This window comes from Pseudoduganella sp. LjRoot289 (genome assembly GCF_964252925.1).
GTDB lineage: Bacteria > Pseudomonadota > Gammaproteobacteria > Burkholderiales > Burkholderiaceae_D > Rugamonas.
On sequence record NZ_CAXUPN020000001.1, the window covers coordinates 1,074,394 to 1,189,736 of the forward strand.

General features: G+C 66.5%; 82 protein-coding genes (2 of these 82 only partly in view). 62 read left to right on the plus strand and 20 right to left on the minus strand.

Going from position 1 to position 115,343, the window contains the following annotated elements; translation table 11 throughout:
* From ACSQ8Y_RS04800 to ACSQ8Y_RS04865, 14 genes are all read left to right on the plus strand, one after another.
* Positions 1-530, plus strand: partial view of an alpha-ketoacid dehydrogenase subunit beta gene (locus ACSQ8Y_RS04800; protein WP_436265313.1) — the 3' portion only. 463 nt of this gene lie to the left of the window's left edge; the window shows 530 of its 993 coding nt (coding positions 464-993); its start codon lies off the left edge, out of view; it ends in the stop codon at positions 528-530.
* A gap of 15 nt (positions 531-545) precedes the next feature.
* Positions 546-776 carry a biotin/lipoyl-containing protein gene (locus ACSQ8Y_RS04805; RefSeq protein WP_436265314.1) on the plus strand — a complete coding sequence of 77 codons (231 nt, stop codon included), beginning with the start codon at positions 546-548 and terminating at the stop codon, positions 774-776.
* On the plus strand, positions 776-1,579 hold the full coding sequence (locus ACSQ8Y_RS04810) for a 2-oxo acid dehydrogenase subunit E2 (protein ID WP_436265315.1): 804 nt from the start codon (positions 776-778) through the stop codon (positions 1,577-1,579). The genes ACSQ8Y_RS04805 and ACSQ8Y_RS04810 overlap by 1 nt, the downstream gene beginning before the upstream one ends.
* A 4-nt stretch (positions 1,580-1,583) precedes the next feature.
* Complete coding sequence (locus ACSQ8Y_RS04815; protein WP_436265316.1) at positions 1,584-2,369, plus strand: SDR family NAD(P)-dependent oxidoreductase; 786 nt, start codon at positions 1,584-1,586, stop codon at positions 2,367-2,369.
* 16 nt (positions 2,370-2,385) lie between these two features.
* Complete coding sequence (locus ACSQ8Y_RS04820) at positions 2,386-3,117, plus strand: TetR/AcrR family transcriptional regulator (protein WP_436265317.1); 732 nt, start codon at positions 2,386-2,388, stop codon at positions 3,115-3,117.
* Entirely contained in the window at positions 3,114-4,514 is a 1,401-nt protein-coding gene (locus tag ACSQ8Y_RS04825) for an aromatic ring-hydroxylating oxygenase subunit alpha (protein WP_436265318.1), read from the plus strand. Before ACSQ8Y_RS04820 ends, ACSQ8Y_RS04825 begins: the two co-directional genes overlap by 4 nt.
* Positions 4,511-5,527, plus strand: coding sequence for an NADP-dependent oxidoreductase (locus ACSQ8Y_RS04830; RefSeq protein WP_436265319.1), 1,017 nt, complete (start codon positions 4,511-4,513; stop codon positions 5,525-5,527). The genes ACSQ8Y_RS04825 and ACSQ8Y_RS04830 overlap by 4 nt, the downstream gene beginning before the upstream one ends.
* Positions 5,524-6,783: an acyl-CoA dehydrogenase family protein gene (locus tag ACSQ8Y_RS04835; RefSeq protein WP_436265321.1), complete on the plus strand. Its 1,260-nt coding sequence runs from the start codon at positions 5,524-5,526 to the stop codon at positions 6,781-6,783. Before ACSQ8Y_RS04830 ends, ACSQ8Y_RS04835 begins: the two co-directional genes overlap by 4 nt.
* Entirely contained in the window at positions 6,780-7,934 is a 1,155-nt protein-coding gene (locus tag ACSQ8Y_RS04840) for an acyl-CoA dehydrogenase family protein (protein WP_436265322.1), read from the plus strand. The genes ACSQ8Y_RS04835 and ACSQ8Y_RS04840 overlap by 4 nt, the downstream gene beginning before the upstream one ends.
* Positions 7,919-9,571 (plus strand): AMP-binding protein, encoded by a 1,653-nt coding sequence (locus tag ACSQ8Y_RS04845; protein ID WP_436265323.1) that lies wholly within the window; start codon positions 7,919-7,921, stop codon positions 9,569-9,571. The genes ACSQ8Y_RS04840 and ACSQ8Y_RS04845 overlap by 16 nt, the downstream gene beginning before the upstream one ends.
* A 107-nt stretch (positions 9,572-9,678) precedes the next feature.
* Positions 9,679-10,767 (plus strand): phosphotransferase family protein, encoded by a 1,089-nt coding sequence (locus ACSQ8Y_RS04850; RefSeq protein WP_436269752.1) that lies wholly within the window; start codon positions 9,679-9,681, stop codon positions 10,765-10,767.
* A 3-nt stretch (positions 10,768-10,770) separates the two neighbouring features.
* Entirely contained in the window at positions 10,771-11,937 is a 1,167-nt protein-coding gene (locus ACSQ8Y_RS04855; RefSeq protein WP_436265324.1) for an acyl-CoA dehydrogenase family protein, read from the plus strand.
* 5 nt (positions 11,938-11,942) lie between these two features.
* Positions 11,943-12,899, plus strand: a complete 957-nt coding sequence (locus ACSQ8Y_RS04860; protein WP_436265325.1) for a PDR/VanB family oxidoreductase — start codon at positions 11,943-11,945, stop codon at positions 12,897-12,899.
* 61 nt (positions 12,900-12,960) lie between these two features.
* Positions 12,961-13,734, plus strand: coding sequence for a helix-turn-helix domain-containing protein (locus ACSQ8Y_RS04865; RefSeq protein WP_436265326.1), 774 nt, complete (start codon positions 12,961-12,963; stop codon positions 13,732-13,734).
* A gap of 35 nt (positions 13,735-13,769) precedes the next feature.
* On the opposite strand, the gene ACSQ8Y_RS04870 is transcribed toward ACSQ8Y_RS04865, so the two are convergent.
* The gene (locus ACSQ8Y_RS04870; protein ID WP_436265327.1) at positions 13,770-14,075 is read right to left on the minus strand and encodes a putative quinol monooxygenase; all 306 of its coding nucleotides are present in this window, start codon (positions 14,073-14,075) and stop codon (positions 13,770-13,772) included.
* A gap of 192 nt (positions 14,076-14,267) precedes the next feature.
* Here ACSQ8Y_RS04870 and ACSQ8Y_RS04875 point away from each other — a divergent pair, with 192 nt between their 5' ends.
* The 9 genes from ACSQ8Y_RS04875 to ACSQ8Y_RS04915 all read left to right on the plus strand — a co-directional run bounded on the left by ACSQ8Y_RS04875 (position 14,268) and on the right by ACSQ8Y_RS04915 (position 22,046).
* Entirely contained in the window at positions 14,268-15,461 is a 1,194-nt protein-coding gene (locus tag ACSQ8Y_RS04875; RefSeq protein ID WP_436265328.1) for an aromatic ring-hydroxylating oxygenase subunit alpha, read from the plus strand.
* A gap of 1 nt (position 15,462) precedes the next feature.
* Positions 15,463-16,179 (plus strand): SDR family oxidoreductase, encoded by a 717-nt coding sequence (locus tag ACSQ8Y_RS04880; RefSeq protein ID WP_436265329.1) that lies wholly within the window; start codon positions 15,463-15,465, stop codon positions 16,177-16,179.
* A 73-nt stretch (positions 16,180-16,252) separates the two neighbouring features.
* A complete protein-coding gene (locus tag ACSQ8Y_RS04885; RefSeq protein WP_436265330.1) occupies positions 16,253-17,047 on the plus strand; it encodes a ThuA domain-containing protein in 795 nt (264 codons plus the stop codon).
* A complete protein-coding gene (locus tag ACSQ8Y_RS04890) occupies positions 17,044-17,841 on the plus strand; it encodes an SDR family oxidoreductase (RefSeq protein WP_436265331.1) in 798 nt (265 codons plus the stop codon). Before ACSQ8Y_RS04885 ends, ACSQ8Y_RS04890 begins: the two co-directional genes overlap by 4 nt.
* A 42-nt stretch (positions 17,842-17,883) precedes the next feature.
* Complete coding sequence (locus ACSQ8Y_RS04895) at positions 17,884-18,642, plus strand: SDR family NAD(P)-dependent oxidoreductase (protein ID WP_436265332.1); 759 nt, start codon at positions 17,884-17,886, stop codon at positions 18,640-18,642.
* Positions 18,643-18,655: 13 nt separating this feature from the next.
* Positions 18,656-19,267 carry a glutathione S-transferase family protein gene (locus ACSQ8Y_RS04900; RefSeq protein ID WP_436265333.1) on the plus strand — a complete coding sequence of 204 codons (612 nt, stop codon included), beginning with the start codon at positions 18,656-18,658 and terminating at the stop codon, positions 19,265-19,267.
* A gap of 1 nt (position 19,268) precedes the next feature.
* The gene (locus ACSQ8Y_RS04905; protein WP_436265334.1) at positions 19,269-20,921 is read left to right on the plus strand and encodes a methyl-accepting chemotaxis protein; all 1,653 of its coding nucleotides are present in this window, start codon (positions 19,269-19,271) and stop codon (positions 20,919-20,921) included.
* Positions 20,922-20,987: 66 nt separating this feature from the next.
* Positions 20,988-21,782 carry an enoyl-CoA hydratase/isomerase family protein gene (locus tag ACSQ8Y_RS04910; protein ID WP_436265335.1) on the plus strand — a complete coding sequence of 265 codons (795 nt, stop codon included), beginning with the start codon at positions 20,988-20,990 and terminating at the stop codon, positions 21,780-21,782.
* A gap of 78 nt (positions 21,783-21,860) precedes the next feature.
* Entirely contained in the window at positions 21,861-22,046 is a 186-nt protein-coding gene (locus tag ACSQ8Y_RS04915) for a hypothetical protein (RefSeq protein WP_436265336.1), read from the plus strand.
* A gap of 7 nt (positions 22,047-22,053) precedes the next feature.
* Here ACSQ8Y_RS04915 and ACSQ8Y_RS04920 read toward each other — a convergent pair whose 3' ends face one another.
* The gene (locus ACSQ8Y_RS04920) at positions 22,054-23,100 is read right to left on the minus strand and encodes an AraC family transcriptional regulator (protein ID WP_436265337.1); all 1,047 of its coding nucleotides are present in this window, start codon (positions 23,098-23,100) and stop codon (positions 22,054-22,056) included.
* Between the two features lie 163 nt (positions 23,101-23,263).
* Here ACSQ8Y_RS04920 and icmF point away from each other — a divergent pair, with 163 nt between their 5' ends.
* The 3 genes from icmF to ACSQ8Y_RS04935 all read left to right on the plus strand — a co-directional run bounded on the left by icmF (position 23,264) and on the right by ACSQ8Y_RS04935 (position 27,055).
* On the plus strand, positions 23,264-26,566 hold the full coding sequence (gene icmF, locus ACSQ8Y_RS04925) for a fused isobutyryl-CoA mutase/GTPase IcmF (protein ID WP_436265338.1): 3,303 nt from the start codon (positions 23,264-23,266) through the stop codon (positions 26,564-26,566).
* A 71-nt stretch (positions 26,567-26,637) separates the two neighbouring features.
* Entirely contained in the window at positions 26,638-26,829 is a 192-nt protein-coding gene (locus ACSQ8Y_RS04930; RefSeq protein ID WP_436265339.1) for a hypothetical protein, read from the plus strand.
* A gap of 16 nt (positions 26,830-26,845) precedes the next feature.
* Complete coding sequence (locus ACSQ8Y_RS04935) at positions 26,846-27,055, plus strand: hypothetical protein (protein WP_436265340.1); 210 nt, start codon at positions 26,846-26,848, stop codon at positions 27,053-27,055.
* Between the two features lie 57 nt (positions 27,056-27,112).
* On the opposite strand, the gene ACSQ8Y_RS04940 is transcribed toward ACSQ8Y_RS04935, so the two are convergent.
* Entirely contained in the window at positions 27,113-27,787 is a 675-nt protein-coding gene (locus ACSQ8Y_RS04940; protein WP_436265341.1) for a flagellar brake protein, read from the minus strand.
* A gap of 408 nt (positions 27,788-28,195) precedes the next feature.
* Here ACSQ8Y_RS04940 and ACSQ8Y_RS04945 point away from each other — a divergent pair, with 408 nt between their 5' ends.
* Positions 28,196-29,254 carry a thioredoxin family protein gene (locus ACSQ8Y_RS04945; protein ID WP_436265342.1) on the plus strand — a complete coding sequence of 353 codons (1,059 nt, stop codon included), beginning with the start codon at positions 28,196-28,198 and terminating at the stop codon, positions 29,252-29,254.
* 108 nt (positions 29,255-29,362) lie between these two features.
* The gene (locus ACSQ8Y_RS04950) at positions 29,363-30,787 is read left to right on the plus strand and encodes a glycoside hydrolase family 88/105 protein (protein WP_436265343.1); all 1,425 of its coding nucleotides are present in this window, start codon (positions 29,363-29,365) and stop codon (positions 30,785-30,787) included.
* A 7-nt stretch (positions 30,788-30,794) separates the two neighbouring features.
* On the opposite strand, the gene ACSQ8Y_RS04955 is transcribed toward ACSQ8Y_RS04950, so the two are convergent.
* Positions 30,795-31,220 carry an Lrp/AsnC family transcriptional regulator gene (locus ACSQ8Y_RS04955; protein WP_436265344.1) on the minus strand — a complete coding sequence of 142 codons (426 nt, stop codon included), beginning with the start codon at positions 31,218-31,220 and terminating at the stop codon, positions 30,795-30,797.
* Positions 31,221-31,342: 122 nt separating this feature from the next.
* Here ACSQ8Y_RS04955 and ACSQ8Y_RS04960 point away from each other — a divergent pair, with 122 nt between their 5' ends.
* From ACSQ8Y_RS04960 to ACSQ8Y_RS04975, 4 genes are all read left to right on the plus strand, one after another.
* Complete coding sequence (locus ACSQ8Y_RS04960; RefSeq protein WP_436265345.1) at positions 31,343-32,947, plus strand: phytoene desaturase family protein; 1,605 nt, start codon at positions 31,343-31,345, stop codon at positions 32,945-32,947.
* Positions 32,948-33,223: 276 nt separating this feature from the next.
* Positions 33,224-33,862: a 2OG-Fe(II) oxygenase gene (locus tag ACSQ8Y_RS04965; RefSeq protein WP_436265346.1), complete on the plus strand. Its 639-nt coding sequence runs from the start codon at positions 33,224-33,226 to the stop codon at positions 33,860-33,862.
* A 138-nt stretch (positions 33,863-34,000) separates the two neighbouring features.
* Positions 34,001-36,940, plus strand: a complete 2,940-nt coding sequence (locus ACSQ8Y_RS04970; RefSeq protein WP_436265347.1) for a GDSL-type esterase/lipase family protein — start codon at positions 34,001-34,003, stop codon at positions 36,938-36,940.
* A 170-nt stretch (positions 36,941-37,110) separates the two neighbouring features.
* The gene (locus ACSQ8Y_RS04975) at positions 37,111-37,770 is read left to right on the plus strand and encodes an HAD family hydrolase (RefSeq protein WP_436269753.1); all 660 of its coding nucleotides are present in this window, start codon (positions 37,111-37,113) and stop codon (positions 37,768-37,770) included.
* Positions 37,771-37,825: 55 nt separating this feature from the next.
* Here the strand turns inward: ACSQ8Y_RS04975 and ACSQ8Y_RS04980 are convergent, their stop codons facing one another.
* Positions 37,826-39,964, minus strand: coding sequence for a beta-galactosidase (locus tag ACSQ8Y_RS04980; RefSeq protein ID WP_436265348.1), 2,139 nt, complete (start codon positions 39,962-39,964; stop codon positions 37,826-37,828).
* 274 nt (positions 39,965-40,238) lie between these two features.
* Here ACSQ8Y_RS04980 and ACSQ8Y_RS04985 point away from each other — a divergent pair, with 274 nt between their 5' ends.
* From ACSQ8Y_RS04985 to ACSQ8Y_RS05005, 5 genes are all read left to right on the plus strand, one after another.
* Positions 40,239-41,651, plus strand: coding sequence for a glycoside hydrolase family 5 protein (locus ACSQ8Y_RS04985; RefSeq protein WP_436265349.1), 1,413 nt, complete (start codon positions 40,239-40,241; stop codon positions 41,649-41,651).
* Between the two features lie 114 nt (positions 41,652-41,765).
* Positions 41,766-44,021, plus strand: a complete 2,256-nt coding sequence (locus ACSQ8Y_RS04990; protein WP_436265350.1) for a glycoside hydrolase family 3 C-terminal domain-containing protein — start codon at positions 41,766-41,768, stop codon at positions 44,019-44,021.
* A gap of 184 nt (positions 44,022-44,205) precedes the next feature.
* The gene (locus ACSQ8Y_RS04995; protein WP_436265351.1) at positions 44,206-45,420 is read left to right on the plus strand and encodes a helix-turn-helix domain-containing protein; all 1,215 of its coding nucleotides are present in this window, start codon (positions 44,206-44,208) and stop codon (positions 45,418-45,420) included.
* 237 nt (positions 45,421-45,657) lie between these two features.
* Positions 45,658-45,978 carry a hypothetical protein gene (locus ACSQ8Y_RS05000; RefSeq protein ID WP_436265352.1) on the plus strand — a complete coding sequence of 107 codons (321 nt, stop codon included), beginning with the start codon at positions 45,658-45,660 and terminating at the stop codon, positions 45,976-45,978.
* 82 nt (positions 45,979-46,060) lie between these two features.
* Positions 46,061-47,248, plus strand: a complete 1,188-nt coding sequence (locus ACSQ8Y_RS05005) for a XylR family transcriptional regulator (protein WP_436265353.1) — start codon at positions 46,061-46,063, stop codon at positions 47,246-47,248.
* Between the two features lie 212 nt (positions 47,249-47,460).
* On the opposite strand, the gene ACSQ8Y_RS05010 is transcribed toward ACSQ8Y_RS05005, so the two are convergent.
* Both ACSQ8Y_RS05010 and ACSQ8Y_RS05015 read right to left on the minus strand, forming a co-directional pair.
* Complete coding sequence (locus ACSQ8Y_RS05010) at positions 47,461-48,423, minus strand: ABC transporter substrate-binding protein (protein ID WP_436269754.1); 963 nt, start codon at positions 48,421-48,423, stop codon at positions 47,461-47,463.
* A gap of 34 nt (positions 48,424-48,457) precedes the next feature.
* Positions 48,458-50,134 (minus strand): sodium:solute symporter family transporter, encoded by a 1,677-nt coding sequence (locus tag ACSQ8Y_RS05015; RefSeq protein WP_436265354.1) that lies wholly within the window; start codon positions 50,132-50,134, stop codon positions 48,458-48,460.
* 363 nt (positions 50,135-50,497) lie between these two features.
* Between ACSQ8Y_RS05015 and ACSQ8Y_RS05020 the strand changes: the two genes are divergently transcribed.
* Positions 50,498-51,481, plus strand: coding sequence for a galactose-1-epimerase (locus tag ACSQ8Y_RS05020; RefSeq protein ID WP_436265355.1), 984 nt, complete (start codon positions 50,498-50,500; stop codon positions 51,479-51,481).
* 7 nt (positions 51,482-51,488) lie between these two features.
* Here ACSQ8Y_RS05020 and ACSQ8Y_RS05025 read toward each other — a convergent pair whose 3' ends face one another.
* The 3 genes from ACSQ8Y_RS05025 to ACSQ8Y_RS05035 are packed head-to-tail and all read right to left on the minus strand — an operon-like array spanning position 51,489 to position 56,533.
* Entirely contained in the window at positions 51,489-53,207 is a 1,719-nt protein-coding gene (locus ACSQ8Y_RS05025; protein ID WP_436265356.1) for a family 43 glycosylhydrolase, read from the minus strand.
* Positions 53,208-53,211: 4 nt separating this feature from the next.
* Positions 53,212-55,575, minus strand: a complete 2,364-nt coding sequence (locus tag ACSQ8Y_RS05030) for a TIM-barrel domain-containing protein (RefSeq protein WP_436265357.1) — start codon at positions 55,573-55,575, stop codon at positions 53,212-53,214.
* Positions 55,576-55,609: 34 nt separating this feature from the next.
* The gene (locus ACSQ8Y_RS05035) at positions 55,610-56,533 is read right to left on the minus strand and encodes an alpha/beta hydrolase (RefSeq protein WP_436265358.1); all 924 of its coding nucleotides are present in this window, start codon (positions 56,531-56,533) and stop codon (positions 55,610-55,612) included.
* A 188-nt stretch (positions 56,534-56,721) separates the two neighbouring features.
* Here ACSQ8Y_RS05035 and ACSQ8Y_RS05040 point away from each other — a divergent pair, with 188 nt between their 5' ends.
* The 3 genes from ACSQ8Y_RS05040 (at position 56,722) to ACSQ8Y_RS05050 (ending at position 60,379) form a co-directional block, all read left to right on the plus strand.
* On the plus strand, positions 56,722-58,302 hold the full coding sequence (locus ACSQ8Y_RS05040; RefSeq protein WP_436265359.1) for a GH39 family glycosyl hydrolase: 1,581 nt from the start codon (positions 56,722-56,724) through the stop codon (positions 58,300-58,302).
* A gap of 116 nt (positions 58,303-58,418) precedes the next feature.
* Positions 58,419-59,633, plus strand: coding sequence for a sensor histidine kinase (locus tag ACSQ8Y_RS05045; protein WP_436265360.1), 1,215 nt, complete (start codon positions 58,419-58,421; stop codon positions 59,631-59,633).
* Positions 59,630-60,379 (plus strand): LytR/AlgR family response regulator transcription factor, encoded by a 750-nt coding sequence (locus tag ACSQ8Y_RS05050; RefSeq protein ID WP_436265361.1) that lies wholly within the window; start codon positions 59,630-59,632, stop codon positions 60,377-60,379. The genes ACSQ8Y_RS05045 and ACSQ8Y_RS05050 overlap by 4 nt, the downstream gene beginning before the upstream one ends.
* A gap of 12 nt (positions 60,380-60,391) precedes the next feature.
* On the opposite strand, the gene ACSQ8Y_RS05055 is transcribed toward ACSQ8Y_RS05050, so the two are convergent.
* Positions 60,392-62,614 (minus strand): glycoside hydrolase family 2 TIM barrel-domain containing protein, encoded by a 2,223-nt coding sequence (locus tag ACSQ8Y_RS05055; protein WP_436265362.1) that lies wholly within the window; start codon positions 62,612-62,614, stop codon positions 60,392-60,394.
* 171 nt (positions 62,615-62,785) lie between these two features.
* On the opposite strand from ACSQ8Y_RS05055, the gene ACSQ8Y_RS05060 reads away from it, so the two are divergent.
* The 10 genes from ACSQ8Y_RS05060 (at position 62,786) to ACSQ8Y_RS05105 (ending at position 80,534) form a co-directional block, all read left to right on the plus strand.
* Positions 62,786-64,297, plus strand: coding sequence for a tryptophan halogenase family protein (locus ACSQ8Y_RS05060; protein ID WP_436265363.1), 1,512 nt, complete (start codon positions 62,786-62,788; stop codon positions 64,295-64,297).
* 11 nt (positions 64,298-64,308) lie between these two features.
* Positions 64,309-65,967: an alpha-L-fucosidase gene (locus ACSQ8Y_RS05065; protein WP_436265364.1), complete on the plus strand. Its 1,659-nt coding sequence runs from the start codon at positions 64,309-64,311 to the stop codon at positions 65,965-65,967.
* A 169-nt stretch (positions 65,968-66,136) separates the two neighbouring features.
* Positions 66,137-69,130 (plus strand): TonB-dependent receptor, encoded by a 2,994-nt coding sequence (locus ACSQ8Y_RS05070; RefSeq protein WP_436269755.1) that lies wholly within the window; start codon positions 66,137-66,139, stop codon positions 69,128-69,130.
* A gap of 81 nt (positions 69,131-69,211) precedes the next feature.
* A complete protein-coding gene (locus ACSQ8Y_RS05075; RefSeq protein WP_436265365.1) occupies positions 69,212-70,864 on the plus strand; it encodes a DUF5597 domain-containing protein in 1,653 nt (550 codons plus the stop codon).
* Positions 70,865-70,957: 93 nt separating this feature from the next.
* Positions 70,958-73,840 carry a TIM-barrel domain-containing protein gene (locus ACSQ8Y_RS05080; protein ID WP_436265366.1) on the plus strand — a complete coding sequence of 961 codons (2,883 nt, stop codon included), beginning with the start codon at positions 70,958-70,960 and terminating at the stop codon, positions 73,838-73,840.
* A gap of 2 nt (positions 73,841-73,842) precedes the next feature.
* Positions 73,843-75,336 (plus strand): tryptophan halogenase family protein, encoded by a 1,494-nt coding sequence (locus tag ACSQ8Y_RS05085; protein WP_436265367.1) that lies wholly within the window; start codon positions 73,843-73,845, stop codon positions 75,334-75,336.
* Positions 75,337-75,464: 128 nt separating this feature from the next.
* A complete protein-coding gene (locus ACSQ8Y_RS05090; protein ID WP_436265368.1) occupies positions 75,465-76,766 on the plus strand; it encodes an MFS transporter in 1,302 nt (433 codons plus the stop codon).
* A gap of 38 nt (positions 76,767-76,804) precedes the next feature.
* Positions 76,805-78,124: a glycerate kinase type-2 family protein gene (locus ACSQ8Y_RS05095; RefSeq protein ID WP_436265369.1), complete on the plus strand. Its 1,320-nt coding sequence runs from the start codon at positions 76,805-76,807 to the stop codon at positions 78,122-78,124.
* The gene (pyk, locus tag ACSQ8Y_RS05100; RefSeq protein WP_436265370.1) at positions 78,121-79,692 is read left to right on the plus strand and encodes a pyruvate kinase; all 1,572 of its coding nucleotides are present in this window, start codon (positions 78,121-78,123) and stop codon (positions 79,690-79,692) included. The genes ACSQ8Y_RS05095 and pyk overlap by 4 nt, the downstream gene beginning before the upstream one ends.
* Positions 79,638-80,534 (plus strand): LysR family transcriptional regulator, encoded by an 897-nt coding sequence (locus tag ACSQ8Y_RS05105; protein ID WP_436265371.1) that lies wholly within the window; start codon positions 79,638-79,640, stop codon positions 80,532-80,534. Before pyk ends, ACSQ8Y_RS05105 begins: the two co-directional genes overlap by 55 nt.
* A 12-nt stretch (positions 80,535-80,546) precedes the next feature.
* On the opposite strand, the gene ACSQ8Y_RS05110 is transcribed toward ACSQ8Y_RS05105, so the two are convergent.
* Complete coding sequence (locus ACSQ8Y_RS05110) at positions 80,547-81,356, minus strand: 4'-phosphopantetheinyl transferase family protein (protein WP_436265372.1); 810 nt, start codon at positions 81,354-81,356, stop codon at positions 80,547-80,549.
* Between the two features lie 14 nt (positions 81,357-81,370).
* Between ACSQ8Y_RS05110 and ACSQ8Y_RS05115 the strand changes: the two genes are divergently transcribed.
* Positions 81,371-82,795 (plus strand): FAD-dependent oxidoreductase, encoded by a 1,425-nt coding sequence (locus tag ACSQ8Y_RS05115; RefSeq protein WP_436265373.1) that lies wholly within the window; start codon positions 81,371-81,373, stop codon positions 82,793-82,795.
* Positions 82,792-84,132 carry an FAD-dependent oxidoreductase gene (locus tag ACSQ8Y_RS05120; protein ID WP_436265374.1) on the plus strand — a complete coding sequence of 447 codons (1,341 nt, stop codon included), beginning with the start codon at positions 82,792-82,794 and terminating at the stop codon, positions 84,130-84,132. Before ACSQ8Y_RS05115 ends, ACSQ8Y_RS05120 begins: the two co-directional genes overlap by 4 nt.
* Here the strand turns inward: ACSQ8Y_RS05120 and ACSQ8Y_RS05125 are convergent.
* From ACSQ8Y_RS05125 to ACSQ8Y_RS05140, 4 genes are all read right to left on the minus strand, one after another.
* Entirely contained in the window at positions 84,129-85,418 is a 1,290-nt protein-coding gene (locus ACSQ8Y_RS05125) for a condensation domain-containing protein (protein ID WP_436265375.1), read from the minus strand. The genes ACSQ8Y_RS05120 and ACSQ8Y_RS05125 overlap by 4 nt on opposite strands.
* Positions 85,419-85,430: 12 nt before the next feature.
* On the minus strand, positions 85,431-92,453 hold the full coding sequence (locus ACSQ8Y_RS05130; RefSeq protein WP_436265376.1) for a beta-ketoacyl synthase N-terminal-like domain-containing protein: 7,023 nt from the start codon (positions 92,451-92,453) through the stop codon (positions 85,431-85,433).
* 1 nt (position 92,454) lies between these two features.
* Positions 92,455-99,804, minus strand: coding sequence for an SDR family NAD(P)-dependent oxidoreductase (locus ACSQ8Y_RS05135; protein ID WP_436265377.1), 7,350 nt, complete (start codon positions 99,802-99,804; stop codon positions 92,455-92,457).
* Positions 99,805-99,874: 70 nt separating this feature from the next.
* On the minus strand, positions 99,875-101,536 hold the full coding sequence (locus ACSQ8Y_RS05140) for a PfaD family polyunsaturated fatty acid/polyketide biosynthesis protein (RefSeq protein WP_436265378.1): 1,662 nt from the start codon (positions 101,534-101,536) through the stop codon (positions 99,875-99,877).
* Between the two features lie 228 nt (positions 101,537-101,764).
* On the opposite strand from ACSQ8Y_RS05140, the gene ACSQ8Y_RS05145 reads away from it, so the two are divergent.
* The gene (locus ACSQ8Y_RS05145; RefSeq protein ID WP_436265379.1) at positions 101,765-102,865 is read left to right on the plus strand and encodes an SMP-30/gluconolactonase/LRE family protein; all 1,101 of its coding nucleotides are present in this window, start codon (positions 101,765-101,767) and stop codon (positions 102,863-102,865) included.
* A gap of 24 nt (positions 102,866-102,889) precedes the next feature.
* On the opposite strand, the gene ACSQ8Y_RS05150 is transcribed toward ACSQ8Y_RS05145, so the two are convergent.
* Entirely contained in the window at positions 102,890-104,422 is a 1,533-nt protein-coding gene (locus ACSQ8Y_RS05150) for a CitMHS family transporter (RefSeq protein WP_436265380.1), read from the minus strand.
* 186 nt (positions 104,423-104,608) lie between these two features.
* On the opposite strand from ACSQ8Y_RS05150, the gene ACSQ8Y_RS05155 reads away from it, so the two are divergent.
* The 5 genes from ACSQ8Y_RS05155 to ACSQ8Y_RS05175 all read left to right on the plus strand — a co-directional run bounded on the left by ACSQ8Y_RS05155 (position 104,609) and on the right by ACSQ8Y_RS05175 (position 108,841).
* The gene (locus ACSQ8Y_RS05155) at positions 104,609-105,223 is read left to right on the plus strand and encodes a LemA family protein (protein ID WP_436265381.1); all 615 of its coding nucleotides are present in this window, start codon (positions 104,609-104,611) and stop codon (positions 105,221-105,223) included.
* 1 nt (position 105,224) lies between these two features.
* Positions 105,225-106,121, plus strand: coding sequence for a TPM domain-containing protein (locus ACSQ8Y_RS05160; RefSeq protein ID WP_436265382.1), 897 nt, complete (start codon positions 105,225-105,227; stop codon positions 106,119-106,121).
* Between the two features lie 2 nt (positions 106,122-106,123).
* Complete coding sequence (locus tag ACSQ8Y_RS05165) at positions 106,124-106,621, plus strand: TPM domain-containing protein (RefSeq protein WP_436265383.1); 498 nt, start codon at positions 106,124-106,126, stop codon at positions 106,619-106,621.
* Between the two features lie 125 nt (positions 106,622-106,746).
* Complete coding sequence (locus ACSQ8Y_RS05170) at positions 106,747-108,468, plus strand: Na/Pi cotransporter family protein (protein ID WP_436265384.1); 1,722 nt, start codon at positions 106,747-106,749, stop codon at positions 108,466-108,468.
* A gap of 208 nt (positions 108,469-108,676) precedes the next feature.
* On the plus strand, positions 108,677-108,841 hold the full coding sequence (locus tag ACSQ8Y_RS05175) for a hypothetical protein (protein WP_436265385.1): 165 nt from the start codon (positions 108,677-108,679) through the stop codon (positions 108,839-108,841).
* Between the two features lie 63 nt (positions 108,842-108,904).
* Here the strand turns inward: ACSQ8Y_RS05175 and ACSQ8Y_RS05180 are convergent, their stop codons facing one another.
* The 3 genes from ACSQ8Y_RS05180 to ACSQ8Y_RS05190 form a co-directional block, all read right to left on the minus strand.
* Positions 108,905-109,432, minus strand: a complete 528-nt coding sequence (locus ACSQ8Y_RS05180) for a hypothetical protein (protein ID WP_436265386.1) — start codon at positions 109,430-109,432, stop codon at positions 108,905-108,907.
* A 12-nt stretch (positions 109,433-109,444) separates the two neighbouring features.
* Entirely contained in the window at positions 109,445-111,679 is a 2,235-nt protein-coding gene (locus tag ACSQ8Y_RS05185; protein ID WP_436265387.1) for a carbohydrate-binding protein, read from the minus strand.
* A gap of 156 nt (positions 111,680-111,835) precedes the next feature.
* Positions 111,836-112,753, minus strand: a complete 918-nt coding sequence (locus ACSQ8Y_RS05190) for a LysR family transcriptional regulator (RefSeq protein ID WP_436265388.1) — start codon at positions 112,751-112,753, stop codon at positions 111,836-111,838.
* A 112-nt stretch (positions 112,754-112,865) separates the two neighbouring features.
* On the opposite strand from ACSQ8Y_RS05190, the gene ACSQ8Y_RS05195 reads away from it, so the two are divergent.
* The 3 genes in view from ACSQ8Y_RS05195 to ACSQ8Y_RS05205 are tightly spaced (at most 27 nt apart) and all read left to right on the plus strand, a layout consistent with a single transcriptional unit that may run on beyond the window.
* A complete protein-coding gene (locus ACSQ8Y_RS05195) occupies positions 112,866-113,852 on the plus strand; it encodes a 2Fe-2S iron-sulfur cluster-binding protein (RefSeq protein ID WP_436265389.1) in 987 nt (328 codons plus the stop codon).
* Between the two features lie 21 nt (positions 113,853-113,873).
* Entirely contained in the window at positions 113,874-114,938 is a 1,065-nt protein-coding gene (gene gtdA / locus ACSQ8Y_RS05200; RefSeq protein WP_436265390.1) for a gentisate 1,2-dioxygenase, read from the plus strand.
* A 27-nt stretch (positions 114,939-114,965) separates the two neighbouring features.
* Positions 114,966-115,343, plus strand: partial view of a fumarylacetoacetate hydrolase family protein gene (locus tag ACSQ8Y_RS05205; protein ID WP_436265391.1) — the 5' portion only. It continues 330 nt past the right edge of the window; only the first 378 of its 708 coding nucleotides appear in the window; the start codon lies at positions 114,966-114,968; its stop codon lies beyond the right edge, outside the window.

Sequence of the window (115,343 nt, forward strand, 5' to 3'; positions counted from 1 at the left end):
CGAGTCCGGCCGATGCCTATGGCCTGCTGCTGTCCTGCATCTTCGATGACGATCCCTGCATCTTCATCGAGAACATGCCGCTGTATTTCACGCCCGGCATAGCGCCAGTCCGGGGCGAGCGCATTCCTATCGGCAAAGCCAAGGTCGTGCGCGAAGGGACCGATGCGACCGTGATCAGCTACAGCCGCACGCTGAACGACGTTGTCGCCGTGGCCGACAAACTGGCCAAGGACAACATCTCGATCGAAGTGGTGGACCTGCGCACGATCGCGCCGCTCGATTTCGACACGGTCTGCAAATCGGTGGCGAAAACAGGGCGCGCGCTGGTGGCGCACGAGGCGCAGGCTGACTTCGGCGTCGGCGCCGAGATCGCGGCGCGCCTGCACAAGGAACTGTTCGGCCGGCTGAAGGCGCCTGTCGGCCGCCTGGGGTCGGTGCGTTCGCCGGTGCCGTTTTCGAAGCCGCTCGAAATGGCCTACATGCCGGGCCAGGACCGCATCGCCGAAGCGATCCTGCAAGTACTCAAATAAAAGGAGAAACACATCATGGCTACCGAGATCCTGTTGCCCAAGCTGGGCTTTTCGATGAATGAAGCGCTGCTGGTGGAATGGATGGTGCCGGACGGCGCCGCTGTGAAGAAAGGGCAGGCGATCTATGGCCTGGAAAGCGAGAAGGCCGTGCAGGAAGTCGAGGCCATCGAGGACGGCGTGCTGAAGATCATCAAGCCTGCCGGCGAGACCTATGAAGTCGGCACCGTGATCGGGGAGATTGCGTAATGGAAGCGCCAGTTCTTGCGGCCGCGCCTGCGCCCGCACCCATACCCGCACCTGCGCCGGTCCCCGCCGCTTGGCCGGCCACGCTGCCGCCCATGCCGGTGATGGACTTCGCCCAGTTCGGCGAGGTCGAAACGGTGGCGCTGTCGCGCAACCAGAAGCTGGTGGCGTCCTTCCTGTCGCGCAACTGGGCCCAGATTCCGCATGTCACCCACCACGACGAAGCCTGCGCCGACGCCCTCGAGGCCTTCCGCCGCGAGCTCGCGGCCGGCGGCGTGAAGCTCACGCCCTTGCCCTTCCTGATCAAGGCCGCCGCCAGGGCGCTGGCCGCCTTCCCGCGCTTTAACGCCTCGCTTTCGCCCGACGGCGGCGCGCTGGTGATGAAGCGCTACGTCCACATCGGCGTGGCGGTCGAAACGCCCAACGGGCTGATGGTGCCGGTGATACGCGACTGCGACAAGAAGTCGGTGGTCGAGATCGCCGGCGAGCTGGCCGACAAGACCGCGCGCGCCCGCGCCAAGGGCTTGCCGATGGCGGACATGTCGGGCGGCTGCTTTTCGGTCAGCTCGCTCGGCGCGATAGGCGGCACCGCCTTCACGCCCATCATCAATGCGCCGGAAGTGGCCATCCTGGGCGTGACGCGCACCTTTGAACGGCTCGCGCTGGCCGACGGCAAGCTTGTCACGACGCTGGCCATGCCGTTCTCGCTCAGCTACGACCACCGCGTCATCAACGGCGCGGACGCGGCGCGCTTTGTCCGTTTCATCGCCGACCAGCTGGCGGACCCGATCGATCTTGCGAGATAAGACCATGACTACCATGAAGACAATGGAACAACGATTTTCACTGCAAGGCCGTGTCGCGTTGGTGACCGGCGCCAGCAGCGGCTTCGGCGCGCATTTCGCGGCGGTGCTGGCGCAGGCGGGCGCCAAGGTGGCGGTCGCCGCGCGCCGTACCGACCGCATCGAGGCGGTGGTGCAGGGCATAGTCGACCGGGGCGGCGAGGCGTTCGCCTGCGAGATCGACGTGGCCAGCCGCGCGTCGATCAACCGCGCCTTCGACCAGGTGCAGGAAAAGCTCGGCGTTGTCGACGTCGTGATCAACAACGCGGGCCTGTCGTCGCCGGCGCCGTTCCCGGAGATGAGCGAGGCGCAGTGGGCGTCGGTGCTGGACGTGAACCTGTCCGGCCCTTACCACGTGTCGCAGGAGATGGCGCGCCGGCTGATCGCGCGCAAGCAGCCCGGCGCCATCGTCAATATCGCCTCCATCCTCGGCAAGCTGGCCAAAGGCAATTTCATCAATTACGGTGTGACCAAGGGCGCGCTGATCCATCTGACCGAATACATGGCGCTCGACCTGCTGCCGCATGGCATCCGGGTCAACGCGATCGCGCCGGGCTACTTCCCGTCCGAGATGACCAATCCCTTCTTCGAATCCGACGCCGGCATGAAGGAGATCGCGAACCTGCCGCCGCGACGGCTCGGCCGCCTGGAGGAGCTCGACGGCGCGCTGCTGCTGTTAGCCAGCGAGGCTTCGTCGTACATCAACGGCAGCACGCTGACGGTCGATTACGCGCATTCGGTGCGCCTGTCCTAGAGGGAGCGGACACGCGATGAGACGCCTGGCTCTGGAAGACGACGGCCTGCCGCGCATGCGCCGAGCGCGTGGCGGCGCGGGCGCCGGCGTGGCCAGGGGCAGCGCGTGGCAGGCCGAAAAGAGCGGCCAGACCCGCATCGCCATCCTCGAGGCGACGCTGGACTGCCTGGTCGAAATCGGCTACGCGCAGACCACCGCCGACAAGATCGTCAAGCGGGCGGGCGTGTCGCGTGGCGCGATGACGCATCACTTCAAGGCCCGCGCCGAGGTGTTCGATGCGGCCGCGCTGTTCGTCATCGAGCGCCGCGCGGAGGAGTACGACCGGCTGATCGGCCGCATCCCGGTGCATCCGGCCGGCAGGCCGACGCTGGACGATATGCGCGACACGATGGCGGTGCTGCAAAAGTACTTCGCCTTGCCTTCCTTTCTCGCGCTGAACGAGCTGCAGCGTGGCGCCCGCACCGACGTCTTGTTCCGGCGCGCCATGGTTCCGCTGGAGAAGGCGCTCGACAGGAAGATCTCGGACAGCATGGTCAGGCATTTCCCCTTCCTGTCCGAGGTCGAGGAAACCCGGCAAGTGCTGATGGACCTGATCCTGTCGACGATGCGGCCGATAGCCATCGGCATGGCCCCGGTCCTGACGGGAGCGCGGCTGCAGCGCCTTCTCGACCGGCTGGCCGTGGTGGCCCTGCGTGAAATCAACAATGCAAGAAACGAAAAAATTCAACCAGAAGGAGACGCGACATGAACAAACCCGTGGAAATCAAATTCACCGTCAATCCCCCTGAAACGGCGGGCGATCCGCTGGTGTTCCAGCGTCTGCTCAAGGAAGAGACGGTGGCCGTTCCCGACTACCTGAAGTCGGTGCCGCCCAAGTTCGGCGACGAGGACCTCGATGCCTCCCGCTACACCTCGCGCGATTTCCACCGGCTCGAGGCGCGGCGGCTGTGGACCCGGACCTGGCAATTCGCGGTGCGCGAGGAGGAAATCCCCAAGCCCGGCGACCATGTCCTGTACGACATCGTCGACAAGTCCGTCATCGTCATGCGCGGCGACGATGGCGTGATCCGCGGTTTCTACAACTCCTGCCTGCACCGGGGCCGAGCGCTGCGCACCCAGAACGGCTGCGCCGGGCAGCTCAAGTGTCCCTTCCACGGCTTCACCTGGGACTTGCGCGGGCGCTTCAAGAGCAAGCCCTGCGAATGGGACTTCCAGCATGTCGACAACGATAAGATGGAATTGCCGCAAGTGCGCTGCGAGAGCTGGGCCGGCTTCGTCTTCGTCAACTTCGACATGGATGCGCAGCCGCTGATCGACTTCCTGGGCGTGGTGCCCGACCACTTCCGTAATTACGCCATGGAGCGCTCGTGTTCCATCGCCCACGTGCAGCGCCGCCTGGCCTGCAACTGGAAGGTCGGCCAGGAAGCCTTCTTCGAGGCCATGCACACCAAGGCCACCCACCCCGGCATCATGACTTTCACCGCCGACGTCGACAGCCAGTACGACGTGTTCGACGACCACATCGCGCGCGCCATCACCCCGATGGGGGTACCGAGCGCGAACCTGTCCGGCGTCGACCAGGCCACGGCGATGCGCGACATGCTGATCCTGTCGGGCCGCATGTCGAGCACCGACGGCGACGGCCATGTGCTGCCCGAGGGGATGACGGCGCGCCAGTATGTCGGCGAACTCAATCGCGAACTGTTCTCGGCGATTTCGGGCCAGGACCTGTCGCAGGCGACGCTGGCCGAGCTGGAAGACGCGATCCTGTACTCGGTGTTCCCGAACTTCCAGGTCTGGTCCGGCTACTTCGGCAACATCGTGTACCGCTTCATCCCGGACGGCGACGACCACGAGCACTGCCTGTTCGACGTCTACGTGCTGGGGCGCTATCAGCCGGGGACGGACTGCCCGCCGGCAGCGCCGCTGCGCCGCCTCGGCGACGACGAGAGCTTCGACCAGGCACCGGAGATCGGTGCGCTGGGCGACGTGTTCGAAGAGGACATGCGCAATCTGCCGCACATGATGAAGGGCATGAAGGCGTCGAAGAGCGGCAAGCTGAAACTGGCCAGCTACCAGGAGAGCCGCATCCGCCACCACCATCTGACGCTCGACAAGTATCTCGGCATCGGAGGGGCAAAGTGAGCGGCAATACCGAATGGCGTTTGCGCGCGCGCCCGCAGGGCGAAGTGACACGGGAGGACTTCGAAGTCCGTAGCGCCGCGCGGCCGGTTCCCGGCCCGGGCGAGGCGCTGGTGCGCAATATCTACCTCTTCGTGCCGCCATCGATGCGCTTGTGGATGGACGAGAAGGAAAGCTACCTGCCGCCGCAGCCGCTGGGCGAGGTCATGACCGGCATCACCCTCGGCGTGGTGGAAGCGTCGAACCATCCATCGCTGCCGGTGGGGACGTATGTGAACGGCATGGGCGGCTGCCAGCAGTGGTATGCGGCACAGGCGGAACGGCTGCAGCCGGTGGCGGCGCACACCGGCGTGCCGCTGGCCGCCTATCGCACGGTGCTCGATGTGCAGGGCCTGACCGCCTATTGCGGGCTGACCGGGATCTGCCGGCCGCAGGCCGGGGAGACCCTGGTGGTGACGGCGGCGGCCGGCAGCGTCGGCTCGCTGGTGTGCCAGATCGGCAAGAAGCTGGGGCTGCGGGTCGTCGGCGTGGCCGGCGGCCGCGAGAAATGCGATTGGCTGCTCGATACCTGCGGCGTCGATGCTGCGATTGACTACAAGGCCGGCGACGTAGGCGAGCGCCTCGACCGGGCCTGTCCGGACGGGATCGACATGCTGTTCGAGAACGTGGGCGGGCCGGTGATGGACCTGGTGTTCGAGCGCATCAACCGGCGCGCGCGGATCGCCCTGTGCGGCCTGGTGTCGAGCTACAACGGCGGCGGCACGCAGCGCACCAGCGCCTTGATGCAGCTGGTGAACAAGAGCGCGCGCATGGAGGGCTTCCTGCTCACCGACCACTATGGCAGCTACGCCGAAGTGATGCGCAAGCTCGAAGAGTGGATCCTGGACGGCACCATTCGCTACCAGATCGACATACTCGACGGCCTGGAACAGCTGCCTGAAGCGATGGGCAGGGTGTTCCACGGCCGCAACCGGGGCGCGCAGTTGCTGCGCCTGTCTCAAGAGGAAAGAATATGAGCGAAGACACTCGCGCGCGGGCCGAGGCGCTGCGCCAGGACGTACGCCGGTTTTGCCGGGACGTGCTGCCAGCCGGACTGCGCGCCAAGTCGCAGCGCCACCAGGTGCTGGACAAGGACGATTACCAGCAGTGGATGCGCTTGCTGCAGGAGCAGGGCTGGGCGGTGGGCCACTGGCCGCGCGAACACGGCGGCCTGGCCTGGTCGCCCCTCGAGCGATTCGTGTTCGAAGACGAACTGGCGCGCCATGGCTGCCCCTGGGTCATTCCCTTCGGCGTCAAATACGTCGGGCCGGTGATCTACGCCTTCGGCTCGGAAGCGCAGCAGCAGCGTTTCCTGCCGAAGATCGTCAACAACGAAGAGTTCTGGGCGCAAGGCTATTCGGAACCGGAAGCCGGGTCGGACCTGGCCGCGCTGCGCACCACCGCCGTGCGCGACGGCGACCACTACATCGTCAACGGCCAGAAAGTCTGGACCACGTACGCTCACTGGGCCGACTGGCTGTTCTGCCTGGTGCGCACCGACCGCGAGGCGCGCCCGCAGAACGGCATTTCCTTCCTGCTCATCGACATGAAGAGCCCGGGCGTGACGGTCAAGGAGATCCGCACCATGGACGGCTACCGCCATGTCAACGAAGTGTGGCTGGAAGACGTGCGGGTGCCGGTCGGGAACCTGGTCGGCGAGGAGGGCGGCGGCTGGACCTACGCCAAGTACCTGCTCAAGAACGAACGCACGGCGGGCGCTTGCATCGGCATGGCGTGGCATGCGCTGCACCGGCTGCGCGAACTGGCGCAACAGGTGCAAGCCTCGCAACCATCGCAACCATCGCAACCCTCGCAACCATCGCAACCGGCGCACCGAGTGGAACCCTGCGGCTGCGGCCGGCCCGTGGACGATGGACTGCTGCGCAACCGCATCGGCATGCTTGAATTGCGCTACCTGGCGCTGGAGAAGACGGCCTACCGCGCCGTCGGCGCCATGATGGACGGCACCGAGAACGGCGGCGAGGCCTCGCTGATCAAGCTGCGCGGCACGGAGCTGTACCAGGATATCGCGGAGAGCCTGGTCGACCTGCTCGGCGCGGCCGGCATCGCCTTCGACCCGGCGGCGTTGCACAGCGCGGGCCTGCCGCCACTCGGACCGGATGACGCCGGCGGCATCGTCAAGGACCATTTCTACAATCGCGCGGCGACGGTTTTCGGCGGCTCGTCGGAAATCCAGCGCAACATCATCGCGAAGGCTGTGCTGGGATTATGAGTACCGACCACGACACCATTTCCATGCTGCGCGACGCCGCGCAGCGCTACACATCGGACCACTACGGTTTCCTCGCGCGCGGCAAGCTGCTCGAACAGGGGCAGGCTTACAGCGCGCAGGCCTGGCGCGACTACGCCGATTTCGGCTGGCTGGCATTGCGCCTGCCGGAAGACGAAGGCGGCATCGATGCGGATGCAGCCGCCATCGGCGTGCTGATGGAGTCGGCAGGCAGCCGTTTGCTGCTCGAGCCGCTGCTCGCCAGTGCGGTGCTGGGCACCGGCCTGCTGCTGCGCCAGGGCAGCGCAGCGCAACGCGCGGCATGGCTGCCAAAACTCGCCGACGGCTCGGTGAAGCTGGCGTTCGCCCACGAGGACGATGCGCGTTCCCCTTGCGTATGGCGCGACGGAAGGCTGGACGGCGCCAAGACCGGGGTGCTGCAAGGCGACATCGCCGACGACGTGATCGTTTCGGCCCGCAACGAGGCTGGCGAGACGGTGCTGTGCATCGTCGCCGCGGGGGAGCTTGTTCGCAGCAACTATCGCCTGGTCGATGGCCGTGGCGCGGCCAACCTCCGCTTCGAAGGCAGCCGGGCCGAATTGCTGGGCGAGAGCGGCCCGCCGGCGCGGGATGCGATCGCCCTTGCGCTCGATGAGGCGGCGGTGGCGCTGTGCGCCGAAGCCTGCGGCGTCATTTCCAGTCTGGTGGCGATCAGTTGCGACTACCTGAAGATACGCAAACAGTTCGGCAAGCCGATCGGCAGCAACCAGGTCCTGCAGCACCGCATGGTGGACATGTATCTGCTGCAGGAAGAAGCGCGCGCGCTGACCGATGCCGCCCAGCAGGCGCTGGCGCTGGCACCGCCGCTGGCTGACCGCGAACGCGTCGTCAGCGGTGCGCGCGCCTATATCGGCGCGGCCGTGCGGCGGGTCGCCAACGAGGCTGTGCAGCTGCATGGCGGGCTGGGTATCACCGAGGAACTCGATGTCAGCCACTATTTCCGGCGCGCGATGACGATCGACAGCCTCTTTGGCGGCCGCGACTTGCACATGGCGCGCTTCATGGCGCAGTCGCAGCCGGCGGAACATGCGAAACAAGCGGTACACGCGGCACACGCGGCAAAAACGGGAGAAGCGCCATGCGTACCGATGTAAGCGGCTGGCAGGTGCGCCTCGACGACGCGCTGATCGCCGGGCACGTGTGCAGCGGCGCATGGCGCAACCAGACCATAGGCGACCTGGCGCGCGCGCTGGCGCTGCGCGAACCGCAGCGCGTGACCCACGTGTTCGAAGGCCGTGCCTGGACCATAGGCGAGCTGGTGGCCGATGCCGATGCGCTGGCCGGGAGCCTGCGCGCGATGGGGCTGCGTCCCGGCGACGTGGTGAGCTTCCAGCTGCCCAACTGGGTAGAGGCGCTGGTGATCGATCTTGCCGCCGCCATGCTTGGCCTGGTGGTGGCGCCCATCGTGCCGATCTACCGCGACGCGGAGCTGGCCTATATGCTGGCCGATGCCGGTGTCAAGGCGGCCTTCGTGCCCGGCGAATACCGTGGCGTCGATTACATGGCGATGATGCGGCGCCTCGCGCCCCAGTTGCCGGCGCTGAAGCATATCTGTTCGGTGCGCCTGGCGAAGGGGGAACGCGATGCTTGCAGCTACGAGGCGCTGGCCGGCGCCGGCAACAAGCTCGGAAGCGCACCGGTGGTTGATCCGAACGCAGTCAAGCTGATCCTGTACACCTCGGGTACCACCGGGCGTCCCAAAGGGGTGCTGCACTCGCATAACAGCATGGAATACGCGGTGCGCCGCGCGATCGAGCATTGGGGGCAGGGCGACGGCGATACGATACTGATGGCATCGCCGGTCACGCACATCACCGGCTATGGTTCGGGACTGGAGCTGCCTATCCAGTCGGGCATGCGCGCCGTGTTCATGGAGCGCTGGAACGCGGCCGAGGGCGTCGCGCTGATCGACAGCGAACAAGCCACGATGAGCATGGGGGCGACGCCCTTCCTGCAGGAGTTGCTGGCCGAGGCGTCGCAGCAGGGCAAACGCCTGCCGTCGCTGCGCAGCTATGCCTGCGGCGGCGCTGCCGTGCCGCCCGCGCTGATACGCAAGTCGCGCGAGGTGTTCGAGAACTGCAAGGCGTTCCGGGTGTTCGGGGCCAGCGAGGTGCCCTTGACGACGCTGGGCTTCGTCGGCGACGGCCAGCTCGACCTGGCTGCCGAGACCGATGGCGAAATCGTGCATTACGAGGTGCGCGTGGTGGATGACGATGGCCGCGAGCTTCCCGCCGGCGTCGAGGGCGAGATCTGCGCGCGCGGCCCGGCCATGATGCTGGGCTACGCCGACCCGCAGCAAAGCGCAGAGAGTTTCGACGCAGACGGATATTTCCGCACCGGGGACCTCGGCCATGTGACGCCGGAGCGCGCCATCGTCATCACGGGACGCAAGAAGGACCTGATCAACCGTGGCGGCGAGAAGATCAGCGCCAAGGAAGTGGAGGACATCCTGCACCGGCACGCCGCGATTGACGAGGCTGCGGTGGTCGCCATGCCGCACGAGCGCCTGGGCGAGACCGTGTGCGCCTATGTCACGCTCAAGGCCGGCCAGGCGCTCGACTTCGAGCAGATGATCGCCCATGTGTGCGGCACCGGCGTGGCCAGGCAGAAGTATCCCGAGCGCCTGGTGGTGCTGGAGACCCTCCCGCGCACCCCGACCGGCAAGATCCGCAAGGACCGCCTGCGCGAGGATATCCGCGCGCGGCTGCTGGCCGAAAGGAGCGCGGCATGAACGAGGCACTGACGAGCGGGATCCCGGGGCACAAGACCGGGGTGAACGGGATGCCGGCGCACGGGAGCCCGGATAAGGGGAGCACGGCTAAGGGGATACCGGTGAACATGGCCCTGATGAGCGGGGCCCTGGTCGATACCGCGCCTAGATTGCGTGAGTCCGCCGACAGCGTTCCCCAGGACTGGCCCCGGTTGGCGATCCACCTGGCGCGGCACGGCATGGAATTGTCGCTGGCCGAACCCCCGCGGCAGTTCTCGGGCGGCCTGGCGAACCTGAATTACCTGGTGGTGGTGGACGGCCGTGAAGCGGTGCTGCGCCGCCCGCCGCCGGGCGATCTGCCGCCAGGCGCCTTCGACATGGCACGCGAATTCGGCATCCTGGCGCGGGTGTCGCAAGGGCTGGACCTGGCACCCCGGGCGCTGTACCTGGGCGCGGATGCCTCGGTGCTGGGCGCGCCGTTCCAGATCATCGAGTTCCGGCGCGGCTTCGCCGTGCGCGACACCTTGCCGGAGGCGCTGTCCGGCTTGCCGGGGATAGGCGGCCGCCTGGCCGCGACCATGATGGACGTGCTGGTGCGGCTGCACGCGCTCGACACCGATGCGCTCGGCCTGGGCGACCTGGGCCGGCCGCAAGGATTCCTGGAGCGCGCCGTGGAGGGCTGGAGCAAGCGCGCGCTGCTGGCGACCGAAGGCCGAACCTCGCCGCTGATCCCGGCGCTGAGCGCCTGGCTGCGCGCGCACCGGGTGCCGGACGGACCGTTCGTGTTGCTGCACAACGACATCAAGCTCGACAACATCCTGCTCGACGGGACCACGCTGGCGCCGGTCGCTGTGCTGGACTGGGACCAGTGCACGCGCGGCGACGCGCTGTTCGACCTGGCCACGACGCTGAGCTACTGGACCGAGGCGGGCGACCCGCCCGCGATGCAGGCCTTGCGCCAGATGCCGACCGCGCAGCCCGGGTTCCCGACCCGCGAGCAGGCGGCGCAGGCTTATGCGAAGGCGACCGGCCGCGATCTGTCCGACTTCCGTTTCTACCGCGTGCTGGCCATGTTCAAGCTGGCCGTGATCTTCCATCAATTGCACGCGCGCTACCGGCAAGGCGCGACGCAAGACCCGCGCTACGCGGCCTTCGGCGAACTTGCCGACGGCATCCTCGAGTTCACCCACACCGTCGCCCAAGGCGAATCTTTCTAGACCATGGACTTCTCCCTTTCCCCCTTGCTGCTGGATTTACAGGAGCGCACCCGCGACTTCATCGCGCGTGTAGTCATGCCATACGAGCGCGACGAGCGCAACACCGCGCACGGCCCGTCCGAGGGCCTGCGTGCCGAACTGATAGCAAAAGCGCGCGCCGCCGGCCTGCTGACGCCGCACGCCTCGGCCGACATGGGCGGACTCGCCCTGAGCCACGTGGCCAAGGCCATCGTCTTCGAGGAAGCCGGCTATTCTCCGCTTGGCCCGGTCGCCATGAACATCCACGCGCCGGACGAGGGCAATATCCACCTGATGGAGGCCGTCGCCACGGAAGCGCAGAAGGAGCGCTGGCTGCGGCCGCTGGCCGATGGCCGCATCCGCTCCTGCTTCGCGATGACGGAACCGGCGCCCGGCGCGGGGGCCGATCCGTCCATGCTGGCGACCACGGCGGTCCGGGACGGCGACCACTACGTCATCAACGGCAGCAAATGGTTCATCACCGGCGCCCTGGGGGCCTCGTTCGCCATCATCATGGCGAAAATGGAGGACGGCACGGCGACCATGTTCCTGTCCGATATGGACAGGCCGGGCATACGGCTCGAGCGCCTGATGGACTCCCTCGACTCCTGCTTCACCGGCGGCCACGGCGTGCTGACGTTCGAGAACCTGCGGGTGCCGGCCGGCGACGTGCTGGGCGAGATCGGCAAAGGCTTCCGCTACGCCCAGGTGCGGCTGGCGCCCGCGCGCCTGACCCACTGCATGCGCTGGCTGGGCCAGGCGCGCCGCGCGCACGACGCGGCGCTGGCCTATGCACGCGAACGGCAGGCCTTCGGCAAGGCGCTGGGCGAGCACGAGGGCGTCGGCTTCATGCTCGCCGATAACGAGATCGACCTGCTGAACGCCAGGCTGCACATCTGGCATACCGCCTGGCTGCTCGACCAGGGCGGCAGGGGCAACATCGAGTCCAGCATGGCCAAGGTGGCCTGCTCGGAAGCGCAGTGGCGCGTGGTGGACCGCTGCGTGCAGATACTCGGCGGGCGCGGCGTGACGGGCGAAAGCATCGTCATGCGCATTTTCAAGGACATGCGCGCTTTCCGCATCTACGACGGTCCCAGCGAAGTGCATCGCTGGAGCATCGCGAAGAAGCTGATGGCGCCACAGCGAGGATGAAGACTATGAGCGATCTTTACGTCAAGGTGGTCCGGAAAACCCGGGAAGCGCTGGATATCGCCGGTTTCGAGCTGGCCGCGCCCGATGGCGCGCCCTTGCCGCCATTTTCGGCCGGCGCGCACATCGATGTTCATGTGTGCGATGGACTGGTGCGCCAGTATTCGCTGTGCAACGACCCGCGCGAGACGCACCGCTACCTGATCGGGGTGCTGCGCGACCCGCATTCGCGCGGCGGTTCGGCCGCAATGCATGAAGGCGTGCGCGAAGGCGACATGCTGCGCATCAGCGCACCGAAGAACCATTTCCCGCTGGTGCCGGCGCGCCGCTCGCTGCTGTTTGCCGGCGGCATTGGCGTCACGCCCATCCTGTGCATGGCCGAGCGGCTGGCGCACGCCGACGCGCATTTCGCCATGCATTACTGCACCCGCGAGCCGGCCCGCACTGCCTTCCATGAGCGCATCCTGGCGTCCTCCTTTGCCGGGCGCGTGCAGTTCCATTTCGACACCGGCGCCGCGTCGGAGAAGCTCGACCTGCCGGCGCTGATCGCCACGCCGGACTCGGACACGCAGCTCTATGTCTGCGGCCCGGGCGGCTTCATCGAGCACGTGGCAAATACGGCCAAGGGGCTGGGCTGGGACAGCGCCCAGATCCACTTCGAATACTTCGCCGCCAAGGCGCAAGACCGGTCCGCCGACGCGGCGTTCGACGTGACGATCGCCAGCAGCGGCAGGACCTTCACCGTGCCTGCGGACAGGAGCGTCGTTGCGGTGCTGGCCGCAAACGGAGTCGACGTCCCCACTTCCTGCGGGGAGGGCGTCTGCGGCACCTGCATCACCCGTGTGCTTGAAGGCCTGCCGGCGCATCGCGACGCCTATTTCACGGACGAGGAAAAGGCGAAGAACGACCAGTTCACGCCATGTTGCTCACGTGCGCTGGGAAAGCGCCTGGTGCTGGATTTATAGGCAACGATAGCAAGATAGGTGTTACATTACTGGCAGAGCACGCAGATGCCGGAGGGGAGACATGGAAATCACCTGGGATGAACGCTTCAGGGAAAAGCTGGCCGCGCAGACCAGCTTGAACTCGGCCGCGCTGCTGCTGGCGGAAAGCGCCGCCGAACTGGGCTGGGACCTGGCCGCCTTTCAGCTCGACCGCGAACAACTGGCGCTGCCGCGCTGCAGCGACGGCCAGTTCATCGGCACCGCCATGGGGTGGCCTTCCGACTGCGTGCACGAATGGGTCGACCGGGAGCTTGGCCGCTATTGCCCGGTGACGCAGCTGTGCGGGCGCACCGCCGACGCTATCGTCTGGGAGTGCGATCCCGCCGGCGTGGCCTGGCGCGGCCGCAAGCTGGCCCCCGAGCAAACCGAGGTGCTGCAGTACTACCGCCAGTTCTTCGAAGGGGCGGTGACGGTGCCGGTGCATCGTCCGGGAGGTAAGTCCGGCTACGTGACGTGGTGCATCGCCGACCGTGCCAAGCTGCTGGCGCAGGCCCGGGCGACCTATGGCGCGACCTACCTCATTTCGCACGCCTTCATCCGCCATATCGACAATCTCGACGCGGCGCGGCGCGATGCCGTCAACCCGGCCAATCCCAATGCGCTGACGGCGCGCGAAATCGAATGCCTGAGCTGGGCCGCCTGCGGCAAGACGGAGGAGGAGGTCGCCCTGATCATCCGGCGCTCGCACGAAACGGCGCGCTTCCACCTGCGCAATGCCGTCACCAAGCTCAACGCGAGCAACCGCACGCACGCGGTGGCCATCGCCTGTTCGCGCGGCCTGCTGACGGTCCGCTGACGCCTTGACGCCAGCGACACCGGCGGCTCAAGCGCTCAGCTGTCCATCCCGCCCACCGAGCTGACCCGGTACTTCTTCACCTCGAATCCCAGCATCTTCATCGATTGCGTCTGCTGCAGGAAGGCGGTGATGTGCGGCGATTTCAGGTGATCGAGCAGGGCGTCCTCGCTCGCCCATTCCTCGCTGATCAGGATCACGTTGGCATCGACCAGATCGCGTCCAAACACATAGTAGTTGCAGCCGGCCTCCTCGCGGGTCGGCGCGATGATGGCCGCTGCGGCTTGCCCGAAGGCGGCGGTGAACTCGGGGGCGAGGGTGATGCGGGCGGAAATGGCGATCATCTGTCTGTCTCTCTTTCTGGTTTTGGGCTGCTTGCTCGGTTGCCTGTTCGCTTGCCTGTTCGGCTACATATCCAGCCAATTCATCTTAGCAAAACGGACGCCCAGCCGAGACCTCCCTAAAAGGGTAGTTGTTGCCGCACCGTGCTTGATCGACACTCATCGACATAGAACAAGAGCAACCACGGAGACATCATGCTCAACGAAAAAGAGGTATTGCATGGTATCGTCAAGCGCGTCCTCGCGCATCTCGATGCAGGCACGACCGATAGCGCGGCAGCGCCATACCGCCACCCTACCTGGACCTACACCGACCCGGCGCTGTTCGAGCAGGAGCGGCTGAAGATCTTCAAGGAGAACCCGCAGCTGGTGGGCTTCTCGCCGGACCTTCCCCAGCCCGGCTCCTTCTTCACCTTCGACGATCTCGGCGTGCCGGTGCTGCTGGTGCGCGACAACGAAGGCAAGGTCAACGCCTTTCTGAACGCCTGTTCGCACCGCGGCGCGCGCTTGAAAGAGGGCTGCGGCAAGGCCGCCAGCCTCAGCTGCCCCTACCACGCCTGGGGTTTCGACCTGAAGGGCAAGCTGCGCACCATCTTCAAGGAAGAGAGCTTCGGCTGCGTCGACAAGGCTTATTACAACCTGGTCAAGCTACCGGTCGAGGAAAAGTACGGCATGATATTCGTCGGCCTGGACCCCGACATGAAGTTCTCCATCGACGACCACCTGGGCGACCTCGCACAGTACTTCGCGATGTGGGACTTCTCCAGGATGAACCTGGTCGATACGCACGAGTGGCACTTGCAGACCAACTGGAAGCTGGCGCTCGACACCTTCTGCGAGGGCTACCATTTCGGGCCGCTGCACAAGGACAGCGTGGGCGACTACGCGATCGGCAACCTGTCGCTGTTCGACCGCTTCGGCCCGGGCCAGCGCCACCACCGCGTCGCATTCCCGAACACGTCCATCGGTGCCTTCAAGGACTTGCCGGAAGAGCAGTGGACCGATGTGTTCAGCCACTTCCAGCTGGTGCACTTCATCTATCCGAACATTTCGATGCTGGTCTCGCCCACGGCGGTCGAGTTCTTCCAGCTGTACCCGGGCCCCACCGTCGACAGCCATGTGACGCGCTACCGCTGCTACTGGCGCTCCGAGCTCGACCGCCCGGACCAGGGCCGCGACCCGCAGGCGCATTTCGAGTTCATCCGCGAAGTGGTCGACAAGGAAGACTACTGGGTCAGCGCGAACGTGCAGAAGTCGCTGAGCGCGAACATCAAGCCCTTCTCCACCTTCGGACGCAACGAGCCGGCCCTGATCAATATGCACCAGGCCTTCCTGCGCGGCGTCGGCATCACGCCGGAGCAGGCGCAACTCGAAAAAGTGGGAGCCTGATATGAAGCGGGTCGAAGGCAAGGTGGCGCTGATCACGGGTGCGGGTTCGGGGCTGGGCAGGGCCGACGCCCTGCTGCTCGCCCGCGAGGGGGCGCGCATCGTGGTGACCGACGTCAACGAGGTGGCGGGGCGAAGAGTGGCGCAGGAATGCGGCGGCGTGTTCGTGCGCCATGACGTGAGCAGTGAAACCGACTGGCAGCGCGCCGTCCACATGGCCGTCGAGCAGTACGGCCGGCTCGACGTGCTGGTCAACAATGCCGGCATCGTCATCGCCGCCGACATCGAGACCACCACGCTGGAACAGTACCGCCTCATCAACGCGATCCACGCCGAAGGCACTTTCCTCGGCTGCAAATACGCGGTCGAAGCCATGAAGGCGCATGGCGGGGCGATCATCAACATCGCCTCGATCACGGCGCTGCGCGGATCGCCCCAGGTGCTGGCCTACGCGGCGGCCAAGGGCGCGATCCGCGCGCTCAGCCAGTCGGTGGCCGCGCACTGCGCCGAGAAGGGCTACCCGATCCGCTGCAACGCCGTCTTCCCCGGCGTCATGGCGACGCCGCTCGTGATTGCCGTGGTGGGCGAAAACTACCCCGGCGCAGGGCAGCCCGACGACGTGGCCAATATGGTGCTGTTCCTGGCGTCGGATGAATCGCGCTTCGTCAACGGCGCCGAATTCGTGGTCGACAACGGCGCCTCGATGCGGCTCGGCGCCTGAGCAGGCAGGAACAAAACGCACAACAAAACGGACGGGCCGCCACGCGCAGGCCACGCCGAACCTGGAGACAAGCATGGCTGAAGCATCGCATCACCCGGGCGCCATCGACGGCGTATTGATCGCCTCGGGCAAGTACCACGATATTGATTTCGCGCGGCTCGAACTGCTCAAGCTGCTCGCCGAGGACGCGAACCTGCGCATACGCGTGTTCGAGGACTACGCCAATCTCGACGCCATCCGCAACGCCAGCTTCCTGGTCACCTACACCTGCGACGTCGTGCCCAGCCTGGAGCAGCAGGAAGCCCTGCGCGCCTGGGTGGAGCAGGGCGGGCGCTGGTATGCCCTGCACGGTACCAGTTCCATCCTGCGTTTCCTGTCGAACGGCCTGGTCGATTCGCCGGACTGGGCGCCGCACCTGATGGAGACGCTCGGTTCGCAGTTCATCGCCCATCCGCCGATCGCGCCCTACCGCGTCGAGGTGGCCGATGCCGACCATGCGTTGGTGCGCGGCATCGAGCCCTTCGATGTGACCGACGAATTGTATCTGTCCGACACCCGCGCCGACCTGCATGTGCTGCTCGATGCGCAATTCGAGGGGGAAGCGGCGGGCTTCGCGCGTTCCGCCTGGCTCAAGGACCGGCATCCGGTGTTCTACCTGCGCACGATAGGCAAGGGCGCGGTACTGTACCTGACGCTGGGCCATTGCCGGGGCCACCACGACATGCGCCCGCTGATGGAGCACTGGCCAGAGGTGCAGCGCTGCGCCTGGGAGCTGCCGGTGTTCTACGAACTCCTGCGGCGCGGCATTTCATGGTCCAAGGAAGCCGCTCCCATAGCAGCGCAGACGCAAGCAGGGGGCACGGCATGACGCAGCAAGCACTGCAAGGCAAGATCGCCGTCGTCCTCGGCGCGGCCGGGCGCGACAACATGGGCCAAGCAATTGCGCGCGGTTTTGCCGAGCAAGGCGCCCGCGTGGTGGTCGCCGGCCGGCACATGGGGGAGCTGGAGCGCTTCGCGGCCGAGATCGGCGGCACGGCCCGCTGCTGCGACATCACCAGCAAGGCTGAGCTGATCGCGCTGGCGGCGTATGCGCGCCACTGGGGCGGCCACGTCGACATCGGCGTCAACGCGACCGGCTGGGGCCTGCTCACGGCCTTCCTCGACACGACCGAGGAAGAACTCGACCGCATGGGCGCGCTGCAGTTCAAGGGGCCGTTCATGTTCTTCCAGGCGATGATAGAACAGATGGACCGGGGCGGTTCGCTCATCCAGATCAGTTCGGCCACGGCCACCATCATGCTTAACGACCACGCCGCCTACATGGGCACCAAGGCTGGCACCGACCATGTGGTGCGCTGCGTCGCCAACGAGTTCGGCGCGCGCGGCATCCGCGCCAACTCGCTGTCGCCGGGCTTGACCGATACGCCGATGACGGCCGGCGGCAAGGCCGTGCCCGGCGTGTTCGACAGTTTTGTCGAATGCTATCCGCTCGGCCGCATCGGCACCAAATCGGACATCGCGTCCGCCGCCGTGTGGCTGGCGAGCGATGCCTGCTTCATGACCGGCCAGAACCTGCAGGTGAACGGCGGATTGACGCTGCGGCGCAATCCGTGGAAACACGAAATCGAATCCTCCGTGGCGCGGGCTGCCGCGGCACGGTAGGAAAGCTCGGACAACCGTCATAACATCAACAAGGAGAGCATCATGGAATTGGGACTGCGTGGCAAGAAGGTCATCATCAACGGCGGCAGCCGGGGCATCGGGCGGGCGGCGCTGGAACTGTTTGCGCAGGAAGGCTGCGACATTGCCTTCTTTTCGCGCGACGCCCAGCGCGTCGAGGAGACCGTGGCGCAATTGAAGGCGTCGGGCGTCAAGGTGTTCGGCGAAGCCTTCGACATGAACGACATCGAGGCCTACAAGGCCTGGCTGGTGAAGGCGGCCGACAAGCTGGGCGGATGCGATATCTTCATCCACAACGCCAGTTCGTCCGGCGCGCAGGGCACCACCGACTGGGACCTGACCTATAAGCTCGACATGCTGGGCGCCGTGCGTGGCTGCGAAGCGCTGGAGCCCTTCCTGGAAGCATCCGGCGCCGGATCGGTGATCCTGATGTCGAGCACGGCCGCAGTGGAAACCTTCATCTATCCGCAGGCGTTCAACGCCATCAAGTCCGCCATCCTCACCTATGGCAAACAGCTGTCGCAACTTTGGGCGGCCAAGAACATCCGCGTCAACATGCTGTCGCCGGGGCCGGTGGCCTACCCGGGCGGCAACTGGGCGATGATCAAGGACGCCGTGCCTGAGCTCTACAACAAGACCCTGTCGGAGATGCCGCTGGGCCGTTTCGGCGCGCCGGAGGATGTGGCGCGCGCCATGCTGTTCCTGGCCAGCCCCGCGGCGTCCTACATTACCGGCACCAACCTGGTGATCGACGGCGGCTACACCAAGCGCGTGCAGTTCTGAGCCGGGGCGCGCCATGATACTGCATACCTCGATCGGGCCCAATCCGCGCCTGGTCAATATGTTCATCGCGGAGAAGGGATGGCCGGTGCCGAAGGTCGAGGTCGACATCATCGGCGGCGAAAACCGGCGCATGCCTTTCCTGTCCATCAATCCGGCCGGCGGCACGCCGGTGCTGGAACTGGACGACGGCACGGCGCTGGCCGAGACGCTCGCGATCTGCGAGTGGATCGAGGAAACGCAGCCTGAACCGGCGCTGATCGGCGCGACCACGCGGGACCGCGCCGTCACACGCATGTGGACGCGGCGGGTCGACCTGATGGTGGCGCAGCCCATGACAGCGGGCTTTCGCGGCGCCGAAGGCCTGCCGCTGTTCCAGGACCGGGTGCGCTGCCTGCCGCAGGCGGCGGACGACTTGAAGCTGGCGGCGCGCGAAGGGTTGTCGTGGCTGGAGCGGCAGCTCGGCGACCGCCCCTTCCTTGCCGGCGGGAGCGTGTCGCTGGCCGACCTGCTGCTGTTCAGTTTTGTCGAGTTCGGCGCGCAGGTCGGGCAGCCGCTCGACCCGGACAACCGGCGCCTGGCGGCTTGGTACGGCCGCATGGCGTCCCGACCGAGCGCGGCGGCTTGACATGAAGCGCATGCCCTCCCTCTCGATCGCCAGCAAGCTGCTGGCCGCGTTTGCGGCCATGCTGGCCATCGCCACCGTGCTGGGCGTGTTTTCGATCGGCCAGCTTGGCGCGGTCAACGGCACCGCCAAGGAGCTGGGCCTGCTGTGGATGCCCAAGGTGCGCGCGCTGCTCGAAGTGAAGGCGGACCTGGGGGATCTGCACGCGACAGAGCTGAACTACCTGCTGTCGCGCGATCCGGTGTCCCGGCACGCCTACCAGGCGCGCATCGGCGCCATCCTGACGCGCCTGGGCGGCACCGCGAAGCAGTACCGGGACCTGATGTCCACGCCCGATGAGATCACCGTCTTCAAGGCATCGGCCGTCACCTTCGAGGCCTTCATGGGCGAGCACGGGAAATTGATGGCGCTGGTGGAGAAGGAGCAGGGCGATGCGGCGCTGCTCCTGATACGGGGCGACTACGCCCGCTTGCTGGAGGAATTGAACGGGCAGATCGACACCGTGGTCCGGATCGACATCGATGGCGCCGCCCAGGCCAGCCGCGACGGCGAGGCGCGCTTTTCCGCTGCGCGCTGGTCGATAAGCGCCATGCTGGCCGGATCGCTGGCGCTGGGACTGCTGCTGGCGACCGTGATTGCGCGCGCGATCGCCCGGCCGCTGCGCGCGGCCGCCAAGCTTGCCCGGCGGGTAGCCGACGGCGACCTGGGCGCCGACATCGAAGCGGCCTCGCGCGACGAGACCGGCCAGATGATGGACGCGTTACGCGACATGAATGGCAGCCTGGTGCGCCTGGTGCGCCGCGTGCGCACCGGCACGGAGACCATCGCCGGCGGCTCGGAAAGGATCGCAGCCGGCAACCTCGACCTGTCGCGCCGCACCCAGGCGCAGGCAGGCACGCTGGAGGCCACCGCGGCCTCGATGGCGGAGCTCACGGCCGCTGTCCGTAACAACGCCGCCAGCGCGCGCCAGGCCAGCGAACTGGCGGCCGCCGCCGCCGAGGTGGCGAACCAGGGCGGCCAGGTGGTGTCGCGGGTGATCGGCACGATGGGCGCGATCGATGCGTCGGCCCGGCGCGTCATCGACATCATCGCCGTCATCGACGGCATCGCCTTCCAGACCAATATCCTCGCGCTGAACGCGGCGGTGGAGGCGGCGCGGGCCGGCGAGCAGGGCAGGGGTTTCGCGGTTGTCGCCGCCGAAGTGCGCACCCTGGCGCAACGCGCCGCCACCGCCGCCCGGGAAATCAAGACGCTGACCGGCGATTCGGTCGAACGCATCGACGACGGAACACGGCTGGTCGGCGAGGCCGAAGCGACCATGCAAGGGGTGGTCGACAGCATCCGGCGCGTGACCGACTGCATGGGCTGCATCACGCTGGCCAGCCAGGAACAGTCCGAGGGTATCGAACGGGTCAACCGCGCCATCGGCGACATGGACCAGGCGACGCAGCAAAACGCCGCGCTGGTGGAAGAAACCGCTGCGGCTGCCGAGTCGCTGCGGGAGCAGGCCGGCGAGCTCGTGGCGCTGGTGCATGTCTTCCGGCTCGGGGAGGGCGATGCGGGGTCCGGGCTCTCGGTGGCAGCACCGGCCGGCGCGGCGCCAGGCGCCGCCCTGGCGCGGCCGGAGCTCCCGGCGGATGGAAGAATGGCCGCCTGAGCGGCTGCGTGGCACCGGTGGCCGCCGGACACGGCTGAACGCGACACTTATTGAAGAGTACCGACCATGCATACCAAGAGCAGTCCCATTCTGTATTCGAGCCACGACGGCATTGCGCGCATCCGCTTCAATCGTCCGGCGGCGCTCAATGTGATCGACGAGGAGATGGCGAAGGCCCTGTGCGGCATCACGTTCGAGCTGGAGAACAGCAAGGATGTGCGCGTGGTGGTGGTGAGCGGGGAGGGCGCCGCCTTCATGGCCGGCGGCGACCTGGCGTGTTTCCACCAGGACAAGGCGCGCACGGCGGCCACGGCGGACGCCATTATCAAACCGCTCAATGTGGCGCTGATGCGGCTGGCGGCGCTGCCGCAGCCTATCATCGCCAGCGTCCACGGCGCCGTCGCCGGCGCGGGGGTGAGCATCGCGCTTGCCTGCGATTTGTGCATCGCCGCCGACGACACCCAGTTCAACCTGGCTTACGCCCGTATCGGCGCCAGTCCCGACGCCGGCGGCAGCTGGTCGCTGCCGCGCGTGGTCGGCACGCGCAAGGCGCTTGAACTGGTGCTGCTGGCCGAATCGTTCGGCGCCGAGGAGGCCGTCCGGCTGGGGATCGTCAACAGGGTCGCTCCCCGGCAGGGGCTGGCCGACGCCACGGAAATGCTGGCGCGTCGCCTGGCCGCCGGGCCGGCCGTTGCCTACGGCCGTATCAAGCGCCTGATCCATGCCTCCTTCGACACCCGGTTTGAAGACCAGCTTGATGCCGAGCGCAAGGCGTTCTGCGCCTGTGCGGCGACGGCGGATTTTGCCGAGGGACTGGACGCGTTTTTCGAGAAGCGGCGCCCGGTGTTCTGCGGCGCTTGATTGGACCGGTATGTACGGGGCGCCATGTCGGCGCATTTTGGGACCAGGTGGCGGCGCGGGAGCGCGATGGGAGCTGCAATGAACACGATCAAGAAGAGAATCTGGAGGGCCGCGCTGATTGTGGCGGGCAGCCTGGCCGTGGTTGCGGTGGTCGACTCTTTAGACGAGCCGCCGCCTGCGCAAATCCAGGTGCCCATGGTGAACGGCTATCCGGCGATACCGCCGGCGTTCAACTGGAACGACATGTTCAGGGGGCCGCATTAGCGGCTCGCTAACCGCCGCCTATACCCCTGCCCGTATCGGCCCGCGTCGCGGGCTGGTTCATGCGCTGCCGGTACGACTGCGGCCCGGCACCGGTCCATTTCTTGAACGCGCGGTGGAAGGCGCTGGCTTCGGCAAAGCCCAGTTCGGTGGCAATCTCTGCCACACTCAAGGTGCTGTTGCACAGGCGGTCGATCGCCAGGTCTCGCCTGAGCTGGTCCTTGATCGACTGGAAGGATTCGCCCTCGTCCTCCAGCCGGCGCCTCAGTGTGGACGGGGCCTTGTTCATGTGCCGCGCCAGCGTCTCGAAGTCCGGCCAGCCGGCACGCGGCAAGGCCGCCAGATGGCGCCGCACATGCGCCGCCATGCCGTCCCGGTTGCGGTACTTGCGCACGATATTGGCGGGTGCCCCGCGCACGAAAGCCCCCAGGGTGTGTGCGCTTTGCACCACCGGACGCTCCAGGCAGCTGAGGTCAAACGACAGCCGGGTGTCCCTGCAGTCAAAACGCAGCTCGTCGCAATACATTGTGCGGTACTCGGCGCTGCGCGCCGGTTCCGGATAGCAGAAATCGGCTCGCAGGACGCGCACCTGGTGTCCGGCCAGCCAGCAAAGAATTCCATGGATCAGCATGAGCAGGGTTTCATAGCCGAATACCGCGGCGGAGCAGGCGCGCCGGTCGCGCACCACCAGATCTGCCCTGCCGCCATCGATTTCCAGTTGGCAGTTGAAATCGTCGAGCAGCATGTTGAAGAAGCGCGCCATGGTCCGCAAGGCTTCGCCCAGCGTGGCGCAGTGGACGGCAGTCTGGCACAGGAGGGCGAAGCTGCCCACCTTCATGCGGCGGCTGTCCTGGCCGAAAAGCTCGTCGTCAAGCACGCGCGCGACAGCCAGCCACAGGGCGCTGAAGCTTTTTGCCGAGATCCGGGCCTGGGAGGATGCGAGCAGCGCCGGCTCCAGGCCTGCCTCACGCAGGACAGGGCCGGTATCGATGCCGCGCGCGATCAGCGGTGCCAGTGCGCTGTGTACGAAATCGATAGATACGCTTCCTTTTTCCATGCCTCTACTGTAGCGCAGATGGCGTGGTTTGCATGGCGAAAACTCGCACTGGATTTGGTGTTTTTTGGCATGGCGCGCGGGGGAAGGACTTTTTATACTCAAACCAGTTGTCAGGACTGTGTCCGTCCGTGGCGCTAGTCATAACCTTTATAAGAGACGAGCCGTGACCGATCTTTCGATTTCAAGTAATTTGGTGGAGCAAAAGCTGGCCAACAAGGTGCGTTTCGTCACCGCCGCCTCGCTGTTCGACGGCCACGACGCTTCGATCAACATCATGCGCCGCATCCTGCAATCGAACGGCGTGGAAGTGGTCCACTTGGGCCACAACCGCTCGGTCGACGAAGTCGTCACCGCAGCCTTGGCCGAGGACGTGCAGGGCATCGCCATCTCCAGCTACCAGGGCGGCCACGTCGAATACTTCAAATACATGCTGGATCTGCTGCGCGAACGCGGCGGCGCCCACATCAAGGTGTTCGGCGGCGGCGGCGGCGTGATCGTGCCGGAGGAAATCGCGGACCTGCATGCCTACGGCGTGACGCGCATCTTCAGCCCGGAGGACGGCCAGCGCATGGGCCTGGTGGGCATGATCCAGTGGATGGTGCAGCAGTGCGACATCGACCTGTCCCAGTATTCGCCGACCTCGCTGGCGCCGCTGCGTGAAGGCGGCGCGGGTTTGGACATTTCTGCGCGCCACCGCCCGCTGGCCCAGCTGATCACCGCGCTGGAGAACGAGAAGGCCGCGCCCGCGCTGCGCGCCGAGCTGCAGGAGGCAGCGAAAGGCCTGGCCGTGCCGGCGCTGGGCATCACCGGCACCGGCGGCGCCGGCAAATCCTCGCTGACCGACGAACTGATACGCCGCATCCGCCTCGACCAGGGCGATGCGCTGAACATCGCCGTCATCTCGATCGACCCGTCGCGCCGCAAATCCGGCGGCGCGCTGCTGGGCGACCGCATCCGCATGAATGCCATCGCGCCGTGGGCTGGCCAGAACCGTGTCTTCATGCGTTCGCTGGCCACGCGCGAAGCGGGCTCCGAGATTTCGCAGGCGCTGCCGGACGTGATCGCCGCCTGCAAGGTGGCCGGCTTCGATCTCGTCATCGTCGAGACGTCGGGCATCGGCCAGGGCGACGCCGCCATCGTGCCGCACGTGGACGTCTCCATGTACGTGATGACGCCGGAATTCGGCGCCGCCTCGCAGCTGGAGAAGATCGACATGCTCGATTTCGCCGACTTCATCGCCATCAACAAATTCGACCGCAAGGGCGCGCTCGACGCGCTGCGCGACGTCGCCAAGCAGTACCAGCGCAACCGCGAACTGTGGGCCAAGCGTCCAGAGGAGATGCCGGTCTACGGCACGCAGGCCTCGCGCTTCAACGACGACGGCGTGACCGCGCTGTACCAGGGCCTGGTGGCCAGGCTGGCCGAATTCGGCATGAAGATCACCGCAGGCACGCTGCCGAAGTCGGACGTGCGCTACAGCACCGGCAAGCACGTCATCGTGCCGCCGGCGCGCGCGCGCTACCTGGCCGAGATTTCGGACTCCGTGCGCGGCTACCACAAGAACACCGCCAAACAGGTCAAGCTGGCGCGCGAGCGCCAGCAGCTGCGCGAAGCCAAGCGCATGCTGGCCGCCGCCAAGGCGGGCCTGGACCTGGGCGCCGATTTCGACGAACTGATCGCCGACCGCGACAGCGCCATGGAAGCCGGCGCCAGAAAGCTGCTGGCCCAGTGGCCGGACATGCAGGAGGCCTACGCGGGCGACGACTACGTGGTCAAGATCCGCGACAAGGAAATCCGCACCCGTTTGGTCGCGCACACGCTGTCCGGCACCCGTATCCGCAAGGTGGCGCTGCCGCGCTACGAGGACGACGGCGAAGTGCTGCGTTTCTTGATGTCCGAGAACGTGCCGGGCTCCTTCCCGTTCACGGCCGGCGTGTTCGCCTTCAAGCGCGAGGGCGAAGACCCGACCCGCATGTTCGCCGGCGAAGGCGACGCCTTCCGCACCAACCGCAGGTTCAAGCTGGTCTCGACCGGCATGGACGCCAAGCGTTTGTCGACCGCCTTCGACTCGGTCACGCTGTACGGCGCCGACCCCGCGGTCCGCCCCGACATCTACGGCAAGGTGGGCAACTCCGGCGTGTCCATCGCCACGCTGGACGACATGAAGGTGCTGTACGACGGCTTCAACCTGTGCAGCCCGAGCACCTCGGTGTCGATGACCATCAACGGCCCGGCGCCGACCATCCTGGCCATGTTCATGAACACGGCCATCGACCAGCAGGTCGACAAATTCGTCGCCGACAATGACCGCACGCCGGATGCCGGCGAGGCGGCGGCGATCCGCGCCTGGGTACTGCAGAACGTGCGCGGCACCGTGCAGGCCGACATCCTGAAGGAAGACCAGGGCCAGAACACCTGCATCTTCTCGACCGAGTTCTCGCTCAAGGTGATGGGCGACATCCAGGAATACTTCGTGCACCACCAGGTGCGCAATTTCTACTCCGTGTCGATCTCCGGCTACCACATCGCCGAGGCGGGCGCGAACCCGATCTCGCAGCTGGCGTTCACACTGTCGAACGGCTTCACCTTCGTCGAAGCCTACCTGGCGCGCGGCATGCACATCGACGATTTCGCGCCCAACCTGTCGTTCTTCTTCTCCAATGGCATGGACCCGGAATACACGGTGCTGGGCCGCGTCGCCCGCCGCATCTGGGCCGTCGCCATGCGCGACAAATACGGCGCCAACGACCGCTCGCAGAAGCTGAAATACCACGTGCAGACATCGGGCCGTTCACTGCACGCGCAGGAGATCGACTTCAACGACATCCGCACCACGCTGCAGGCGCTGATCGCGATCTACGACAACTGCAACTCGCTGCACACCAACGCCTACGACGAAGCCATCACCACGCCGACCGACGAATCGGTGCGCCGGGCGCTGGCGATCCAGCTGATCATCAACCGCGAGTGGGGCCTGGCCAAGAACGAGAATCCGAACCAGGGTTCCTTCATCATGGACGAGCTGACCGACATGGTGGAGGAGGCGGTGCTGCAGGAGTTCGAGCGCATCGCCGAGCGCGGCGGCGTGCTGGGCGCGATGGAAACAGGCTACCAGCGCGGCAAGATCCAGGAAGAGTCGATGCTGTACGAGCACCAGAAGCACGACGGCACCTTGCCCATCATCGGCGTGAACACCTTCCGCAACCCGAAGGCCACCGGCACGCCGGCGCCGATCGAGCTGGCGCGTTCGACCGACGATGAAAAGCAGTCGCAGCTCAGCCGCCTGGAAGCCTTCCACGCCCAGCATGCGGCCGAAGCGCCGGCCGCGCTGGCGGCGCTGCAGAAGGCGGCCATCGACAACGAGAACGTGTTTGCCAGGCTGATGGACGCCGTGCGGGTCTGCTCGCTGGGCCAGATCACCGGCGCGCTGTTCGAGGTCGGCGGCCAGTACCGCCGCAATATGTGAACCCACATATGCGGCGCCAGGGAATCCGTCAACTCAAGCTCGCGGTATCGCAGGACCGGAGCGCCGAAGCCATGCTCAAGCTGCTTCAGCGTTCAGTCGACTTCGGCCACGGGAAGCTGGCGCTGATGCGCTGTATCCAGGCCGAGCAAATGGGCATTTGCATCGCGCCCGACATACTGGGTTACTGCCAGCAGGTGGCGGACCGGATGCCGCCGGCGACGCTGCAGCGGGTTATCCGGCAGGCATGCGCGCTCACCGCCTAACCGTGGATGCAAACCGATGTCGATTTATACACCCAGAAAAATCATTTCCGAACTTGGCGACGAAAAGCGCTGCCTGTCATGCGGCGAATACTGGCCGGCCGATCATGAGTTTTTCGATACGATGCGCTCGGCCCGCGACGGCTTGACGCCGCGCTGCATTGCCTGCATCAAGTCGCGCCTGTGGCAGATGCCGGCGCGGGCCGTCGGCCAGGCCCGGCAACCTTGAACAGGTGATCATCCAGTACGCAGGTAGACCGACTGTTTTTTCCGAGGCGGATCCCGCTCAGCGCCGCCGCTGGGTATTGATCATCTTGTCGAGCAGGCTGGCGATCTCGCCTTCCATCTCGGGCGCCATATTGATGAACTTGCAGCCGACATGGAGCTGTTCGCCCAGCAGAAAGGACCGGTAGGCGCGCGTCAGGCGCACTTCCAGATCTGTGACGATGACGGTCTCCGGTCCCAGTTCCAGCCGCACGTCCTGTAGTTTGCGGCCCCTGAGCAGGCCCTTCGCATCGCGCTTCGCGCAACGCATGCCGACCCCGCCCAGAGAGAAGTCGTACAGCGCCAATTCATAGGGATTGCCGCTCATCACAAACGAGGCCATGAAATTGGCGCCCAGCGGCGTTTCCAGGCGCGCCGAGGCGCGCCGGTTCAGCACATCGCATACTTCCGGGAAAGTCATGGGTATCTGCGTCGGCTTGCCGGGCACTGGACGCCAGGCTGGATCGGACAGGCGGAATTGCAGCTTCGCGTTGCGCAGCCAGGCCACAAAGGTGACGCTGCCGGGCGGCAGGGTTTCGCCTACGTTCAACTCCATCACGAAATGCGGCAACTCGGGATCGACCGACAGTATGCGTCCCAGCATCACCTCGCGGCTGCCGGCCGCGTACATCGAGATTGGGTCGCCCGTCTCGGCCAGAAGCGTCAGCGCGTCGCCGATATCGTCGACGTCCGCCATCTCGTGCGGCTGGTTGGTCGCGGATATCGGTGCTATCGCATCCTGCAGCCGTGGTGGTCCCTTGCGTATGGGGACGGGTATGGGTTCATTTAGTAGCATATCTTTTAATAATGAAGGTTATTCAATCCAGATATTCGGTGCGCTTAGTCTACAAGTTAATTGTGGTTTTGAATTGCTGATTAGCAAGTGATGTGAATTTTGCATAACAAACTGTGGCGAAAATCCTGTGGCCGGCTATTGTCAGCGCTACCATCCCTTTATTGCGCCAGCCGTCTGCGCTATCAGCGTTTTGTATCGCAATATGTCCTGCCCGCGTCCTGATACACAAGGAGCGCTTCCCGACATCTGCCCGACACAGCGGGGCGGTGTAATCTCGCTATCGACAATTACTTTAGGCGAGGCAGGCGAATGAAACGCATTTCTTTGGCTTTTATTGGTAGCGTGGCGAGCATTCTTGCGGCAACGGCGGCCGCCGCGCCTGCCGTACCGTTCCGCAGCAAGCTTCCCGTGGAGGGCGCCGCTCCCGGCTTCGACGGCGCTGCGACCTGGCTCAATTCGGCGCCGCTGACGCTTAAGCAGTTGCGCGGAAAAGTAGTGCTGGTCGATTTCTGGACTTATTCCTGTATCAACTGCATCCGCACCGTGCCCTATGTACGCGCCTGGGCCGGCAAGTACCGGGACCAGGGGCTGGCGGTGGTCGGCGTCCACACGCCGGAGTTCAAGTTCGAGCAGGACCTCACCAACGTCAACGCCGCCGTGGGCCGCTTCCAGATCGACTTCCCGGTCGCCGTGGACAGCAACCACAGCATCTGGCAGGCATGGGGCAACCGTTATTGGCCAGCCTATTACCTGGTCGACGCCGACGGCAAAATCCGCTACAAGCAGTTCGGCGAAGGTAATTTCGACAAGATGGAGCGCGCCATCCAGTCGCTGCTTGGCGAGGCGCGCGGCAGCGCTGTCGACAGCGGCCTGGTGAATCCGGCCGCGCCAGCCGAGCAGATGGCGCCCAATCTCGACCAACTTGGTTCAGGCGAAGCCTATATCGGCTACCGCCAGGCAGCCAGTTTCCGCTCGCCGGAACGGGTGCTCGAGGACCGCCCGCAGCAGTACACGGTCGGCGCGCTGCAATTGAACGAGTGGGGTTTGTCCGGGCAGTGGACGGTGGGCGCCGAGAGCGCGATGGCAGGACTGCCGAACGCCGGCGTCGCGCACCGCTTCAGCGCGCGCGACCTGCACCTGGTGCTCGGGCCGGGCAAGGCGGGCGGCAGCGTGCGCATCAAGGTCACGCTGGACGGCCAGGCGCCGGGCGCCGACCATGGCGCCGATATCGACGCCGAGGGCAACGGCGTCGTCAGCGCAACGCGCTTGTACCAGCTGGTGCGCCAGTCCGGCAAGGTGCGCCAGCGGCGCTTCGAAATCCGCTTCCTGGACAAAGGCGCCGAGGCTTATGCGTTCACGTTCGGCTAATCGGGCCGTCGGTCTTTAGTCACGATATTGATCGCAGCGATCATTCTTTGTCGAATATCCTAGGGAGCTTGCAAGTGAGCCGATATTCGACACAAGGAGACGTCATACATGAATGCCCCGAAGCTGCGCCGCCGTCTGACCTGGGCGCTTGCCGCCGGCCTGTTGCCATTGGCCTTGGGCGCATCCGCCCAGGAAGCGCCGGTGGCGCAGGAAAAGGGCCCGGCCGCCGCCGACGCCATGCTGCACGCCTCGCAGGTCGTGTATCCGACGCCGTACCGCGCGATGGAGGCGGCCGAAGTGAAGGCGGTGCTGGACCGGGTGTTCGAGTACCTGGACCGGACCACGCCGGCTGAACTGGTCAGCAAGGCCAGCGGCGCGGCCATTACCGACCTGTCCCGCGCCGACCCGGACGCGGTGCTCAAGCCGGGCGACTTCCGCCTGACCAGCTACGAGTGGGGCGTGACCTATCTGGGCATGCTGGCCGCAGGCGCGGCAACGGGCGACCAGCGCTACACCGATTACACGCTCAAGCGCCACCAGCTGCTGTCCCAACTGACCAAAACCTATTATCCGGCCGTGCAGGCCGACTTGAAGAATTCGCATGCGCCCATCAAGAGCTTTTTGAACCCGCACGCGCTGGACGACGCGGGCGCGCTGTGCCACAGCTTCATGAAGGCCAAGCTGGCCGGATCGCCGGTAGATTACGGTCAAATGATAGGCATCTGCGGCGACTTCGTCACCACGAAGGAATACCGCCTCAAGGACGGCACGCTGGCGCGCGGCGGCCCGGATGGCAAGGGCGGCGCGAAAATGCGGCCCCTGCCCGACACCGTCTGGCTGGACGACATGTTCATGGGTGTGCCGACCATGGCCTACCTGGGCGCGGTGACGGGGGAGCGCAAGCACTTCGACGACGCGGCCAAACAGGTGCTGCAGTTCTCCAAACGCATGTTCAATCCGCGCCTTGGCATCTATATGCACGGCTACGTGGAAGGCCTGCGCGACCATCCCGAAATGCACTGGGCGCGCGCCAACGGCTGGGCCGTGATGTCCATGGTCGAGATCCTGGAAGTGCTGCCGAAGAATCACAAGCAGCGCGGCGCCGTGCTGGAACAGCTGCGCGCCCACATCAAGGGCCTGGCCTCGTACCAGAGCCGCGACGGCTTCTGGCACCAGCTGATCGACCGGCCGGACACCTATCAGGAAACCTCCGCCACCGCTATCTACACCTATGCGATCTCGCGCGCCGTCAACCGTGGCTACGTCGACGCTCAGATGTACGGCCCGATGGCCAACCTGGCATGGAACGCGGTGGCCAGCAAGGTCGCCGCGAACGGCCAGATCGAAGGCATCTGTGTCGGCACCGGCATGGCGTTCGACCCGGCGTTCTACGCCTACCGTCCCACCAGCGTGAAGGCGGCCCATGGCTACGGCCCGGCGCTGCTGGCCGGCGCCGAGATCATCGAGATGAACAGGAAGTTCAAGTTCGGCCTGAACGACAGCGGCTTGATGTACCAGGGCCCGCGCGAGTAATCCATGCCTAGCGGTCGATGCGGGTCGTCATGATGATGGACGTGGTGGTGCGCTCGACGCCGTCGAGCGCACCGATCCGGTCCACGACCCCGTCGAGTTCCTCCACCGACGCCGCTTCGACGCCGGCAATGAAATCGTAGATCCCGTTCACCGAATGCAGCGTGCGCACCTGGGCGATGCGGCGCAGGGCGCGCTCTATGGCGGGCGTCAGTTTCGGCGTGGCCGTGATCATCACCAGCGCGCGCACCAGCCCCGCCTGGTAATCCGCACTGGTGCGCACCGTATAGCCGATGACGATGCCGGAACGCTGCAGGCGGTCGATGCGGCTTTGCACAGTGGTGCGCGAGAGCCCGAGCTTGCGCGCCAGCTCGGCAGTGGCGGCGCGCGCGTTTTCGCGCAGCAGGGCCAGCAGTTGAAGGTCGATAGCGTCCATGCTTCCTTTCGCCGAAATATTCGTCAGTATGCTCAGTATTTTCCAGCACTTCGTCTAGCTGCGCAATGCAATTTGCCGAGCACGGCCGCACAATCAAGCCTCATGTTGAGAGGATGAATCTGATGCGCGATGCGATTATTATTGGTGGCGGCCACAACGGCCTGGTGTGTGCGCATTACCTGGCGCGGGCCGGACTGAAGGTCACGGTGCTGGAACGCAGGAGCACTGTCGGCGGCGCGGCCGTGACCGAGGAGTTCCATCCGGGCTTCCGCAATTCCGTGGCCGCCTATACCGTGTCGCTGCTCAACCCCAAGGTGATCCACGACCTGGAACTGGCACGGCACGGGCTGAAGATCGTCGAACGCCCGCTGTCGAACTTCCTGCCCCTTGAAGACGGCCGCTACCTCAAAGTCGGCGCGGGCAAAACCGCCGCCGAGGTGGCGAAGTTTTCCCAGCGCGACGCGGACCGGCTGCAGGCCTATGGCGAGCAGCTGGAGGCGGCGGCCTCGGTGCTGCGCGACACAGTGCTGCAAACCCCGCCCAACCTGGTGCAGGGGAACTGGCTCAGCGCCTTGCCCGAACTGATCAAGGCCGGCGGCCTGGGCAACCGCGTGCGCAAGCTGCCCCTGGCGACGCAGCGCGACCTGCTAGACCTGTTCACCAAGTCGGCCGGCGATTATCTGGACGGCTGGTTCGACAGCGCCCCCATCAAGGCGGCTTTCGGCTTCGACAGCATCGTCGGCAACTATGCCAGTCCCTACACGCCTGGTTCGGCCTATGTGCTGCTGCACCACGTGTTTGGCGAGGTGAACGGGAAGAAGGGCGCCTGGGGCCATGCCATCGGCGGCATGGGCGCCATCACGCAAGCCATGGCCAGGTCGGCCCAGGCGCAAGGGGTCGAAATCCGCACCGGCGGCGGCGTGCGCGAAGTATTGCTGGACAAGGGCAGGGCCACGGGCGTCGTCACGTCTGCGGGCGAACGGCTGGCCGCGCGGGTGGTGGTATCGAATCTCAATCCCCGGCTGCTCTATACGACGCTGCTCGACTCTGCCGCCTTGCCCGCCGACTTCCTGCGCCGCATGCAGGGCTGGCGCTGCGGCTCGGGCACCTTCCGCATGAATGTCGCGCTGTCGGAACTGCCCGACTTCAGCTGCTTGCCGGGCAAAACCATGGCGGAGCACCACGGCAGCGGCATCATCATCGCGCCTAGCTTGGACTATATGGAGCGCGCCTACCACGACGCGCGCGCGCTCGGCTGGGCGCGCAAGCCCATCGTGGAAGTGCTGATACCGTCGACGCTGGACCCGACGCTGGCGCCGCCCGGCCAGCATGTGGCCAGCCTGTTCTGCCAGCATGTCGCGCCGCAACTGCCCGACGGCGCCAGCTGGGACGCGCACCGCGACACCGTCGCCGACCTGATGATAGACACCGTCAATGCCTACGCGCCCAATTTCAGGCAGTCCGTGCTCGGCAGGCAGATCATGAGTCCGCTGGACCTGGAGCGCACGTTCGGCCTGGTCGGCGGCGACATCTTCCACGGCGCGCTGGGGCTGGACCAGCTGTTCTCGGCGCGGCCCATGCTGGGCCACGCCGACTACCGCGGCCCGATAGCCGGGTTGTACACCTGCGGCGCGGGCACCCACCCCGGCGGCGGCGTGACGGGCGCCCCGGGACACAACGCGGCGCGCGAGGTGCTGCGCGACTTCAGGCGGAAGCGCTGCGGCTAGGCTGTCCGACGAAGGCCACGCATTCCAGACTTGACCGAGGTCAGCGGCGCAACATGGCAGGCTTCGATCCGGCCGCTTTCGTTAACTTGTCGGACGTGACGGCGGTCGCCGGCGGCTACCTGTTCCATAACGCGCTGCCAGGCCCACGGGCTGGCCGGACGGTGTTACCATGGCCGCTCAAAAATGCGCAGCGGCCGGAAGGCGGCGGCGTTTGATCAGCACTCCTGGCTGGTTGACGATATTTTTGTCCGCACGCCGACCAGGAAAGCGTTCCAGATGCATACAGATACGCCCGCCACCGCGACCCCGCCGGGGCCATGGCTGCACCAGGTCACGCTGGACGACCTGGCCACGCACGGCTGGTCGCAGCAGAACCAGTTTTTACCTGAAGAATTGACCTTGGCGCTGGCGGCGGAATGCCGCGCGCTGGCCGCCAGCGGCGTACTCGACTTCGCGGCCGTCGGCCGGGGCGCCGCGCAGGCGCTGCGCCCGGAGATACGCGGCGACCGGACCCGCTGGCTGGAGGCGGGCCAGTCCGACGCCTGCGACCGCTACCGGGTCATCATGGAAACGCTGCGCCTGGCGCTGAACCGCGCCTTCTTCCTCGGGCTGGACAATTATGAAAGCCACTTCGCGCTCTACGCGCCGGGCGCCTCGTACAGCCGCCACCTGGACCGTTTCCGCGACGACGACCTGCGCACCGTCTCGGTCGTGATCTACCTGAACCCCGGCTGGCTGCCCGAGCAGGGCGGGGCGCTGCGCTTGCATCCCCGGGGAGAACTGGCACGCGACATCGTGCCGCTCGGCAGCCGGCTGGTGCTGTTCCTGTCGGCCGACATGCTGCACGAGGTGCTGCCGGCGACCTGCGAGCGCTTGTCGCTGGCGGGCTGGTTCCGGCGCCGCACTGTCATCTGAGACGGCCGGCCGATGATGGATCGTGCCGCCGGCGCCGCGCAGTTCCGGTTGCGGAATTTCGTTTGCATGCTTGGCGGTTTTAATAATTGCCGCGCCTTGACGCCGGGAGCACAATCGTTCCTTTTACGCTGAGTTTTTATGAGCCAGGACATCCGCTTTTTCGCAGTCCCAGTCAAGAAATCCCTGCTGCTGGCCGGCTTGTCGGCCTGGGCGTTTTGCGCGCAGGGCGCCAGCAAAGGTGAAATCCTCCTTTATTCCGGCAAGCCGCTGCAGTCGTGGCAGGCCACGGTGGCCGGCTTCGAAGGCCCCGAACAGGTGCTGCGGGGCGATGCACTCACCCTGCCGAAGCCGGCCGACTCGCAAGTGCCGGGCGGCAGCGTGGGCGCCCGGGCCGGCCAAGTGGCGGGCAAGCGCGGCGCGCTGACGCTGCAATGGAAAAGCGCCTGGTACGCCGGCCTGCGCCTCGACGGCGGCACCCCGCTGGACTTGCGCGACTATACCGCCAGGGGGACGCTGGAATTCGACCTCAACGTGGTGGAGCTGGCCGAAGGCGGCATCTATTTCACCATGCGCTGCGGCCCCGAATGCGACCGCAAGCTGCCTTACGTGCTGCCCGGCCGCGCGCTGCAAGGCAAGGGCTGGCAACACCTGTCGTTTTCGCTGGCGTGCTTTGCGCGCGCCGAGGATGACTTCAGCAAGGTGCAGGTTCCGTTCGCGCTGGACGGTAACGGGACGGGTGAAGTGGCGCTGGCCAACATCAAGCTGGTGCGCAACGGCAAGGCCAACGCGGACTGCCCGGACTACCGCACCCAGGCGGTCACGCCCGAGCCTCTGAGTCACGCCTGGGCGCTCGGGCAATGGGTGCCGCGCCACGAGAGGAAGCTGGAGGAAATCCGCAAGCTGAAGGAAGCTGGCAAGGAGCCGCAGGTGGTCTTCATCGGCGACTCCATCACCGAAGGCTGGGAAAAAGCCGGCATGCCGGTGTGGAAACGCTACTACGATAAGTACAACGCCGTGGGCCTGGGCTTCAGCGGCGACCACACGGAAAACGTGCTGTGGCGCCTGCAGCACGGCGAAGTGGACGGCATCGCGCCCAAGGTGGCGGTGCTGATGATAGGCACCAACAACACCGGCGACCGCCAGGACGAGCCCAAGGCCACGGCGGCCGGCGTCAAGGCCATCCTCGACGAGCTGGGGCGCCGCCTGCCGGACACCAAGGTGCTGGTGCTGGCGGTGTTCCCGCGTGAAGAGCAGCCCACGGGCTACCTGCGCCGCCTCAACGCACGCGTGAACGAGATCATCGCGGGCTACGCGGACGGGCGTAGGGTGTTCTTCGCCGACATCAATTCAGCACTGATGAATGCCGACGGCACGTTGTCGCGCGACGTCATGCCGGATCTGCTGCACCTGTCGGAGCAGGGTTACGGCATCTGGGCGCGCAGCCTGGAGCCTGAGCTGCGCAAGCTGATGCCGGGGAGTGTGTCGGCGAACGCTGCGGCGGGCGCGGCGGCGAACGTCCCGGACGGCGGGCAGGGACACACGTCCGCGTGCGCCACCACTGCCGCACCGCGCGCAGTGGACTACCCATGGATGTCCATGACGCGCTGGAACCAGATGCACGACGACCAGGCCGCGCGCGCGGCGCGAGGCGGCGTCGACGTCATGTTCGTCGGCGACTCGCTCACGGAGATGTGGCCGAAGGCGCTGTGGGACGCGAATTTCGGCGGCCTGAAAGCGGCCAATTTCGGCATCGGCGGCGACCGTACCGGCAACGTGCTGTGGCGCCTGCAAAATCCCGCCATCGCCGCGCTCAAGCCCAAGGTGGTGGTGCTGATGATAGGCGTGAACAACATCAATCTGTGCGGGGACAAACCGGAGCAGGTGTTCGGCGGCATCCAGGCCGTGGTGGCGGCCTTGCGCAAGCAGTATCCGGACGCGCGCATCCTGCTCAACGCGGTTCTGCCGGAAGGCGCGATAGCTGACGCGCCGGAACGCCAGAGCGTCGTCGCGCTCAACAAGCTGGTCAAGACGCTGGACGACGGCAAGGCGGTCTTTTTCCATGACTACGGCGCGCGCTTCATCGGCGCCGACGGCGCGCTGTCGGCCGAACTCCAGCCGGACTTTTTGCATTTGTCCGAAGCGGGCTACCGCATCTTCGCCGACGGGATCCGCCCCGATATCGAGAAATTGCTGGCCTCCGCGCCCGCCGCGGGCGCCGCCGCAGCTGCAGGAAATGGCCGCGCACCCATCGGGACCGTGGCGCTCGCGCCGGACGACGTGCGCGCTTTTCCCGCCCCGCCGGCCGGCTTCGCGGACGCGCAAGCCGGTGCGCCGCAGGGCCGGGTGGAGGAGTTCGGCTACGATTCCCCTGTCACCGGCACCCGCCGCAAGGCCAGCGTCTATCTGCCGCCGGGCTTTGATAAGGCGCGCCGCTACCCGGTGCTCTACCTGCTGCACGGCATCGGCGGCACCCAGGACGAGTGGCGCGGCTACGTGCGCGCCCAAGCCATCCTCGACAAGCTGATCGCCGGCGGCAAGGCCGTGCCGATGATCGTCGTGATGCCCAACGGACGGGCCTTGCCCGACGACAGGGTGCCGCCGGCCGAGCGCACCTTCACGCCCGAGCACGTGGAAGGTTTCGCAAAATTCGAGGGTGAGCTGCTGGCGTCATTGATCCCGGCAATCGACAGCCGGTATCCGACCCTTGCCGAGCGCAGGCAGCGCGCGATCGCCGGGCTGTCCATGGGGGGAGGGCAGGCGCTGAACTTCGGCCTCGGGCATCTCGATACCTTCGCCTGGGTGGCTGGCTTCTCGTCGGCGCCCAACACGCGGCCCGGGGCGGAACTGTTGCCCGACCCGGAGCAGGCACGCTCGCGGCTGGAGCTGCTCTACCTGTCGTGCGGGAACAAGGATGGCTTGATATCCATATCGCAGGGCGTGCACCGCTATCTGAAGCAGCAAGGCGTTCCCCACGTCTGGAACGTGGACGAATACGGCCACGACCGCGACAGCTGGGCTGAAAACCTGTACCACTACGCCCAGCGCATCTTTCGCGAGCAGCGGGCGCCGCTGAAGTGAAAGGGCACTGAAAGGCCGTTGACAGCCAAATGCAAGAAATGCGGCCTGGCGCGGCCGCGCACGCTCGCCATGGCCAACACTCTGTCCTAAACTGCGCTGATTCCGGGCCTGACCGGAACGGCAAACGGCGCGCCGCAAAATGACGCTACCGAGGAGACATGGTGTTGAGCATGAAGATGAAGTCGCCGGAACTGGTGCTATGGGACCTGGACGGCACGTTGATTGAGAGCGAGCCGCTGCACCAGGAGTCGATGCGACGGGCATTCCTGGGACTTGGCCAGGCGGCGGAAGGGGCGCCCGGCGTATTGCCCGGGACAGGAGCCGCGGCCAACTACCGGCACCAGTTCGCACTGGATCCGGCGGAGCCGATGCCGCGGCAATATACCGCCTGGTACAGCGCGGTGGTGGACTATTTCGTCGCCAACCTGAGCGTCACCACTCCGCTCGCCGCGTCGCTGGAGTGCTGCGCCTGGTTCGCCGCGCACGGGCTGGCGCAATCGGTCGTGTCCAATGCCCACCCACGCATCATCGAAGCGTCGCTGCGCCATCTGGGCATACGTCAGCACATCCGCCACGTGTGCAGCGGCGACGACGTAGCGCGCGGCAAACCGGCGCCGGACGCCTATCTGCACGCCCTTGCACTGCACGGCGCCTCCGCCGATTCCTGCATTGCCTTCGAGGACAGCCGCGTCGGCATCACGGCGGCAAAGGCCGCTGGCCTCGCTGTGGTGGCGGTCACCGACAGCGCAGAGTTGGCCGCCCTGGCCGACTTTAGCGTATCGCCATCGCAACCGGAGTCCTGGTACGCACTGCGCCAGCACCTGTTCTAGGTTCCGGAACGCGGCACGCAACACCCCCGGGGTCAGATTGCGGGCGTGGACGATATCAATGCTTGCCGTCTTCCTCGATGATTGCCACGTCCCACGGCGCCAGCGTCAGTTTCTCGGAAGCGGCGACCCGGCGGTCCGCCAGCAGGTTGATGCCGGCCTTGCGCGGGTAGTTGAAGCTCACTTCCGTGCCGGAGTAGTTGAAGTAGTAGTGGACGGCCCGCTTGTAGCCGTTGGTGCCGGACCGCGTGCGCACGCTGGCCGGCAAGGGCTGCTCCGGCTCCCCAAGGCCAAGCTCCTTCAGGGACGACTGCAGCACCGCTTTTTGCAGCTTGTCCGACAGATAGGTGCCCTCGTACACGAGCTTGCCCGCGCCGAACTGGTTGGACGTGATGGCGGGCCAGCGGCCGAAGAAGGAATGGTCGTACCAGGCCAGCGCCTTGGCCGTGTCCAGCTCCAGGAACTCGGCCCAGTGCTGCACCTTGTTCTCGGCCCCGGCCTGGAAGGGATCGCCTTTCAAGGCCAGCGGCTGCGCCAGGTTGGAGAATTCCTGGTAGTGGAAGCCGAGCGCCTCGCGCAACGGGCCCGGCGCCATGGTCCAGCGCACGGCGGCGTTCTCGTTCGCGAAGCCGCTCTTGAAGGTCATCACGACATGGCCGCCTTTCTTCACGTAGTCCGAAATGCGGCGCAGCAGCGCCTCGTCGGCCACGTACAGGGAAGGCACCACCAGCATTTTATAGGACGAGAAGTCCTGGGTGTCGTCGAACACGAAATCGGTGCCGACATTCATGTCGTACAGCTGGCGGTGGATCTGGCGCACCAGCGAGCCGTAATCGGCCTTGGTGCCGGTACCGCCCCATTGCGACTCCTTCGCGAACGGCATGTCGTTGAGGGCGTTGAGTGTATCCCGGCTCCACAGGATGGCCACGTCGTTGTGCAGTTTCAGGTTCACCAGGCGCGGGCCGATCTTTTGCAGTTCGCGGCCGGTGCGGCTCATTTCGGCGTAGGCCCGGTTCGGTTCCAGGTCGTGCGACAGCACGCCTTTCCAGTAGGTTTCCTGGTTCGCGTGGACCGACGCCCAGTGCCAGTATTCGACCATGTTGGCGCCGTTGGCAAGGTGGGTGTAGACGTCCTGGCGGAACTGGCCATCATAGGGCGGGTACTGGAACGACGAACTCCAGTCGGTGCTCTGCGCATTGGTCTCGGTGACCAGGAAATTGCCGCGCTTGAGCGAGCGCGTGAAGTCGGCGTCCAGCGTCTGCCCCGCGCCGTTGTAGTACTCGCGCTGGCCCCAGTGGTAGATGTTCACGGCCGGCATGTCGAGTGCGCGTCCTACGGCCACTTCGTTGACGTCGCCGTGCATGGAGCCGGCGAAATCGTGCGTGACGAACTGGCGCGGCGAGGCGCTTTCGCGTATCAGCCCGGCCTGCCACGTCAGGAAGTCGGTCACCCGCATCTGGCCCCAGCGCGACCATTCCAGCTTGTAGCCCGTGCTCTGGGCGCCGTCCGGGCGCGGCAGGTCCACCCAGCTGTGCAGGTTCTGGCCCCAGTAGTTCAGGAACCAGGCCTTGCTGAGGTTTTCCGGCGTGCCGAACTTCTTTTCCAGATAGTGCTGGAAACGGACGAACACGTCGTCGTTGGCCGCGCCGTAGGTGCCGGTCTCGTTGTCGACCTGCCAGCCGATGACGTTGGGGTTGTCCTTGTAGCGGGCGGCTATCTTGCGGATCAGGCGCTCGGCATAGAAGCGGTAGGCCGCCGAGTCGGTGTTCATGTTCTGGCGCATGCCGTAGGTGTTTTGCACGCCGTTGAACTTGCGCGCCAGGATTTCCGGGTTCTGCCTGGCCATCCAGGCGGGTATGGAGTAGGTCGGGGTGCCCATGATGACCTTGATGCCGGCCTTGCCCATGGCGTCGATGACGCGGTCCATCCACGCGTATTCGAAGCGGCCGTTTTCCGGTTCCCACAAGCTCCAGGTGGATTCGCCCAGGCGGACCACGTTGAAGCCGGCGGCCTTCATCATCGCCACGTCTTTTTCCAGGCGCTCGTAGGGCATGTACTCGTGATAGTAGGCAGCGCCATACAGCACGGTGGGGAATTCCGGCGGGGCGGCGGGTGCCGTCTGCGCGGCTGCCGGCGCGTGCAGCGCCGCCGCGAGCGCGTACGACAGGGCGCATGAGAGTACAGTCCGTTTTAGCATTCGATCTCTTCCTGGGTATTGGTTTCGCAACAAACTGAGCTATCTTGACGCGCGCGACGCGCCCGCGCAATTGCGAAAATGACCGATGCGGAGAATGATTTGTCTGCAATCCGCCCGCCGTCTGCGCAATTTCATAGTCTGCATTCGCGATTATTGCAATTGCGGCCCATGGGCGCTGCTTCCACAATACGTTGCAACGGTAGCTGCCCGGGATCGCGGAATGCGCCGCACCCGGTCCCGCCGCGCCCGGTCCCTTAACGAAAGGTGGAGCTAGATGAAAGCTGTGTTATCGAAGGCCTTGTTTTCGATTGCGGTCTGCGCGGCGCCGTTTGCGCAAGCGCAGAATTGCGGTACGGGTGGCGGTGCGACGGTGTGCCTGACGGCGGCCAGCGATGCCAATGGCGTCCAGTTGAGCTGGACCGTCAGCGGCGCCGTCAGCGGGGTGCAGATCTACCGCGACACCGACACCGATGCGAACGGCCGCAGCCGCATCGCCGTCATTAACAAAAATGCATCGAGTTACACCGACATCAGTGCGGCGCCCGGAACCGCTTACTGGTACTGGGTCAAGTTCAGCGCCGGCACCGGCAGTTACAATTCCGGCGCCGCCAAGGCCGTGCGCGTGGGCGTCATGCGCAACATGACCAGCATGCAGCTGTCCGGACAGATGTCGCCCGGCTGGAACCTGGGCAATACGCTGGAAGCGATGGGCGACCCCTACGTGTGGGGCAGCACCAATTTCGGCGAGACTGCCTGGGGCAACCCGAAGGCGAGCCAGGCGCTGTTCGACGGCATCAAGGCGGCCGGCTTCAAGAGCGTGCGCATCCCTGTGTCGTGGAAGCGCTACGCGGACGCGAACGACAATATCAGCCCGCAGTGGATGGATCGCGTCACCGAGGTGGTGAACTACGCGCACAATGCGGGCCTGGTCGCCATGATCAACATCCATTGGGACGGCGGCTGGATGCAGCCGACCTACGCCCAGCAGGGCGTGGCCAACGCCAGGCTGAGCAAGTTCTGGACCCAGATCGCCAACAACTTCAAGAACCATGACGACACCCTGCTGTTTGCAGGCACCAATGAGGTGATGGTCGACGGGAACTACAATCCGCCGACGGCCGAGTACTGCTCGGTGCAGAATGGCTTCAACCAGGCCTTCATCACCGCCGTGCGCGGCACCGGCGGCAACAACGCCAGCCGCCACCTGGTGGTGCAAGCCTACAACACCAACATCGACAACGCGATCAACTGCAATGCCGCCATGCCCAGCGACTGGGTGGCCAGCCGCCTGATGATGGAAGTGCACTACTACGATCCGTTCGATTTCACGCTGGACACCAACAGCACCTCCTGGCAGTGGGGGCAGGCTGCAAATCCTTCGGGCTGGGCCAATGAGTCCTACACCGATGCCCAGTTCCAGAAAATGAAAACCGGCTTCGTCGACAAGGGCGTGCCGGTCATCCTTGGCGAATACGCTGCCAGCCTGCGCACCGAATACGATGCGGCCGGCACCAACCGCAAATACTGGGACCAGTACATCACGCATGCCGCCTTCACGCGCGGCGTGGTGCCGATGTACTGGGACAACGGCTACACTGCCAACCATCAATCGGGCCTGTTCAACCGTGCGGCCGGCACGCAAGGATACCCCGACGTGACAGCCGCCATCGTCAACGCGGCCAAATAGGTTTTTCCCTCCGGTGTATCCGACTGCCCCAAGGGGTGGTTTTCGGGGCGGCTCAGGCCGCCCCATTTTTACAAGTCAAGTCACTAACAGCAACTAACAGCATTGGAAGCAATCATGAGACTCAAGAAGCAGATCAGTGTTTTGTCGGCCGCCGTGGCCATGTGCTGCGGCACCGTGCTGGCCGCCGAAACCGGTGCGCAGCCGTGGCTGAACGCGCGCCTGGGCGCCGGCGAGCGCGCGGATCTGGCGGTCAGGGAAATGACCCTGGACGAGAAATTGAAACTGGTCTACGGCTACCTGGGCAACGACATGGAGTCGAAGAAGTTCAAGCGGCCCGAGGAATCGCACGTGCAGTCGGCCGGCTTCATCTACGGTTTGCCACGTCTTGGCATACCGCATCTGCGCGAAACCGACGCCGGCCTGGGCATCGCCAGCCAGGGCGGGCCGCAGGCGCGCGCCGGCACGGCGCTGCCGTCCGGCCTGAACACGGCTGCCACCTGGGATCTGGCCACCGCCTACGCGGGCGGCGCCATGATAGGCGCGGAAGCGCGCGCCTACGGCTTCAACGTGCTGCTGGCCGGCGGCGTCAACCTGATGCGCGAGCCGCGCAACGGCCGCAACTTCGAGTATGCCGGCGAGGACCCTCTGCTGGCGGGCAAGATCGTCGGCGCGCAGATCAAGGGCATCCAGTCCAACCGCGTGATCTCCACGCTGAAGCACTTCGCGCTGAACGACCAGGAGACCGGGCGCACCACGCTCAACGTCAAGATCGACGACCAGTCGGCGCGCATGTCCGACCTGCTGGCCCTGCAGATCGCGAACGAGGAGGGCAAGCCCGGTTCGGTCATGTGTTCCTACAACCGCATCAACGGCGTCTACGGCTGCGAAAGCGACTATCTGCTGAACCAGGTACTGAAAAAAGACTGGGGCTTCAAGGGCTGGGTGATGTCGGACTGGGGTGCGACGCACAGCACCATACCGGCCGCCAACGCCGGGCTGGACCAGCAATCCGGCATGCCCTTCGACCTGGCCGACTATTTCGGCCCGCCGCTGAAGGAAGCCGTCATGAACGGCTGGGTGCCGCAAACGCGCCTGGACGACATGGCGCGCCGCATCCTGCACGCCATGTTCGAGCACGGCGTGGTGGATCAACCGGTCGGGGCGCCCGTCAGCAGCATAGACTTAAAGGACCACGCCGCCATATCGATCAAGGACGCGCAGGACGGCATGGTGCTGCTCAAAAACAGCGCCAAGGTGCTGCCGCTGGACAAAGCGGTCAAGCGCGTCGCCGTCATCGGCGGCTACGCGGACCGTGGCGTGATGGCCGGCGGCGGCTCGTCGCTGGTGTATCCGGCCGGCGGCAATGCGGCGCCGGAACTGATGCCCAAGATCTGGCCCGGCCCGGTGATGATCTATCCTTCGTCGCCGTTGAAAGCGATACAGGCGCGCCTGCCCAACGCGGTGGTGGCCTACAGCGACGGCGCCGATCCTGCCGCCGCCGCCAAGCTGGCGCGTGAAAGCGACGTGGTCCTAGTGTTTGCCACCCAGTGGACCGGCGAAGGTTTCGACATGCCCAACCTGTCGCTGCCCGACAAGCAGGATGCGCTGATCGCGGCCGTGGCGGAGGCGAACGCGAAGACCGTGGTGGTGCTGGAAACCGGCGGCCCGGTGACCATGCCCTGGCTGTCCAAGGTATCGTCGGTGCTGGAGGCCTGGTATCCGGGCAGCAGCGGCGGCGAGGCGATCGCCGGCGTGCTGTTCGGCGAGGTCAACCCGTCCGGCCACTTGCCGGCCACCTTCCCGGCGTCGGAATCCCAGTTGCCGCGTCCCGCGCTGGACGGTTTCCCCGAAGTGGCCGACAAGCGCTTCGACGTCAGTTATCACGAAGGCGCGGCGGTCGGCTACAAGTGGTTCGACCTGAAGGGCCTCAAGCCGCTGTTCCCGTTCGGCCATGGCTTGTCCTATACCGACTTCGCGTTGACGGACTTGTCCACCAGCGTCAAGGACGGCGTGCTGCACGCGTCCTTCAGCGTGAAAAACGTGGGCAAGGTCGCGGGCAAGGAAGTGGCCCAGGTCTATGTGGCGCCGGTCAGCGCCCGCTGGGAAGCGCCCAAGCGCCTGGTCGGCTTCCACAAGGCCGACGCGGCGCCGGGCGCCGTCGTCAAGGCTGCCATCGCCGTCGATCCGCGCCTGCTGGCCATGTACGATTCGGCCAGCAAGACCTGGAAAGTGGCGAAGGGCGACTACAAGGTCATCCTCGCGGCCGATGCCGCAGCAGCAGCCGACGGCAAGGCTGTCAGCAAGGTGGTGCACCTGGAAGCGGCAGTCTACGACGTGAACGGCAAGCCGCTGAAGGCCGGGAAGCGCTAAGACTTCCTCCGCACGGGCCGGCGCACGCGGTGGGACGCCGGAAGCCATCCGGTTTCCGGCCCGGTGCGGCAAGCGGGCTCCAGACGCGTCGGGGAACATGCCGGGGCCGGTTTGTGCTGTTATGATACGGGCAGCCCATCCGCGAGAGGTGAGGCGCTGAGACCTAACAACCGACCGTATCATAATGCAAGAGTTCTATAAGAAGGCACTGCTGGCACTTGTACTTCTGGTGGTCGCAGACGCGCTGTTTGCGGCCTTTTTCGTCTCCCGCAGCTACCTCACGGTCAAGCTGCTGCAGGCAGATCAAAGCGGCATGCACTGGCAATATGCCGCCTATGTGGATGCCAGCCATGGCGGGACCTCGCTGGTCCGCATCGATGAAACCAAGGGGGAGCGGCTGCGCTTCGGCCTCAAGTTGACCAATGTGGCGACCTATCCGTTCGCCTCGGCCGTCATGGTGCCCGTCGACGGAAAGGGACGGCCTGTCCTGGCGGACTGGTCGATGTATTCCACCATCACTTTCCTGGCCAAGTGCGCGCCCTCCAATTCGATGGTGTTTGCCATTTCCACCTTCGACGAGAAAGTGTCCAGGCTGGGCGAATTCGAGACCTACCGCTCGCCCGCGACTTACTATTCTTGCAATAGCCATGGCGTGCCGGTATCGCTGGACATGACGCGGCTGACCATACCCGACTGGTGGTTTTACAACATGAAGCTCGACCTGACGCGCCAGGGCTACCAGCTGGACAAGGTGGGGAGGTTGCTGTTCGGCACCAGCAGCAACAGTCCGCGCGAGATGGATACCCAGGTGGAAATCAGCGAACTGACGCTGCGCGGCAGGGACTACCGGTATATCGCGGCGCTGGCGGTGATACTGCTGGCAGGTTTTATTGCATTCGGCGTCTGGTTTTTCCGTGCCCATTCCCGCGCGCTGATCGCCAGCCTGGACTCCAGGCTGAAAAAAGACCTGGCACTGGTCGCCTATCGTCAATTAACGCTGGAGCCCTATAAGGATAAGGAAAAGGCTTCCGTGCTGCGTTTTATCGCCACGAATTACACCAATACTGAACTGGACCTGGAACGTGTGGTTGCCGAAACCGGTGCGAACCGCAATAAGGTCAATGAATTGCTGAAAACAGAACTCGGCATGACATTCACCAGCTACCTGAATAAATTGCGGCTGACCGAAGCGGCCAGGCTGCTGGCCGAGAAAAGCAACGCAGCGGTGGCCGAAATCGCCTATTCGGTCGGCTACGGCAACGTGTCCTACTTTAACAGGCTGTTCAAGGAAGAATACGGTTGCACGCCGAAAGCATTCCGCACCCTTGCTACGCAGCAAGAACCACCGCCAGGCTGCGAGGCCGGGTTGCCCGTCCCCCCTGCGGACGCCCCACGCTAGCGTTGTTCAGCGCGCTTGCACTCCCTGCAGAACTAATCGCAATTTCTGCACGGTGATAGAAATCCCTCTCCAGGCGTTACCGTCGCCCCGCCCTGAGCAATATGCTTGGGCCATGGGTTAGCCGTCGGCATCTGCCTTCCATGACGCAATCCACACCGGCCGAGGCGCTGCCATAAAGCGCCCGGCGGCGGGAAGTGATAGCCCGAAATATATAAAAGACAGTAAAGGAGGAGACCTTTGCAATTGAAAGCGATTTGCGCGCTGCTGTCCGCGGCGCTGGTAACGGCACTTTCGGCACTTTCCGCGCTTGCGGCAAGTTATCAATGGGATACAGTCCGCGGCATCACTTATGCCCGGGATCCCAATAATGTCTCCAATGTTTATCTGATGGCCGGCACCGCCTTTTTAAATGGCGGCAAGGCCGCCATTCAGTGTTCCCGCGTAGACGTCCACCAGTATGGCGGCCCCGGCAACGGGCAGTTCGTTGCGGGCGATTTGAATACCTACGGCACCGTCTATATGACAACGGCGGTCCAGGGATCGTGTACGGCAGGATAGCCGGCACGAATGGCGATATGCCCGTCATTTCCGCAGGGACGGGTTCAGCTTTATAAAAATAGAACGACCGGAGACCAAGACCATGAAAACGAAAGTGCATCGGATTGCCCTGCTGTTCAACGCAAACAAGAGTTTCGACCGTGAAGTCACCGCCGGCATCGCCGCCTACCTGGGCAGCACCCGCGCGGCCTGGGATTTATTTTTGGAAGAGGATTTCCGCCTGCGCCTGGCCGGCATCGAGGACTGGCAGGGCGACGGCATCATCGCCGATTTCGACGATCCCGCCGTGGCCGCGGCGCTGTCGCGCTGCAGCGTGCCGGTGGTGGCGGTGGGCGGCTCCTATGCCGACGAAACCGACTATCCGCGCGGCGTGCCCTACGTGGCGACCGATAACTTCAAGCTCATCAAACTGGCACGGGACCACCTGATCGACGTCGGCCTGCACCGTTTCGCCATGTTCAGCCTGCCCAAGGCCAAGGAAAACCGCTGGGCGCAGGAGCGCGAGAATGCCTTCCTCAGCCTGATGCAGGAAGACCAGATGGAAGGCGAGATTTTCCGGGGCTGCGAAACCAGCGCGTCGTCGTGGGACGAATCGGTGCAAGGCCAGATCGCCTGGCTGCGCAGCCTGCCCAAGCCTATCGGCATCATCGGCGTCACCGATGCGCGCGCGCGCCAGCTGCTGCAGGCCTGCACCCTGGCCGGCATCGAGGTGCCGGAGCAAGTGGCGCTGATCGGCATCGACAACGACCCGCTGGTGCGCATGCTCACCCGCATTCCGCTCAGTTCCGTGATCCAGGGCGCGCAGGAAATGGGCCGCACGGCGGCGCACCTGCTGGACCAGATGCTGCACGGCGTGCGCCTGGCGGATACCCGCATCCAGGTGCCGCCGGCCGGCATCAATGTGTTCGCCTCCAGCCAGCACCAGCCGGTCAAGCATCCGCACGTGATGCGGGCCAGCCACTTCATCCGCCAGTACGCCTGCCAGGGCATCAAGACCCACCAGGTGGCCGAGTATGTGGGCGTGTCGCGCTCGTCGCTGGAAGCCTACTTCCGGCAGGAGCTCGGATGCAGCGTGCACGACGTGATCCTGCGCTTCAAGCTCGATGCCGCCAAGGCCGGCCTGGAATGCGGGGAGCGCAGCATTGCCGACGTGGCGCTGGGCTGCGGTTTTACCTCCACGCAGTATATGCACCTGGTGTTCAAGCGCGAACTCGGCTGCACGCCGCGCACCTACCGCGACCGCGCGCTCGGCGAGAGCGTAGCGGCCTGACGCGTGCCGGCGCCGGGATCGGCGCCGGATTCGGAACTGAAATCTGCGCCGGCATTGCTATCTTAGGCTAGCTGGAATGACCACCAATTTGTCATTCCCGCGCAAGCGGGAATCCATGCTACGCCTCTCAGCATGCGACGCATGGGTTCCCGCCTGCGCGGGAACGACGGGTATGGGCGCTTATTCGGGATAGCCCTTGATTTGCGGGCGCTTCAATACCTGCGCTTGGCAAGCTCTTCAGCCGCTGCTCCGGCCGGGAAAACCGACTCGGCCGTCGTCACCCATTTGGGCACGCGCTTGCCGGCGGCCACGTCGCGCCCCAGCTGCATCAGCTGGGGGCCGACCAGCGGGCTGCATTCTATCGTTGCGTTGAGCTTTCCTGCGGCCATCGCTTCGAACGCGCCGCGCGAACCGCCTATCGAGATCACCAGGATGTCGCGTCCCGGCGCCAGGCCGGCTTCTTCTATGGCGTCGATGGCGCCCATGGCCATGTCGTCGCTGTGCGCATACAAAACATTGATGTTCTTGCCGCCTGCCTTCAGCCAGCCCGAGGCCGCCTGCCTGCCTTCGGCGCGCGACGATGCCACGCTCTGCGAGTTCAGCAGCTTGAGCTTGGGATGGGCGGCAATCGCCTGCGCGAAGCCTTTGCTGCGGGCGAGGGCGGCAGGCGACTCCGCCGCGCCCTGCAATTCAATGATATGGAAGGAAGCGTTCGGCGTTCCGGCCGCGCGCGCGGCCAGCCAGCGGCCGGCGCGCCGTCCCTGCTCGGCATAGTCGGAACCGAGAAAGGCGGCGGCCAGCTCCATCTCGGCCGGCACGATGGCGCGGCCGGTCAGGATGACCGGTATCCTTGCCGCCTTCGCTTCGCGCAGCACCGTGTCCCAGCCCGCATCGGCCATGGGCGTGAATGCGATCAGATCGACTTTTTGAACGATGAAGGAGCGGATCGCCGCAATCTGGCTTTCCTGGTTTTGCGCGGTATCGGCAAATTTGAGCGTGATGCCTTCAAGCGCCGCGGCGGCCTTGATCGAAGCACTGTTGGCGTTGCGCCAGGCGCTGTCGTTGCCGGCCTGCGCGTAGCCTATCACGAGGGGGGCGGCAGCCAGGCCGGGAATGCCGGCGCCGGCTGCCGCGAAGAGGGCGCTGGCCAGTAGCGCCCTGCGTAGCATATTCATCATGCTTGCCGGCCGCCGTGTCCGCGCCCCTTGATTACCACCAGCCGCTGTAGACAGCCGCCAGCGCCACGCCGATGACCGCCGAGCCCAGCGCGAAAGCGCCGTCCACGCGGAACATCGAGGTGTCGATATGCATATGCTTGGTCGCGCCTTCGCGCTTGGCTTCGGCCATTTTGCTGATCAGCACCATGCCGGCGACAACGACGAAGAAGACGATGAACATGCGGTCCAGGAAAGGAATTTCCGCCACGCCGGCGTCGGTCAGCTTGGCGAAGCCGATCGGGATCAGGAAGGACAGGTCCGTCATGCCAGGCAGGAACTTGAGCAGGATGGAGCCGGCCAGGCCGCCCAGGGTGGCGAACATGGCCGCGCCGGCGGTGGTTTTCTTCCAGAAGAAGCCCATCAGGAACATGGCCAGGATGCCGGGCGAGACGAAGCCGGTGTATTCCTGGATGTACTGGAAGCCGCCTTTTTTATCGATGCCCAGCATAGGGGCGATGAACACGGCCAGTGCCATGGCGACCACCACGCTGACGCGGCCGATCCATACCATGCGCTGTTCGCTGGCTTCCTTGTTGAAGTTCTTCTTGTACAGGTCGAGCGTGAAGATGGTGGCGATGCTGTTGGCCTTGCCAGCCAGCGATGCGACCACGGCGGCGGTCAGCGCGGCGAAGGCGATGCCCTTCAGGCCCGATGGCAGCAGGTTCAGCAGGATAGGGTAGGCGCGGTCGGGGTTGACTTCGCCGTTCTGCATCATGGAGTTGCCCAGCGCGCCGGACTTGTCCAGCACATACGCGGCGATACCAGGCAGCACGACGATGACAGGCATCAGCAGCTTCAGGAAGGCTGCGAACAGCAGGCCCTTGCGTGCGGTAGGCAGGTCGGCGCCCAGCGCGCGCTGCGTGATGTACTGGTTGCAACCCCAGTAGTTCAGGTTGACGATCCACATGCCGCCCAGCAGAACGGACAGGCCCGGCAGGTCCATATAGTTCGGATTGTCGCGCTTGAGCACCATGTCGAAGTGACCGCCGGCGCGCACGAACAGTTCGGAGAAGCCGGCCACTGCGCCGTGCTTGCTGGCCAGTGCGGCCACCATGTCCAGCGCGAGCCAGGTGGTTACCAGGCCGCCGATCACCAGGCAGGTTACCTGCACCACGTCGGTGTAGCCGATCACTTTCATGCCGCCCAGGGTGATGATGGCGGCGAACACGGCCAGGAACAGCATGCAAGGCAGCAGGCCGATGCCCGACAGGCTGCTGATGGCCAGCGCGCCCAGGTACAGGATGGAGGTCAGGTTGACCACCACGTACAGGCCGAGCCAGAACAGCGCCATCGTGGTGGCCACGGCCTTGCCGTAGCGCTGCTCCAGGAACTGCGGCATCGTGTAGATGCGGTTCTTCAGGTAGACCGGCATGAAGAACACGGCCACGATGACCAGTGTGGCCGCTGCCATCAGCTCGTAGACGGCGATGGCCATGCCGATTTTGTAGCCGGAGCCGCTCATGCCGATGAACTGCTCGGCGGAGATGTTGGACGCGATCAGCGACGCGCCGATGGCCCACCAGCTCAGCGAGCCTTCGGCCAGGAAGTAGTCATGCGAAGCCGAGCCGGAGCCGGCTTGCTTGCGCCGGTAGACCCAGATGCCGTAGCCGGCCACAAGGACAAAGTAGAACAGGAAGACGATCAGGTCGACGGTCGAAAAGGTGCTCATCAAATGCTCACGGTGAAAAGGTTGTCTCTAGGAGGGAGCCGTGCTGGGCGCCGACCCCATATTGTTGAATCGTAAATTGGAAATCTTAACGACATGCGGCTGCGATTTCTAATATGACTTTTGCTCGGAGCTATATCGTTTGCGTATGGATCAGGTCGCTTCCCGGGCTTTTTGGTGTACCGTTTGCGCCTGTTTCCACCCGCCGCGCTCGCATTATTGCCCAAGACGGCGCCGCGTAAACGCCTTTGCGGGGCGGTTCGCCAGAATCGTTCCGCCCCTTGGTGATTTTCGTAATTGATACGCCTTGCCGTGGGTTGCAGAATGACATGGTGCCCGTTCTCGATCAGGAAGCCCCGCATTTCAATGATGACCATCCCCTTTCCCGGCACCATGGCAGAGCCGGACGACTACCGCTTGTTCACGCTCAAAAACGCTGGCGACATGGCGGTGACGATCAGTGAACGCGGCGGCGCGCTGCGCTCGTGGCGCACGCCGGACCGCTACGGCCGCATGGCCGATGTGCTGCTGGCCGGCCGCGGCGCGGGCTTCGGCTCCTCCGCCAGCCCGGCCGGCGGTCCCGCCGGCGGCCGGGCCGGCGCTTCCTCGGGCGAGACGCCGGTCCTGTGGCAGGGCCGTCATGCCGGCGGCGGCGTGGCCATGCTGCTCACGGCGGCCGCCGACGGCGCCGGCCAGCGGATCGATTACCGCCTCGACTACAGCCTCGGCGACGACGGCAGCCTGACCGTCGACTATCACGCCACGGCCCGTTCGCCGGCCGCGCTGGAGGCCAAGCCTTATCCCTGTTTCAACCTGAACGGCGGCAGCACCGATGTTGGCGACCACATGCTGCGCATCGACGCCGACTATTACGTGGAGGTCGACGCCGGCCGCAAGCCGGTCGGCGTGGCCACGGTGGGCGGAACGCCGTTCGACTTCCGCCAGCCTGCCCCCATCGGGCCGCGTCTGGACTGGCCGGATAGCCAGACCCACCTGGCAGGCGGCTTCGATCACTGTTTTTTTGTGCGCAGCCACTATGCCGGCGGGCAGGGCGCGCTGCGCGAAGTGGCCCGCGTGGTCGATCCCGGCTCCGGGCGCTGCCTGCAGATGTACACCACCGAAGCGGCCGTGCAGTTCTGCGCCGCCAGGCGGGCCGCAGCCTCGCCGGAGCAGGCCGGCCTCCGTCCCTGGATGGGACTGGGCCTGGGCCCCGGAGCAGGGCCGGGCGGCTTCTGCCTGGACGCCAACGCCCGTCCCAACCTGGCCAGCGCTGCCTGGCCGCAGGTAATCCTGCAGCCGGGGAGCGTATACCGGCAGACCACCGTCTACCGGCTGTCGCTGCAGGAATAAGCCGGCTTCAGGCCGGGGGCAAGCCGCGATAGCGGAACTGCCGCAGCCTGACTTCACCCTTGCCGGCGCTGTAGACGCCCACTTTCAGGCTCAGGAAGCCGCCGAACACATTGTGGTGGAAGCCGGACACCTCCATTTGCCACGGGTGCTTGATCCATTGCTTGCCGTCGAGCGAATAGTGGAAGGTGACGTTGTTGCCGCGGTTGGTGACCTTCACGTGCACCGTCCCGGCATGCATCTTTTCCCGCATCCAGCTTTGTTCCTCGCTGCAGTAGTAGGTGAACATCTGCTCCTCGCTGAAGCCGATGCCGCAGAAGCCGCGCTGGCTGTAATACAGCACCAGGCCGCCCTGCGCGCCGCCGGAGATCTCCAGCGTCACCGAGGCTTCATAGTCGCGGTCGCCGACTATGCAGGTCAGCGGCGAGCAGTCGGCCGCGGAGGTGCCCTTGCCCTGGACGACGAGGCTGTTGCCGTCGTAGCGCGCGCGCCGCGCTTCATCCGGACCCGGATTGAAGAAGCTCCACTGCACGCCGAACTTGTTGGAGGAAAAATCGTCCGACAGCGCCTGGCCGGCCGGGCCGGGGCGTCCCCCTTTCGGTTTTGCCAGGGGCTGCGACAGCGTGCCGCCGCGCGCGCGGAACCAGCCGTCGCTGGTCCATTCGATGGGTTCGAGCAGCGTTTGCCGGCCCAGCGTGCGAAAGCCGTTCTCGTAGCCGTGGTACACCATCCACCAGTCGCCGCCGGGACCTTCGATCACGGTGGCGTGGCCGCGCGACCACCACGGTTCGTCCGCGCTCTGGGTGCGGACGATGGGATTGTGTGGGCAGTTCTGCCAGGGGCCGTGGATGGAGCCCGAGCGGGCCACGGTCACCATGTGGCTGGTGGCCGGACCGGAGGTGCCGCCGACGGCGGACACCAGGTAAAACCATGCGCCGCGCCGGAACAGTTTGGGCCCTTCGGGCGCGAACATTTCGACCACCCAGTCTTCAGGATAGCGCCACGGGTCGTACACATGCTCCAGCGGCCCGGCCGTGGACAGGCCGTCGTCCGACAGGGCGATGCGGCGCACGCCGTTCATGAACAGATAGCGCTTGCCGTCTTCGCCCACGGCGTGGCCGGGATCGATGCAGCCGGCGATCTTCAGGTCGACAGGATCGCTCCACGGTCCACGGATATTGTCGGCGTGGATGACGAAAATGCCGCTCTCGCCATTCGGACTGGCGGGGATGTAGATGAAATAGCGGCCCTGGTGCTTGACCAGGTCCATGGCCCACACCGAGCCCAGCGGCTTGCTGAGCGCGGCGCAGATGGGCGTCCAGTTGACCAGGTCGCGGGAATGCCAGATGACGACGCCCGGGTAGGAGAAGAAGGACGAAAACGTCATATAGTAATCGTCGCCGTCCTTCAGGATGGTGGGGTCGGGGTGGTCGCCGGAGATGACGGGATTGATGAAGGTGCCGTTGCCGAGGTCCGCCTTGCGCTGGCCTTCGACGCCGTAGGCGATGGCGGGCGGTCTGGCTTGCGCAGCAGGCGCGGCGCACGCGCCGGCCCCCGGGGCCGTTGCGGGATGTGCTGCGCCGGCCGCACGGTTGGCTGCGCCGGCAGCCGGCGCGCCCGCCGCGGCTGCCGCGCGCGCCGCGAACGGTGCAGCGGCGGCGCCTGCGCCGGCCAGGGCCAGCTTGAACAGGCCGCGCCGCGCGGCCAGCTTGATGTCGGTCTTGCTCATCGCGTCACTTGCCGACCACTTTGGTCAGGCCCGGCGCTTTGTGCGCCAGGTCCTGGTCGCCGCTCACCGTCAGGCGGCCCGTGGCATCATTCCACTGCAGGCGGACTTGCGTGCCCTTGTTCTTTTCGTAGTCGTACGACACGCCGTCGTCGTCATACAGCGCGAACGCGCCGTCCTTGCCCGGATAGACCCGGATCTCGGCGATAGCCTGCTTGCCGGCCGTCGACTGGACATCGGCGCCGAAGGGCACAACGGAGCCGGCCTTGACGAACACCGGCATCTGCTCGATCGGCGCGGCGACCTTGACCCAGCGGCCGCCGGCGAGCTTCTCGTTGGTCCAGAAGTTGTACCAGTCGCTGCCGGCCGGCAGGTAGACGTCCTTCTCCGTCTGCCCCTGCTCGGTGATGGGCGCGACCAGGAAGGCCGGTCCGAACATATACTGCGTTCCGATATTGGCCACGTTCGCATCGTTGGGGAAGTCCATCCACAAAGGCCGCATGAACGGCGCGCCGCTGTCCCAGGTGGCTTTGGCCTGGCTGTAGATGTACGGTATCAGGCGGTAGCGCAGGCGGTCGTAGTCGGCCAGGATGGTCTCGGCCTGCTTGCCGAACTCCCAGATCTCCGCGTGCTTGCGGTCGCCGTGCAGGCGCAGGGTGGGCAGGAAGGTGCCGTACTGGAACCAGCGCGTGAGCAGTTCCGGATAGTCGTGGTTCTGGCCTATGGTGGCCTCGCCGCCGGCCGGGTCGACCAGCGGTTTTTTCGTGGCCTGGGTGGACTGCGGCAGCCATTGCCAGCCGCCGATGTCGTTGCCCCAGTAGGCGATGCCGGACGCCGTCATGTTCAGGCCGGTCGGAATCTGCCGCGCCAGCGCTTCCCACGACGGGCTGATGTCGGAAGACCAGAACAGGGCGCCGCTGCGCTGCGAGCCGAGGTAGGCCGCGCGCGACAGGATCAGCGCGCGCTTGTTCGGCTTCCATGCGCGCATGCCGTTGGCGACGCCTTCGACGTGCAGCAGCGGGAACACATTGCGGTAGCGGTCGCCGGTGCCGATCGAATAGAAGAAACCGTCCGGCACCAGGTCCGGCTCGGTCTCGTCCAGCCACGGGTAGTCGAAGCCTTGCGACAGGATGTTGTCGCGCACGCGCTCCCAGTACCACTGGCGCGCCGCCGGGTTGGTCGAATCGATCAGGCCGCCGGTGCGGTCGGAACGGGAGGGCAGGCCGTCTACCGTCTTGCCGTCCTTGTCCTTGAGCAGGTAGCCCTTGGCGTCGAGCTCGTTGAAATAGCGGCCCGCGGTCTCGAAGCGCGGCCAGACCGAAATGATGGACTGCATGCCGAGGCCGTGCAGTTCCTTGTTCATGGCCGTGGGGTCCGGGAACTGCGCCGGATCGATGTCCAGCTGCCCCATGCGGGTCCAGTAGAACCAGTCGACCACCATGACATCGAGCGGATACTTCTTCTGGCGGTAGGTGTTGGCCACGCGCAGCACTTCCTGCTGGCTGTCGTAGCGCGCCTTGGACTGGATCAGGCCGAAGGCGGCCTTGGGCGGGATCGGGGTCTTGCCGGTCACGCGCGCGTAGCCCGAGTAGATTTCCTCGGGCGTGCTGCCGGTGATGACGAAGAAGCTGACGCGCTCGCCCACGTTGGACTGGAACGCCGTGCGGCCGTTGACGCCGGCGATGAAGCGGGTCGCGGAGGGATTGTCCCACACGATGCCGTAGCCCTTGGACGACACCATGAAGGGTACGCACACGGTTTCGCCGGCCGGCGCGTCATACCAGTGTTTGCAGTCGAGCACGCGGCCGCGCAGGTCCAGCGGGCCGGTCGACTCCTGGTTCTGGCCCATGCCGTAGTAGTGCTCGTCGGCCGGCGCGCTGAACGAGGCGCTGGCCTGGTAGGTCTTTTCGGTGTTGACGGTCTGCGGCGCCAGGTCCCAGCCGGTCATGTCCAGCACCGTCTCGCCCTTGGCGTTCTTGACCTTCAGCGCGACCGGCGCAAGTTGCGGCGCGAAGTATTTTTGCGCCATGGTGGGCACTTGCGGCGCCGGGGCCGGGGCCACGTGCAGGCTGAGCGCGGACGAGGTGAAGCTGTCGCCGTCCTTGCCGCCGGTGTGGCGGAAGCCGGCATTGTCGGCGTTCCCGGGCAGGATGCCGTAGCCGGGGCCTTTCAGCGCCTCCGCTTTTTCGGCGGCGATGGTGACGCGGACCACGTTCGGGCCGTAGGCCTCCACCGATACCCACGCGCCGTTGCGGTCCAGCGTGGTGATCGGCGCGGCGCCGGCCTGCGCTGCGGCGCCGAAGGCCATCATGGATATCGAGGCCGCCAGGGCTTTGCGCTTGTATTTCGCGTTCATTGATTGCACTTTCATTGTGACTCCTGCGTTCGTTCGTTTTGATAGGTGTTTATTGGGCGATCAGCTTGCGCTCGCGCAGCCACTCTTCGGCGCGGCGGGGCCAGTTCGACGCCGTGCCCTGGCCGGCGCGCATGGCCATGCCGTGGCCGCCGCGCTCGAAGAGGACCATCTCGGCCGGCACATGGGCGCGGGTCAGGGCCTGGTAGAACAGAATGGAATTCTCGACCGGCACCAGGCCGTCGTCCTGCGAGTGGATCAGCAGGGTCGGCGGCGTCGACGCGGTGACCTGCTTGTGCACCGACATCAAGTCCACCAGCTGCTGCGATGGCGCAGCGCCCAGCAAGGCGCTGCGCGAGCCCTGGTGGGTGACCGGCGCTTCCATCGAAATGACCGGGTACATCAGCATGGCGAAGTCCGGGCGCGCGCTGACGGCGTCGAGCGCGTCGCCCGCGCGACCGGCAGGCTGGTCGTACAGGGTGGCGGCGCTGGCCGCCAGATGGCCGCCGGCCGAACTGCCCATGACGCCGATGCGGTCCGGCGCCACGCCATATTTCGCCGCCTGCGAGCGCACCAGGCGCACCGCGCGCAGCACGTCCTGCAGCGGCGCGGGATGGCCGTAGCCGGACAGGCGGTACTTGAGCACGAAGGCCGTCACGCCCAGGCTGGACAGCCACTGCGCGTACTGCTGGCCCTCGCGCGTGGCGGACAGGAACTGGTAGCCGCCGCCGGGGCAGATGATGACGGCGGTGTTGGCGGGCCGGTCGTAGGCGGCTGGGTAGACCGTCAGCGTCGGCTCGCTGACGTTGCTGATGCGTTCGCCATCGAGACGCTCCGGCCCGGCCGGCGGCACGGCTGGCGCGCCCGTCCTGGGCTGGCCTTCGGGCCACAGCGGAACGACGCCGGGTTGAGCCCGCGCGCCAGTTGCCGCCACATTCGCCGCCAAAAACAACAAGGCCATCATCCATGAACGCATGGGTCCATCCTTCAAAATGTTGAGCAAATCATCGAGCGTTCCATCTTCACAGACTCGCTATAGCCCGGCAATTATGAAAATCACCGACGCTGTGAATGATTTGCCGTAAGCGCCGTCTCTGCCGTTCCTGCTGCAAAACGATGGTGATAGCATCGGCTCCACCAGAGAGACATAGGGATTCCGAAGAAATGAAACACGTGCAACGCATTTGCCTCGCCGTTCTCGGCGCCGCATTTTCCATCACGGCGGGGGCTGCGCCTGCGTCCGCCGGCGGGCCGCCGCGCCAGGTAACGGTGGATGCGTCCAGGGCCTCGGTGCCGCTGGACCGTTTTTTCGACCTGTCCGTCGGTTCCGACTATCCGGGTACGCTGATACGCGACGACAGCATGGCACAGCTGAAAACGCTCACCGACGAAACCGGCTTCCGCTACATCCGCTTCCACGCCGTCTTCCACGACGTGCTGCAGACGGTGCGCAAGGAGAACGGCAAGCTGGTGTACGACTGGACCCGGCTCGACGAGCTGTACGACAAACTCCTGGCGCGCAACATCAAGCCTTTCGTCGAACTGGGCTTCACGCCCAAGGCGCTGGCCACGTCGAACAACAAGATTTTCTACTGGGAAGGCAACACTTCGCATCCGGAGCACGCCGGCTGGAAGGATTTGATCGGGGCATTCGTCCACCACATCGAGCAGCGCTACGGCAAGGAAGAGGTCCGGAGCTGGTTCTTCGAAGTCTGGAACGAGCCCAATCTGGACGGCTTCTGGGAGAAGGCGGACCAGAAGGCCTATTTCGAGCTGTACGACCTGACGTCCAAGACCATCAAGGCCATCGACCCGGCGCTGCGCGTGGGCGGCCCGTCCACCGCGGGCGCAGCCTGGGTGCCCGAGTTCCTCGACTACATGGACAAGAGCGGCGCGGCGGTCGATTTCGTCACCACCCACACCTACGGCGTGGAGAGCGGCTTCCTGGACGAGAAGGGCGTGGACGACACCAAGCTGTCGCCGTCGCCGGACGCCGTCGTGGGCGACGTGCGCCGCGTGCGCGAGCAGATCAGCGCTTCCAAATCGCCCAAGCTGCCGCTGTACTTCACCGAGTGGAGCACCAGCTACACGCCGCGCGACCTGGTGCACGATTCCTATATCAGCGCGCCCTACATCCTGAGCAAGCTGCAAGGCAGCAAAGGCCTGGCGCAGGGCATGAGCTACTGGACCTATACGGACCTGTTCGAGGAGCCGGGCCCGCCGAGCAAGCCCTTCGAGGGCGGTTTCGGCCTGATGAACCCGCAGGGCATACGCAAGAGCGCTTACTTCGCCTATAAGTATCTGCATGCCCTGAGCGGCAAGGAGATTCCCGTGCAGGATGCGCAAGTGATGGCGGCAAGCGACGGCAAGGCGCTGCGCGCGGTGGTGTGGGACTTCCAGCAGCCGGACCAGAAGGTCAGCAACCGCTCTTTCTACGGCCGTGTGCAGCCTGCCACGGCCTCGGCGCCGGTCGCGGTGCAGTTCCGCCATGCCAGGGCGGGCAAGTACCGCCTGCAGGTGCGCCGCACCGGCTTCAAGGCCAACGACGCCTACACGGCCTACATCGAGATGGGGGCGCCAAACGCGTTGACGCCGGCGCAGGTCGAGCAACTGCACGCGCTGACCGGCGACGCGCCCGAGTCGGACCGCGTGGTCACGGTCGGCAAGACCGGTTCCTTCGATGTCACCGTGCCGATGCGCAGCAATGACGTCGTGCTGGTCACGCTGGAGCCGGTGGCCAGGTAGCGCCTTCGTCGTTGATGCCCCGTTTTTCGTGCTTCGTCGCCTGGACGTTTCCCCCGGAGCATGCCTGCCTTACACTGCGTCCATGGTTTTCTTCATGACAAGCACGGGAGGGCGGTATGTGGAACAGGCTGGCGAACTGGTATAGGGACTGGGAAGAGGAGCAGATACGGGTGCTGGAGCGCCCGGAGCTGGCGGAGACTGTGGCGCCCGGCTACCGGCGTTATTGCGCCGTCAAAATGGCCGAGCTGTCGTTCATCGAACGCCAGCAGCTGCGCGACTTCACGCTGAAGTACCGCGGCTGGCGGGTCTATGCCGCCGTCGGGCGCCTGCTGCTGCTGTTTACGCTGGCCGGGCTGGCCGCATGCGTGGTTTTTCCGAACCTGGGCGTGTTGCGCTGCGTCGCCGTGGCCAATGCCATCGGTATCGTGCTGATGGTGTCGAGCTTTGGAGTCTGGTTCAACTACCGCAGGCTGGCCGGCAACAGCATGCGGATCGGCCTGAAACTGGTGGGCTGGTCGGTTTTCGCGGCCCTGGTGGTGGTCTGGACCGGCGCGCGCCGGCACGGCGACTCCCTGCAGCAGGCGCTGGCGACCAACGGACCGACGGAGCTGGCGGTTTGCCTTGGCGTGGCGGCGCTGGTCGCGGTGCCGTTTGCGCTGGTCGGCCTGGTGCGCAACCGGCAGTTCGAGACGCTGACCGCCAAGCTGGCGCTGGACGGCGAACGGGAGCGGGCGGCGCGGGAACTGAGCGAATCGCAGCTGCGATTGCTGCGCGCGCAGATCGAGCCGCACTTCCTGTTCAACACGCTGGGCGCGGTGCAGCAGTTGGCCGAGCAGGGCGCGCCGCAGGCGGCAGCGCTGACCGCCAACCTGATCGATTTCCTGCGCGCCAGCTGGGCCGGCATGCGCAGCGAACGCGCCACCTTGCGCGCCGATTTCGAGATCGTCGACGCCTATCTGAAAGTCATGCAAACCCGCATGGGGCCACGCTTGCGCTACAGCCTGGAGCTGCCCGAAGAACTCATCGGCACCAGCGTGCCCGGCATGATGCTGCTGACACTGGTGGAAAACGCGATCAAGCACGGCATCGAACCTTCTTTGCGCGGCGGTGCGATCGACGTGAGCGCACGGCGGGTCGACGGTATGGTGCGTATCCGGGTGCGGGACAGCGGTGTGGGCATGAGCGCCGTGCCGGGCGCCGGCGCAGGACTGGACAATATCCGCAAACGCCTGCAATTGAGCTACGGCGGCGCGGCCAGCCTGGTATTGAATGACGGGGACGAGGGCGGCGTGGTGGCCGACATCGTCCTGCCGGCCGGGAAGGATGCATGAGCACGAAGATTCTGATCGCGGAAGACGAACCGCTGATGCGCGAACGCCTGTGCGGCATGCTGCGGGAAGCCTGGCCCGAAGCCCGGCTGGTGCTGGTGGCGGAGAATGGCAACGACGCCTGGGACGGTTTCCTGGAGTACGAGCCGGACGTGGTTTTCCTCGACATCCGCATGCCCGGCCTGTCCGGCCTGGAGGTGGCCGAGCGCATCGGCAGCGCGGCCCATATCGTTTTTGTTACCGCCTACGACCAGTACGCGGTCGACGCCTTCGACGCCGGGGCGGTCGACTACCTGCTCAAGCCGGTGCAGGCCGACCGCCTGGCGCGTGCGCTGGCGCGGCTGCGCGGCAAGCTGAGCGCGCCGTCGCCCGACCTGGGCGAACTGCTGCAGCGCCTGAAAGCCATGCTGCCGGCCCAGGCCAGCGAACGCCTGAAGTGGATCAAGGCCACGGTCGGCAGGCAGATCCGGCTGATCGACGTGCAGGACGTGCTGTTCTTCCAAGCCGACGCCAAGTACACGCGCGTGGTGCTGAACGGCTCCGAGGCGCTGGTCAGGATAGCACTGAAGGACTTGCTGGGCGGGCTGGACCCGGAACGCTTCTGGCAGATCCACCGCGGCACCGTCGTCAACGTCAAGGCGGTGGCGTCGGTGGAGCGGGTCGACGCCGAGCGCCTGGAAGTGCAGGTGCACGGCTGCGCCGAAAGACTGCCGGTCAGCCGCACCTTCGCGCATCTGTTCCGCGACTGAGGGCTTATTGGCTTACCGGTTTGCCGGTAGCGGCACAGCCGCGCCTGGTGCCCGGGCTGCCCGGGCAGCCTGCGCAGCCTGCGCATCCAGCGCTGCCTGCACTGCCGGCACCGCCTGTACTGCCGGCTCTGGCGCCGCCGTGCAGTGCCATTCCACCGTGTCGGTGGCGGCGCCCGCCGTGACCTCGATACGGTTGCTGCCCTCGGCCAGCCGCAGCTGCCAGGTCGCGATGCGACCGGCCACGGCCTGCGTGCCGAGCTCCACGCCGTTGACGCGCAGGCTGGCGCTGGGCTGGTTGCTGTACACCTTCACCTGCACCTCGGTCGCCTGGCGCTGCGTATGGCGGCGTGACGTGATGTAGGCCATGGGCTGGCTCGTCCAGTTGGCCTGGTACCAGAAATACGCATCCTTTTTCACGCGGCGGTCGAAGCTGACCAGGCCCTTGTCGTTGAAGCCCGGGCTGTCGCCTTCATTGCGGCCGGCGGACGGGAAATCGAAACCCAGCCAGATGAAGTTCGCCCACAGCCAGGGCCGCGCCGCCAGCTGGCGCCAGGCCGCTTCGTGGTACAGGGCCTGGTACTGCTCCGGATGCCAGCGTCCGTCCGGCTTGGGGCGGCGCGGCGGGTCTTCCTGCTGCAGCGCGCTGCCGCCGGCGCCGTATTCGCTGACCGACTGCGGCGTGGAAGGCAGGCGCGCGCGGTTCCCGTCCAGGAAGGGGCCGAGGGCGGAAAACTCGCTGTCGTACCAGCCGAAATACACATTCGAGCCGACCGCGTCCGTGTGCGAGGCTTGCGGGCCGTCGATCGGGGCGCAGCAATTGGCGTAAGCGGTCGGCCGGCTGTCGTCCTCTTTGCGCGCCATGCGGTGCAGCAGCGCGAGTACGCGCGCGCTGGCCTCGTCGACCTTGTAGATCTCGTTGCCCAAGCCCCAGGCCATGACGGATGGATGGTTGCTGTTCTGGCGTATCAGTTCGCGCAGTTGCAGCACGCTGTTCTGCTGGAACGCTGCCGTGCCGGCAACCGCCGCGGTCAGCGGCACTTCGGTCCACACCAGCCAGCCGTTGCGGTCGGCCAGGTCGTAGGCGTGCTGGGGATGCTGGTAGTGGGCGTAGCGCAGGCCGGTCACGCCCAGCTCCGCCAGGATGCGGTAGTCGGCGTCGATGTCGGCGTCCGTCACGGCGGGGCCCTTGCCGGGCAGCGAAGTCTGGTGCACGTTCACGCCATGCACGGAGTAGCGGGCGCCGTTCAGCAGCAGGCCTCGTGCCGGATCCAGCCGGATGTCGCGGATGCCGGCCTGGAACGACACCTGGTCCCGCACGCCGGGCTGGGCGCCGGCGATGCGCAGTTCGGCCTCGCTGGTGTACAGATAGGGATCGCGCGCGCCCTGCCAAAGGCGGGGAGAGGTCAGCGCGCTGTCCAGTGCAACGGCGGTCACGCTGCGCGGCGGCAGGTTGACCGTCCTGTGCGCCGTGGCGACCACACGCTGCGCGGCGTCCCGCAGGCGCGTGGTGACGATGGCGCGCACGGCGCTGGCGCGGTCGTTCGCCACGCGGGCGCTCCACGCCAGCGATGCGCGTTGCGCCGACACGCCGCCGGCCTTGAAGTAGACGCCGGGGCCGCCGTAGTCCAGCATGTCGAAGTGCACGTCGCCGGTGCTGACCATGCGTACTTGCCGGTACAGGCCGCCGAACATGGTGTAGTCGCCGCCCAGCGGCGCCACGTCGCTGTCGGGTGTGTTGTCGACGCTGACCTCGACATCGTTGCGCCCGTCCTTCAACAGGGGCGTGATGTCGAAGCGGAAGCGCGCGAAGCCGCCGGCATGGCGGCCTGCCGGCTGGCCGTTGACGCGGACTTCGGTCACCAGCATGGCGCCGTCAAACTCGAGATAGTGGCGCTGGCCCGGCTGGCCGGCTTGCCGAACCGGCAAGTCCAGCGCGCGCCGGTACAGGGCTTTGCCCCGGTAGGGATGCGGGCTGGCGCTGTCCACGGTATCGAAACTGTGGGGCAGGGCGACAGTCTGCCACTCTGGCCTGTCCGCCCGCTGAAACTGCCAGCCCGCGTCGAGTGGCATGATGGCGCGCGCCTGCGCATGGCCTCGTACCTGGGCTTGTGCATGGGCCCGCGTCTGGGTCCGGGTCTGGCCCCGCGACTGGTCCTGTTCCGCCGCCGGCGCCGCGCACGGCACCAGCAGCGCCGCCTGCAAAATCCACAGCCATATCCGTCCCGATTTCCGCATTCTGAACTCTTCTTAGTGATGTCGCGGCCATTGTCCGCGCCCGGGCGCCGCGCGGCAATTACCGGCGTGGTGCTTAGCTGATTTTGTTGGGCGGTTTAACGATTTTCACAATTGCCGCTTGCGAGGGGCGCTTGCACAATGACCTGTCATGAAGCGACTGCAGGGGGGAATATGGATGCGGCACACAATAGCGCCTATAAGCGCATCGTCGTCGTTGGCGGCGGCGCGGCCGGGTGGATGGCAGCGACGGCGCTGGCGACCGCGCTGCCGGGCAGCACGGTGGAACTGGTCGAGTCGGAAGAAATCGGCATCGTCGGCGTGGGCGAGGCGACCTTTCCTTCCATCCGCGCCTTTCATAAAATCCTCGGCATCGACGAAGCCGAGTTCCTGCGCGCCACCAACGGCACTTACAAGCTGGGCATCGAATTCTGCGACTGGCGCGTGCAGGGCGAGCGCTACTTCCATGGCTTCGGCGACATCGGCGCCTTGACCGGATCGCAGGCCCTGTGGGGACAGCATCGCCGGCTGGGCGAAGCCAGTCCGGCCACGCTGGGCGAACTGTGCCTGCCCAGCGCGATGGCCAGCCAGGGGCGCTTCTGGGCGCCGCCGGGACAGGAACAATTCTTCAATTACGCCTACCACTTCGACGCCGTGCTGTATGCCGGTTTCCTGCGTAAGCTGGCGCTGCAGCGTGGCGTGCGCCGCACCGAGGGCCGCATCGTCAATGTGGATCGCCGCCCCGACGGCGGCGTGAAACAGCTCAAGCTGGCCGACGGCCGCATGGTGGCGGGCGACTTCTTTGTCGACTGCTCCGGCTTCGCTTCACTGCTGCTGGGCCGCACCTTGGACGAGCCTTTCGTCGATTTCAGCCACTGGCTGCCGGTGGACCGGGCCTGGGCCTGTCCCACCGAGCGGACCGGGAGCGAACTGGCGCCCTACACGCGCGCCACCGCGCTGGAAGCGGGCTGGGCGTGGCGTATTCCGCTGAGCAACCGCACCGGCCATGGCCACGTGTTCGCCAGCAGCTATATCGACGAGGACAGGGCGCGCGAGCAATTGCTGCAGCAGCTGGACGGGCCGGCGCTGGCCGAGCCGCGCCTGCTGCGCTTCACCACCGGCCACCGCGAGCGCTTCTGGGTGCACAACGTGGTGGCGCTGGGCCTGTCCTCCGGCTTCCTGGAACCGCTGGAATCGACCAGCATCTTCTTGGTCCAGAGCGGCCTGGGGCGCCTGATCGAGCTGCTGCTGCCGGGCGCCGTTCCGAGCGGGGAGGCGGTGGCCGGCTACAACGAATCCATGGTGCGCCAGTTCGCGCGCGTGCGCGACTTCATCATCCTGCACTACTGCCTGACGGCGCGCCGCGACAGCAAGCTGTGGCGCTCGATGATGGCGATGGAGCTGCCCGACACGCTGGCCTTCAAGATCCACGCCTGGCGCCAGGCGGGCGCGCTGCACCAGTACGCCGACGAAGGTTTCGACGCCACCAGCTGGCTGGCGATCCACGCGGGCATGGGGCACTGGCCCGAGCGCGCCGACCCGGCGCTGCGCGACATGGCGCCAGACGCGGCGATGCAGGGCCTGCGCCAGCGGCGCGACAGCATCGCCGCCACCGTGGCGTCCATGCCCAGCCACGATGCCTACCTGCGCAGCGTGCTGGGACGCCAAGCGGCATCCATGAAATAAGCGGAGAGACCATGAAACGCAGGGACTTGTTGAAACACATGGGGGCGGCCATACCCGCCGTGGCCTTGTCCGGCGTGGCGCGCGCCGCCGACGCGCTGGCGCAAACGCCGCCCGGCGCCATTGCCGCCGGTCCGTTTTCGCCGGACTGGAATTCGCTGGAGAAGTACCAGACCCCGGACTGGTTCCGCAACGCCAAATTCGGCATCTGGGCGCACTGGGGCCCGCAGTGCGAGCCGGAGTTCGGCGACTGGTACGGACGCCTCATGTACGAGGAGGGCAGCGACGCCTACCGCTACCACGTGCAAAAGTACGGCCACCCGTCCAGGTTCGGCTTCAAGGACGTCATCCGTCAGTGGAAAGCAGAGCAGTGGGATCCGGACAGCCTGGTGGCGTTCTACAAGCAGGCCGGCGCCAAATACTTCGTGGCGCTGGCCAACCATCACGACAACTTCGACCTGTACAACAGCCGCCATCAGCCGCAGTGGAATTCCACCAGCATGGGGCCGCGCAAGGACTTGATCGGCGGCTGGAGCAAGGCCGCGCGCGCCAACGGCCTGCGCTTCGGCGTGAGCGTGCACGCGGCGCACGCGTGGACCTGGTACGAGACGGCGCAAGGCGCCGACAAGAGCGGCGCGTACGCCGGCATCCCCTACGACGGCAAGCTCACCCGGGCCGACGGCAAGGGCCAGTGGTGGGAAGGCAAGGACCCGCAGGCGCTGTACGGGCAAAACCACGCGCTGAGCAAATCGGGCGGCGACGGCGGCGTGCAGCACGAACAGTGGCACTGGGGCGGCGGCGCCGCCATTCCAGACCAGGCCTACAACGACAAATTCTTCAACCGCACGCGCGACCTGATCGATTCCTACGACCCGGACCTGGTGTACTACGACGATACCGTGCTGCCGTTGTGGCCATTCAGCAACGCCGGCCTGCGCTTGGCGGCGCACATGTACAACCGCAGCATCGCGCGCAAGGGCAAGCTCGAGGCCGTCGTCAACGGCAAGATCCTCAATCCGCAGCAGCGCCGCAGCATGGTGCTGGACATCGAGCGTGGCCAAAGCAATAAGATTGAAGAGCTGCCGTGGCAGACCTGCACCTGTATCGGCAGCTGGCACTACGACCGGCGCGTGTACGACAACAAGGCCTACAAGAGCGCGCAGACGGTGGTGCATACGCTGATCGACGTGGTCAGCAAGAACGGCAACTTGCTGCTCAGCGTGCCGGTGCGCGGCAACGGCACCATAGACGAGCAGGAGCACGCCATCGTCGAGGAGATCGGCCGCTGGATAGCCGTCAACGGCGAAGGCATCTACGACACCCGGCCGTGGGCGGTGTTCGGCGAAGGGCCGGTGGCGTCGGAGGCGGCCACGCCGCTGTCTGGCGCCGGTTTCAACGAGGGCAAGGGCAAGCCGTTTTCGGCGGCGGACATCCGCTTCACCGCCAAGGGCGAGGCGGTATACGCCTTTGTCATGGGCTGGCCGGAAAGCGGCAAGCTTGCCATCCAGGCCATGGCCAGCGGCAGCCCGCACCTGGCGCGCCGCGTCGCGCGCGTGGAACTGGTGGGCACGGGGCAGGCGCTGGCCTTCCGCCAGACCGGCGAGGGCCTGCAGGTGACGCTGCCATACAACAAGCCTGAGCTGGCCTACGCCAGCGCCCTCAAAATCACCTAAAAGGATTTTTTGTTTGTTGTATTGGTGATTTTCGCAATTGCGACTGCACTTTCCAAGACGCACAATGAATCATCGCTATCACGGTTGAAGCAACCGCTGCTACGGCGATCTGACAGTAAAAATACATGGGGACGATCAATTGAAAAACTTTAGAAAAACAGCGATTGCAATGGGTGTGGCGCAGATTGCCCTGATGGCAAGCGGCGTTGCGCTGGCCCAGACCACGCCTGCGGCCAATAACGGCGCCGCCAACACCGTGGTCGTGGTCGGCCAGCGCGCGGCGCTGGAGTCGGCCCAGAAGATCAAGCAGAACGCCGACGAGATCGTCGATTCGATAGTGGCCGACGACATCGGCAAGCTGCCGGATAAATCGGTGACTGAGGTGCTGCAGCGCATCTCCGGCGTCACCATCGACCGCACCATGAACCGCGCCGATCCGCAGCAGGGCGTGGGCGACGGCATTGCGCACTTCGCGGCCGAAGGCACCGGCGTGTCCATCCGCGGCCTGAGCTATGTGCGTTCGGAACTGAACGGCCGCGATTCCTTCTCCGCCAACGGCGGCCGTTCGCTGAGTTTCGAAGACGTGCCGCCCGAGCTGATGGCCGGGGTGGACGTGTACAAGAATCCGTCGGCCGAGCAGGTCGAGGGCGGCATCGGCGGCCTGGTGAACCTGCGCACCGCGCTGCCGTTCGACTTCAAGGGCTTCAAGGGTGCAGTATCGGCCGAGATCACGCGCTCCATGCTGCGCGGCAAGAACTCGCCGTCGTACTCCGGCTTGCTGTCGAACCGCTGGGAAACCGATTTCGGCCAGTTCGGCGCGCTGATCGACGTGGCGCACTCGCGCATCAACACCCGCAGCGACGGCATCTCCGTCTCGCCTTACCTGCCGCTGACCGGCGCGCTGGCCAGCGACCCGGCCACCAAGCAGCGCTGGATCTCGTCGGGCGCCTCCTGGACCACGAACGACTTCGACCGCAATCGCGACGGCCTGTACGGCGCGCTGCAGTGGAAGAAAAACACGCTGGCTTCCTCGCTGACCTTCTTCCGCTCGAAATACAAGGTCGAAACCACCGAGAACGCGCTGTTCCAGTCGACCAATCCGACCGCCATCAGGCTCGATCCGGGCGCCACTTTCGACGAGAAGGATGCGCTGCTGAGCGGCACCATGCGCGCGCCGTCGGAACTGGGCGTCGGCTTCGGCACCGATGCGCGCGGCACGGGTCGCCGGGCCAGCACCCGCGACCTGGCCTGGAACCTGACCTGGCGCGCCAGCGACCAGTGGCAGTTCCGCACCGACCTGCAGCATATCCGCGCCACCACCGAGGGCTACGACAACACGGTAGGCCTGGGTGGCTTCAGGGACAAGCAGTCAGTGAACCTGGGTAACTCGCCGCCGACGATGAGTTTCGACACGCAGGACCTCGCCCAGCTGAGCGATCAGTCCAAATATTTCTGGGGTTTCGCGCAGGAACACCGCGACCAGGCCGTGGCCACCCAGAGCGCGGCGCGCCTGGACGCCAAGTACATCTTCGACAGCCCGGTGCTGAACGACCTGCGCTTCGGCGTGCGCATGACCGACCGCGACGCCGAGACCCGCTCGACGCACGATACCGAATGGGCGCAGATCACGCAGGGCTGGGCGGTCGGCGATTCGTGGCAGCCTTTGAGCACCTTCGCCTACCTGAACGATCCGCGCTTCAAGGGCGACACCAGCACGCGCACCTTCTCCAACTTCTTCAACGGCAAGCTGCCGACGCCGCCGCAGGTGATCGTGCCGAACATGGAACTGGTGCAAGGCATGCCGCCCGCCAGCTTCGCCAAGCTGCACGGCTACACCAACCTGGTTTGCAAGTCGCCTTGCCCGGACTGGATCAACTGGAAGCCGGCGCCGTACGGCGACGACAAAGGCTTGAACGAGCAGCACGAACGCACCAAGGCGGCCTACGCCCAGCTGCGCTTCGGCTTCGACCAGTTGCCGTATCCGGTGGACGGCAATGTGGGCCTGCGCGTGGTGCGCACCAATATGGCGGCGGGCGGTTACACGCTGTTCACCCCGCCGAGCAACCCGATGACGGGCGTGCCGCGGATCGCCGCACAGTCGGAAAAGACCTCCTTCGACAACAGCTACACCAATGCCTTGCCCAGCCTGAACCTGCGCATGAAGGCCGGCAACGAGCTGCAGTTCCGCACCGCGTTCTCGAAGGGCTTGACGCGTCCGGACTTCTACCAGATGCAGGCCTACACCACGCTGAACCAGAACGTGCACACGCACCAGGACGCGAACAACGTGGCGGTGCTCGACTCGGTGGATTACAGCGGCAGCGCACGCGGCAACCCGCTGCTCAAGCCCACGCTGTCGACCAACTTCGACGTCACGGCCGAGTACTACTTCGGGCGCAGCAGTTCGCTCACGGTGGCGCTGTTCAACAAGCGTCTGCAGGACATCATCGTCGGCAAGACCACGGCCTACCGCCTGGATGACAGCGCCGGCCAGCCGCATGACTTCCTGATCACCGCGCCGGTGAACGGCGCGAAAGGCCGCGCCACCGGCATGGAAATCGGCTACCAGCAGTACTTCGACAAGCTGCCAGGCCTGCTGTCCGGCTTCGGCGTGTCGGGTAACTTCACCTACATCGACAGCCGTTTGAATCTGGGCGAAAGCGCGAACAGCGGCTGGTGCACGCCGAAGGCCACGATGCAGGCCACCTTGGCGCGCGACCTGAACGGCTGCGACGCGGACGGACACCTGCTGGGTGGCTTGCCGATGACCGGCATGTCGAAGCGCGCCTACAACCTGGCCTTGCTGTATGACCACGGTCCGGTGTCTGCGCGTCTGGCTTATAGCTGGCGCTCGAGGTACCTGCAGGCGGTCAATGCCTTTGGCACGAACGGCAACGACGGCATCGACCGCAACCCCGCCAGCGCCAACTACGGCCAGGGCTACTCGGTGGACTACGCGTTGCCGACCTGGGGCGGCGACTACGGCCAGCTCGACATGGGCGTCCACTACAAGGTGAACGAGAAGATCAGCATCGCGCTGGAAGCGCAAAACCTGACTGACGCGCTGTTCCGCCAGTACATGCAGCAGGGCATCGGACTGAAGGAACGTGCCGCGTTCTATACCGGCCGCCGCTACACGGTGCAGATGCGTTACTCGTTCTGATCTCCTGAAGTTGAAGGCCTCCCGCAGCCGCCGGCTGCGGGAGGCCTGCTCGTTTCCGTTCCTGACCTTTTGCGATCCACGATGAAAAATTCCAGCCTCCTGGCCGCCCTGTGCGCGCTGGCCCTGACCGCAACGCAGGCCGGCGCGGGCCCCATCCCCCGTCTCGTCAGCAAGGATGGCCGCCATGCGCTGCTGGTCGACGGCAAGCCCTACACCATGCTGGGCGTGCAGGCGCATAACTCGAGCAATTATCCCGGCGCGCTGCCGGAAGTCTGGGCCGCCGTCAAGGACGCGCAAGCGAACACGCTGGAAATCCCGGTGGCCTGGGAGCAGGTCGAACCGGCCGAAGGCAAATTCGATTTCAGCTTTGTCGACACGCTGCTGGCCCAGGCGCGCCAGAACAAGGTGCGCCTGGTGCTGCTGTGGTTCGGCACCTGGAAGAACACCAGCCCGCAATACGTGCCCGCGTGGGTGAAGTTCAACGACGCGCGCTTCCCGCGCATGCGGGACCGGGACGGCAAACGGATCTACTGCCTGTCCCCGCATGGCGAGGAAACCATGAAGGCCGACAAGCGCGCCTTCACCGCCTTCATGGCGCATTTGAAGAAGATCGACGAGGCGCAGCGCACCGTCATCATGGTGCAGGTCGAGAACGAGGTCGGCACCTACGGCACCGTGCGCGACTTTGGACCGAAAGCCGAAGCCGCGTTCCGCCAGGCGGTGCCGCCGGCGGTGCTGGCACATAAAAAATCGCCGCAGCCGGGCGCCGCCAGCGGCAGCTGGAGCGAAGTCTACGGCCCGTACGCCGACGAATATTTCCACGCCTACGCCATCGCCGGCTACATCGAGGAGATCGCCAAGGCAGGGCGCGCCGTCTATGATTTGCCGATGTATGTCAACAACGCGCTGCGCGACCCGGTCGAGCCCATGGCGCCGTGGAAGCAGAACTTCTCCAGCGGCGGCCCGACCTTCGACGTGATCGACATCTACAAGGCCGCCGCGCCGCACATCGACATCGCCGCGCCCGACCATTACGCGCCCGAATCGAACAAGGTGACGGCCACGCTGGACCTGTTCCAGCGTCCGGACAACGCGCTGTTCGTGCCGGAGATGGGCAACTCGGCGGTCTATGCCCGCTACATCTACCAGATGCTGGGGCGCGGCGCCATCGGCGTGGCGCCGTTCGGCGTCGATTACGCGGACTACAGCAATTACCCTCTGGGGTCCAAGCTCAAGGACAAGAGCATGGCCGAACCCTTCGGCAAGATCTACGCGGCGTTCCGTCCGATGGCGCAGCTGTGGGCCGGCTGGTCGCTCGAAGGCCGCACCGCCGGCGTCGCGGAGACCGATGCGCGCACCCCGCAGACGATGGCGCTGAAGGGCTGGAACATCACCGTGTCCTTCCGCGAGTGGCAGCTGGGCGAGCGTTCGGAGGCGGACAAGGCGAGCGGCAAGGATGCGCCGCCGGGCACCGAGTCGCCCTCGGGCGGCGTCGCGGTGGCCCAGCTTGGCGACAATGAATTCATCGTGGTCGGGCAGTACGCCCGCCTGCGCTTCGGCGGCGCCGGCGCCAACGCGGACCAGCCTTCGATGTACGGCCGCGTGGAGGAAGGGCAGTTCGACGCGCAAGGGCGGTGGGTCATGACGCGCAACTGGAACGGCGACCAGGCCGACCATGGCCTGAACCTGACCGGCAAGCCGGTGGTGCTGCGGGTCGTCATGGGTACTTACTGAGCGCCAATACTGAGCGCCAACATTGCGGAGTTGCCTGAGCAGGATGCCGCTCAAGCCTCTCCATGAATCACGTCCTGAACAACTGAGGAAGCTATGCATATCAAACCAATCACCGCAGCCGTATGGCTGGCGCTGGCCGGCTGCGGCCAGGCCTACGCCGGCAGTTTTCAACAGACCGCCACGGGCGTGATCGTCCGCCCCGACCAGGGTGCAGCGAAAGAAGTGCGGCTCGAAGTCATGCACGACAACATCATCCACGTGGTCAAGCTGGACCAGCCGGGCAAGCAGTTGACGCCTTCGCTGATGACGGTGGCCGTGCCGTGCGCGTGCAAGTTCACGGTCGCTGAAAAGGGCAAGTCCGTCACGCTCAAGGCGGGCAAGATCTCCGCGACCGTGTCGCTGGCCGACGGCCAGGTGCAGTTCGCCGACGGCAAGGGCAAAGTCTTCCTCAAGCAGGCGGCGGAGAACATCGCGCCGGTGACGGTGGGCGGCAAGCCTTTTGTCGCCATCACCGAAGGCTTCAACCACGGCACCAGGGACGCCTATTACGGCCTGGGCCAGCACCAGAACGGGCAGATGAACCTGAACGGCGAGGACGTGCTGCTGGCGCAGCACAATATGGACGTGGCGGTGCCCTTCCTGGTCTCGGACAAGAACTACGGCCTGTTGTGGGACAACAATGCCATCTCCCGCTTCGGCGATCCGAAGCCATACGGTCCCATGGGCCGCGACCTGAAGCTGGTGGACGACGAGGGCAAGCCCGGCGGCCTGACCGCGCGCTACTACGTCGGCGGCAAGCTGGTGTTCACGCGCCACGAAAAGGACATCGCCTACCAGTACCTGAAGGACGTGGCCGAGAATTGGCCGGCGGAGGTCGGCAAGCTGAAGGAGCTGAAGGACGTGAAGGTGGTGTGGGATGCGACGCTCAGCACCGACAAGCCCGGCGTGCACAAGATGCAGCTGTATTCGTCCGACTACGCCACCTTGACCCTGGACGGCAAGCAGGTGCTGGACGTGTGGCGCCAGGACTGGAATCCGTGGTACCACAACTTCGAAGTCAGCTTCGCCAAGGACAAGCCGGTCAAGCTGCACCTGGAGTGGAAGCCGGGCGGCGGCATGGTCGCCATCACCCACAACGATCCGCTGCCGGCCGCCGAGCGCCACTCGCTGACCATGTCGTCGGAAGTGGCGGAGGCGATCAATTACCACGTCATCAGCGCCGACAGCATCGACAAGGTGATCGCCGGCTACCGCCACCTGACCGGCCAGGCGCCGATGATGCCGAAGTGGACCTACGGCTTCTGGCAGTCGCGCCAGCGCTACGAGACCCAGGAGCAGTTGCTCGACGTGGTGCGCGAGTACCGCAAGCGCGGCTGGCCGCTGGACGCCATCGTGCAGGACTGGTTCTACTGGCCGGAGAACGGCTGGGGCTCGCACGACTTCGACAAGGTGCGCTTCCCCGATCCCAAGCGCATGGTGGACGAGGTGCACAAGAACAATGCCCGCGTGATGCTGTCCGTCTGGGGCAAGTTCTATGCGAACACCGACAACTACAAGGAGTTCGCGGCCAAGGGCCATATGTGGACCAAGAACGTCGAGAACGGCGCGCTGGACTGGGTCGGCCCGGGCTACAAGAACAGTCACTACGATCCCTACACCCAGGAGGCGCGCGACATCTACTACCGCCAGCTCAAGACCAAGCTGGTGGACCTGGGCTTCGACGCCTGGTGGATGGACAACAGCGAGGCGGACGTGCAGTCCAATTCACGCCCGGAGGACTTCAAGAAGCTGATCGGCCCCACCGTGTACGGCGCCGGCGAAATCACCTTCAACCCCTACAGCCTGGTGCACAGCCAGGCCATGATAGACGGCCTGCGGCGCGACCAGCCGGACACCCGCCAGTTCATCCTGTCGCGTTCGGGCTTCGCCGGTGTGCAGCGCAATTCGGTTGCGGTGTGGAGCGGCGACACGGCGGGGCGCTGGAACAACCTGCACGACCAGATCTCGGCGGGCGTGAGCTTCTCCATGTCCGGCATCCCGAACTGGACGCACGACATCGGCGGCTACGCGCAGGAAGCGCGCTTCCAGAGCGGCGACATCGGCTCGGCGCAGGAAAACCGCAACGCCGGCGCGGTGGAGATCAAGCCGGAAGACCTGAAGGAGTGGCAGGAGCTGAACCTGCGCTGGTTCCAGTTCGGCGCCTTCAGCCCGCTGTTCCGCTCGCACGGCGAAGTGGTCAAGCGGGAGATCCACGTCATCGCGCCGGAAGGGTCGGAAATGCGCGATTCCATGGTCTGGTACGACAAGCTGCGCTACCGCCTGATGCCCTACATCTACGCCACCGCGTCGGACACCCACCACAACTCCGGCACCATCATGCGCGGCCTGGTGATGGACTTCCCGGACGACGACAAGGTGAAGGACATCAAGGACCAGTACCTGTTCGGCCACAACCTGATGGTGGCGCCGGTGTCTGTGTACGGCGCGCGCGAACGCGGCGTCTACATGCCCAAGGGCGCGTCGTGGTACGACTTCGACACAGGCGAGGTGCACAAGGGCGGCTCGTCCGTCACTGTGAAAGCGCCGTACGGACGCATTCCGGTGCTGGTGAAGGCCGGCGCCATCCTGCCGACGGGGCCGGTGACGCAGTACGTGGACGAACGTCCGGACGCGCCGATCACGCTGAACGTCTACACCGGCGCGGACGGCAGTTTCAGCCTGTACGAGGACGACGGCCTGACCAACGCCTACACCCGTGGAGAGTTCAGCCGCATCCCCCTGAGCTACAATGACAAGACCGGCGTCGTGACCATAGGCGCGCGCGTCGGGCAGTACAAGGGCATGGTGGCCAAGCGCGAGTTCCGCATCCGTTTCATCAAGGCGGGCATGTCCACTTCGCAAGCGCTGGACAAGGCCGACCTCGCGGACCACGTGCTCAGCTATGAAGGCAAGGCCGTTACGGCAAGGAGGAAATAGGCATGAACAACAACGCGATCCGCAAGATTGTCATCGTCGGCGGCGGTACCGCCGGCTGGATGACGGCCGCGCCGCTGGTGCTCAGGCTGGGCAAATCATGCGAGATCGTGCTGGTGGAGTCGCCGGAAATCGGCACGGTGGGCGTGGGCGAAGCGACCCTGCCCACCATTGCCTACTACAACCGCGCGCTGGGTTTGGACGGGGCCGATTTCGTCAAGAAGACGCAAGCCACTTACAAGCTCGGCATCGAGTTCAAGGACTGGGGCCACGTCGGCAACCGCTTCTTCCACGGCTTCGGCGACTTCGGCCCCGCCATCGAAAACCGTTCGCCGTATATGTACTGGCTGCGCCTGGCGCGCGAGTTCAAGGACATGCCGTCCTACGAGGAATGGTCGGTGGCGACGGCGATGGCGCGCAAGAACCGCTTCATGGAACCCTTCGGCGACCAGCCGGCCGTGTCAAACGCTTTCCAGTACGCCTACCATTTCGACGCCGGCCTGTACGCCGCCTATTTGCGCGACTACGCGATGCAGCGGGGCGTGGCGCGTATCGAAGGCATGATCACCCAGGTCGAGCAGCATCCCGAGACTGGTTTCATCACCGCCGTCAAGCTGCGCGACGGCAGCAGGGTGGAGGGCGACCTGTTCATCGACTGCTCGGGCTTCCGCGGCCTGCTGATCGAAGGCGTGTACCAGGCCGGCTACGACGACTGGAGCGCCATGCTGCCCTGTAACAGCGCGCAGGCCGTGCCGTGCGCGCGGGTGGAGCCGCTCACGCCCTACACGCGCTCGACCGCCCAAAGCGCCGGCTGGACCTGGCGCATTCCGCTGCAGCACCGCACCGGCAACGGCCATGTGTACTGCAATGCCTTCACGTCGGACGAGGAAGCCTCGCGCGTGCTGCTCGCCGGCCTGGACGGCCGCACGCTCGACGACCCGCGCCAGCTGCGCTTCACCACGGGCCGCCGCCGCAAGTCCTGGATCAAGAACTGCGTGGCGATCGGTCTGTCGAGCGGTTTTCTCGAACCGCTGGAATCGACCAGCATCAACATCATTGAAAACTCGGTCGGCTGGCTGCTGCAACAGTTCCCCGACCGCGGTTTCCGGCCGGAGCTGGCCGACGAATTCAACCGCCTGGTGTCGCAGCGCTACGAGTTCGTGCGCGACTTCATCGTCATGCACTACAAGGTGACGCAGCGGGACGACTCCGAGTTCTGGCGCTACTGCGCCAGCATGCCCATTCCCGACACCCTGCGCCACCAGATCGAACTGTTCCGCGAAACGGGCCGCGTCGTCATCTACGACCCGCAGGGATTTTCGGTGTCGTCGCACATCTCCATCCTGGCCGGGCTGGGCGTGGCGCCCAAGGCCTACGATCCGCTCATCGACCTGATGGACCTGCAGGCGCTGCGCACCCATTTCGACCGGGTGCGCGACACCATAGTCCGCGCCGTGCAGGCGATGCCGGACCACGCGGCCTACGTCGGCAAGGCGTAACCGCAGCATCATTCCGCGCAGGGATGAGGGAAATGAATTCTTACCATTAGACCGCCGCGGCCTCGCTCTTTATAGTCATTGTCGTCAGCTTGCTCACCAGCAGGCGGCAAAACAATAACTATGGAGATATGAAGATGACTTCCACCACCATGGTGCGTGCGCCATCCTCCTTCGAGGACGCCACTTACGCCAAAGTCAGCCTGCGGCTGATCCCATTTCTTTTCCTGTGCTACGTGGTCGCCTACCTGGACCGTGTCAACGTCGGCTTCGCCAAGCTGCAGATGCTCAACGACCTGCGCTTCAGCGAAACCGTGTACGGCATCGGCGCCGGCATATTCTTCGTCGGCTACTTTTTCTTCGAAGTGCCCTCCAACATCATCCTGGCCCGCACCGGCGCCCGGGTGTGGATCACGCGCATCATGATCACCTGGGGCCTGCTGTCGTCCTGCACCATGTTCGTCACCAGCGCCAGTTCGTTCTACGTGCTGCGCTTCCTGCTCGGCGTGGCCGAGGCGGGCTTCTTTCCCGGCATCATCCTCTACCTCACCTACTGGTATCCGGCGCGCCGCCGCGCGCGCATCGTGGCGCTGTTCATGACCGCGATCGCCCTGTCCGGCGTGGTCGGCGGGCCGCTGTCGGGCTGGATCATGCAGTCTTGCGCCGGCGTCAACGGCTGGGCCGGCTGGCAGTGGCTGTTCCTGCTCGAAGGCATACCGTCGGTGGTCATGGGCGTCGCCGTGTTCTGCTACCTCGATGACAGCATACGCGGCGCGAAATGGCTGTCGGAGGAGGAAAAGCGCTTGCTGGAGGGCGAGATCGCCGGCGACCAGAAGAGCAAGCACGAGTTCACGCTGGGCCAGCTGTTCTCCAGCGGCCGGGTGTGGCTGCTGGCGCTGATTTATTTCACCTTCATCATGGGCTTGTACGGCGTCAGCTTCTGGCTGCCGCAATTGATCAAGGCCACCGGCGTGAAGGAGATGGTCGATGTCGGCCTGCTGACGGCCATCCCCTACGGCGTGGCGGTGGTGCTGATGATTTGGCTGAGCCGCAGCTCGGACGCCTCCGGCGAGCGCCGCTGGCATATCGCCGGGGCGGCCATGCTGGGCGGCGCGGGGCTGGTCGCCAGCACCCTGTACGGCGACAACACCCTGGTCGCGATGGGCGCGCTGTCGGTCGCCACGGCCGGCATCCTGTCCACGCTGCCGTTGTTCTGGACCTTGCCCACCGCGCTGCTGGGCGGCACGGCGGCGGCGGCCGGCATCGCCATGATCAACTCCATCGGCAACCTGGCCGGTTTCGCCAGCCCTTATCTGGTCGGCGTAATCAAGGACGCCACGCACAGCACGGCCAACGGCATGTATCTGCTGGCGGGCAGCCTGTTCCTCGGCGCGCTGCTGGTGCTGGCCGGTGTCGCCAAGCCCAAGGGCTGAAGCCGAGTTTTATTGAGTCCCACGACCCTGGAGCGATCATGACTAACCTGAATGAATTGAAGAGCCGGCACGCCACTGCTGCCGGCGAGCCGTGCGCGTTGTTGCGCAAGCTGTTCCTGGCGGCGGTCGACGCGGTCGACCCGCTGCGGGTGGTGCCGCCCCATCTGCCTAGCCGGCCCAGGGGCCGCACGCTGGTGTTCGGCGCCGGCAAGGCTTCTGCGCGCATGGCGCTGGCCCTGGAACGGCACTGGAGCGGCGAGCTGGAAGGGGTGCAGGGCCTGGTGGTGACCCGCTACGGGCACGATGAACACTGCAGCCGGATCGAGATCGTCGAAGCCGGCCACCCGATGCCCGACGACGCCGGAGCGCAAGCGGCGCGCCGAATGCTGGAGATGGCGCGCGGCCTGGGCCCCGACGACCTGGTGATCTTCCTGATCTCGGGCGGCGGCTCGGCCCTGCTGTCGCTGCCGGCGGACGGCGTGGCGCCGGAGGAGAAGCGGCGCATCAACGGCGCCCTGCTCAAGTGCGGCGCGACCATCCAGGAAATCAATTGCGTGCGCAAGCAGCTCTCCGCCGTCAAGGGCGGCCGGCTGGCGTTGGCCTGCCACCCGGCGCAGGTCTTGACGCTGGTCATTTCCGACGTGCCGGGCGACGATGCGGCCGTGGTCGCGTCCGGCCCCAGCGTCGCCCAGGACAGCAGCGGCGCCGAGGCGCTGGCCATCTTGGCGCGCCACGGCATCGCCGTCTCCACCCCGCTGACGGCGCTGCTGAGCGACCCGGCGCGCGCCGCGCCCTCGGCCGCCGACCTGCGGCTGAAGGAGCACCGGGTGGTCGTCGTGGCCACCGCGCAGCAGGCGCTGCAGGCGGCGGCGGCCGCCGCGCGTGAACACGGCTACACGCCGCTGGTGCTGGGCGACAGCATCGAGGGCGAGTCGCGCGAGATCGCCATCATGCATGCCGGGATCGCGCGGCAGATCGTGCGCCACGGCCAGCCGCTGGCCGGGCCTTGCGTGATCCTGTCCGGCGGCGAGACCACGGTGACGGTGCGCGGCGGCGGGCGGGGAGGGCGCAACGCCGAATTCCTGCTGTCGCTGGCCATTGCGCTCGACGGCGCCGAAGGCATCCATGCCATCGCCTGCGACACCGACGGCATCGACGGCACCGAGGACAACGCCGGGGCCGTGCTGCGGCCGTCCACGCTGCGGCGCGCGCGGGAGCTGGGCCTGGACGCCAAGGCCCGCCTGGCCGATAACGACGGCTACAGTTTTTTCCAACAGCTGGACGACCTGCTCATCACCGGTCCCACCAGAACCAATGTCAACGATTTTCGGGCCATCCTGATAGGAGCAGCGACATGAGCAACAACGTGAGCAGCAACGTGAGCAGCAACATCGGCAACAACGTGGGCAGCCACTTCGCGCCGCGCACGCGCAACACCAAGATCATCGCCACGCTGGGGCCGGCCTCCAGCGGCAGTGCCGAGATACGCCGGCTGTATCACGCGGGCGCCGATGTGTTCCGCCTGAACTTCAGTCATGGCAACCACAACGACCACCAGGAGCGTTTCCTGGCGATACGCGCGCTCGAGCGTGAGCTCGGCCGTCCCATCGCCATCCTGCTCGACCTGCAAGGTCCCAAGCTGCGCCTGGGCGTCTTCGCCGACGGCAAGGTCGCGCTGGCCGAGGGCCAGGCCTTCCGCTTCGACCTGGACGACGGGCCGGGGGACGCGCAGCGCGTCTGCCTGCCGCATCCCGAAATCTTCGCGGCGGTGCGGGCCGGCGACGAGCTGCTGGTCGACGATGGCCGCATGCGCTTCAAAGTCACCGAATGCGGCCCCGATTTCGCCCGCGCGGTGGCCATGAACGCCGGCGTGCTGTCGGACCGCAAGGGCGTCAACGTGCCCGGCGCGCTGCTGCCGATGTCGCCGCTGACGCCGAAGGACAGGCGCGACCTGGCCTTCGGCTTGGCGCTGGGGGTGGACTGGATCGCGCTGTCCTTCGTCCAGCGGCGCGAGGACATCGAGGAACTCAAGGCGCTGGCCGGCAACCGCGCCGCCATCATCGCCAAGCTGGAGAAGCCCGCCGCGATCGAGGCGCTGGCCGGCATCGTCGATGCCGCCGACGGCGTGATGGTGGCGCGCGGCGACCTGGGCGTGGAACTGCCGCCGGAGCTGGTGCCCGGCCTGCAAAAACGCATCGTGGAGGCGTGCAGGCGGGCCGGCAAACCGGTCATCGTGGCCACGCAGATGCTCGAATCGATGGTCAGCGCGCCCACCCCGACACGGGCCGAGGCGAGCGACGTCGCCACCGCCGTGTACGACGGGGTGGACGCGGTGATGCTGTCGGCCGAGTCGGCCTCCGGCGCCTACCCGGTGCAGGCGGTGGAGATCATGGACCGCATCATCCGCTCGGCCGAACAGGACGCGCTGGCGCACGGGCGCGGCGCCAGCGAACGGGCAGGCGGCGCGGACGCCACGGCGGCCATCTGCGCCGCGCTGCACACCATGGCCCAGGTGCTGCCGGTGGCGGCCACGGTGACTTACACCACCTCCGGCGCGACCACCTTGCGCGTGGCGCGCGAACGCCCGCGCACGCCCATCCTGAGCCTGACGCCGGACGCCGCCGTCGCGCGCCGCCTGGCGCTGGTGTGGGGCGTGCGCTCGGTATGCACCGGCGGCGCCGAGCATATCGAAGACATGATAGCCATGGCCGAGCAGGTGGCGGCGCGGGAGGGCTACAGCCGCGCCGGCAAACCGGTCATCGTGGTGGCCGGCACGCCGTTCGGCGTCTCCGGTTCGACCAATTTGCTGCGCATCGTATGGCCGGCCGATGCAAGTTACACTAGCGATCACGACGACACCACCGAGCAGCCATGGAAATCTACCAGCTACGCGCCTTCCTCACCATCGCCCAGCAAGGCCACCTGACGCGCGCGGCCGAACTGCTGCACATCAGCCAGTCGGCCGTGAGCAAGCAGATCAAGGCCTTGGAGGACGAGCTGGGCGTGGTCCTGTTTGCGCGCACGTCGAGCGGCACCGGCCTGACCCCGGCGGGGCAGCAGTTGCTGCCGCTCGCGGAAAAGACCGTGGCCAGCGCCAGGGAACTGGTCAACGCGGCCCAGAAGCTGCGCGGCGAAATCGCGGGCACGGTCACGTTGGGCACCATCATCGATCCCGAATTCCTGCGCCTGGGCGCGGTGCTGGGCGAACTGCTGGAGCGTTATCCGACCATAGACGTCAAGCTCACCCACGGTATTTCCGGCTCCATCCTGGAACGCATCCGCGCCGGCAGCGTGGACGCGGGCTTCTATCTGGGCGCGCTGGACGACCCCGTCTTCAGGGTCGCGCAGCTTTGCACGCTGACCTATCTGGTGGTGGCGCCCAAGGCGTGGGAGGACAAGATCGCGCAGGCCGACTGGAGCGTGGTGGCGCAATTGCCGTGGATAGGCACGCCGGCGCATAGTTCGCAGCACCGGCTAGTGACGGAAATGTTCGCCGAACAGGGCTACGTGCTGAGCAGCGTGGTGGAGGTGGACCAGGAAGCGTCGATGCGCAGCCTGGTCTCGATGGGGGTGGGCCTGTGCCTGTTGCGCGAGGACGTCGCGCGCGAGGCCGAGCGTCAGCAGCAGCTGGTGGTGTGGCACGGCGCCAGCCGCCCCTGTCCCTTGTCCTTCGTTCATTTGAAGGCGCGCGTGGACGACGCGCTGGTGATCGCCCTGTACACGGTGGTGCTGGAGCAATGGGCGCAGGCCGCCCCGGCCGCTCCATGACGGCAGTGCCTGTCAACCCGGCGGCGACGCGGGGGCGGGCAGCGCGACGGCGGTGAAGATGGCCGCTGGGAGGGGCTGGGCGAAATGGGCCCAATGCTCCTGGCCTTGCGTCAAATGCGCGGACAGCGTGCGCGTGCAGCGGAGGCCGATCAGGCCGCGTGCGGGATCCACCCGGAAGATTTCGACGGCCTCGAAATAGAAGTGGCTGCCGACTTCCTGGTATGCCGCCTTGAAAAAACTCTCCTTGGCCGAGAACGCGGCCGTGAACAGCCCTTCGCTGGACCAGCCGCCGCCGGCGGCCGCAAGCAGGCAAGCGACTTCCGGCGGGGACAGCGTCATGTCCATCACCGCTTTCACGGCGTCGGGCAGCAAGGGCGTTTCGATATCGATGCCGATGCCGCGGATAGTACGTGCCGGGCAGGCTATCGCCGCCGCGTACCGCGTGTTGTGGGTGATGCTGCCGACCATGCCTGGCGGCCACTGCGGCGCGCCGCTCGTGCCGCTGAGCAGCGGGAAATCGTGCACGCCGTGCAGCGCCAGGGCCGACCGCGCGCAGATCCGGCCGGCGAGATATTCCGACCGCCGCTTCTCCCTGGCCCGTGCCAGGTGCGCGGGCTGAGCCATCGCCATGCCGGCCCACAGCGCGTCCGAAAACTGGTCTGCATGGAAGCGGCCGAAAACGTAGGGCAGGACCCCGGTGTGGTGCGGAAGCATCTCGGCGTGGCAGTTAATAAAGTGATTTGATGCAATTTCCATTGTCTCATTGCTAGAAAAAGTGGCAACCGCTAGAATGGTGCTGTCTCGCCCGGGCAGCCGTTTCACTTCCTCAGTCCTCCATGCAAATCCAAAAAAACCCGCGCATCGCGATCGTCGGTGCAGGCATTTCCGGTATTTTCACCGCCATCGAATTGAAAAAACGCGGCTACGGGAATGTCACCCTGTACGAGAAGGCCGACCGCATCACCAGCCTGACCACCACTTTCCAGCATGACGGGCATGCCTTCGACCTGTCGACCAAGGTGATCCCCGCTGTCGGTCTGGATCACGGCGGCGTGTACCCGCCCTTGCTGGCGATGCTGCGCGAGACCGGCGTCACCCTGGGCAAAGTCGTGGAGCCGTCATTCTACGACTTTGCCCGGCAGCGGCACATGAAAATCCCGCAGTTCATGCAGCAGTTCGGCAAGCTGCGGATATTAAAAGAGTTCGCCCGCGCCTGCGCGCTGTTTTTCCAGATACGGCAGGCGCCATTCGCCGATGGCGCCTACCAGACCGATTTGCTGCGCCTGGACGAGACAGTCGCCATGTGGGCAAGACGCCACGACATCGAGTCCTTCGGCGTGTTTACGAACTACCTGGTCGACCTGTTCAACCAGGGGCCGAGCCATGACTTGCCGGCCAATATAGTGCTGATGTCGCGCATGCACTTTGCCGTGCCCTTCCTGCACATGCTGCTGACCAAAAAGGGCGTGAAGCAGTTCTTCAAACTGTTCGGTGGCAAGGACCCGCAATTCCAGCGCTTCCTCGACTTGCCGGCGCCTTCATCGAGCTACTTCTTCGTGAAAGAGGGCTACGAGGAGTTCTTCCGGCGACTGGCGAGCCTGCACGGCTTGCAGATCCACTGCCAGAGCGACATCTCCGGCCTGGAACGGCATGCCGGCGGCCTGCGTTTCCAGGTCAATGGCGGACGTTCGGTGGAGTGCGACCAGCTGATCTACTGCTGCCCGCCGCCGACCATGGCGCAGATGAGCCATCTGCCCCAGGCGACAGCGATGCTGGAGCAAGTCAAGGTTGGCCGCAGGATACGGACCTGGGCGTTCGAAGTGAAGAACTGGGATGCCGGCCGTTTCGGACCACAGGCGATTCTGGTCGATGGCCTCAACACCCTGGGCATGGCGACGCCCGGCATGAGGATAGACGGGCAACTGAACTACGTCGCCAAGGAATATGCCGATAGCCGCTTGCTGTGCAGCGCGGTCTACCTGGACGACACGATGAGCGAAGCGGATGCGCTGAACGCCCTCGTTGTATCGCTGCGCCGCTTCAACCTGGAGCTGGAGCGTGTTGTCACCTGCAAGGACTTCACCTGGCCCTACTATTTCTCGCTGGCGCAGAACGCCTCGGGCATGCACGCGGCCATGGAGAAGCTGCAGGGCGTGGATGGCGTGTATTACTGCGGCGAGAGCTTCTTCGGCACCGGCGTGCCGACCATCCTGGAATATTCCGGCCGCTTCGTCCAGCAGCATTTCGCAGGTGAGCCATGACGGCGCCGCTGGACCAGAAAATCGCCATCATCGGCGCCGGACCCAGCGGTCTCGCGGCTGCGGAAGCCCTGCGCGAAAAAGGTTACCGCAACATCACCGTCTTTGAAAAGTCCGGCACCGCCGGCGGCCAGGCGCTGTCGTGCACCTATGTCACGCCGGACCGGCGCAGCCTGGTGTACGACCTAGGGAGCGTGCAGCCGCTGAGTTCGAAAATCCTGCGGCGCCTGTTCAAGCGTTACGGCCTGAACTTCGGCCGGGGCTTCCTGGAGAAGAAGTCCAAGGTGATCTACGCCTACAGCTATATCCACGACCAGGAATTCGCCAATTTCCTGCGGTATTTCTGGGGCGCGCCGCTGAAATATCTGCCGGCCATGACGGCCGACCTGTGCAAGCTCGCCTACTACCTGTGGCGCTACCGCCGGCTGGCGAAGCCGGGCTTCGACGGCTTCCAGTACTGGGACGAAGCCACCGTCAACGTCAGGGAGTGGGTCGACGCCAGGAAGTTCAAATTCATCGGCGAGCGCCTGGTGCCGCTGCTGGTCAGCGCGCTCACGCTCAACAGCAAGAGCAAGGAAGACCAGGTCAGCATCTATATGATCTTCAAGGCGCTGTACGCCATGTCCATGTTCCCGATGCGCTATATCGACGGCACCTACCGCCCGGTGCGCGAGGGCTTCCAGGAACTGTGGCTGCGCGTGGCGAAGCATTTCGATGTCCGCTATCGCGCCGATATCCGTTCCATCACGCGCAGCGGCGACGGGGTGCTGATACAAACGGCCGATGCCACCGAGCGCTTCGACGCGCTGATCGTTTCCTGCACCTTCGACAAGCTTGCGGGCCTGATCGACGCGCGGGAAGCGGAACAGCAGGCTTTCCGGAATTTCCGCTTCAACCCCGGCTACCGTGGCGCTTTTGTGGCCAGGGGCGGGCCGGTCGACGGCGTGCACTGGTATCCGGACGCCTATACCACCGGCGACGAAGCGCCGCACCTGACTTTCGCCGTCCCGGAGGGCGAGGTCGAACCGGACACCCATCTGTACAGCTGCATGTTCAGCCATTGCCCGACCGGCCCCGGCGCGGTCGAGCTGCTGCAGGCATCGGCGGAGAAAATGTTCCGCGACCAGTACGGCGCCGTCATCACCGAATGGGTGGCGATGCGCTACTGGCCGGACTACGGCTGCATGTTCGACCTGGACATGGTCAAGAGCGGCGTGTTCGACCGTATCCATGCCATGCAGGGACGCTTCAAGACCTATTACACGGGCCAGCTATTGAGCTTGAACGGCCACGCGGTCACGGTCGACTACAGCTATCGGCTGGTGGACGAATTCTTTTAGCAGCCCATGCCGGCGCACAGCTGCTCCAGGCGTTCGAGGCAGCGGCGCAGGGCTGCCCCGGTCCAGGCTTCGTCATAGCAGCGCGCGTCGTAGTTCAATACCAGCGACACCTGCCGGTCGATCGGGTGCATGCCCACCAGCAGATAGAGCGGAAAATGGAACTGGTCCAGGCCGCCGGTTTCAAGGAAGGTGAAATCGGCTCCCGGCGGCAGTATCCGGGCGCCGCCGAAGTCGATGTAATTGAACGCGGCATGGAATAGCTGATCCGCGCCCCGGTCCCGCAAGATGTGCTGCAGCGGGTAGTGCGCGAACGCGGCGCTGTCCTGCAGCGCCGCCTGCACGGCTTGCCATTGCGCCCCGTCTTCCTGCAAGGCGGGCACGCACAGCGGCACCATATTCCACAACAGGCCCAGAGTCGTCAGCGGATGCTTCAGAGCGATGCTGCGGCCGTTGCTGACCAGGCCCAGCGTGGTCTGCCCCAGCCCGGATTCGTCTTGCAGCATGCGCACGAACATCGTGACGAACAGCGATTTCAGCGGCAGTTTTTGCTTCAGGCATGCGGCCTGCAGGCGCGCCAGCAGCGCCGCCGGCAAGACGCACACCGCCGGCCGGTACGCGTCGCGCGGCGGCGTGCCGCTTCCACGCGCCGGCCGGAATGCCGCATGCCGCGCCAGGTGGCCGCGCCAGAAGGCGGCGGCCTCCGGCGCCTCGCCACGCGCTGCCTCCAGCGCGATGAAGTCGGCGTAGTCGTAGCGCGCTGGCGCCAGGTTGAGCGTGGGATTGTCCTTCAGTTGCTGGTAGAACGCGAAGATCTCCTTGAGCAGCACGGCCAGGCTCCAGCCGTCGAAAATCGCGTGGTGGGCCGCCAGCACCAGCTGTACTGTGTGGGCGCTGCGCTTGACGAGATAGGACCTGAACAAGGGCGCGGCCGCGTCGAGCAGGTCGAAAGGGCGGTTGCGGTCATCCAGCAGCAAGCGCTCCAGCCAGGCCTCCTGCTGCAGGGCGGCCTGCCCGCTGATGTCCTCGAAACGCGGCTGCGGGCCGGGGTCGGCGTCGGTGTGCTGGCGCCACGCGCCGCCCGTGCCGCGCGAGAAGCGGGTGCGCAGCACCGGATGCCGCGCGAGCACCTGCCTGAGCGCCTTGAAAAACAAGGGCAGGGCCAGCGTGCCGGCCTGCAGGTGGTAGGAAAACTGCGTGTGGTAGCACCACGGCGGCGGCGCTTCCGCCAGGCATTGATCGACGATGTACTGCTGCGTCATCGCCAGCGGAAAAGTCTGCGCCTGCATGCCGTCGCCTTCCTATTTTCCGTCGACCACGCGCATGCCGAACTGACGGCACTGGTAAATGCGCTTGCCGTCCACCCACAGCCAGGCATCGGCGACGGCGTAGACGCCCAGGGCGTCGCGGCCGCTGCGCACGATCTCCAGATCGATGGACACGCGGCCGTCGGCCGGAACCACCTGTCCGCGATATTTCCAGCTCACCTTCTCGTCCGATTCCATGATGGCGAAGCGGGGTGCCGCCATGCCGGCGCCGGCGTCCTGTTCGATCAGGTGGAATTGCAGCAGCTGGTACATGGCCTCGATGCCGAGCGATCCAGGCTGCACCGGGTCCTGGAAGAAGTGCGCCTTGAAATACCAGTCCGAGGCGCGGATCTGCTTGCCCGCGCACAAGCGTCCGAGGCCGGCCTTGCCTCCCTGCGGCCAGTAGTCGCCGACCTCGTCGAGCATCAGCAGCATGTCCTTCGGCAGGCGCAGGGCGTTCTTCGAATACGGCGCGGGCAGGCCGCGCAGGCGCGCGTGGAAGCCGCTCGGCGCGTCCTGCAGCGCCAGTTCGGCTTCGGACGGCGGCATGCCCAGCTGGTTGACGAAGGCGTCGCGCGGGAAGAAGCCGAACACCGTGCTGCAGGTCAGCAGCGGCGCGTCGTCGGCGTAGCATTCCACGGTGAAGGACTGGATGATCATGTCGCCGTTACGGGACAGGCTCTTGAGCGTGGCGACGGTGCGGATGGCGCGGGTGTGCGGACCGACCTCGCCCAGCATGACGGCGCTGCCGTCCAGGTTGCGGAACAGCAGGTCGTTTTCGCTGGTCAGCGCGCTGCCGATGTAGGAGGCAAGCCAGCCGCAAGGCTGCAAGGCCACTTCCATCAGCACCGAGATGGGCATGGTTTGCTGCATGCCCTGCTCGAAGTACCAGACCTCGCCCGGCACGTCGTATTCCGCCTCGACCCGCGAGCCGTTCTGCATGCCGCCCTGCGGACCGTCGATGTGCAGGATGCGCGACATGAAGTGGTAGGGTGGCCCCGGTAGCCGCGCCACCGGGCGCGTGCCGTCGAACGGCGCATAAAACGGACCGAATGCCTGGCTGGGCTTGCCCCAGGCGCAGGCCAGCAGGGAGGCGTAGTCGTAGGCGAAACCGTCGACCACGGCGACCGGCCTGGTTTCGGTGGCGCCGCGCAGCCCGGCCAGGGCAACGAGGTCGGGCGCCGCATCGCCGGTGTGCTGGCGTGCCGGGCCCAGGCCGCGCCATTGGTCCAGCGGCCAATCCGGCACCAGGCGCAGGCCGACCCGTTTCGCGTGGAAGGCCTTGACGCCGTCGACCGTGCCGAGCAGGTCGGCGTAGATGGTCGGCACCGGGCCGCCTATCACTTCCGAGACGAACACTTCGCAGCTGAGCATGCGGCTGGTCGGCCGCACCTGGCCGCGGCAGCGCAGGCGGTAGCTCTCTTCCGGCACCGGTTCGAAACGCCAGCCGTCGCGGCCGATGGTGAAACCGAGTGCGCTCATATAGAACGACATCGCCTGCAGGCAGCCTTCGAACATCAGGGTGCCGGGCATGCACGGGTCGTTTTTGAAGTGGCCGGCGAAGAACCAGTCGTCCGGGCCGATCGGCGTGTCCGAGCGCAGATAGCCGCGGCCCCACGGGCCGCCGCGCGGGTCGAAGCGGCTGATCTCGTGCAGGAACAGCATGTCGGCGTTGTGGATGCGCGGCGGGCGCACGTGCGCTCCCACCACGGCCCAGGGTTCGCCGAAGCAGTCTTCCAGCCGGCCCTCGGCGTATGCCTGGACCGCGCTTGCATCGAAGCTGCGCGCGTCGCAGTGCGCGGCGGGCGGGTCCATGCGGGCGTCCGGGTCGCACGGCTCGGTGGCGGCGTCCCACAGCACGCCGTTCGAATCGGCCAGTTCCTGGTCGGTGAAGAAGCCGGCCTGTCCCTGCCGCACCGACATGCGCAATTCGGAGCCGACGTGGCAGTCGTAGTGGAAGAAGAACAGGCGGATGTCGCCCTGCCGCGCATGGCTGTCGATGTGGATGGCGTATTCCAGCGTTTCGCCCGGCACCGGCAGGCTTGCGTGGAAGGTCAGGTCGCAGCCGAGCAGGCGGTAGACCCGCTCGCCGCGCGTGTGCAGGTCGATGCCGAGCCAGCTGATCAGCAGCAGGTCGGCCTGGCCCGATTCGATCATGATACCGGCCGGCATGCGGCCTTCCGCAGTCAGATACCAGCTGTCGGTCTTGACATCGGTTTCGGTCCAGATGGTGCCAGTGGTCATCGACGCCGGTTCGGCGTCGATGCCGGTCACACGGTCGGCCAGCAGCAATGGCGGCATCGGCATGCGGGTCTGGCGCGCGTAGATGTCCTGCGGCGCGAATTGTGCGCCGAACAGCTTCGATATTTCACCGGAGGCGAGGTGTTCCAGGTCCTCGCGTGAGAACTTGGGCCCCGGCCTGGATGCGCTCACGGTGCGTGCTTGCCGCAGCGCCGGCGTGGCGATGGCGGCGACCGTCCCCGTTGCAGCGGGCGCCGGATGGGGCTGCGGTGCTGTGGCCAGGGCCGGCGCGGCGATGGACGCTGCGGCGGTTGAAGGCGCCGCCAGGGCTGGCGCCGGCGCAACTGGCATGACGTTCGACGGTTTCAACGAGGCTGGCATGGCTGCAGGCGGCACTGCGGCTGGCGGCGTTGGCATGCTTGGCGACGCGCCGGGCGGCGGCAAGCCGGGCGCGGATAAGGACGGAGCGGATAAGGACGGAGCGGGCAGCGATGCCGCTGCGGCGCCCTGCGCTTGTGCGTAAGCATGCAGCATGTGCAGTTCGGCCTGCTGGCGCAGATGCAGGAACTGCTGGTGGAGTGCGCTCTGGCGCACGATGAAGTCCTGGTGTTGCGCCGCTACCAGTTGCTGGAAGCTGGTGTGCGCGCTCGCTTGCGCGGCAGTGCGGGAATCTGGCATGGAAATGGAGGAAGGCAAAGGTAAGGCCGTAATCGAGGCGGAAGCAGGTGTTGCAACGGATGCCCGGGCCGGGACGTGACCTATGGCACGATGCGGGTTCGAGGCAGGCGCCGGAGCCAGTGCAAGGACCTGAGCCGGAGCTTGAACGGCCGCACCAGGCGCGGGCGAGACAGACTCCTGAGCGCTGGCCGGGGCCAAGCCCGGAACAAGTACCGGAGCAAGTACCGGAGCAAATACCGGAGCAAATACCGGAGCAAATGCCGGAGCAAGTGTCGGAGCAAGTGCCGGAGCAGGGGCCAGTGGTGCTGGCCCGGCCGCGTGCGGAGCGGCTCGTGCGTCCAGTGCCGATGGCAGCCAGGGGGCGCGCGGCATTGCCGGGGACGCATTCGAGAGCTCGGGCAGGCGCACGGCGGGCCAGTGTGCCGGCAGGCGCAGGCTGGGCGCCGGCTTCGCCAATGCGGGGGCTGGCCCTACCGCGTCCAGCAGGTCGAGCAAGGCCTGGCTGTTCATCGGCACGCCTGCGGCGGCCAGGCTGGCGAGGGCGTGGCTCAACTGCCGCAAGCTGCCCCGGTCGGCGACGTCGAGCGGCACTGCCAGGTGCTCGCGCTCACCCAGGATGCGGCCGATCCAGCCGCTGCACAGGCCGCGCGGGCCGTGTTCGATGAAGATGCGCACGCCGTCGGCCCAAGCCTGTTCGACCGTGCGCGCGAAATCGAGCGTGCCCAGGGCCTGCGCCGTGATGGCGTCCGCCGCGGCGTCTGCGCTGGCCTGGTAGGAATGCCCGTCGGCGCAGGAGTAAAAACGCACCCCGGGCACCGCCTTGGTGGGCCGAAGGTGCAGCTGGCGCCAGTCCGCGCGCACGCCTTCCAGGTCCGGCGCGTGCACCGCGATCTCATACGGGATCAGCATGGCGCAGTCGGCCGGCAGGCGCGCCAGCACGCGCGCGCAAGCCTGGGCTTCGCCGCCTATCGTAAAGGCATCCGGCGCGTTGACTGCCATCAGGTGCACCGCCGCCTCGCCATGCAAGGCCTGCTTCACTTGCGCCAGCGATGCGTTCACGCCGTAGCTGCGCCATTCGTCGCCGGCGATGCCCTGGCTTTGCCACACCGCGCGCACGGCGGAGAACTCGCCGACGAGCTGGTGGGTGAACAGTTCGGAGTGCTTGGTGTCCTCGATCAGCGCGCCGATGTCCTCCCAGGCGCGCAGCGCGAACAGGGCGTTGGTCTCGCCGGACGAGTAGCCGAGCGAGGCGTCCGGCTTGATACCCAGCACGCCGCGCGTGATTTCGGCGTGCAGCTGCGACAGGATGGTCGCGCCCCACAGCAGGTCGAGCGGGTGGCGCGGCCGGGGATCCGGGTCGCCGAACAGCCAGCCGGCGACCTCGCCCAGCGCGCCCGAACGCGCCTCGACGGCGTCGAGCTGGTGCGGCAGGGCCAGCATCAATTCGCGCCCCATGCCGGGATAGGCGGCCGCCGCGCCGGTGAAGACGAATGCGGTCTGCCCGGTCAGCGGCGCGGCGCGGAAGGCGACGCCTTCGGGACGCGGACCGCCCTCGCACAGCCAGCGCCGCGCGGCACCGGCGCGCGTGGCCAGCTGCGCGTCGTCCGATGCGGCGATGACCAGCCGGGCCGGGCCGGCGTCCGAACGCTGGCCGGCCGCCAGCGCCGCCAGCGCGGAAGCCTGGTCGGTGCCGGAGTAGATGTGCAGGCGCGGCGCCTTCTGCCGGCTCCAGCCTTTCACATCGCCGCCGCGCAGATTGAGCTGCGCGTCGTCCGCACCGAGCACCGTGGTGCCGACGGTCGCGTCGCGCCGGCCCAGCCAGGGCGTGGCCGGACCGTCGGGCTGCGGCCGCGCGCGGTGCGCCACGGCCAGCGCCGCCGAAGCGACAGCCAACAGCCCTTGCGCCGCGTGCGCACGGCCGAACAGGCGGGCCGGGTCGAACTGGCTGCCGCCGGCATCGCCGATGCGGCAGGCGCGTTCGCTGGCCTGGTCCATATCGTCCAGCACCGCCAGCACCGGGTTGCCGTCGCGCCGCGCATCGGACACCCGCTTGAGAACGAGCGCAACAGCCGCGTCGCCGGGGGCCGCGGCGTGGCCGAGCGCCTGCAGCGCCGCCTGGTGCACCGCTTCGTGCGACAGGTCGACCGCGCCGACCAGGGCCGCGTCCGCCTCGCCGGCGCGCAGCGCGCGAACCGCCAGGCGCAACGCCACCATGCCGGAGGCCTGCTCGGACGACACTGAAAAACCGGGGCCGCCGAAGTCCAGCTGAGAGTTAAGGCGGTTGGCCACGATATTGGGCATGGTGCCCAGTACGCCGGCCGCCGTCAGCGGCACCTGGAAGGCGCCGCCGACGGCATCCATTTGCGCCGCGCCGACGCGGGTGGCGCTTTGGGCCAGCCAGTCCGGCGCGCGCCAGCGGGCGCCGGAACGGGCAACTTCGGGATCGCATCCCATGCCGGTCAGCACCAGCGTGCGTTCGCGCGGCAGGTCCAGGCCGGCGCAAGCTTCGCGGCCCGCTTCGAGCATCATCAATTGCTGGGCGTGCGTATGTTCGATGTCGCGCGGCGGGAACCGCAGGCCGGGCAGGGCGACGTCGATATGGCTGCGCGCCGCAGGGCTGGCCTGGCCGCTCAGAATCTGGTCGGCCAGGTCGCGCGCGCTGGCGCCGTCGCCGACCCGGGCGCCAACGGCCACGATGGCGACCGGTTCCGATTGCGGCGCGCGTGGCGGCGGAGCGGGCACGTAGTGGGCCGGCCGCCCTTCCCAGGCTTCGACGATCAGGTGGGCGTTGTTGCCGCCGAAGCCGAATGCGCTGACGGCGGCGCGGCGCGGGCCTTGCCAGGACTCGGCCGCGTGCAGCAGGCGCAGCGGCGTGCCTTGCAGCGCCTCGACCGGGGCATCGGCATGCAGGGTGGCCGGGCGCACGCCGGCGCGCATGGCGCCCAGTACCTTGATGATCCCGGCGGCGCCCGCCACGGTGATCAGGTGGCCGAGGTTGGACTTGAGCGAGCCGATAGGCAAATCGCGCGCCGCGCCAAACACGGCGGCCATGCTGCGCGCCTCCACGCTGTCGCCCAGCGCGGTGCCGGTGGCGTGGCATTCGAGCAGGGTGGCCGTTTCGGGCGCGAGGCCGGCCAGCGACCAGGCCTGCCGCATGGCGCGCATCTGGCCCTCTTCGGAAGGCGCCAGCAGGCCGCGCGCGCGGCCGTCGTTGGACAGGCCGACGCCACGGATCACGCCGTGGATGGTGTCGCCGGCGGCCAGCGCGTCGTCCAGCCGCTTGAGCGTCAGGAAGGCGGCGCCTTCGGCCGGCACCAGGCCGTCGGCCTCGCGGTGGAAAGGCCGGCTGCGGCCGCTCGGGCTGAGCGCCGACAAGGCGGTGAAGCCCATGTGGATGAACAGGTCGTCGGTGCAGTTGACGGCGCCGGCCACCATCAGGTCGGCGCTGCCGTCGTGCAGGCGGTCGCAGGCCAGCTTGATGGCGTACAGCGACGAGGCGCATGCGGCGTCGAGGGCGAAGCCGTCGGCGAAGCCCAGCGCGCGCGCCGCCAGATGGGCGGGCAGGCCGGACGAAAAGCGATTGTGCGGGTGCGGCCGCCCCGCGTCCAGGGCTGGCGCGAACGCCGCGCGCAGCGAGGGCGTCTGCGCCGACAGCCAGGTGTGCTCGGCGAAACGCGCCATTTCGGCCGAGGGGAAGGACAGGTTGCCCATCACCAGGCCGCAGCGGGCGTCGGCGCGTTCGCGCCCGGCATCGCGCAGCGCTTCGCGCACGCCGTGCAGCGTCCATTGGAACAGGGGATCGAGCGCCAGGATATGGTCGCGCTCAAGCAGGAAGCCGTCGGCGTCGAAGCGCGACGCGAAGTCGCGCACGTAGCCGCCGATATCGTGCAGCGCGCGGTCCGGCGCTACGGGAGACGTGCCCAGCGCCAGGTCGGGCGCGCGGTCCAGCGCCATCGCCAGCGGCAGGCGCCAGCGACCCTCAGGCGCGTGGCCCACGCTGCTATGGCCGGCGGCGACGCGGTCCCACAGCGCGTCCGGCGTTGCCGCGTCGGGCAACAGGCAGGAGCGGCCAACAATGGCGATCGGTGCGAAGCGCATCTCAGGCAGCCATCCTGGCGCCGCCGGTGCCGGCTTCGCCGGGCCGCAAGATCAGTTCGACCTGCAGCATCTCGGCACGCACGGCGCCGTCGGCGTCGTGGAAGCTGATGTCGCAGCTGGCGCGGTCGGCATACACCTGGCGCGCGTGCACCACGCAGCGCACCGGGCCGGAAGCCAGGCCTGCGCGGTGCAGGCGCACGTCGTCGACCGACATCGGCAGCGCGGCGCCGCCCAGCAGCGGCTCGGCCCACAGCACCGCCAGTTGCAGGCCGCCGTCGATCAGGGCGGGGTCGGTCTGCCAGCCTTCTGCCGGCCAGCCCAGCGCGGCCGCGCCGGTCAACGTGGCCGCAGCTCCTTGCGCGGCGATACCGTCCAGCGCGGCGATGGCCTGGAAGCGCGGGCCATGGAACAGCACGTGGCCGTCATACAGCGCGTCGCGCTGAAGCGGCGCCAATGCCGCAGGCGCGGCCTGGCCGGCCTGCGCCGAAACCTGTGCGCCCGGCGTCACGACGGCGCGGTAGTGCAGCGCATCGTCGGCGCCGGCCAGTTCCAGGGCCAGGCTGCCGTGTGCCGATTCGGCGTGCAGCTTGCTGCGCACGCGCAGGCGGCGGCTGCCGCCTTCGGCGAATTCGTCAAGCGCGACCTTCCTCAGCACGCGCACCTGGCGCAGCTGCATGGCCTGCGGCAGCGGATGCCAGACACGAGCGCCGCGCGCCAGCCATTCCAGCGCCAGGGCCACCGGCACCACCGGCGTACCGGCTATGCTGTGATCGTGCAGGTAGCCGTGGCTGGCCGGGGCCAGATCGATGGCCAGTTCGGATGCCAGTCCGGCCGCAGGGCCTTCCGGGGCGCCGAGCGCGCCGGTCTGGGCGGCCGCGGGCAGCACCACCACGCGCACGTCGGAGGGTGAGGCGCCCAGTTCGCCGACGAAGGCTTGCGTGCCTTCATCGAGCGACAGCAGGGCCACACCTTCGCGCGCGAAGTGCGCTGCCAGCGTGGACGTCACCATGCCGCCTTGCCACGGACCCCAGCCGATCGAGCGCACCAGGCAGTCGCCGCGCCGCGCGCGTTCGGCCGAGGCGACCTGGTTCAGCACTTCATTGGCCATTGCGTAGTCGCACTGGCCGACATTGCCGGTGCGCGCCGCGATCGAGGAGAACAGGCAGATCACCGACAGGGGATCCCCGGCGGTTGCGGCCAGTAGTGCCTGCAGGCCCTGGACCTTGGTGTTGAACACATGGGCGAACTGGGCGTCGGTCTTGTCGGCGATGCGGCGGTCGGCCAGCACGCCGGCGCCGTGGACGATGCCGGTGATCGCGCCCCAGGTTCTGCGCACCTCGTCAAGCGCGCCATTCATGGCCGCGCTGTCCTGCACGTCCAGCGCCAGGTAGCGTGCGGGCGAGCCCGCGTGTGCCAGGGTCTCCAGCGTGGCACGTACTTCGCGCACCGCCAGCAGGCGCGCCAGTTCGGCCGAAATCTGCGCCGGGGAGACCTTGGCGGCGTTCGCTTTCATGTGCGCGATCAGTGCCTGCTTCAGTTTTGCCTCGTCGGCGATGCCGCGCAGTTCCACAGGCTCCTCCGTCAGCGCCGTGCGTCCGATCAGCACCAGTTTCGGCTGATGCGCGCGGGCCAGCGCCACCAGGGCGGCGGCGGTCACGCCGCGCGCGCCGCCTGTCACCACCAGCACGCTATCCTTGCCGATACGGGCGGCCGCTTCCGGCTGCAGGGGCACTGGCAGCGACACCAGGTTCAGGCGAGGGGCTTGCTCGGGCAAGCCGACTTCCAGCGCCGGTCCGCCGGCGGTGAGCTCGGCGACGATGGCTTCGGCGACGGCGGCGGCATCGCGCGCGCCGCGTTCGCAGTCTATGGTCTTGAGCGTGGCCAGCGGCCATTCGCGCACGGCTGTCAGGACCAGGGCAGCGAGGCCGCCGCTCCAGGCGCGTTCCGGTGCGCGTCCGCTCAAGCCGAAGTCGCCGCCCGTGTCCTGCACCGCGACGAACAGGCCGCCGTCGCGCTCCAGGGCTGGCGCGATGGCGCGCGCGGCGCTGAACGCTTCCTGATTGATGCGCAGCGCTTCCTCGCGGTTCGCGATCGCGCGCAGACCGCCCAGGAAAATGACGCCGGTGGCGTCGCCGGGCACGGTGTCAACCGCCGTCGCGGGGTAGCCTTGGGCCGCCAGCGAGGCTGCCACCAGACCGGCGATGCCGCCGCCGTCGTCCGTCACCACCAGCTTGCCGGTGAGCAGTCCCTTCATGGCTACGCCGGGTGCGGGCGCGGGCAAGGCGCGCAGCGCGAAACGCAATGCCGGCGGGGGCGCCGAGGGGACGGCGCTGCCAGCGGCTGCGGCCTTGTCTGCGGCGTCATTTGTCGCCGTGGCGGGCACCGGGCCGGCTGCGGGCGCCGATGCCCGCATGTGGGCAACGATCTCGCCCAGCGTGCGCAGCTTGCCCAGCTCGGCCGGGCTGATCTCGCTCAGGCCGGGAGCCAGGTCGCGCACCGCCGACAGGATTTCCACGCGCTTGATGGAGTCGATGCCGAGATCGGCTTCCAACTGCATGTCCATGCCCAGCATTTCTGTCGGGTAACCGGTTTTGTCGGCCACCACCGAGAGCATCAGCGCTTCGAGGTCGGCTGGCGGCAGGCTGGATACGGCCTGCGCGCTGGCCACGGTGGTGGTGGCCTGTCCGACGCCGGCGGCCGGTGCAGAGACGACAAGGGACGACACAGGCGCGACATTCGATGCGTGCGCGGAGCTCGTTGCCGGCGCCGATGCGCGCATGTGGGCGACGATCTCGCCCAGCGTGCGCAGCTTGCCCAGCTCGGCTGGGCTGATCTCGCTCAGGCCGGGAGCCAGGTCACGCACGGCTGACAGGATTTCCACGCGTTTGATAGAGTCGATGCCAAGATCGGCTTCGAGTTGCATGTCCATGCCCAGCATCTCGGTCGGGTAGCCGGTCTTGTCGGCGACCACCGAGAGCATCAGTGTCTCGAGGTCGGCCGGCGGCAGGGTGGCGCCGGCCGGCGCGTTTGCTGCTGCGGCTACGGCGTGTCCGGCGCCGGTGGCTGGAGCGGCTGGGGCAGGAAGCGAGATGGATACGACAGGCGAGGCAGGCGCCGGACTTGCGGCCGGCGCCGACGCGCGCATGTGCTCGACGATTTCGCCCAGCGTACGCAGCTTGCCCAGCTCGGCCGGGCTGATCTCGCCCAGCCCTGGAGCCAGCTCGCGCAGTGCCGACAAGATTTCGACACGCTTGATGGAGTCGATGCCAAGGTCGGCTTCGAGTTGCATGTCCATGCCCAGCATATCGGTGGGGTAGCCGGTTTTATCGGCCACCACGGAGAGCATCAGCGCTTCAAGGTCGGCTGGCGGCAGCTTTGCGCCGGCCGGCGCCGAGGCGCGCATGTGAGCGACGATTTCGCCCAGCGTGCGCAACTTGCCCAGCTCGGCCGGGCTGATCTCGCCCAAGCCTGGCGCCATTTCGCGCAGCGCGGACAGGATCTCGACGCGCTTGATGGAATCGATGCCAAGGTCGGCTTCGAGCTGCATGTCCATGCCCAGCATATCGGTCGGGTAGCCGGTTTTGTCGGCGACCACGGAGAGCATCAGTGCCTCCAGGTCCGCCGTCATGGCCATTGCCGGTGTCGCGTGGGCCTGCGCCACTTGCTGCGCGGGGATCGCGGCGGCGCCCGGTGCGGCATGCGCCACGGCGGGCATGGCGGCGCCCGCAGGCGTGGCCTGCGTCGGCACTGAGAGGGCAGGGGGGGCCTCATGCGCGGCGGAAGGCAACGGAACGCCGGCAGCAGCCTGATGCGCAAGGGAAGTCATGGGAACGCCGGCAGGAGCCTGATGCGCCATGGCAGGCATCGCGGCGGGAGCCTCATACGCGACGGCTGGCACCGGGATGGCAGCCGCATGCGTCGCGGCCGGCATGGGCGCAACGGCCGATGCCGCCAGGGCAGCCGCGTTGCCGGTAGCACCGGAGAGGATGGCGAAATTCGCGTTGGACTGTTCGGCCATCTTCAGGAACGCCATGTGGCTATCGGCCATCATGGTCTGGAAGGTGGCGTGCGCGTCGGCGGTCTGGCGTTGTGCGGATTCAAAGGCGTGCAGCCAGGCCAGGCTGGCCTGCCCGGTGGAGACTGCCGAGGATGCCGCCCCGTTGGCGTAATTGTTTGCAGGTGCTGCCGCAGGGGCGGGCGCTGCGAGAGTCGCAGGAGCCGGATCGGGAGCCGCAGCGGCCACGGCCCCTGGTGCAGTCGGGGTGGCCGCCGGCACGAGCGTAGCGAAAGGAAGGGTTGCCGCCTGCGCGTGCGCGTGTGCCGGTATGGCTTGAACCGATGGCGCGGCAGATGGCGCAATAGTGCTCAGCGCGGCGGCCGCGACAGGAGCTGGAGTGGCTGCAGCCGCCGGGATGCCGGCCGCAGCTGCAATGGCCGGCTGCGCGGCGGGCGCCACGGCCTGCTGCACGACAGCGGCGCGCGGCGGGTTGGGCGCAGGCAGGCCTGCCGCACCGCCTACCGGCGGGTAGGGCTTGTTGTAGTTGGCGCCGTTCAGGCGCGTCACCATGGCCGGCTTCTTGCCGGCCGGGACCGAGCGCGGCTCGGCGTGGCCGCGCCACCACGAACCGAAGTCGAGCGCCAGGCCTGCAACGGACAGGCGGCCGACGGCTTCCTGCAGGCTGGTGACGCCGTTCTTGTTCTTGCGGTCCAGCGACAGCGAGAGATGGTCGCGCTCGCCCAGTATCTGTCCCACCAGCTCGCTCAGCACCGAGCCGGCACCGATTTCGATAAAGGTGCGCACGCCGCTCGCATACATCGCTTCGATCTGTTCGACAAACTCCACCGGAAGGCGCAATTGCGCCGCCAACTGGGCGCCGATGGCGGCGCTGTCGGCCGGATAGGGCGCCGCGTTGGTATTGGCGTAGACGTCGAGGCGCGGGCTCCGGACCAGTTCGTCTTTCAGGAAGGCCAGCAGGGGTTCGCTGGCGCCAGCGACGATGGGACTGTGGAAGGCGGTGGCCACAGGCAGGCGGCGCACGCGCAAGCCTGCGCCTTCGAGGGCACTGGACAGCGTGGTAATGGCTTCGGAGGCGCCGGATACGACCACCTGTTTCGGCGCATTATGGTTGGCAAGCACCACATTGTTCAACCCCAGCTTGGCCAGTTCCGCTTCGACCTCGGCCCGCGCGGCGTTGACCGCCAGCATGGCGCCGGGTGTGCCGCCGGCGTCGCGCATCAATTCGCCCCGCTTGCGCGCCAGGCGCAGCAGCACGTCCGCGTCGAACGCTTCGGCGGCATGCAGGGCCACCAGTTCGCCGAAGCTGTGGCCGGCCACGCACGAGGGCAGCAGGCCCAGTTCGCGCGCGATGTTGAGCAGGGCCAGGCTTTGCGCCGCCAGGGCGGGCTGGGCCCATTCGGTGGCGGTCAGGCGTTCGTTCTGGACCTGGCGCTCGGCGTCGCTGAAGACCGGCACCGGGAACACGACATTGTGCAGGCTCTGTCCGTCAAAGCGCAGTGCCGCCGTGTCGTCCCAGGCTGCGCGCGCGGCGGGGAAATGCTGGGCGACGTCGGCGCCCATGCCGACATACTGGCTGCCTTGTCCGGAGAACAGGAAAGCGGTCTTGCCCGGCGCGGCGGCGCCGCAGCGGTAGGCCATGCCTTGCGGCGTCGAGAAGGCGGCTTGCGGCTGCTTGTCCAGCAGCTCGGCGGCCTGCGCCAGCTGCCGCGCCAGGCTGTCCGCGTCGGCGGCCACCAGCGACAGGCGGGCTGGCGCGCCGGCGTCGAAGGCCAGCTGGCTGGCGCGCGCGGCGTCGGCCAGCGCGGGCGCGGCGGCCAGCATGTCGCGGCAACGCTGCGCCAGCTCGGCGCCGCCGGCCGCGTGCAGCACCACCAGTTCGGTTGGCAGGGCACGGATCTGCCAGGCGGCCTGCGCCGGCGCGTTCGCGCCCGGCACGTATTCTTCCAGCGTCAGATGGAAATTGCTGCCGCCGAAGCCGAAGCTGGACACCGCGGCGCGGCGCGGATGGCTGGCGTCGCGCACCCAGGGGCGGGCCTGGGTGTTCAGGTAGAAGGGGCTGTTGCCGATGTCGAGCTTGGGATTCGGGCGCTCGACCTTGATGGTGGGCGGCAGGATCTTGTGGTGCAGCGCCAGGACCGCCTTGAGCATGCCGGCCGCGCCCGCCGCGGCCTTGGTGTGGCCGATCTGCGACTTGACCGAGCCCAGCGCGCACCATTGGCTGCGTCCCGGCGCGGCGTCGCCGAAGACCCGGCGCAGGCCGTTGAACTCGGCCAGGTCGCCGGCCTTGGTGCCGGTGCCGTGGGCTTCCACCAGCTCGACGGTTTCCGGGCCATAGCCGGCGGCCTCGTAGGCGTTGGCGATGGCGCGCGCCTGGCCTTCCGGCAGCGGCGCGTACACGGCGGTGGCGCGGCCGTCGGACGAGGTGCCCATGCCGCGTATGACGGCGTACACGCGGTCGCCGTCGCGCTCGGCGTCGGCCAGGCGCTTCAGGGCGAACATGCCGATGCCTTCGCCCAGCATGGTGCCGTCGGCGGCGTCGGAGAACGGGCGGCAGTCGCCGCTTGGCGAGAGCGCCGGCGTTTTGCTGAAGCACATATACATCATGATGTCGTTCAGCGTGTCGACGCCGCCGGCGATCACCAGGTCGGACTGGCCGAGCAGCAGTTCATTGATCGAAATGGAGATCGACGACAGCGAGCTGGCGCAGGCGGCGTCGGTCACGCAATTGGTGCCGTGCAGGTCGAAACGGTTGGCGATGCGTCCCGCCACCACATTGCCCAGCAGGCCGGGGAAGGTCGCTTCCTGCCATGGCGCGTAGTTGGCGGCGATGCGGTCGCAGGCCGCCTGCGCCTCGTCCTCGGGCATGCCGCTCTCGCGCAAGCCCTTGAGCCAGACCGGGCGCTGCATCCTGCTGGCCATCGAGCACAGCAGTTCGGTGCCGGACGCGACGCCCAGGATCACGCTGACCCGGTCGCGCTTCATGGAGGCGAACTGGCCCTGGCAAGCGTCGTCGAGCACCTGCTGGGCGACGATCAGTGCCAGCAGCTGGGCCGTGTCGGTGACGCCGATATTGTTCGGCGGCACGCCGAACGCCATCGGCTCGAAGTCCACCGCCGGCAGGAAGCCGCCGCGCTTGCCGTAGGTCTTGTCGGTCGCGGCCGGATCCGGGTCGTAATAGTCTTCGATCAGCCAGTGGCTGGGCGGCACGTCGGTGATCAGATCGCGCCCGGCAAGAATATTGCGCCAGAAGCCGCCGATGTCGGTCGCGCCAGGGAAAAGTGCGCTGACGCCGACGATGGCGATGGACGTGGCTGGGCGGTTCTGGTCGGTCATGATAGGCAGTATTGGAGGGGGAGTCGGACCCCGCCGCAGCGTCTGGCTGCGGCGGATAACAGTTAGGGGTTCAGGAAAGCGCGCGCGGGCTGAAGGAAAAACCGCCGGCCGGGATGGCGACGCCGTAGGTGCGCAGCTGCTGCGCGCGCGTGACGACGGCGGCGCCTTCCAGCAAATTCAGGGCAATCTGCACCACCGAGCGCTGCGCCGGCTGCGCCAGCAGGCTGCCCCGGGTCCAGCGGTTGAAGGCGCCCATCGCGGGACCGCACCAGATCTGGTAGTCGGTGCGGCGCGACTTCTCGCCGGTGATCGCCCAGCGGCTGGACATGCCCAGATACCAGCGGAACACCAGCGCCATGCGGTGTTTCGGGTCTTGCTCGGCGCGCGCCAGCTCGGCCGGGTCGCGCCGCGCCCAGAAGGCGCGCGTGATGTCCCACACCTCGTCGAAGCTTGCCTGCAGCACGTTCTTCTCGAGCTGGCTGCGCAGCGCCGGCGCGATCGCCTCCAGCGAGGCGTGCTCGACATAGGCGCTGTACAGGCGCGCGGCGCGCACGCCGAACATGGTGCCGCGCCGCAGCACCTGCAGCTTGACGCCCAGTTCGAACATATCGGCCGCCGGCGCCATCATCACGTCGGCCAGGTCGGCCTCGGCCAGCAGCTGCTTGCCTTCCTCCGACAGGCCGGATTCCAGCGCGACCTGGTTGACCGTGCCGGTCACCACGTAGGCCGCTCCCAGCGCAAAGGCCGAAGCCACGCTGTTGGGCGTGCCCAGGCCGCCTGCCGCGCCGACAAAAATGGGCTGCGTGTAGCGGTGCTGCGCCACCATGCTGTCGCGCAGGGCCAGGATGGCGGGCAGCAGCGGGCCCAGCGGACGGTTGTCGGTGTGGCCGCCGCTGTCCGATTCGACGGTGATGTTGTCGGCCACCGGCACCTCGGCGGCCAGCACCGCCTCGGCGGCCGTGATCTGGCCGCGCGCCAGCAGCAGTTGCAGGATGTCGGCCGGCGCCGGCGCCATGAATTTCTGCGCCACCTCGGGGCGCGAGACCTTGGCGAACAAATGCGTGCGGCGCACGACGCGCCCGGCGCCGTCGCGCCGCAGGCCGGCGACGGCGCAGCGCACCACGGCCGGCGTCAGCCCCATGAAGGCGGAGGCCGAAATGCGCGGCACGCCGCGCTCGATCAGCATGGCGGCGACGCGCTCTTCCAGTTCCGGCTCGCTGGGCGAGTGGATCAGGTTGACGCCCCAGTTGCCGTGCCCGCCCAATTCGGCCTGCAGCGTGGCGACCGCCTGTTCGACGTCGCCGAAGCCCAGGCCGCCCGCGCCGAAAAAGCCCATCATCTCGGCGCGCGCCATGGCGATCACCATGCGCACCGTGGAAATGCCGTTGGCCATTTCGCCGGCCAGGTAGGGGAAACGCAGCGCGTGCCGTTCGCAGAAGCCGCGTTCGCCCAGCCATTCGGGATAGAGCGCGGGCAGGGTGGCGATCAGTTCGTGCGCGGTACCGTGCGCCGTGGCACTGGAGAAGCTGCCGCCCAGCGCCAGGCCCAGGCGCTGGTCCGGCGCCGCGCGCACCACGTGCACCGGTTCGCGTATGCGCTGCACCGCGTTTTCGATTTCCCGCTCGGCATAGGCTGCCGCTTCGCTGCCGGCCTGCCAGCTGCCCAGCGCGGGAATGCCGCTGCTTTCGCCCTGCGGCGGGGTAAACAAGGTCGTGCTGCGCGCGGAGGGCATTGCTGATTCCTGAGTTCAATAGGCGGTGCCTGATGCTACCGGCATACTGTTGGCGTGACAATCAGTTTGATAGCCAATGGTAATTTATGTGGTGTTGTGGCATCAAATTTTTGCTTGAAACCCGGGCCAGGCCTCATACTTGCGCGCTGCATGCGCCCGGGACGGCGCACGGCCGACGAACTGTTTTCTTCGGACCGCAACAAGAAGTCGATAATTGAAACGAATCGCATGAAACGAATTGCTTTGTATTTTACGGCCGCCATGCCGCTGGGCGCCTGCCTGGCGCTGAGCCCCGCACCGGTTGCGCCGGTGAGCTGGCAGGCGCCGGCCGCGCCCGGCTACACCGGCGCGCATGCCGTCAACAACAAGCTGGCCGGGCTGCAAGTGATAACGCTCGGTGCGGAATCGGGGCCCGAACACCTTGCGCTTGGCAGGGATGGAAAGCTCTATGCAGGAGTGGGGCACGGCAAGATCCTGCGCATGGACCCGGATGGGACGGCGCAGGAAGTGTTCGCCGATACCGGCGGGCGCGTGCTCGGTTTCGATTTCGACGCCAGCGGCAATCTGATCGCTGCCGATGTCCACAAAGGGCTGTTGTCCATCAGTCCGGAGGGCAAGGTCACGCTGCTGGCCGACAGCGTGGCGGGCACCGCTATCCGCTTTGCCGACGCCGTGGCGGTGGCCAGCAACGGGAAAATCTACCTGAGCGATGCGAGCACGCGGTTTGCGGCTGCGCCGGGTGTGCCCGGCGGCATCGACGACGCCGGCCGCCTGGACATCCTGGAAAATTCGGCCACGGGCCGCGTGATCGAGTACGACCCAGCAACCAGGGCCACGCGCATCGTCGCCAAGGGACTGAGCTTTGCCAATGGCCTCGTGCTGAACCGCGACGAGACGGCGCTGCTGGTCGCCGAGACCGCCCGTTACCGCGTTTGGCGCATCGACCTGTCGGCCCATGGCCTCGATATCGCGCGCAGTTCGCCGCAAGCGACCGTGCTGTTTGACAACCTGCCCGGCTTTCCGGACAACCTGACGCGCGGGCGGGACGGCAAGATCTGGCTGGGACTGTGTTTGCCGCGCTCGGCGGCGCTGGACCGCCTGTCCGGCTGGCCTTTCCTGCGCGCCGTGGCCGCGCGGCTGCCAAAATCCATGCTGCCCGCGCCGCCGTCCTACGGCCACGTGATGGCGTTCACGGAGGATGGCAAGGTGGTCGCGGACTTGCAGGATCCGCGCGGTGCTTTCCCGCACATTACGGGCATCACCGAAACCGCCGACCGTTTGTACGTGCAAAACCTGAACGCGGCCGGTCTGGGCTGGCTGCCGCGCTGATCGGGGCGGTCCCGCCGCCGGGGCTCAGCCGAGACGGCCGGCCAGCGGAATCACACCGAACACCACGGCTGACGCGAGCAGCACCAGCGCCGCCGAGATCGACCACAGCAGCGTGTAGCGCTGGTGGTCGCCGAACTCGACTTCGGCCATGCCGACCAGCAGATAGGTGGACGCGACCAGGGGGCTGAGCAGGTGCACTGGCTGGCCGATGATGGAGGCGCGGCCGATCTCGGCGGCGCTGATGCCGTAGACCGCGGCCGCCTTGGCCAGGATGGGCACCACGCCGAAATAGAAGGCGTCGTTGGAAATGAAGAAGGTGAAGGGGATGCTGAGGAAACCGGTGACGATGGCCAGGTGCGGTCCCATCCATTCCGGGATCGCCGCGATGACGCTGGTGGCGATGGCGTCCACCATCTTCGTGCCTTGCAGGATGCCGACGAACACGCCGGCGGCGAAGATCAGCGAAACGACCGGCAGCACATTGGCCGCGTGCGCGCTGAGGCGTTCCTTCTGGTCCTCCAGCTTGGGATAGTTGATCATGATGGCGACCGCGAAGGCGGCCATGAACAGCACCGGCAGCGGCAGCACGCCCTTGACCAGCAGGACCATCAGCAAAATGGTGAGCATCAGGTTGGTCCACAGCAGCTTCGGCCGCGCGGTGCCGGGGTCTGCAGGGCTGCTTGCCGTTGCGTCGGCACCTGCGCCGTCGGCGTGAGCCGCCTGGGACGGGGAGGCGGCGCCAGGCGTGCCGGTGGTATCGGCGCCAGCGGCGGAGGCATGCAAGTCCATGGCGGCGGCATGCACTGTCTGCGACGCTTGCGGTACTTGCTGCGGCTGCACGCGCTGCGCGCCGCCGGCACCGGCGACTGCGTATGCCGGCTGCAGGCCGCCGAAATGCATCTCAGGCGCCGCTTGCACGGCCTGCGCCGGCTTGAACGCGATGATGCCCAGCCGCTGGCGTTCCTTGCGGCCCAGCATGAAGGCCACGAACAGCACCCAGCACACGCCGGCCAGCATGGCCGGTATCATCGGCACGAAGATCTCGCTCACGTCCACTCCCAGCGCACTGGCGGCGCGCGCCGTCGGGCCGCCCCAGGGAAGGATGTTGAACACGCCGCCGGCGAGCATGATCACGCACGCCAGCACCAGCCGGCTGATGCCGAGCCGCTTGTACAGCGGCAGCATGGCCGACACGGTGATCATATACGTGGTCGCGCCGTCGCCGTCCAGCGAGACGATCATCGCCAGCACGGCCGTGCCGACCACGATCCGCATCGGGTCGCCGTGCACCAGTTTCAGCAGCAGGCGGATGACGGGATCGAACAGGCCGGCGTCGATCATGACGCCGAAATACAGGATGGCGAACATCAGCATGACGCCGGTGGGGGCGAGCTGCTTGATGCCTGCCAGCATCATGGGGCCCAGCTCGGCGCCGAATCCGCCGATCAGGCCGAAGACGATGGGCACCAGGATCAGCGCGACCAGCGCCGGCAGGCGCTTGGTCATAATCAAAAACATAAACACAACGACCATTGCATAGGCCAGCGCGGTCAACATTGCTATCTCCTTGTTCTAGTTGCCGCCGGATCGGCTTGGGGGACGTCCGGGGGATGTCGAGCACTATGCACGACCAAGATTTCAATTCGCTTTCGGTGCGCGGGTGGACGGGGCCTCTGTCATGCGCCGCCGCGCGGGGCATGTGTATACACTGGGGCGCAACCATGGCTTCGCTCCGGAGGACGTATGCGCAGGATAGGGATACTCATGATGCTGGCGGCAATGCTGTTGCTGAACGGCTGCGGCTACAACACGCTGCAGGCCGGCGACGAGCAGGTGAAGGCCAACTGGTCGGAGGTAGTCAACCAGTACCAGCGCCGCGCGGACCTGGTTCCCAACCTGGTCAACACGGTCAAGGGTTATGCTGCGCATGAGAAAGATGTGCTGACACAGGTGACCGAAGCGCGGGCCAGGGCCGGTGCTATGCAGGTGACGCCGGAGCTGCTGAACGATCCCGTGGCATTCGCGCGCTTCCAGGAGGCGCAGGCGCAACTGTCGGGCGCGCTGTCGCGGCTGATCGCCGTCAGCGAGAATTATCCGCAACTGAAGGCGGACGCCGGCTTTCGCGACCTGCAGGCGCAGCTCGAAGGCACGGAGAACCGCATCGCCGTCGCGCGCAACCGCTACATCAAGTCCGTGCAGGACTACAACGTGACGGTGCGCTCCTTCCCGACCAACCTGGTGGCGAAGATGTTCGGCCACGACGTGAAGCCCAACTTCTCGGTGGAGAACGAAAAAGCCATCTCGACGCCGCCGGCGGTCAATTTCGACAGCCCGCCCAAGCCGCAAGCCGGGAAGTGACATGGCCGCCATCCGGCTCTGGCTGTGCGGATTGCTGCTGGCGTGCCTGCAATGCGCGGGGGCGCAGGAGCCGGCCGCCGTCCCCAGGCTGACGCGGCCCGTCACCGACCTCACCGGCACCCTCGATGCAGGGCAAATCGCGCAGCTCGAGGAAAGCCTGCGCGCCTTCGAACAACGCAAGGGCAGCCAGATCGCCGTGCTGATCGTGCCCACCACCAAGCCCGAGGCCATCGAGCAGTACGCGCTGCGTGTCGCCGAGCAATGGAAGATAGGCAGAAAAAAGGTCGACGACGGCGCCGTCCTGCTAGTCGCCAAGGACGACCGCGCCCTGCGCATCGAAGTGGGGTACGGACTGGAGGGCGCGCTCAATGACGCGACCAGCAAGCGCATCATCGAAGAGACCATCACGCCGCGCTTCCGCAACGGCGACTTTCACGGCGGCATAGCGGCAGGCCTGGCCAGCATGATGAAGGTGGTGGAAGGCGAACCGCTGCCGCCGGCGCCGCAAGCCCGCCGGGCCAGGCAGGAAGGCGGGGTGGGGCAGCTGCTGCCGGTCGCCTTGGTGGCGGCGGTGGTGCTGGGGGGCGTGCTGCGTGCCGTGCTCGGGCGCTTCGCGGGCGCCGCCGTCACCGGCGGTGTGATCGGCGTGGGCGCCTTCCTGATGGCGGGGGCGCTGGCTGCCGCGCTGGCGGGGGGCATCGCCTTCCTGTTCACGCTGCTGGGCGGGGGCATGGGCGGCATGGGGATGGGACGCGGCCGCGGCAACGGCGCGTGGACAGGCGGCGCAGGCGGCTTTGGCGGCGGGTTCGGCGGGGGCGGCGGCCTTGGCGGCGGCGGAGGCGGTTGGAGCGGCGGCGGCGGCAGCTTCGGCGGCGGCGGCGCGTCGGGGAGGTGGTAGGCATGGACATGCGGCGCTTCCTGCGGCACTTGTTCACCACGCGCGCGGCGGTTCGGCGCCGTTTCCCGCCTGCTTCGCTGCGGGCCATCGAGGCGGCGGTCACCCGCTCCGAGGATAGCCACCGGGGCGAAATCCGGTTCGCGATCGAGCCCGCGCTGGAACCGGGGCAGCTGCTGGCCGGCATGACGCCGCGCGAGCGCGCCGTGGAAGTCTTTTCCGAACTGCGCGTATGGGACACCGAGGCGAACAGCGGCGTGCTGGTGTATCTGCTGTACGCCGACCACGCCATTGAAATCGTGGCGGACCGGGGCATCCACGCCTGCGCCGGCGCGGCGGCGTGGGAGCGCATCGCAGCGGACATGGAAAAGGCGTTCGCGGCCGCAGAGTACGAGGCGGGCGTCCTGCGCGGCATCGCCGCCATATCGGACGAACTGCGGCGCCATCTCCCGCGCGAGGACGGCGGAGCCGATGAATTGCCGGACGAAGTCGCGCTGCTCTGAGCGGCCGTCGTGTAAGGGATACCACATCTCCCTTCACCAAAGTGCTAACATGAAATCCTGTTAGCTCCGCAGCGTCTTCGACGCATGCAGCGCGTGCTGCCCGGGCGGAAGGATGGGAGGCGACGATGGGAGTGAAGGTTTTGCTGGACCTGCTAGGGGGCGTCGCACTGTTGCTGTGGGGCTTACATATGGTGCACAGCGGCATCGTGCGCGCGTTCGGGAACAAGATCAGGCGTTTTCTCGGCATGGTCCTGCAGAACAGATATCGCGCCTTTGCCGCGGGTGTCGGCGTGACTGCGGTGCTGCAAAGCAGCACCGCCACCGCGCTGATGCTGAGTTCATTCACCGCGTCGGGCCTGGTGGGCCTGGTTCCCGCGCTGGCGGTCATGCTGGGCGCCAATGTCGGGACCACGCTGATCGTCCAGTTGCTGTCGTTCGACTCGTCCGCTGTCGCGCCGCTGCTGCTCATCTCCGGCGTGCTTGCCTTCAAGCGGGGCACCCGTACCATCGTCAAGGACCTGGGCCGCGTCGCCATCGGGCTGGGCCTGATGCTGCTGTCGCTGCACTTGCTGCTCGACAGCATGGCGCCGGCCGAGCACGCGCCGGCCGTGCGCGAACTGTTCAACGCCGTGACCGGGGAACCGCTGCTGGCCTTGCTGATCGGCGCGCTGCTGACCTGGGCCGCGCACTCCAGCGTGGCGACCCTGCTGCTGACGATGTCGCTGGCCTCGTCCAATTTCGTGTCGCCGGTCGCCGCGCTGGCCCTGGTGCTGGGCGCCAACCTCGGCAGCGCCCTCAATCCGCTTGTGGCGGGCGCGGCGAGCGGCAACCCCGCCCACCAGCGTCTGCCGATGGGCAACCTGATCAACCGCGCCATCGGCTGCGCCATCTTCCTGCCGCTGCTGGCCCCCACGGTCCAGCTGCTCCAGGCCATCGACCCCAACCCGGTGCGCCTGGCGGCCGACTTCCACGCGTTCTTCAACATCGTGATGGCCTTGCTCTTCATCCTGCCGCTGGCCTCGTTCGCGCGGCTGCTCGAGCGGCTCCTGCCCGACGTGAAGACTGCCACCGACCTGTCGGTTCCCCTATATCTGGCCGAGGGCGTGAACGACACGCCCTCGGTTGCGCTGGCCTGCGCCGCGCGGGAAACGCTGCGCATGGGCGACATGGTCGACACCATGCTGGAGCAGACCATGACCGCTATCCTGACCAATGACAGGAAACTGGTCAGCGAAGTGAGCCAGAAGGACGACGCCGTGGACCGCCTGCACGAGGCGGTCAAGCTGTATGTGATCAACGTGACGCACGGCTCCCTCGACGAGGGCGAGGCGCGGCGCGCCCTCGAGGTGTTGAGCCTGGCGATCAACCTCGAGCATATCGGCGACATCATCGACAAGAATCTGCTGGAGCTGGCCAGCAAGAAGATCCGGCGCCAGCTGCAGTTTTCCGCCGAAGGCGCGCGCGAATTGCAGGAGTTCCACCGCGTGGTGCGCGACAACCTCAGGCTGTCCATGACCATCTTCCTGTCGGGGGACGTGAAGTCGGCCAGGCGCCTGCTGGAGGAAAAAGCGCGGATCAGGGAGCTGGAATCGATCGCCTCCGACAACCACATCGCGCGGCTGAAGGAGGGACGGATCGAGAGCATGGAAACCAGCTCCCTGCACATCGACATCCTGCGCGACCTGAAGCGCATCCACTCGCATATCTGCTCCACCGCCTACGCGGCGCTTGAAGCGGCCGGGGAGCTCGACAGGCCAAGGCGCACGCCGCCGCAGCGCGCGGACCAGCAGGCACCGCTGCCCATGCGGGACGGCGACCAGATCCTGAAAGGGGAAACGCGGGCCTGACAGGGCTGGATTGCATCGCGTTCCCCTCTACCGTCGTCAGTCCGGCCAGGAACTATACGATTTGAGTATAAGTTTATGATATTTGAGCATTGGAATGATTTTGCACTAACTCCTATGATTGTCATCAGCAGCTATCTCTTCGCAAGTAAGCGATCAAAACACGCTGCACGTACCGTGAACCCGTACAGTTTGATGACTTGGAGCAGAGATGACACAGCAAACCCAGCCGACCAAAGAGCAAGTCCGGCTTTACCTGGAATCCCGGCAGAGCCAGCAGTGCCCGCCGCCGTCGATAGTGGAAATCCGGCGGCAGCTGGGCTGGGGCTTGATGCTGGTGCAGGAAGCCGACGCCAGCGGGCCGGTGCGGGAATAGCTGTTGCGGCGCCGGAGGCGAGGCGCCGCGCCATTTCACGATTACCTCACGATCAACACACGGTTAGCTCCGCGCCGAGCCGCGCCTGCGCAAGGACCCCATCGCCAGCAGGCCGGCCATCACCAGCAATTCCGTCCCGGGCACGGGTATCGCGTTGATGCTGAAATCGAGCAGCGGCGAGTCGTCGAGCTGCGCGGGGTTATAGAAGGCGTCATTGCTCCAGTCGAACAGACCGTTGCTGGCGGAGGTATCCAGCGTCAAGGCCGCGCCCAGGTCGACCAGCGTCAGGTAGAAGCCGGCATCCTGACCGCCCATGTCCGCCGGATTGGTGTTGGCCAGGAAGTTCCACGTTTCCACCGCCGCGTTCTCCAGGTTCCACGCCCTGTTGATGGCGGTGGTCTGCGCCAGGTCGGCCAGCGTGCCCCTGACCTCGGTGATGCGGTAGGGCGAGGCGCTGTCGTAATAGAACTGGCCGCTGAACCGGCCGTCGCGCCAGGTGGCGTCGAGCTGGTACCAGCCGATGTGGGCGGCCAGTGCGGATTGCGAGAACAGTGCCAGCGCCACTGCGAACAATGTATACAGTTTCTTCATTTTTCTTCCTTGTTATGGCACGAGCAGTTCGTCGATATTGCCCAGGCTCTGTCCGGTCGATTCGAAGCGCAGCGTGTTGTTGCCGCCGCTGGCGAGGTTGACCGTGGTGCTCATCGTGGCCCACGCGGCCCAGCCGCCGGTGATCTTGAAGGTGACGGTCTGCGCCACGCCGTTCACCTTAAGCACGCCGGTGCGCGGCGTCGGATTGCCGTTCGCGTAGCGGATGGTGATGGTCTTGGCCCCGCCGCCCCCGCCATTGATCCTGCCGAACTCCGCGCTGCCGCCGGTGGCGGGGAAGGCCAGGAAGCCCGTGCCCCGGTAGCCGGCGCGGTCGGTCCTGGCGGCCGTGCCGCCGCCCACGATGGCGGTCTCGGCCTGTACCGTGCCGGTACCGTCATACGGGATGTGCACGAGGTCCTGAGGGAACGCGGTGGCGCCATGGCCCAGGTAGAAGCTGGGGTGCGGCGGCTGGTTGTAGCCGGCGTTCTGGCCCGCCACCTGGGTGCGGTACTGCGGGTTGTGCATCAGCGTGTTGATGCGCGTCGCCGTGGGGATGGTGGTGCTGTAGATCTGCAGCTCCGTGTTGCTGCCGTTGCGCCAGATGATTTCCTCGCGCCAGTCGCCGAACAGGTCCGCCGTCAGCACCGGCGTGGCCTTGGTGCCGTTGTTGGCGGCCGCGCCGTTGAGGGCGGCGTCGATGAGCTTGCTGCCGGTGCGGGTGACCGGGTCGAACTTGTCGACCGAGGTGCTGCCCATGGGCTCGCGCAGCAGGTCGCCGTCCCACCAGGCCGCGAAGTTGACATAGGCGGTGGGCGCGGTGGCGTTGATCAGCGCACCGGTGGCGGTGCGGAAGCCGCCGCGGGTGGCCCAGCATTCCTCGCCGGCGTAGTTCGGGTCGATGTCGAAGCACACGCCGCGCCCCACGTCCGCGTTCGAGCCGCTGACGCCCCACAGCAGCGCGCCGGTGGCCGCGTCGTGCATGCCGGAGCCCGTCACGCCGTAGACGGAGGGCGTTTCGTGGACCATGTAGATCTGCTGCCCCGGCAAGTTGGGATCGAGTTTGCCGAAGTGCAGCGCGTCGCCGTGGCCCAGGCCGGTAGCGTACTTCAGCTGGCCGTAGCTGTCTATGGTGGCCGCGCCGTATACGATGTCGTCCTTGCCGTCGCCGTCGACATCGCCGGTGGCGAACCAGTGCGCGCCTTGCCCGCGCGCGGCCGCGCCCGCCACGTCGGTGTCGAACACCCAGCGGCTGCTCAGCGCGCCGTCGCGCCAGTCCCAGGCGGCGATCACGGCGCGCGTGTAGTAGCCGCGCGAGAAGACGGCGCTGGGACGGTTGCCGTCCAGGTTGGCTACGCCGCCCAGGAAGCGGTCGACCCGGTTGCCGTAGCTGTCGCCCCAGGAGGACACGGTGCCGCGTGCGGGCAGGTAGTTCACGGTTTTCATGGCGGCGCCGGTCAGGCCGTTGAACACGGTGAGGAATTCCGGGCCGCTCAGGATGTAGCCGGCGCTGTTGCGGTGGTCGGCGCTGGCCGAGCCGATCAGCACGCCCTGGCCGTCGACGGTGCCGTCGGCGGTCTTGGCCATCACCTCGGCCTGGCCATCGCCGTCGAAGTCGTAGGCCAGGAAGGTGGTGTAGTGCGCGCCGGCGCGGATATTCTTGCCCAGGTCGATGCGCCACATGCGGGTGCCGTCGAGTTTGTAGGCGTCCAGGTAGGTGTTGCCGGTGTAGCCGGACTGGGAATTGTCCTTGGCGTTGGTGGGCTGCCACTTGATGATGATTTCGTAGCTGCCGTCGCCGTCCAGGTCGGCGGCGGAGCCGTCGTTGATTTCGTAGGTGTAGGCTTCGCCGGCCGGCGTGGTGCCCGCAGGCGGCGCCTGCACCGGTATCGGCTTGTAGGCGCCTGCCCAGGTGGCGCCCGCCTCGAATCCCGGCTGTTCCACGCCGTTGACCACGGCGCGCACCGAATAGCTGTCGGCCTCGGTGCCGGACGCGTCGGTGTAATTGAGCGCGTCCAGCGGGGTGCTGTTCAGTTTGCTGGCGCCGCGGTACACATTGAACGTCGTGCCGGCCGCGTCGGCGGCAAGCTGCCGCCAGCCGATGAACACGCCCGCGGCGGACTTGATCGCGACCGCGCCGCGGTTCAGGTTTTCGATCTGCTTGCCAGGCGAAGTGATGACGGCGTTCGCGCTGCCGGCCATGGCCAGCATGGCGAGCAGAACGCAGTAAGCGGTGGGTTTCAGAAGCATGGTTTGGTCTCCGATGAGTAGATTTATTTTTTGCACCAGCTTCGCAAAGGTAGCGGAAGTTGTTTGCAAAATGTCTACGTGGAGAGCGCGCGGACCCAATCGCTCAACAAGTCGAGCAATGCCGTTGTATTCGTGCGAAACGGCCTCGGGCAGGCACTACGGGATTTCGCGCCCGTCCGCGAAGTGGTCGAAAATCAAGCTGCGCAGCCATTTGTTGACCGGATCCTTGTTGAACTTGGCGTGCCAGAACACGTTGATGTTGATCTCGGGCAGCGACAGCGGATGGGTGACGTAGCGCAGGCCGAAGGGCTCCACGCAGGCCATGGCGTAGCGTTCGGGCACGGTGGCGATCATCGCGCTGTTGGACAGGATGTGGCCCACGGCGACGAAGTGCGGCACCGTCAGGCCAATGTTGCGCTTGATCCCCAGCCGCTCGATGGCCTGGTCCACGATGGCGTGGCCGGTGCCACTCGACACCACCGTCACGTGGTCGGCATCCCTGAACTCGTCCACCGTCACTGCGCCCTTGTCGAGCGCATGCCCGGTGCGGAACATGCACACATAGCGCTGGCGGAACAGGCGCCGCTGGAAGTAGCCCGATTTCAGCTGCGGCAGCAGGCCGATCGCCAAGTCCACGTGGCCGGCCTCCATCTCGTCCTGCAGATTGATCGCCGTGTTGCGCACGGTGCTCACCGTGATGCCGGGCGCGTGCTCGCGCAGCACCGCCATCAGGCGCGGCAGGAAATAGACCTCGCCGATGTCGGTCATGCCGAGCGTGAACTTGCGCTTGCTGGTGGCGGGGTCGAAGTGCGTGACCTCGTTCAGCGATTCGTAAATGGTCGACAGCGCATAGCCTATCGGCTCGGCCAGGCGCAGCGCATAGGGCGTCGGTTCCATGCCGCGCGCCGTGCGCACGAACAGTTCATCCCCGAGCAGCACGCGCATGCGCTTGAGCGCGTTGCTGACGCCGGGCTGCGTCATGCCCAGCGCCTCCGCCACTTTCGACACCCGCCGTTCGGCGAGCAGCTGGTTGAACACGAGCAGCAGGTTGAGGTCGACGTCTTTGAGTTCCATGATCCGAGCAATATTGCTGTGAGTGATTTGATGCATTCCGGAGATGCTATTTATTTATATTACCCGCCTTTCTATACTTTGCCCATCAATAAGACAGATGGGGACTGCAGTCATGGAACTAGTCGTGCAACCGTTGGGACGCACCCTGCACGTGGAGGCCGGCGCCAATCTGCTGACCGCCCTGCGCGAGCACCAGGTCCCCATCTCCTATAGCTGCACCGCAGGCCGCTGCGGCACCTGCCGCTGCAAGGTGCTGGAGGGGGAAGTGCACGAGATGGGCCGCGAGGCGAAGATCACCGGCCCCAACGACGACGGCTATGTGCTGGCCTGCATGAGCAGCGTCACCGCCAACTGCGTGGTCGAGGTGCCCGAGCCGGACGAAGTGGTGACCCACCCGGCGCGCATCATCAAGGCCACCGTGCTGGCCATTGAAGAAATGACGCACGACATCCGCCGCCTGCGCCTCAAGCCGGCCAAGCCGCTGGACTTTTCGCCAGGCCAGTACGCCACCCTGCAATTCGGCCCTGAGCTGGTGCGGCCGTACTCGATGGCCAATGTTCCCGGCAGCGAGGAACTGGAATTCCACGTGCGCCTGGTGCCCGACGGCCGCGTCACCGGCCATATCGACCGGGTGCTGGCGGTGGGCGACGCCGTGCGCGTCAGCGGCCCGCTGGGCACCGCCTACCTGCGCCGCAAGCATGAAGGCCCGATGCTGTGCGTGGCCGGCGGCACCGGCCTGGCGCCCGTGCTGTCCATCGTGCGCGCCGCGCTGGCGGCCGGCATGGCGCAGCCCATCCACCTGTATTTCGGCGTGCGCACCCGGCGCGACGTCTACGGCCTCGCATGGCTGGAACAGCTGCGCGAGCGCCACGCCAACCTGCATCTGCACGTCGTCGTCAGCACCGGCAACGACGACCCCCAATGGCGCGGCGGCGTCGTCACCGACGCCGTCAGCCACGACTGGGACAGCCTGGCCGGCTGGCGCGCCTACCTGTGCGGCGCGCCGCCCATGGTGGAGGCGGCCGCCTTGCTGGCGAAGAAAAAGGGCGTGTTGCCCGAGCACGTCTACGCCGACGCGTTCTACGCCAGCGGCATCTGATCAAAACCGAAGGAGACCGATATGAGCAAGCCCGTGAGCAATGCCGCCCGCCAGGATTTCTACCGGCGCATCGACCAGCACCACATGACCCCCCTGTGGGAAGTGCTGGGCGCGCTGGTGCCCAAGCAGCCTGCCAGCCCCTTGCAGGCGGCGCTGTGGCGTTATGCCGATGTGCGCGAGCACGTGATGGAAGCGGGCCGCCTGATCACCGCCGCCGAGGCCGAGCGCCGCGTGCTGATCATGGAAAACCCCGCCCTGCGCGGCAACTCGTCCATCACGCAGTCGCTGTACGCGGGCCTGCAGTTGATCATGCCGGGCGAAGTGGCGCCGGCCCACCGCCACGCCCAGTCCGCGCTGCGCCTGGTGCTGGACGGCGAGGGCGCCTACACGGCCGTGGACGGCGAACGCACCACCATGCGGCGCGGCGACTTCATCATCACCCCGTCCTGGACCTGGCACGACCACGGCAACCTGGGCGACCAGCCGGTGGTGTGGCTGGACGGACTGGACATCCCGACCGTGCGCTTCTTCGACGCCGGCTTCGCCGAACACGGAAGCCAGGCCACGCAGGAAGCCACGCGGCCCGAAGGCGACGCGCTGGCCCGCTACGGCAACAACATGCTGCCGGTCGATTTCGCGCAGACGGCGGCGCAGCCCACCAAGGTGTTCGTCTACCCGTTCGCCAAGACGCGTGAATCGCTGCTGGGCATTTCGCGCGGCGCCATCGACGCCCACTTCGGCTACAAGCTGCGCTATGTGAACCCGGCCACCGGCGCTTCGCCCATGCCAACCATAGGCGCTTTCGCGCAGCGCCTGCCGGCCGGTTTCGAAACCCTGCCATACCGTTCCACCGACAGCACCATCTACGTCTGCCTGGAAGGCGGCGGCAGCGCCGACATCGGCGGCGTGCAGTTCGATTTCGCGCTGAACGACGTCTTCGTCGTGCCGTCCTGGCAGACCCTCCGCCTGCGCGCCGGCGGCGACACCATCCTGTTCAGTTTCTCGGACCGTCCCATCCAGCAGGCGCTGGGCCTTTGGCGCGAAGAAAAGCGCGACGGCAAGCGCGATGGCAACACCACGTCCTGATACCCACTCAATACTACGGAGACCAATATGAAATACGCAGTCGATCCAGCACCCGTGTTCAGCCTCGCCATCGTCGGCAGCGACGAGCGCTTCCCCGTCAACCGCATCTTCTGCGTCGGCCGCAACTACGCCGCCCACGCGCGCGAAATGGGCCGCGATCCGGACCGCGAGAAGCCGTTCTTCTTCATGAAGCCTGCCAACGCCACGGTGGCGGCCGGCGCTGCCGAAGTGAGCATCCCGTATCCGCCGAAGACCGCCAACTTCCATCACGAGATCGAACTGGTGGCCGTGATCGGCAAGGGCGGCGCCGATATTCCGCTCGAGCAGGCGCTGGAACACGTGTTCGGCTATGCCGTGGGCCTGGACATGACGCGCCGCGACATCCAGCTCGAAGCGCGCGACAAG

What these genes read in the sequence shown, in the direction of transcription:
- ACSQ8Y_RS04885 (WP_436265330.1), top strand. Translation starts at nt 16,253, where the DNA reads ATGGCTGAAGCATCGCATCACCCGGGCGCCATCGACGGCGTATTGATC.
- ACSQ8Y_RS04900 (WP_436265333.1), top strand. Translation starts at nt 18,656, where the DNA reads ATGATACTGCATACCTCGATCGGGCCCAATCCGCGCCTGGTCAATATG.
- ACSQ8Y_RS05090 (WP_436265368.1), top strand. Translation starts at nt 75,465, where the DNA reads ATGAAGATGACTTCCACCACCATGGTGCGTGCGCCATCCTCCTTCGAG.
- ACSQ8Y_RS05170 (WP_436265384.1), top strand. Translation starts at nt 106,747, where the DNA reads ATGGGAGTGAAGGTTTTGCTGGACCTGCTAGGGGGCGTCGCACTGTTG.
- ACSQ8Y_RS05140 (WP_436265378.1), bottom strand. Translation starts at nt 101,536, where the DNA reads ATGCCCTCCGCGCGCAGCACGACCTTGTTTACCCCGCCGCAGGGCGAA.
- ACSQ8Y_RS04805 (WP_436265314.1), top strand. Translation starts at nt 546, where the DNA reads ATGGCTACCGAGATCCTGTTGCCCAAGCTGGGCTTTTCGATGAATGAA.
- ACSQ8Y_RS04845 (WP_436265323.1), top strand. Translation starts at nt 7,919, where the DNA reads ATGCGTACCGATGTAAGCGGCTGGCAGGTGCGCCTCGACGACGCGCTG.
- ACSQ8Y_RS04995 (WP_436265351.1), top strand. Translation starts at nt 44,206, where the DNA reads ATGCAAGAGTTCTATAAGAAGGCACTGCTGGCACTTGTACTTCTGGTG.
- ACSQ8Y_RS05180 (WP_436265386.1), bottom strand. Translation starts at nt 109,432, where the DNA reads ATGAAGAAACTGTATACATTGTTCGCAGTGGCGCTGGCACTGTTCTCG.
- ACSQ8Y_RS05135 (WP_436265377.1), bottom strand. Translation starts at nt 99,804, where the DNA reads ATGACCGACCAGAACCGCCCAGCCACGTCCATCGCCATCGTCGGCGTC.
- ACSQ8Y_RS04970 (WP_436265347.1), top strand. Translation starts at nt 34,001, where the DNA reads ATGAGCCAGGACATCCGCTTTTTCGCAGTCCCAGTCAAGAAATCCCTG.
- ACSQ8Y_RS05120 (WP_436265374.1), top strand. Translation starts at nt 82,792, where the DNA reads ATGACGGCGCCGCTGGACCAGAAAATCGCCATCATCGGCGCCGGACCC.
- ACSQ8Y_RS04950 (WP_436265343.1), top strand. Translation starts at nt 29,363, where the DNA reads ATGAATGCCCCGAAGCTGCGCCGCCGTCTGACCTGGGCGCTTGCCGCC.
- ACSQ8Y_RS04965 (WP_436265346.1), top strand. Translation starts at nt 33,224, where the DNA reads ATGCATACAGATACGCCCGCCACCGCGACCCCGCCGGGGCCATGGCTG.
- ACSQ8Y_RS04840 (WP_436265322.1), top strand. Translation starts at nt 6,780, where the DNA reads ATGAGTACCGACCACGACACCATTTCCATGCTGCGCGACGCCGCGCAG.
- ACSQ8Y_RS05035 (WP_436265358.1), bottom strand. Translation starts at nt 56,533, where the DNA reads ATGCGTTCATGGATGATGGCCTTGTTGTTTTTGGCGGCGAATGTGGCG.
- ACSQ8Y_RS05165 (WP_436265383.1), top strand. Translation starts at nt 106,124, where the DNA reads ATGGACATGCGGCGCTTCCTGCGGCACTTGTTCACCACGCGCGCGGCG.
- ACSQ8Y_RS05155 (WP_436265381.1), top strand. Translation starts at nt 104,609, where the DNA reads ATGCGCAGGATAGGGATACTCATGATGCTGGCGGCAATGCTGTTGCTG.
- ACSQ8Y_RS04895 (WP_436265332.1), top strand. Translation starts at nt 17,884, where the DNA reads ATGGAATTGGGACTGCGTGGCAAGAAGGTCATCATCAACGGCGGCAGC.
- ACSQ8Y_RS05185 (WP_436265387.1), bottom strand. Translation starts at nt 111,679, where the DNA reads ATGCTTCTGAAACCCACCGCTTACTGCGTTCTGCTCGCCATGCTGGCC.
- ACSQ8Y_RS05150 (WP_436265380.1), bottom strand. Translation starts at nt 104,422, where the DNA reads ATGTTGACCGCGCTGGCCTATGCAATGGTCGTTGTGTTTATGTTTTTG.
- ACSQ8Y_RS05115 (WP_436265373.1), top strand. Translation starts at nt 81,371, where the DNA reads ATGCAAATCCAAAAAAACCCGCGCATCGCGATCGTCGGTGCAGGCATT.
- ACSQ8Y_RS05075 (WP_436265365.1), top strand. Translation starts at nt 69,212, where the DNA reads ATGAAAAATTCCAGCCTCCTGGCCGCCCTGTGCGCGCTGGCCCTGACC.
- ACSQ8Y_RS04890 (WP_436265331.1), top strand. Translation starts at nt 17,044, where the DNA reads ATGACGCAGCAAGCACTGCAAGGCAAGATCGCCGTCGTCCTCGGCGCG.
- ACSQ8Y_RS05055 (WP_436265362.1), bottom strand. Translation starts at nt 62,614, where the DNA reads ATGCGGAAATCGGGACGGATATGGCTGTGGATTTTGCAGGCGGCGCTG.
- ACSQ8Y_RS04865 (WP_436265326.1), top strand. Translation starts at nt 12,961, where the DNA reads ATGGAAATCACCTGGGATGAACGCTTCAGGGAAAAGCTGGCCGCGCAG.
- ACSQ8Y_RS04935 (WP_436265340.1), top strand. Translation starts at nt 26,846, where the DNA reads ATGTCGATTTATACACCCAGAAAAATCATTTCCGAACTTGGCGACGAA.
- ACSQ8Y_RS05020 (WP_436265355.1), top strand. Translation starts at nt 50,498, where the DNA reads ATGATGACCATCCCCTTTCCCGGCACCATGGCAGAGCCGGACGACTAC.
- ACSQ8Y_RS04905 (WP_436265334.1), top strand. Translation starts at nt 19,269, where the DNA reads ATGAAGCGCATGCCCTCCCTCTCGATCGCCAGCAAGCTGCTGGCCGCG.
- ACSQ8Y_RS05065 (WP_436265364.1), top strand. Translation starts at nt 64,309, where the DNA reads ATGAAACGCAGGGACTTGTTGAAACACATGGGGGCGGCCATACCCGCC.
- ACSQ8Y_RS04940 (WP_436265341.1), bottom strand. Translation starts at nt 27,787, where the DNA reads ATGGCGGACGTCGACGATATCGGCGACGCGCTGACGCTTCTGGCCGAG.
- ACSQ8Y_RS05080 (WP_436265366.1), top strand. Translation starts at nt 70,958, where the DNA reads ATGCATATCAAACCAATCACCGCAGCCGTATGGCTGGCGCTGGCCGGC.
- ACSQ8Y_RS04820 (WP_436265317.1), top strand. Translation starts at nt 2,386, where the DNA reads ATGAGACGCCTGGCTCTGGAAGACGACGGCCTGCCGCGCATGCGCCGA.
- ACSQ8Y_RS05040 (WP_436265359.1), top strand. Translation starts at nt 56,722, where the DNA reads ATGAAACACGTGCAACGCATTTGCCTCGCCGTTCTCGGCGCCGCATTT.
- ACSQ8Y_RS05010 (WP_436269754.1), bottom strand. Translation starts at nt 48,423, where the DNA reads ATGAATATGCTACGCAGGGCGCTACTGGCCAGCGCCCTCTTCGCGGCA.
- ACSQ8Y_RS04855 (WP_436265324.1), top strand. Translation starts at nt 10,771, where the DNA reads ATGGACTTCTCCCTTTCCCCCTTGCTGCTGGATTTACAGGAGCGCACC.
- ACSQ8Y_RS04930 (WP_436265339.1), top strand. Translation starts at nt 26,638, where the DNA reads ATGCTCAAGCTGCTTCAGCGTTCAGTCGACTTCGGCCACGGGAAGCTG.
- ACSQ8Y_RS04945 (WP_436265342.1), top strand. Translation starts at nt 28,196, where the DNA reads ATGAAACGCATTTCTTTGGCTTTTATTGGTAGCGTGGCGAGCATTCTT.
- ACSQ8Y_RS05060 (WP_436265363.1), top strand. Translation starts at nt 62,786, where the DNA reads ATGGATGCGGCACACAATAGCGCCTATAAGCGCATCGTCGTCGTTGGC.
- ACSQ8Y_RS04870 (WP_436265327.1), bottom strand. Translation starts at nt 14,075, where the DNA reads ATGATCGCCATTTCCGCCCGCATCACCCTCGCCCCCGAGTTCACCGCC.
- ACSQ8Y_RS04875 (WP_436265328.1), top strand. Translation starts at nt 14,268, where the DNA reads ATGCTCAACGAAAAAGAGGTATTGCATGGTATCGTCAAGCGCGTCCTC.
- ACSQ8Y_RS05130 (WP_436265376.1), bottom strand. Translation starts at nt 92,453, where the DNA reads ATGCGCTTCGCACCGATCGCCATTGTTGGCCGCTCCTGCCTGTTGCCC.
- pyk (WP_436265370.1), top strand. Translation starts at nt 78,121, where the DNA reads ATGAGCAACAACGTGAGCAGCAACGTGAGCAGCAACATCGGCAACAAC.
- ACSQ8Y_RS05050 (WP_436265361.1), top strand. Translation starts at nt 59,630, where the DNA reads ATGAGCACGAAGATTCTGATCGCGGAAGACGAACCGCTGATGCGCGAA.
- ACSQ8Y_RS04990 (WP_436265350.1), top strand. Translation starts at nt 41,766, where the DNA reads ATGAGACTCAAGAAGCAGATCAGTGTTTTGTCGGCCGCCGTGGCCATG.
- ACSQ8Y_RS04810 (WP_436265315.1), top strand. Translation starts at nt 776, where the DNA reads ATGGAAGCGCCAGTTCTTGCGGCCGCGCCTGCGCCCGCACCCATACCC.
- ACSQ8Y_RS04835 (WP_436265321.1), top strand. Translation starts at nt 5,524, where the DNA reads ATGAGCGAAGACACTCGCGCGCGGGCCGAGGCGCTGCGCCAGGACGTA.
- ACSQ8Y_RS04955 (WP_436265344.1), bottom strand. Translation starts at nt 31,220, where the DNA reads ATGGACGCTATCGACCTTCAACTGCTGGCCCTGCTGCGCGAAAACGCG.
- ACSQ8Y_RS04960 (WP_436265345.1), top strand. Translation starts at nt 31,343, where the DNA reads ATGCGCGATGCGATTATTATTGGTGGCGGCCACAACGGCCTGGTGTGT.
- ACSQ8Y_RS04860 (WP_436265325.1), top strand. Translation starts at nt 11,943, where the DNA reads ATGAGCGATCTTTACGTCAAGGTGGTCCGGAAAACCCGGGAAGCGCTG.
- ACSQ8Y_RS04815 (WP_436265316.1), top strand. Translation starts at nt 1,584, where the DNA reads ATGACTACCATGAAGACAATGGAACAACGATTTTCACTGCAAGGCCGT.
- ACSQ8Y_RS04920 (WP_436265337.1), bottom strand. Translation starts at nt 23,100, where the DNA reads ATGGAAAAAGGAAGCGTATCTATCGATTTCGTACACAGCGCACTGGCA.
- ACSQ8Y_RS04980 (WP_436265348.1), bottom strand. Translation starts at nt 39,964, where the DNA reads ATGCTAAAACGGACTGTACTCTCATGCGCCCTGTCGTACGCGCTCGCG.
- ACSQ8Y_RS05095 (WP_436265369.1), top strand. Translation starts at nt 76,805, where the DNA reads ATGACTAACCTGAATGAATTGAAGAGCCGGCACGCCACTGCTGCCGGC.
- ACSQ8Y_RS05195 (WP_436265389.1), top strand. Translation starts at nt 112,866, where the DNA reads ATGGAACTAGTCGTGCAACCGTTGGGACGCACCCTGCACGTGGAGGCC.
- ACSQ8Y_RS05175 (WP_436265385.1), top strand. Translation starts at nt 108,677, where the DNA reads ATGACACAGCAAACCCAGCCGACCAAAGAGCAAGTCCGGCTTTACCTG.
- ACSQ8Y_RS04975 (WP_436269753.1), top strand. Translation starts at nt 37,111, where the DNA reads ATGAAGATGAAGTCGCCGGAACTGGTGCTATGGGACCTGGACGGCACG.
- ACSQ8Y_RS04915 (WP_436265336.1), top strand. Translation starts at nt 21,861, where the DNA reads ATGAACACGATCAAGAAGAGAATCTGGAGGGCCGCGCTGATTGTGGCG.
- ACSQ8Y_RS05030 (WP_436265357.1), bottom strand. Translation starts at nt 55,575, where the DNA reads ATGAAAGTGCAATCAATGAACGCGAAATACAAGCGCAAAGCCCTGGCG.
- ACSQ8Y_RS05085 (WP_436265367.1), top strand. Translation starts at nt 73,843, where the DNA reads ATGAACAACAACGCGATCCGCAAGATTGTCATCGTCGGCGGCGGTACC.
- ACSQ8Y_RS05005 (WP_436265353.1), top strand. Translation starts at nt 46,061, where the DNA reads ATGAAAACGAAAGTGCATCGGATTGCCCTGCTGTTCAACGCAAACAAG.
- ACSQ8Y_RS05045 (WP_436265360.1), top strand. Translation starts at nt 58,419, where the DNA reads ATGTGGAACAGGCTGGCGAACTGGTATAGGGACTGGGAAGAGGAGCAG.
- ACSQ8Y_RS04910 (WP_436265335.1), top strand. Translation starts at nt 20,988, where the DNA reads ATGCATACCAAGAGCAGTCCCATTCTGTATTCGAGCCACGACGGCATT.
- ACSQ8Y_RS05145 (WP_436265379.1), top strand. Translation starts at nt 101,765, where the DNA reads ATGAAACGAATTGCTTTGTATTTTACGGCCGCCATGCCGCTGGGCGCC.
- ACSQ8Y_RS04825 (WP_436265318.1), top strand. Translation starts at nt 3,114, where the DNA reads ATGAACAAACCCGTGGAAATCAAATTCACCGTCAATCCCCCTGAAACG.
- ACSQ8Y_RS05070 (WP_436269755.1), top strand. Translation starts at nt 66,137, where the DNA reads ATGGGTGTGGCGCAGATTGCCCTGATGGCAAGCGGCGTTGCGCTGGCC.
- ACSQ8Y_RS04985 (WP_436265349.1), top strand. Translation starts at nt 40,239, where the DNA reads ATGAAAGCTGTGTTATCGAAGGCCTTGTTTTCGATTGCGGTCTGCGCG.
- ACSQ8Y_RS05105 (WP_436265371.1), top strand. Translation starts at nt 79,638, where the DNA reads ATGGAAATCTACCAGCTACGCGCCTTCCTCACCATCGCCCAGCAAGGC.
- ACSQ8Y_RS04850 (WP_436269752.1), top strand. Translation starts at nt 9,679, where the DNA reads ATGGCCCTGATGAGCGGGGCCCTGGTCGATACCGCGCCTAGATTGCGT.
- gtdA (WP_436265390.1), top strand. Translation starts at nt 113,874, where the DNA reads ATGAGCAAGCCCGTGAGCAATGCCGCCCGCCAGGATTTCTACCGGCGC.
- ACSQ8Y_RS04880 (WP_436265329.1), top strand. Translation starts at nt 15,463, where the DNA reads ATGAAGCGGGTCGAAGGCAAGGTGGCGCTGATCACGGGTGCGGGTTCG.
- ACSQ8Y_RS05015 (WP_436265354.1), bottom strand. Translation starts at nt 50,134, where the DNA reads ATGAGCACCTTTTCGACCGTCGACCTGATCGTCTTCCTGTTCTACTTT.
- ACSQ8Y_RS05025 (WP_436265356.1), bottom strand. Translation starts at nt 53,207, where the DNA reads ATGAGCAAGACCGACATCAAGCTGGCCGCGCGGCGCGGCCTGTTCAAG.
- ACSQ8Y_RS05125 (WP_436265375.1), bottom strand. Translation starts at nt 85,418, where the DNA reads ATGCAGGCGCAGACTTTTCCGCTGGCGATGACGCAGCAGTACATCGTC.
- ACSQ8Y_RS05190 (WP_436265388.1), bottom strand. Translation starts at nt 112,753, where the DNA reads ATGGAACTCAAAGACGTCGACCTCAACCTGCTGCTCGTGTTCAACCAG.
- ACSQ8Y_RS05160 (WP_436265382.1), top strand. Translation starts at nt 105,225, where the DNA reads ATGGCCGCCATCCGGCTCTGGCTGTGCGGATTGCTGCTGGCGTGCCTG.